This window comes from Methanohalophilus portucalensis, assembly GCF_002761295.1.
GTDB lineage: Archaea > Halobacteriota > Methanosarcinia > Methanosarcinales > Methanosarcinaceae > Methanohalophilus > Methanohalophilus portucalensis.
Genome location: NZ_CP017881.1, coordinates 344,219 through 432,986 on the forward strand (window position 1 = coordinate 344,219; position 88,768 = coordinate 432,986).

The following is an 88,768-nucleotide window of genomic DNA, read 5'->3' on the forward strand; positions in this document are numbered from 1 at the left end:
TGTTCCCGTTATGTCCGTCATCAAGTGTACAGCTTTTTTGTTCCTTTATCCAGAATTTGCTCAATATAATAACAACTGAAAACTTTACAACGGCTGATATAATGAATACCATTACGTAGAATCCACCGACTATAGGCCCCAGTGCAGGTAATATTATAGGAATCTGATACGTTATTATTCCCCTTACATAGGCGGGCGTACTGTTGAGGAGGGCACATAGTATTGCCTCCCTGTCATTAACGCACCCTTTATCCTTTGCCTGGACCACCATGCTGTTTGCAGCAGCTGTTGATCCAATAGCAACTAAAAAAGCACTTCCGCAGGACTCGGGCAGATTGGTGTGCTTAAGCAGAGGCCTTGTGAGGCGGGATAATTTTTTCATCAGCCCCAGTTCTATAAGGAGCCCGGCACCCCATAATCCGATAAAGATCATTATAAGTATGGGGACTGCAAAATCAAGAACCCTTAATAGCAGGTCGATCATATCATTTTAGATAGGAATCCCTGTAAATTAATCTATTTATCCCCTTTTGTATTAATACCAGAAGTTTGATATTATTGGTAATAATATCTGGAGATGTGAATGTCATGAAAAAAGAAATGATGAACATTCTTGCCTGTCCCCTTTGCAAAGGGGAGCTAGTTCTAAATATAAGCAGTGATGATGGGGAAGAGGTTATTAGTGGTACCCTTTATTGTGCTGCATGTGACGAATATTATCCCATCGAGGAAGGCATTCCCAATATGCTTCCTCCTGAAATGAGAGACTAAACAGGTGAATCCCCATTGCAACAGATACATATCAACAGACTCGGTGTAAATTCCATTGAATTTGATATTCCTTCTGTTGAGGTCTCCCTCTCTCCAGGTGGAGAACAGAGTTTTGAGATAGTGATTATCAACTATGGTTCGCCTACTCATGTCAATTTTTCCATTTCCGAAAATCTGGATGGTTATGTAACCTTCCTTGATGACAATCCTTATGTGACCCATGAAGAATATGTACCAGTTGTTGTCAGGATTCCTCATGAAGGCAGGGTATTCAGTAGTGGCACGATTTTTGTTACCATGGGATATGGCTCCAAAACAGAATCATTTGGTATAAACATAGGCCAGAAGGACAATGTGCGAATCCCTGTAGAAGAAGAACCTAAAATTGAACCTGTCCATATTCCTTCCCCTCCTTCTTCTGCATCAAAGGCTAAATGGAACATGGATTTTGGCCAGTTCCTTAAGAAATCCATCACTCCGAATGATATGAAACTAGTCATCCTTCTGTTTATGTTAATTGGTTTCCTCTTTGGTGCCTATTATGTAATATCATCTGTTAACCTGAATCCTGCTGGTTTTTCAACCAGTTTTTATACATCTCTGGCAATTGCTATTCTTCTGACTTTATTATTTGCTTATATGTTAACCAAACTACCTGTTTTCAGGAAATAACGAGGTACTTAGAATGAAATATATTATAATCACAGGCGGTGTTATGAGTGGTCTCGGTAAGGGGATTACTGCTGCTTCTGTAGGACGGAACCTGAAAAACAAGGGACAAAAGGTAACTGCCATCAAGATAGACCCCTATATCAATATTGATGCAGGTACCATGAGTCCTTTCCAGCACGGTGAAGTTTATGTGCTGAAAGACGGTGGTGAAGTAGACCTCGATCTGGGTAACTACGAACGGTATCTTGACACTGAATTGACATGGGATCATAACCTGACTACCGGTAAGATATACCAGTCTGTTATTGAAAAGGAAAGAAGGGGCGAATATCTTGGCAAGACAGTGCAGATCATTCCTCATATTACCAATGAAATAAAAGCCCGAATCCGCAGGGTTGCAGCTAAAAGTGGTGCTGATATCTGTCTGATTGAAGTCGGTGGGACGGTGGGTGACATTGAAAGTATGCCGTTCCTTGAAGCAGTCAGGCAGATGCACAGGGAGGAATCCGAGGAGGACATTATTTTCCTTCATGTAACCCTGGTTCCCATTGATGCCCAGGGGGATCAAAAAACAAAACCCACGCAACACTCGGTCAAAGACCTGCGCCAGCTCGGTCTATCCCCGGATGTGATCGTCGCACGATGTAAAAATCCTCTTCATGAAAGTACCCGTGCTAAAGTATCCCTCTTCTGTGATGTTCCAAAGGAAGCTGTAGTAAGTGCTCATGATTCAAATGATATTTATGCTGTCCCTCTCCAGCTGGAAGAACAGGGACTTACAGGGTACATGATGCAAAAACTCGATCTGGTCACCAAACAGCAAGACCATGCCTGGGAGGATATGGTCAAAAGAATGAATGCTGCGGCCGGGGAGGTCAGGCTTGCAATTGTTGGAAAATATACCAATCTTGAGGATTCCTATCTAAGCATAAGGGAATCCCTGAAACACGCAGCAATAGAAGTTGGATGCAAGGTAAGGACCGACTGGGTAAGTTCGGAATCATTTGATGAAGACCCCGCTGCAATCAATAAACTTCAGGAGTATGATGGTGTGCTTGTCCCTGGGGGTTTCGGAGAACGTGGTGTAGAAGGCAAGATCCAGGCGGTGAAATTTGCCCGGGACAATGATATCCCTTTCCTGGGACTATGCCTTGGTATGCAACTGAGTGTAATTGAGTTTGCACGTAATGTAGCGGATATGGAAAATGCCAACAGTTCCGAATTCGATGAAAACACCCCTTATCCGGTAATAGACCTTTTGCCGGAACAGGAAAATATAGTAAATATGGGTGCTACAATGAGACTTGGGGATTATGAAGCCGTTCTCAAAAAAGGTTCACTGGCAGAAAAAATCTATGGAACCGATACCATAGTCGAGCGCCATCGTCACCGGTATGAGGTAAATCCCAATTTTGTAGATAGGCTGGAAGAGAAGGGAATGGTATTTTCGGGCAAAAATCGCAATCGTATGGAAATAGCCGAAATACCTTCTCATAGTTTCTTTTTTGCTTCCCAGTTCCATCCTGAATTTCGCTCAAGACCTGGCAGGCCATCTCCTCCCTTCAGGGCCTTTGTGGAAGCAATGTTTAAGAGAAAATAATTAACTCATATCTGCGGGTTCTGCTTTCATGTATTCCCTGAGGACGGTTGTCGCATAACTACCCTTGGGCAGGCAGAACTCCAGTATAACTTTTTTCTTCCCTTCATTTAATTCGTCATCTGCAATTGTGTAAGCCGGTTTGACATTCAATAAAATTTCCCTGCGCCTACCTTTTGAGGTGATACGAGGAATCTCGGGAATATGGAAATCTTTCTGTTCAACACCTGTCTCCTGGAGTATTTCTTTTTCTATATTGCCCGGGGAGCTGTCCGTAAATTCGGTAGATGTGCCGACCAGCGGGGCCGTAACAAAAGCTCTGCCCCTGCGAATCAGATTATTGATTCCTTTTACTTTGGAGGATGTTACAGTTTCAAGCCGGGAGGTATCTGGCAATCCCTGTTTATTCTTGAAGCACACAATATCACCTTCCACAGCTTCATTGAGGGGCAGTTCTTCCCGGATTCGCCTGCAGATAATCCGATTGTAGATATATGACTGGTAGGCATGGACAAACATGTTCCGCATATTGGAACTCAATTCTCCGAATGCTCCGGCAAAGTCATCCGGATTATTAACAAGATAGTGCATCATTGCCCTTTCATAGCGCAACTGAACCGGATATTCTTTCAGGCTTTCGATATAGTTGCGTTCCTTATAGAAACGGTCGCGTACAAGCCTTGTTTTCTCGTGCTCATCTGGAAAACTCAAACCAATATAATCGATTGCAGCTTTCTCTATATCTCCCCTGACTATCGATTCTCCCACAAGGTGGGTGATGGGACGACGGGAGCCAAATCTCTGAATACCGAAAAAGTTGGGTACTCCATCAAGCTTATTTATTGTGGAAGTGATATTCAGGAGTCTGTTATCAAGTTCCTCCTCTGGCAGGCCAACATCCCGGATAATGATTTTGAATTTATTTCCCACAAGATCTCCCAAACCCACATCTTTGTTGGAGCGGCCCAGAACTTTCAGATCCACATCCCTGAGTTTTATCCTTTCAACGTCTTCTGCTTCAAGGTCGTATATACTTATACGCTGGGTGGTAAGTGCCCTTTTATCCTTGGTACCAGCAAAACCAAACCTCTTTGAACTTATTCCCAGAATTCGGGACATGTCTCTTATCAGGTGGTGGGTTTCCCAGTTGTTTTTCGTAAGTTCGAGGATCAGGTATTTTCCTTCCTCTCCTTCATCCCTACCCGTGACTTCCTCAACAACAAAATCTTCACTAGTTTGTTTTAACTTTCCACCGATACCTTCTGTTTCTGTTACATAAAGGTCGATACCGGTTTGTTTTTCTATATCAGGCACTTGCATGGATAATCCTCATCTTGCGGCAATATCTATTACTGTTACATTTGTCTGCCTGGTGTATGTCCAGCCATTTTCTGTGGGAGCGGTTTCCACCGGCAGGCTCCCTGCATACATGCCTGCCGAGGGATCAAGAAGTAACCAGCAACCGTATTTGTCGGTTGCATAATATACGGGTACGCATCCATAGTATTGCTCTATGGCCTCCGAGACGCGATCGATGTCTTCCTCCATTCCGATGTAAACTGCCGCATAGGCATGTGTTTCGGTCAGGTATATCCGGGATGTGCCCCCGATTGCTTCTACCAGGGAAGCCATTGTGATGGCGTAATCATCACAGTCTCCTGCCCCTATTTCCAGGGTCTCATCCGGCCCGACCCAGAAATCCGATCCACGTGGGTCGCTGATATAGTCCACATCCTCCAACAAATTATCATACAGGGCACATACCTGATAAATATTGTATTTGCCGGGGTACTCTTTTGCTGCTTTTGCAGCTTTGCTTCTGACCAGTGGGTCGGATGAATTGACAAGGGAGTTTATCTTATCGAAAAGATAGGCCGGGTTGTAGGTGTATTGTGGATTTACTTCTGTAGCAGCAGCCCGGGTTTTGATTTCAATTGCGTCAAAATACTGTATTCCGTAATCGTGCCATTTCCCGGATTCGGAAGTTGCCATTATCTTTACAAAAGGCTCTAGTTTTATTGTCGATTTGTCGGGTACATCAAAACAGGCATACCCCAACTCTTTTTGTTCTTCCGGGGGTATCAGGTATCCAGTTTCAAAATCGTATATCCCGTTTCCACTTACCGGCCGGATGCCGTATCCATATACGTAAATTTCATTATTTCCCGTATTTGTTATGGTCATTGTGAGCATACCGGTATTTTTCCGGAAAGGTTCTCCATAACTGTAAGCACTTGATATGCTGTATCCGGGGGACAGTATATTACTTTGGCTGGGTTTATAATCATATTCTGGATCAATAATCTGTACTTGTGGGTATGTCAGGGTTTGTGTATCGAGTTCATAGGCAGTTTCCATACTCCTGTCATCGGAGATGGAAAATCTTTCCTGCAGGATTTCCGGGTTTTGAGCGCCGATATATATCAGTATGCCAATCAGAGCTACCAGTAACATGAACCCTTTTTTCCCCATTGTACCATCCTTTAAAGCAATTTCAGGGAACCGGTAATACGTTCTATGTCTTCATTTGTTGCGGGTCCGATACCAAGAGCAGTGACAGTGCCTGGCTTAATCTCGGTCAGACCGGCATCCTGTATCAGGGCGGTGGGAAGGTTCTGTGCCCGGGCGATTTCCCTTAACTCATAAAGGTCCCTTTCGGCAGGCACTTTAAGTACTACTTTTTTCTGTCCTTCGGCTTTCCATTTTGAATATATTCTGGAATCTGCCTTCTCGGATGCTGATACTGCAGCATGGGCCACCTGTACTGCAAGTTTGCCCTTTGATAATTTCAGGTCCTGTCGGATCACAATACATTGTTTGCAGGTAAACATTTTAACGTCCTCTTTAGGAAATCAGGTCAGAGTCTTTCCATAAGGTGGTCTATTATCTTCTCTGCCGGATTTATCCCCCATGTTCTATAAATACCTGCCCCGGAAGGAGTTGCATTGACTTCCAGCACCATATTACCGCCTTTTCCTTCGATCAGGTCAACTCCTGCATATTCGGCCCCCATTTTTTCACATGCACGGACACAAAGTTCTTCCTGTTCTTTTCCCAGCATACATTTCTCAGTATTTCCACCCTGGCTGAGATTGTTTAACCATCCCTCTTCTGCTTTCCTGTAGATGGCCCCGATTACTTCATCACCAACAACAAAGGCACGTATATCCCTGCCTGGATTTGCTATATATTTCTGGATGTATAACATTTTCCTTTCATTCATCATCCTGCTTACAAATTCCCTTGCCGGTGTATCATCCAAATTTCCATCAGGATTGATTAGCTGTGCGTTCTTGATCCTGGATATCCCCATGCCTTTGTATCCGAATACTGGCTTGATGATGGCGTCTTCGAATGATTCCAGGGCATTCATTGCACTTTCTATATCCTGGACACCTTTTGTGGGCGGTACCGGTATATTTGCTTCTGCCAGAAGGTATGTAGCATGGTATTTGTTTGCAGCATTCTGGATTGATGCCGGTGAGTTGATAACAGGTATCCCAAAGTTTTCCAACTGGCGTAAAATATCAAATCTGAAAATGACTCCCTCTCCATTTCCTCCGCCGGCATCCCTCACAATGATGGCATCAAGGTCCTGCAGGTTTATGTCCCCTGCGTGGTAGGTTATGTTTGTCCCGATAGCCACTTCTGCATCTGCAAGGTTTATCGGGATAGGATTAATGCGGTTGTGAGATGCGGTTTCGATTAGGGATTTTGTTGTCCAGTCTTCAGGATCAGTTATGAGTATTCCTATGTTTTTCATCTGGATTTAATGTAATCCTGATCGGATAATTATGTTTTTGTCCAGTAAGTGGAAAAAGTTAGTAAAAAGGGACATGTCTTGAATCAGACATGCTCTATATCAGTATTTCCTGAAATTTCCGTATTTGTGGTGCACAGGTCCTCTGTGCTTAATTTATGGACATCATCGTTGCCTGTCAGCCGGGCAAAATCCTTCATTTCCTCCGTTGAAACCCTCAGGAAATTCTCCAGTTTTTTGGCGGAATATTCGATCTTCAATCTCTTTCGAAGTTCCGGATTCTGGGTGGTAACCCCCACCGGACACTGTCCTGTATCACACAAACGGTATTGCTGGCATGCACATGCCATCAGGGCTGCAGTGCCTATTGCTATGGCATCGGCTCCCATTGCAAGGGCCTTTGCAAAATCAGAGGAAACCCTCAGGCCACCTGTGATTACCAGTGAGATATCCTTTTTGTTCCTGTCATCCAGAAATTTCCTGGCCCTGTACAGAGCGAACAGCGTAGGCATTGAGGTTGCCTCTTTTACAAACTTCTTTGCAGCCGCAGTTGCTCCGGGTCTTCCGTCGATTGTAATAAAATCAGGTTCTGCATGGATTGCAACCTCAAGATCTGCTTCGATATTGCCTGCTGCGATCTTTATGCCAATTGGTTTTCCCCCGGATTTTTCCCTGAGCCAGGAAACCTTGTTCTTGAGATCATCTTTGTTCTTTATATCCTCATACCGGGACGGGGATATGACATCCGCTCCTTCGGGAAATCCCCTTGCCTTTGCAATTTCAGGAGTTACTTTCTCGGCTGGTAATTGTCCTCCCATGCCGGGTTTTACTGACTGGCCGATCTTTATCTCGATGGCATCCACTTTTTGAAGGTTCTCATCAGTGACACTGTACCTGTTGGGTACGTATTCGAATATGTATTTGTGTGCCTTATCAAAAGATTCCTGCAGGATTCCGCCTTCTCCCGAGCACATGGCGGTTCCCACAGCAGCACTTCCGGTTGCCAGGGATATCTTAACCTCCCGGGAGAGTGCTCCGTATGACATATGGGTAATGTAAAGAGGTGTATCTATCATAAGAGGTTGTTTTGCGTTTGGACCGATTGTTGTACCCGTGTTCACTGTCTCGTCATGGTTTAAAGGAAACTTTGCAAGTTGGGCTCCTTTTATAAGTACATCCTCCCAGGAAACCACATCCATCTTCGTCCTCATGGGCTCGATTATGGATTCGCCTGTGACGGATATCTGGTGAATATCCGACATGTGGCTTTCCAGTTCATCGGATTGCCTTTTCCACTCTCCCAGGTATCCACCCAGCTCCTTGTCCAGGGTGGTTATTGACACCTTGCTTTTTGTACCACAGTAGGGACAGGTTACAACTTCATCTACATGAGTCTCAGCCTTCTCCTCTTTTACAGGTTTTAAGTGGGTCTTATTCGCTTTACAGATAGGACATTCCCAGTCATCAGGAAAATCCTCCGGTTTCGTATCCGGCCTGATATCCGTAAGTGAATTTCCTCTCTTGTCGTCATACTCAAAAACATTACAGACCTCACATCGGTATTTGGACATTGTATCACAGTTTGGTATCTTGCTTTTGTTTTCCAGAAGGAATTGGAGGGGATGTGCAGATGCAATGTGGACATATATAAATTAAAATATATTTTTTCTGAAGTACTGCACGTAAATTGTATGCTCAAAAAAAGATATTATGGAAGGATTACTTCCCAAGCTGTTCCTTCTCGGATCCCCTGGTACAGTAATAGCCGTTAGTAAGTCCCAGCTCTTCGGTTACCGGACATCCTCCACAGATACAGCCACTCTCTTCCTCAATACAGTCACTTTTGCCTATTGTTGATAAGCAATATCCTCCTTTTTCCCCGCATTCGACCCATGAGGGACAGCTAGGGCATATGCACATGGACATTACCATTTCTTTCTTTTGTTCCATTTCCTCAGGACTCATTTCTTCTGCCATTCATTTCACTCCCTGTTATATTTTATATTCATAGAATGTATGATCCATATCTTTTATGTATCTAACTGTTGCTTCTGAAAATGTATGCAGGATGGGCCAGCATAAACCGTTTTCATCGGCAGGTTATGTTCATCCGATAAATATCTGTGATTAACGTCTGATCTCTTTGTCACCTATACTTTCCCCCACTATGCCATTCAGGTCCATCCAACAGGCGGTTAGGTCGGCCGGCCTTTCCACAGCATCCACTATTACGCTGTCAGCAGTTGCTATTACACCCCTGGGTCCGACTTGTTTGAGGTCGAAATCCACATTTTTTGATGTCCTGGCGTCTGCATTGAAAGGATACTTTGCTGCTCTCTTACGGATGAATTGTGCAAGTTTGCCGCTGTTGCTCATCTGAGTGTCAAGAAGGATTGTTGCAGAATCTACTCCCAGTACCGAGAGTGTGGTCAGCATCTCATCGACAGCCTGATAGGTTGTAGCTGTATTGGTGTGGTTTTTGAAAATTCCCCGGGTGTCACGCAGGAATCCATCATCTGCAAACCATACTGTCTCATTCTGAAGCACGCTTTCCATGGTTATCAGTACATTGTAGCCGTCTATGAAGATATCACACCCCTTTAGCCGGGAGCATGCGAGCTTTTTATTGCTGCGCTTGACTGCAGTTTCCGGGTCAAATACAAGCCTTGTGAGGATGTGCCTCTCTCCTTCTGCCAGATGGTAATGGTTGCTGACAAACCTGATTACACCTTTTCTCCTGTATCCCCTACAGAGAAGGTACCTTATGTCGGCTGCAGGTTCCCTTAGTTTATTTTTGAGTTTTTCAACTGCTGTGCTACCTGCGGCAGATTCCATACCTGAAAATCTCTTCCGATAAGTTTTATACATGTCGGCAACCACCCTTTTATGGTGATTTTTTGGAAATACTCTGGCTTGATCAGGATGATGTGAAATTCCTGCTGGATATGCCTTCAGCCCTTGAGGCAGTGGAAATGGCTTTTGCCCAGCATGGAAGGAATAAGGTACAGATGCCACCTAAATCCTATCTTTATTTTACTGAACATAACGGGGATTTACGCACCATGCCCGCTTTTCTGGAGGAAGAGGATGTTGCAGGTGTCAAGGTCGTAAATGTTCATCCTGAAAACCGTAAAGTAGGCCTGCCTACTGTGATGGCAACGGTTATACTCAATTCCACATCCACCGGTGCACCCCTGGCTATTATGGATGGTACATATCTTACGGATATACGCACCGGCGCAGCAGGAGGTGTTGCAGCCCGCTATCTTGCGCGTGCAAACAGCAGTGTCGTGGGGATGGTGGGAGCCGGTAACCAGGCCAGGACACAATTAGAGGCATTATCGAATGTTTTCGATCTTGAACAGGTATATGTGTTTGATCTGGACACGTCAAGGGCGGAAAAATTCAAAGAAGGGATGGAATCAGTTGCATGCTGTGACATAACAGTAGTTGACAGTATCCAGAAAGCCTGTGATGTGGACATTCTGGTAACTACCACTCCTTCAAGAAAGCCGATCATCAAAGCACAATGGCTGCCTGAGGGGCTCCACATCAATGCTATCGGGGCTGACGCCAGGGGAAAAGAAGAGCTGGACCCTTCTATCCTCCAGCAAGCAAGGGTTGTGGTCGATGATATCGCACAGGCTACCCATTCCGGGGAAGTGAATGTTCCCCTTTCTGAGGGATACATCCGACAGGAAGATGTCTTTGCCCAGCTGGGTCAGATAGTTGCCGGTCTGCATGTGGGCCGTGAATCGGATGCGCAGATCACGGTTTTTGATTCAACGGGGTTGGCAATACAGGATATTGTGACCGCCAATCTGGTTTATAAAAAAGCAAAAAATAAAGGTATGGGCTCGAAGGCAAAATTGTTCTGATTATGTCTGGTAAGGACAAGGTAGACCCTCAACTTTTGCCCCTTATGGTCTTAAATCCGCCGACCCTTTCCTCACAGATCTGCCTGTGGCCTTCTTCCTCTTTAGAGATATGTTCCATCTCCTTGAGGAAATTCTTCTGGTCATTTTCATCAGGAAACAGTTCCTCAATTATATAGGGCTCGATCTTAGTGATATTCTTGTAAACATCTCGTGAAAGGATTTCATATTTCATTATGGCTTTGAACATTTCGGGGCTGTCCATACTCTCAAAATCAAATACTTTTTGAGGAAGCCCTCTTGGTATTTTATCTGGAAGTGGGATGTCGGCTTTTTCCATCCAGTTTTTGAGTTTCAGGCCGTGTTTGTCTGAATCATTTGCAAGTCTTTCAAGGGCATCCACATCTTCTCCCATGAGTTCGATGCGTGATTCCCATACGACAAGTTGTTCCATTTCTGTTTCTATCCAGTACATTTTCTGTAACTGGGATTTCAGTGTTTCTTTATCTTTAATACCGGCCATAATTTTCACCTTTTTATTAATATATTGTAGATATTATATTTGCCAGTTTCGACGGGATATCTATAAATAATACTCGGGGAGTACTGGAGGAGTACCGGTGTATATTAATGAAAGCGGTTTGTTTGATCAGCAGTGGATTGGATTCTGTTGCATCCCTTGCGATAGCGTCTGCAAAATACGATGTACAGATTGGCCTGACCTTTGATTATGGGCAGCTTGCTGCGGATGCAGAGATTGAATGCTCCCGGCATATATGTGCTCATTATGGCATTCTACACCGTGTAATTTCATTGGACTGGATGAAAGATATTACTACAACATCCCTGGTAAACCGGCAAGGAAATGTACCGGATATGGCCGAGGCAGACCTCGGGAATGGGGAAGTGACTTCTGAATCAGCAGCAAACGTCTGGGTTCCTAACAGGAACGGATTAATGGCAAACGTTGCTGCCGCTTTTGCCGAAGCCATGGATTGTGGCTATATTATTGCCGGTTTCAATGCCGAGGAAGCCGCCACTTTCCCCGATAATTCCCCGGAATTTGTGGATTGTATTAACAGGGCCTTTTCTTACTCCACTCTCAATGGAGTACGGCTGATATCTCCTGTGCTTGAAATGGATAAGGTGGCCATTGTAAAGGAAGCAGTGCGAGTACATGCTCCGTTAGCTTTAAGCTGGAGCTGCTATCAGGGCGAAGAAAAACCCTGTGGAGTTTGTGAAAGCTGTGTCAGGCGGGCACGGGCTTTCCGGGAAGCAGGCATCAAGGATCCGGCAGTGGAGGATATATAATGGGAATTAAAGTGCATATAATGGATGAGACTTATGATTATGACGGCAGCCAGATATCCTCTCTCTGGGCCTACCAGATGTTCGGGATCCAGGCCGATTCCGTGGTGGCATTCCGGGGACAATGTGATGTGCAAATAGCACACATGATTGACCTTGAGGACAAAAGGGAAAACGAATCCATTGTATCTGCTGACATGCTTCATTTCATCATTGAGCATTTCGATTCCACCGACCTGAAATTGATCTACAGCAGGCAGCGGCTTTTCACAACTATTGTTGCTGAAACTCTTTTTTCTATGGGAATCATGACTAACAGGGAAGGGGATGATCTTTTTGTCAATGGGAAAAAACTGACGGTATCAATTGCAAGCACCTCTGCGGTCTCACAGAAGATACATTTTGGCATCAACGTATCCCATGATTTTTATGGCAACCTTAAAGAATGTGGTATTGCTGCAGAAAAAACCCGGCAATTGCTGGAAGCTATCACAGGCAGATACATTAAAGAGATGGAGGATATCGAAGGAGATCTTCGCAAATCCAGGCCTCTGGATGTGGTTTAAGTGGAAAGGAAACCGGTGTCCGAGATATTCTGTGCGGTACAGGGAGAGGGTCCTTATGTAGGAGCGCGGCAAGCCTTTGTCAGATTTGTTGGGTGTAATCTGAATTGCTCCTACTGTGATACTCCTCTCGATGAGCCGGATTACTGTCTTTTTGAAAAAGTGCCTGGAAGCGGTGAATTTGAGAAACTCTCACCCCTGCTTTGCGCTTCAGACATTGAGGAGAGGACCAGAGCATTTGATAATCTGCATTCGGTATCCCTGACAGGCGGGGAACCTCTTTTGTATGCAGAATTCATCAGGGGTCTGGATCTGCCTGCCCCAGTTTATCTTGAAACTAACATGACCCTGCCGGAAAAAGCAGCAATTGTGAAGGACTCGGTGGATTATGTGGCTGGAGATGTGAAATTACCTGGAGAATTTGAAGGGAGTAATTTTGTTGAACACATCGAACGCACATACCAGTGTTTCCGCACACTTCGCAGCAATCAACACAGGGATTGTTTCTGTAAAATCGTAGTAACTTCTTCAACTAATATGGCTGATGTTATGGATGTTGTAGAGCAGATATCCGATTACATAAGCTGTGTGATACTGCAGCCGGTCACACAGCACACAAGGGCTACTGATATACAGACAATACTTTCCCTGCAGGAAAATTTACTCGAAATTAAAAACACTCTAATTATCCCGCAGACTCACAAAATGTGGGGGTGTCTATAATGACAAAAATGAAACTTGGAGTAGAGGAATATATTGATAGTGCCCACTATCTGCCCGGGCATGAAAGTTGTGGTATAGTTCATGGTCATACCTATAAGGTGGAAGTTGTCCTTGAAGGAGAAAAAAAGCCATCCGGGATGGTCATTGATTTCTATGACGTAAAACAGACTGTCCGTTCGACTTTGAAAGAGTATGATCATTGTATGCTCAATGATATCCTGGAGTATCCAAGTTCGGAAAATCTCTGTGAGCATATCTATAACCGCCTATCCCAGCAGCTGGATTTCCCTCTCTCTGTGAAGATCTGGGAAGGACACGGCAAGTGGTGCCAGTTAAGTGAGATTGACTGAGAAGAATTCCAAAACCTATATCTAGATGTGACTCAATAGCAGCATAAGATTTGTCTAGAGTGGAGGAAATATTTTGGCCACAGAGAGCGGAAAGGAACCTGAAGAATGTCTGCCGGAAGAATACAGTGACTCAATAAAGAGACTTATTGCCCAGCATCCATGCTATAACAAGGATGCACAACATAAATTTGGAAGGATTCATCTGTCGGTGGCTCCTAAATGCAATATTAAATGTAAATACTGTGACCGTAAATATGATTGCGTAAATGAAAGTCGGCCCGGAGTCACAAGTGAAGTTTTAAATCCACAACAGGCCCTTGAAAAAACACAAAAGGTATTGGAAGAATATCCTTTCATAAAAGTCGTGGGTATCGCCGGTCCGGGTGATCCTCTTGCAAATGAGGAAACCTTTGAGACTTTCAAACTTATAAAACAACATTTCCCGGATGTCACTCTCTGCCTGAGTACCAATGGTCTGGCTCTGCCTGCCAGGATACAGGATGTACTGGATTCCGGTGTTTCCACATTAACTGTTACTTTGAATGCCATTGACCCTGAAATAGGGGCAAAAATTGTGGATCATGTAAACTATAATGGTAAAACCTACCGGGGTGTCGAAGGAGCCAGCATTCTTCTTGAAAACCAGCTTGAAGGTATCCGCAAGGCTGTGGAAGCAGGACTGGTTGTTAAGATCAACACGGTGCTTGTTCCGGGTATCAATGAGGATCATATTATCGAGATTGCACAGAAACTCAATGATATGGGTGTGTATATCATGAATGTTATGCCTCTTATCTGTCAGGCTGATTTTGCTGACTGGACTGCTCCTACTCCACAGGAACGCAAAGCTGTACAGGATTCCTGTGAACCATATGTTCAACAAATGCGCCACTGTCGCCAGTGTCGGTCCGATGCTTATGGTCTTCTGGGTAAAGATCTTTCTCAAATGAGCGAGGAACGTCGTAATGTGGTTAAAGTCGATGCTCTTAAAAAGGCCGAATCCGCCAAAAAGAAAACTTCTGATGACGCGTCTGAATAAATGCGGAGTTTTTCAATTGGATGTACATACCCTTGCCCAAAAACTGCACGACTTTGAGGGTGTATCCCGCAAGGCACCTATTGCAGACATTGCACGTATGTTTGATGACGTGAGGGAAAGTTATGGGGGTACTGTCGTTGATATGGGTGATGACGCTGCAATAATTGATATTGGTGGTGATGAAGTCATCCTGTTTGCGGCTGATGGGATATGGGGCAGGATCACAGAAGCAAGTCCGTGGTGGACGGGTTATACTTCTGTTGTTGTAAATATTAACGATATATCTGCTATGGGGGCACGGCCGCTTGCCATGGTTAATGTAATGTCTTCTTCTCACAAGGATGTATGTGACGGTATGCTGCAGGGTATGAAAGACGGGGTGAGAAAATTTGGTGTGCCTATGGTTGGCGGCCATCTGCATCCTGACACACCCTACAATTCACTTTCAGTGTCCATTATAGGAATCGCAAAGAAGGATTGTGTAATCCGCAGTGACACCGCCTGTGTGGGTGATACAGTTATTGTTGGCTATGATATGGAAGGTCGTGTGGGGAAAAATTCCCCTTATAGCTGGGATACGACTTCTTTCAAGGATTCTGAAACCGTTCGCTCCCGGTTCATGATAATGCAAAAGATCGGCGAAAAGCATCTTGTCACCGCCGGCAAGGATATCAGTAATCCGGGAACCATAGGTACTCTTGGAATGCTTTGTGAAACCAGTATGGTGGGTGCAGAGGTAGATCTGGGACAAATACCCAAACCTGCAGATGTTGCCCTGGACCAGTGGCTGATGATTTATCCGGCAACCGGTTACATTGTGACTGCAAAACCGGAAAATGTCGATGAATGCCTGAATGCATTCGAAGAAGTGGGTATCACTGCTGCAGTAATCGGGAAAATTGATGATAGTTGTCGTGTGAAAGTAACCGATGGCGAGAACTCAGCAGATGTTTTTGATTTCAGTAAAGATTTAATAACGGGGATCAAAGAATAATTTCATTCGGATCCCACGTAGGCTTTTAATTCATCATAAAGATATTGTTCTGCTGCCTGGACGGCTTCAAGTTCTCCCCTGAGTACTATAACTTCCCTTTCATCACATTCAACAATGTTTACACCGATCTTTCTCTCAAGGGGTTCTAGATCGAATTCTTCAACAAGGTCATAGACCAGGTATGAAGGAGTGCCCGGAGGGATAACTAGGTCATACAGCCCTTCGATTTCAGCTCCCATCTCATCTTCCATTTTTTCCTTGCTCAGTTTTAGGTCTTCGAGGGTCAGTTTTTTTACCATAAGTTCACCCGTAACGTATATCTTGAGGCTAAATTGGTTTTTCTGGTATTATAATTTGTCCATGGTTACAGTTGTAATTCGTTTTTACGCTTTGACCGAAAAATCGATTTGTCCGATAAATAGTGATTTTGACTGGAAATTCATATTTTTGAACGAATAATGTGTTTAGACTTTTCATAGCCATTCCACTGTACATCTATATTCTTGGATTATAATCTTCCAAAAAATAGATTTTCTTAATTATAATTATATATTATCATACAAACAGAAAGTAAAAAATAATTGTCACATGAAATTCTTTTTATAGTATTGTGATAGTGTTCAAATGGGGCATTTAATTTGAAAGGTATTGGAATATTTGGTGTTATCTTATTGCTTATTGTAGCTTTAGTAACTGCAGGATGTATATCTGGAAATTATTCTACGAAATCAAACGAAACATCAGTTCCAAATGAGAATTATCGTTCTGAATATCAAACAGGTGAGTTAAATTTTACAGTAGTACCAGAAAAAACTAAAGTAGAAGAGGGAGAGAAATTTAAAATTTACTTGACATTAACAAATGTTGGAAATAATACAATCAATGTATGGAGAATGAGAGAGCAGACTAGTTATGACATCAATTTTTGGAAGTATGTTGATATTCCTTCCCTGTCCATTAAAGGTTATGACCGTGTTGATTATATCTGTCCAGTTATCATGAGATTGCCATTAAGAAACGAAGATCTTATTGAACTTAGTCCCAATGAATCCATAAATGATACAAGGAATTCAGAATGCTGGTCTTTGAAGAAAGGGGAATATACACTAAACGTCGTCTATCATACTTTTACGGGCGAAGAAATTACAAAACCTTATTGGATAGGGGAAATACAATCTAATAACGTGACAATCGTTGTGGAATAAAAAGTTTTGATTTTGAATAGGATTTACAAAACACCTCTGTTGCCATCCATTTTGAGACTTGTCCGAATAATACTGTTTTTGTCCGAAGAATCATGCCATTGACCGAAAAGTACTCATTTTTCGGACAAAGCGTCGTTTTTAGAAAGTTTGATATACTTTTACATTTATTGTTATGAGTGGGAATATATAATGCGACTTATTAATATGGGGTTAAAGGGAGAACAGGTACGTCTGGACTTTTTTGGATGTAACCTGAAATGTCCCTATTGTATTCATATCAGGCAACCCTTTGAGGAATACAGTATAGATGAAGTTGCTGAATTTGTCAGCAATTCAGCTGTAAAGAAGGTTTTTATCGGAGGGGCCGAACCTACTCTCCAGAAGGATTTAACCCCTTTGATTGAGCTGTTGCATTCAATGGGTATGGAGATTATTCTAAAGTCGGATGGCATGAAACCTGAAGTACTGGAGAAGTCTCTGCCCTTTGTAAAAGGTTTTGTTCTGGAATTGAAGGCACCACTTGAAGACACGGCTGCAATTGAGGAACTTACAGGCATTTCCTCTAAAAGGGTAGAACAATATGTAGCAAACCTCAAAACATCGATAGATATTGCTAAAACCAGGTGGTTGCGACTCTGGGTTCGTGTAATTCCCGGTTATGTTACTGAAGAATCCGTGAAGCGAATGTTGCCTGTAATGGAAGGAGCTTCTGAGGTACTTCTTTATCAATTCTTAAGCAATCCCGACTTTGATCTTCCTTTTGCAGGATACACCTCTCCTGTGCCTGCCTGGGAGGATATGGAAAGCCTTGCAGGTATTGTTGTAGAAAAGGTACCCCGTGTAATAATTGTGGGAGAAAAAGGGCGTAAGATAATTGGTAAGGAGTAATTTGTACAATCAGGTAATGAGCAAGGTATCGTAAAAAAAAGCAGATTGGTGGTATGGTGGTGGTACGATATGAAAGCTGCTTTTCAGCCTTGCTCATTACAAACCGGACTATGATATGAAGGTATTTAAATATTTTTCTTATATATGAATGATTATATTTTGTTTATTTGTTTTTTATGTGGTTTTAATTCAGATAATTTTCTTAGACCAAAACATTTATCCATGTCTGCCGGTATGTAATTAATCGATTGACATGCAGGAATACAAATTAAAACGTGGTCATTCCCCCGATATTGGACGTATCTATGAAGCGCTTGAGGAATGTTTCCCTTCCGATATATCCAGAGAAGGAGATAAATTAGTTACTTCATACGGTGTTATGAAGGAACTTTCTGTGTGGTTGAACGGTAAAAAACTTGCAGTTGACACGAATTCTGAAGCCGAAGGTGTCTCTGATGAGGTTATTCTTGATACCAACAAGAGATTCCGTGATTTTCTCTATAAGGCAACTGGTTACACTGCCAAGGAACGAGTTAAGAACGCCAAGAAGGCAGTTTCCAAATAATAGGATCATACGTGTTTGTCAATCGCGACTTTCTCAAGGATCTCAAGGCTTTTGAGATCCCCACATGCCTGCGTATCTGTGCAGGTACCGATGGTTCTGTCACCTTCCTGCTGGAGATCATGACACGCCACGAAGTTGAGGTAATTACCGAGGATCAGCATCTTGTAAAAGCCGATGAGGAGGTGGCCGGGCTTTTGGATGTGGATGTTGGCGAAGAAGTGAATCATCGCACCGTGCGATTGGTGGCAGATGGTGTCCCTTATGTTCATGCGGTTTCCCTCTCTCCTATAGGCCGTATGCCAGAAGAGGTTCGCAGGGATATGATGCGTGCCGATATACCAATTGGTAAGATCCTGCGTAATTACGGTATGGAAACACGCAGGGACTTTGAAACCATACAGATGGAGGCCGATGGTCCACTTTTTGGCAGTCGTGAATATCTCTCAAGGACCTATCGTATTGTGCACCACAATGACACGCTCATGTGGATCAAAGAACGCTTCCCTGCAGATGGTCGCTGGTTGCTCTGAACTAAATCCAGAAAACCGAAAACTTATTATGGTATCACTCCTATTGAGGGGTCGCAGTCAAGAAAAGCGTGCCTCGGTGGCTTAGGGGTGTAGTGCGTCCTTGGTAAGGACGAGGTCGCGGGTTCGAATCCCGCCCGAGGCTTTAAACTTGCAGTACAAAGCCCTCCTGCCTTGAATGGTCAAGGAAGGTGGGAAGAATGTCTGTACTCTATGATACGGAAAGAAGGCTCAAGTCTTCAGAGAGACGTATTGAAAATTCGAAATTTTCTGAACGAGATAAAAACCTCCTTTTTTCTTACGAAGCTGATCTTTTTGTAGACGGGCTTGGTGAATGTCGAGTTCTTAAATATCTGGATCAATTGTATCGATTACGGCTCTGGCTAGATACTGATTTTGAGTTGGCCAAAGAGAACGATCTAAAGATACTTGTCGGCTACATACAGAGAAGGGACGTATCTGCCTCTACAAAGAGGGATTATAAGATATGTCTTCGAAAGTTTTACCGCTGGCTGTACAATGATGATTCTGCACTAAATTGGATCAAGATCAAAAACAAGGTCAATGAATCGAAAATTCCTGAAGAATTGCTGACAGAGGAAGAAATTCTCAGACTCATCGAAGTGGCTGATCATCCTAGGGACAAGGCAATCATCGCTACTCTCTATGATACTGGTGGAAGGATAGGCGAAATCAGCACACTTCAGATAAAACACATCAATTTTGACGAATATGGGGCACAGCTTGTTCTGAATGGAAAAACGGGTATGCGAAGAGTAAGGGTTGTATTTTGTGTACCATACCTATCATCCTGGCTTGATATTCATCCAGATCGAGAAAATCCTGATTCTTATGTGTGGATTGGTGTAGGGTCTATGGGAAAAGGAAAACCCTTACGGTATGCTGCTTTCCGTGCGTTGCTAGGACGATTGAAAAAAAAGCAGGGATTAAAAAGCGAATCTATAATCACCTTTTCAGGCACAGCCGATGTACTGAACTAGCGCAGCATCTTAGCGAGTTTCATCTGGAAGTCATATGGGTTTGGTGTCTGGTTCCGATATGTCCAGTGTTTATGTCCATCTTATCTGGAAGGAGGAAATGCGTTATTATCTGTGGTATTCTATCTATCTAGAAGAAAAAAAGTATCTACAGGATGTATTTCTGATACATTACAAATTAGTCGATATACGTTACGCAAAATATTGATTGAATTGAAAGAGAGGCAATGGATAAAAGAAACACGACCAATAAATAAGAGAAAAAATCAGTCTTTCTGCCAACTTCTAGTTTCAAATGATGTTATCGATGAGTACTATGATAATCAAAGGCAAGAGAAATAGGAAATCATATAGGAACTGCTAACTTTTAAGTTTCATGTACAAAAAAATAAAGGATGTAGGGAAAGAATTATCAGTTAAATTCTTCCCCTTTATTTCACATGGAAATTAATTGTTTGATGAATTGCCTGGCAGTGGTTCCCCAGCAAGTTGCAGGATTGTTCGAGCTACAGCTCTTTCCCAGGGATTCGAATTGCCATCTCCACTGGCATCCATGTCAATAATTTCCTTGTACTGTTCGTATATTTGTTGCGCTTTTGCCTTTGTTTCAGGCTTGATTGGAGTTTGCATAATATTACCTATTTATTTTTTATAGGTCATACTCAACAAACCTCCACGATATTCATAATACCTCTATATCCATTAATGAGAATATTATATGTATTATTTATAATTAAACCAATATATTAATTGTCTAATACAGTAATGAGAGACTAAATGACCCTTTCTTTTTACTTGGAATTATATAATGAGAATAGACTTTGTATACGAAAGAAAGGAGGTATGATGATGTTACATACCCCTCAAAGAGACATCTATAGATTACTCAAGTCCTTTTAACCTGGATAATGAACAGTGTCACAATCAACATGAAGATACTTAAGAGACTGCTGAATCCCGGTGTTTGATCGGACTCCATTTCTGGAGTTTGCTCAACATTTTCTTCTTCCACACCTTCATCAATTGTCTCTTCCGATGTAGGGGTGGTTTCTGCAAGTGATTCTTCATCCTCAGACACTGCAGATATTGCAAATGGTGAGAATCCGGGAGTTTCAGCCTCGAAGTAGATGAAGCCGTCATCCTCATCGGTCTGGGTGGTGGAAAGTTTGTTCCATATCCCATCGCTGTAATGGAACAGTGCAACTTCTGACGCATCAAATCCATTGTTCGCCAGCCATTCTTTATCCACCCTGAAGCCTATGACAGAGTCTTCCACTTTGTCATCTCCAAAGGCAGCATTACCAACCCAGATATTCAGGTTCTGGTAAACTTCACCCGGAGCATCCTCATCCACAAGAGCGGAAGTATCTTTCAACACTTCTATCAATGTGCTGATCTGACCTGCATTGGTAACGCCTGTGAACTGGATATAGGAAATATTGCATTTTTCCTCACCGAATTCATATCTGGCAGTTTCACCAGGAGCAATCTTACATGTCTGTGCAGCCTTTGTCAGAATGTTCTCAAAGGCTTCACCGGTGTTGCCACCGCCTCCGCCACCACCGCTGCTGGAGGAACCTCCACTGCTACCAGGTTTGGTTTCTGTGCCCTCACCAGGAGCAATGGAGAATATTGTGGTGAATGTGGCATTATTTCCTGCAGCATCAGCAACTATAACTTCAGCCGTGTAGTCACCTGTATCCAAACCGGTGGCATTGTAAGCAGCATAGTTTCCGGTAATTTCCAGATCATCACTAGCACTTATCTCATTACCATTGAACTTGAAAATAATCGAACTGACATTTATGTCACTTGCTGCATCACTGTAATTGAATCTGATGTTAACAGATGTCGTATCTTCATCAAATTTTGTTCCATCTTCTGGGGTCACATCATCAAGTATCGGAGGTGTCTTATCATCCGCCATGGCACCATAGGTGGAGAAATGGTTAACAGTTGCAACCCAGTATTCAACATCATCAATTGTTTCTACTGAAGTACTGAAAGGTTCCCACTCATCGCTTGTTTCATTATAATAACGAATGGTAACATCCTCTACAGCCACCCCTTCTGGCAATAGACTCATATTGACAGGTATCCTGATTGTGGCATTGGTAAGGTTGGTTTGCAATTCTTTTCCAAAATTCACATCAATGAAATGTAAACCTACAGAACCATTTGTTACATTGGCAAGAGGCTTATCACTTTCAGTCACCGTTATGTTAGATTTTGTGTCATTGTTGGTCCTGAAATCAATGGTCGTTCCAGATTGCTTGCTGGTGAAATTGGCAGTATTATTTACCGTTTCAATCCTTTCGATATGCATTGTTGAATTGCCAACTCCTACATTGCCTGCAACATCAATACCAGTTACATTAATGTTGAAATCTGAACCTCCAAGATTAAAGAAACCTGACCATTTACTTGCGATTTTACTCAATTCAACTTCATCAGCATTTACATCGACTACTGGAGTATCATCAAGACATTCTGAAGCTGATATATTGACTATGCCATGTGTTTCGTTATATACAGAAGATACAGGATATAAGGACGGAGCTTTGCGATCCAGCAGCACAGTCTTTGAAGCAGTGATAAAATTTGTGTTCAATGCTGCATCTGTAACGGTTGCAGTGACCGTATATTTGCCATCATTCGGGATTGTCGTGAGATCAAATTCCGCAGTCCATTCACCATTGACAAAAGATGCCTCCACAACTCTGTGGAAACTTGTGAATTCAGAATCAAGGGTAAATGAAAGGGCAGATACATTGCCAGGAGTGCCGTCTGCTGTAGCATTTACTTGAAGAATTGAATTTGCATGAACGATTTCTCCTACAGTATTTGAACCGGTGATTTCTGTAATACTGACCGTGGGTTCAGTATTATCCACGACTACACTGACATTTGCCGAAGCAGTATTATCTGAAGTGTCACTGCTATTCACAAACAGCCAGTAAGTACCACTTGGTACTTCAGCACCATTACTGAAAGTTGCATTCCAGACATATTCCCAGGTTGCACCGTTTGCAACATCATCTGTGACAGTCAGATTGGTAACATTCTGACCCTCGGAATCCTGAATTACAAATTCAGTAATTGCAGGATGATTATCAGTGCTGTTTAGGCGTATGGTTACAGGATTATGGATACTGACATTTTCTATAGGCGTAGCACTTATATTGACTTCAGGTGCCTGATCATCTACTATTTCCAGAGTTTCTGAAACAGGATTGGACCATGCTCCATCATCATCCTGTACACTGAATGAAATGGTATGTGTGCCCGGTGAAAGATCAGAGATACTGAAACTGGAGGAAGCATGCAAATGACCATCGATACTGGAAGTCCAGTTGTATCCAACAATATTACCATCAGAATCAGTGCCTGAACCAGTGAAACTAACAAGGTTACCTTCGGTGGCAGGATTCGGAGTAATAGAATCGATTTTTGAAGTTGGCATAACATTGGGTTTTTCGTTAATTTTCAATGTTGTTGAATCCGATTCAGACCATGCACCGTCATCATCCTTTGCACTAAAGCTGATAGTGTGAATTCCGCTTGAAAGGTCTGAAGTCGTAAAACTGGGTGATGTACCTATTATTACTTCATCTTCTAAATTGGATGTCCAGGAATATTCAGTAATTGTACCATCCGAATCTTCTCCCAATCCTTGGAAAACAATAGTGTCACCTTCATTTGCAGGATTTGGACTTATAGAAGTAATGACAGATGTTGGCAACTTATTGGGTTCAGAGGGAGTATTAATGCTTAATATAACTAAACCATTATCTCCATCATTTACATAGGCATGATTACCAGCAACCGTAATTCCATCTGCATAACCTGCATTGTTATAGTTATCCAATAGTACTGGATTTATAGAATCGCTTATATCTAAAATTGAAAGTTCTTCATATCCAGAAGATACATAAGCATAATCTCCTTCGATTGCTATATCAGTTGTAGGAGTGATATCGAATGAATAATAGGTTTTCACAATTTCAGGGTCTGAAGGTTTACTTATGTCCATTATAGCTAACCCTTCATATCCATCAGCGATGTATGCATAATTTCCGTTAACAGCAATACCTTCTGCAGCACCACCATTTGTTTTACAGTTTCCTGCAATCGAAGGTGAAGCAGGATTACTGACATCCACCGCCACAAAACCATCATCACCATTGCTTATAAAGGCATAGTTATCTGAAATTGTAATTTGTGGATCATAACCTATCGGACCTATCTCAAGACTTTCTTGTAATTCAGGTGAATAGGAACTTGTGATATCTATAATGGAAAGTAGCAAAATACCAGAACCATCATTTTCCATTAAATAGGCATAATTGTCTCCAACAGCAACATATCTTGCATAACCATTGGTTTCACAATTACCTATTTGTTGTGGGGACATAGGATTACTTATGTCTAAAATCACAAAGCCATTATTAGCATCAACTAAATAGGCACAATTGCCTACAATCGTGAGGTCTAAGAATTGGTTATTTTCATCATAAATTGATAATATTTCAGGTGATGTGTTATCTGTTAGGTTTACGATTGCAAGACCATTCTCCTCATCAGCTATATAGGCATAATTTCCAGAAATTTCTACATCTTGCACAGATAGACTCGCTTCATAAAGACCTCTGAATTCAGGGGATTCGGGGTTACTGACATCTATAATTGAAAGACCTTTATTATGATCAGCAATGTAGACATGATTGTCAAATATGTCTATATTCACCGCCCTGTCGGCATCGTAAATCCCAGCAAGCACGGGTGAAGAGGGATTATTGATATCCAAAATAACAAGCCCATTATGATCATCAGCTATATAGGCATAATTTCCAGAAACTTCAATATCTTCTGCATTATTATTATTGAAGGCATAATTGGTATGCTCGCCTGCATAAGACGGAGATTCGGGATTACTTACATCCAAAACTAAAAGTCCATTGTCATCATCAGCTACGTAGGCATAATTTCCAGAAATGTCAACACTTAATGAGTTTCCCGGGGTAGTGTAAATCCCCTTAAACAATGGTTCTTTCGGATCATTTATATCCAGAATCACAAGATCACTATAATTTGTTGCATATGCATAGTTACCATCAACTGTAACATCAAATAAATAACCAGAATCTGTATAACTTCCTGCAGCGAAAGGATTTGTTGGGTCACTTATGTCTATAATTATCATGCCATCATCATCAAAAGAACAATGGGCTTCATTGCATACATAAGCATAATTTCCATCAACTGAAATATCAGTTGCAAAATTTCGCCATCCAAGATAAACACTTCCTGTGCTCGAAGGTGAAAAGGGATCACTGATGTCCATAATAACGAGTCCACTTTCACCATTAGCTATATAGGCATAATTACCTGAAATGGTGACATCGTTTACCAGAGATGAAGTCGTAAACCTGCTTATTTCATGAGGGTTGGCTGTATCACTTATATCAAGAATTACAAAATCCTGGCCCTGTCCAGCATAGGCATGATCTCCAGAAACTTCAACAGTATCCCATGTACCCCCTAGATGGGACTCAAAATCCAATTCTATTTCATTAGCGGTACCAGTAAATGAACTTACCATTAAGAACAACAATAGAGCCAAAATTGCGACATATATATTTTTATTCATCTTCTTTCCTACTTTATATTTGCTCAGTTTGTATAATTTCACTTCAAATTTATTTTTTGGAAGCAGACTTTATAGAGTTTAACTATTAATAAAAGTTACTCTTTAAAAAATAATTATGATAACTCTATAGTAGCCCTTTCAACTAGTAAAATATTGTTTTAACAAGGAAAAGTTCCCACTGTGTGATTTGGGCTAAATCAAGCACAAAGAGGATGAATGTTTTTCAGGTTGGGAAAGTGGAACTCACATTAAATTTGTGATTTAATGGCATGTCAAACAATTATCTAAATTTTGTCTATACAGCTATATCTATAGCTGGCAAATTACGTCTTCCAATCTACAGTGAAAATTATACCAAACGAAAATATACTCAATACCAGTTAATTACATTGTTATCTCAAAGAGTATTATACGAATAAGGACTATAGATATGTTGCTGAATTTATTGATTTAATGCATTGAATTCAATTCAAGATTGGTAAAAAAACACATATCTCACTTAACAACATTACATAACTTTACCCTCCGAATTCCTTCGTTCTATTTCAATAGCTTACTACACCAAACTCTGGAATTCTTCTATTTAAATGGTGAAAAGATACCATTGATTGCTATTGATTCAAGTGGATTTACAGGAGGGAAATGTAGTTACTATTGTTCTGTAAGAACAGAAAAAAGACTCTCGTATTTGAAAGTAAATATAGACATTGATGTTGAGAGGTTAATTAAAACTGGTTTTAGGACCCCAGGTAAATCTGTGCATGGTGTAAAAAATGCAGATACATTGCTTAGCCAGTACCACAAAAGAAGAAAAGCGGATTGTTATTTGAGAAAAAAGTATATGGTTCATAGATGATAAATGATTTAATTAAAAAACCGTTGAAAGTGGCAACCTTCACACATATAAGAGGTGATAAATAAAGACTATAAAAACATCTCGAAAAATTAAGGACGAATTAATTAAATACGTCTGCAATTACAGAAATCTGGCAGAGGCAAATTTTTCTGTATTGAAAAGAAAAAAAGAACTTCTGAAAATACTATAAAGGAGATAGCATAAGTTTTTCTACTTCTTGTATTTACAGTTAAAGAATTAACCATGGCATAAGGCCTAATAATATAAGTAATACAATATAGAAAAAAATGTCCCTGCCACTCGAATACTTATGGGGGATTTCATTCTTTTTCATCTTCAAAGCTGTTGTATAAGCGTCGAATATATTGTATACCCAAATAATCATGGGGATGATAAAAGGAAATCCATAAAAGGAAGATACCGACATTAAAAAAGCTATACTGTAAGCTTTTAAATATTCACCATTGTAAACTTGCCCGGAACCGGCTATAACAATAGACCATATTAATGCATATATTGGTGTTTTCTTTTTAGTTCGACCTGTTTCATTTACTTTAACACCACAACCAGTACAATATTCTTTATCTTCTAATTTTGTGCCACATACAGAACAATAATTTTGCATAATATTTCACATTTAATGTAGTAAGTTATTATTATAAATATTCTTTTCTATTAAGTAATATAAATATCAGCATAATACGAAATAATTTTATAATTAAGCTTTAATTTTAATAAAATGGAAGATGTATATATTTGCTATCAATTTTAACAATAATTATATTTTGTTTCATAGGCTTTCTATCTGTTAATTTTATGCAATTAGATATATTTTATATAAGGTTTACAAGCAAAAATTGTATACTATTAAACATAGCAATATTTGAAATATAATTACTAGTTATCACTGAAAAATAATTTCATCACTTTTAAGTATTATTATTTGCTATTAAACTCAAAATTAAATTATAGTATACATATTGATAGCAGGTGATTGTATTAGTATTAAAAAAATAATCATAGTAAATGTTCTATTGCTAGCTCTCTTAATTGGTACTGCCTCTGCTTCTAACACCGGTCCAATTGAAGAAAAATGGAACATTACATTTGATGGACAAGATGATGATCATATAGCTTCTATTATAAAATCAAACTCTGAAGGATACATTGTATCTGGAAATATGGGATTGGATCCCATTAGTTCTGACCAAGATGGATTTTTATATGAAATCGACTCAGAGGGGGAAATATTATGGAGAGAAAAATTTGGAGGAAACCAACGGGATTCACTTTCAGCGGTTTTTCAGGCTGATAAGCAAAATTATATAGCCGTTGGAAATACTATTTCTTTTGGATCACCGTCTACCCGGTCTACATGGATAATAAAAGTAGATAATGATGGAAATGAAATTTGGAATAAAACCATTTTACAGGATGTTTCGACCATAATTAGTTCCGGGCAAAAAACTTCAGATGGAGGTTTTGTCCTTGCAGGAATGCGTGCTCCTCTAAGAACTGCTGGTGGGAATCTAGTAGGATTGCTAATCAAAACAGACTCTGAAGGAAATGTAGAATGGTCAAAGGATTTTGGAACAGGGCAAGTCCGTACCTATGATTGTTTTTATTCAGTAAGGCAAACTCCTGAAGGAAACTACATTTTGTCTGGAACTACCCAATCTTTTAGTTCAGGGAATGTAGAGGATGGATGGTTAGTAAAAGTCGATTCAAATGGCAATGAATTATGGAATAAATCATTTGGTGGAAAAGAGGTCGATTTCCTGGATTCAGTTATTGTCTCTCCAGATGGTGACTACATTGCTTTGGGTAGAAGCAAACAATATGGTGAATCACTCTTCAATGCGTGGGCAGTGAGGACCGATAAGAATGGGAATCTCCTTTGGGAAAAACGATATTTTGACCATTCAGATTCTTATTTTTCTTCTATTGAAAAGTCTCCAGATGAAAACTACCTGGTTACAGGTTCAGTTGGAAAAGTTCCAAATGGCTCAGTACAAGCTTCCTTTTCAGCAAAAAGTTATGAAGCTGTCCTGATGAAGATAGATGGCGATGGAAATTCATTGTGGTCAGAGAATTTTGATGGATATCAAACTTCCTCATTTAGTTCTATTGCAGTGGATGATGATTCCTATGTTGTAGCAGGAAGTGCAAAATTGAATGATTCGGGCAATTCTGATGGCTTAATAGTTACATTCAATGAACCTGCAATGGTTAAACAATCTGCTTCAGGGGAGGATACTTCAGAAAGTCAACCAAATCAGGAAAAAAGCCCCCTTTCGGTGACATTAGCTGCCATTTGTCTTGCAGTTGCATTCATTTTTGCAAAGAGACCATGATTAAAATGTTTAGCAGGGTATTTGCCCTGCTTCTATTTTTTCAATAATTGCTGTATCAAAACTAAAAATCATCTCTTGTGATCTTACATCACGTAATTAGAATATAGAGTATTATAAAACCAATAAAAACTGCAATCCATTTGGAAAAGTTGTTTCCATCAACATTCACATCTCCAACATTGATTACATTTGATCTCTGAATAAAGCTATCATTAACTTCATGATTCCCTGTATTCGATTTGTTGGTGTTTCTTGATTCTTCTTTCAAATTTCCAGAAACCCTATTAACCGGATCATTGTCTGTTTTTGACTTAGATTCACTGGAAGTAACTTTTCCAGCACTTTTAATATAAGCTTTGAAATTCAAGTGAGGGTCATATGAGCCTCTATGCCATTTGGAACATTTGGTGCAGTAGTAATAGTTTGCATTTGATGCATTTGTTTCCTTTTCATCAAAGTAACTGATATGTCTTCTGGAAAGTGAATCGGGATCTGCGGTTAATCTGTGCCAAGTATCGCATTCAGAACAATAATAGTAATCCCCTTTCTGACCAACTTGTTTTGTTTGATTCATGTATATCACACAAACATTTCAAATAAACTTATATGAGTATTTTTAGTGACTCTTCTTTCCTTTTCAACTTGCCTAGTTTTTGGTACTTCTCTATACTTAGTAACAGGCACTTCCCTAGTTTTTTCAACAGTATCGTATGCTGTTTCAGTTGTTGAATATTCCATGGTTGCTTCTATACTAACTTTCATAGTTTGCGAAAGATCAACTTTCCGAAAATGGAACACATAGTAATCGGATTTGTCAGGAACAAAACTAAAATAAGAACTATCAACATTTTTCTTCAGTACATATACCTTCATAGAAGAGTCAAATTCGTATCCATTATTAACGAATGAATTATACGTTTGTAAGTCCATGACATCAAAATTACAATTGTTACCTGAAAGTTCACTTATATGTCCTGATATTTTTACTCCTTTTTTACCATCAAGATCAATATATCTCTTCCACGATTGACCACCGTAATCCATACTTACTTCGTCAGTATTCGGTGATACTATTGTTTTCTCTCTAGTAACATCCTCTGTAACCGGTACCTCTTCATAATATGTTTCAGTTTCCGTGGTTTCATAAGGTTCATCAACATAATATGTTTCTGTAGTTATGTATGGTTCATAAGTGGTATAACTGTGTGGAATTACAGGCAAAAAGGAACCAAGTATTAAAAAGAGAACTATAATAGATGCATATACATATTTGTTTGATCTTTTTTCAGGTTTTGGATATGTATTACTTTCAATATTCTTTTGTGATAGTTGCTCTACTGCATTCTTTTGAGTTTCCGTGAGCTTGGATTCCTTCTCCTTTTTTGAATCAATCGAATCAATCGCTTTCAATTCATCAGAATTTGAATCGTTATCTGTAACTTTGTCATCCTGTTTCGTTGAATCGAAATTGGTACGCTGTACAAGACTATCTCTGACATCTATATCCAACCCATCTGCAACATTAAAATTAGATCTTTGAACAACTGAATCTGTAATATTAATTACATTTTCTTTTTTAATAACTCCAATTTCCTGAGCAGATTGTGTAGTAGAAGCAAGATGTTGGAGATCTGATATGATTTCATTCAAAAATCCATTTAGTCCATGTTCTTCATCTGAAACTGCTTTGAACATTACTTGGGTAAGTCCATCTTTTTCTCTGACAAAAGCAGTTAAAAGATAATCAATTTGTTCCCCAACAGATTCAGCTGCAAAATAGACAATGATGCCATCTCTTATGGCATATTCATCCACTTTATAAAGGCTGTTTTTACATGTTTGAGTTATATATGAGATGATTTTTTCCGGACTGAGCCCTTTGAAATTAATGCCCTTGTTTAAAGATTGCCCGATGCTTGCCCTTTCCAGAAAATCATTACGTTTCATTGGCTTTTCTTTCAAAAATGGGCAAACACAATCAATTTCTTTGGGCTTAATCTTCTCGGCATGTGATTCCCATTTTGAGTCTTTGTAAAGTACCGTAGCACCTATTTTTTCCTTATGGATGCAATTGGATGGTTTCAAGATGAATTTTGCAGTACGCTCTACACCGGGGGGGGATATTTCCCAGTTTACTAATTTTTTCCCCATCTAAGTTGAAAAGTGATTCTGAGTAATCCAATACAGCTTCTACATCGGAAACAGTTGAATCAGTGGAATTAGTAACTCTAATTCCAAATTTAATCCTATTATCGGGTAGTATCTGATAGCCACGTTTTATGTTCAGGTTTCCCATCCATTGTCCCCATTCATTATGATAAAATTTGTAAATTAATAAATACATAGCAAATATATTAATTTATTTGTAATAAACATAATTGTTGAAACTTATAAAAAGCAATCACATATTCTTTGATTTTACATATTTAGGTGATTCAAGACCAACATCAACGATAATTCCTTGATTGAGCATTTTTTTTACCAATTCATTTGCTCCTTGATGATTGAGGCCAAATTTCATCTCAATATCATTTAATGTGAAATATTCCGCTTCTTCAATGAACTCATTCATTGATTGATTGAGAGTTTGTCTTTCGGTATCATGTGAATGCCAGAACTTCAAATGGTTTGCAGATTCTGATGTATCATTAAATATCAAAGTATCATTTTTCAATTCATAGAGGAATAGAGACATCCTTTGGTGGATGAAATTTCTTGCAAATACTTTGACACCATCATTCCATTCGTTTGCAATAAGACAGAGGTTTTTGTGTTGTTTTTTACCAACAGCATTGGCCTGAGACTGTACATGTTCAACAAAATCCTGCATTTGTTGTATGGGATAGCAGTACGTTTCAATTGTCAGGATTTTTCTGAACAGATTATCTTTAATTACACCACTTACACTTCTTTTAGTGACATCAATCTTCCAGTTTTTATCTGCAATATAGTCCCCATTAGGTGATATTTCAGGCTGGAATTTTGAATATTTTTCTTCAAGCAAGTTTATGTAATTGTAAAGTTTGGACAGATATTCAGTATCATCTAATTCATCTTTTTCAATCGATATGCCATGAGTTATTCCACAAGATTTTTTAGCAGAATCTAATTCATCTGCATGGCTATCCAGCGAATTCAACTGTTGTTTTCTTTTTGTGTCTTCATATTCCGAATTAAGTTCATCTGTAAGCATTATTCGGTTTCTGAAGCTTGTTGCCAGAGAATCTATTTTTCTTTCAAGTGTGAGTGTATCTACAGTTTCAGCTGTATCCAGAGAAGTCTGCAGAAATTCAAGTAAGCCAGTTGAACTTTTCATGAAACACTCTTCTGCTTCATAAAAGTCGTCCAGGTTGCCTTGTCTGCGATTAAAAGAACTTATGTTTTTATCCTGAAAATCAGCTATCAAATCGCTTGTTTTATTCCTTACCTGGCGAAGTTCTGCAGTTGTGATGGAATCCTGCTTTCGATATGCTTTGTGAATTAAGTGTTCAATATACTCATGCGATTTGTGCAAATTGTCAATCACTAATTTGTGATTTTGCTGCTGCAGCTCTGCCGGAGGTGTCAAATCTGCCATATCGGTAAATCCCCACTTTTCATTATTTATTCAAAATTAAGTTTCATACAGATTGATTTCTATAACTCATAATATCACTGAAAGTACCGGCTTCCCCATTTTTATCAATCTGCTTTTGTGCCTCAATATACCAGTTGTGTATCGAAGGCTTGCGTTTATTGAATATTTCCATGAAATCTCCGGTTTCAATTTTACGTGTTCCTTTACCCTGCAATGCTTCGCTCAGAGGAATGTCTGCTGTTTCTTTGCAAATTGCCGTTATATCTGCACCTGAATATGCATCCGTCATTTGCGCTAAGTAATGTAAATCGATATCTTCTGCAACAGGTCGGTTCTTCAAATTGAGATCCAGGATAGCCTTACGTGCCTGATGATCAGGTTCAGGTATGAATAACAATTTACTGAAACGGCCGGGTCTTCGAAGAGCAGGATCGATAGCCCATGGTTCATTGGTCGCTGCCAGGACAAGCAGGTTTTCCTGTGTTGCATCGATACCATCCATCAGAGTAAGCAACTCATTGACAAGCCTTTTTGCATGTTCTTCGGCTTGACTACGTCTACCAGCTATAGAATCGATTTCATCAAAAAATATGATTGCTTTTTCCGATTCTCTTGCGGTAGCAAATATTTGTTTAATATTTTTCTCCGATGAACCTACCCATTTGCTCACAATACTGCTTGTTTTGACTGTAAAAAAATCCGCATCACACTCTTTTGCTGCGGCTTTTGCCATCATCGTCTTGCCACACCCAGGAGGACCATAAAGTAGGATTCCCTCGCCTGCTTTTTGACCATACATCTGGTACAGTTCTTTGTGAGTGAAAGGATAAATGATGGCTTTTCTTATGTCTTCCTTGACATCTTCCAAACCACCGATATCTTCAAATCCAATATTTGAAGGTTCCTTCATGAGCAGGTCTGATTTGGCCAAACCAGACTCTTCAATATTTCCTTCACCTGTATCGGCACTACCCGCAGTATTTGCACTAACAGTCCTGAAGGATTGGGCTTTTGCAAGCAGGTGCTCTGCAAGGTCACGCTGTGTATTTCTCTCTGTTTTATCAGCAGCAACTTTGGATGCTTCGTTATATAGCCCGGCTGCTTTAAGATAGAGTTCTCTGGCCCTTTTATGATTGTCTGCATTTTCTAGTTTTTTTGCAGCTCTTGCATACCCTCGAGCCTGTGCAGCAAATGAGTTTGAAGATGTCAGTTACCACCCCTCCAATCAATTATTACTGATTCATTCTTTCATTTCAGATTCAAGTTTCTTGGAGAAACTGTCTTCTTCCGTATCTTCACTGCTGAGTTCTGCCAGAAGTTCTGACCGAAGGGAATCCTGTGTCTCAGAAAGTTCAGTACCGCCGGCCATTGCTGCATCCATTGAGGAGGTCATCATATTTGTGGCTGTATTGACTTTATCCATAGATGTACGGATATTTGTAACCGCAGTTTCCAATTTTGTGTTATCAAACCCAAGCTGTTTCTGCCATTGGCCAAGGTTTTGCCCAATTTCAACGACTTCATTGAGACCTGATTCCATTTCTATTACATCAGACATTGATTGGGCCATTTCCACCATGCTGCTTATGGTACTAACCTGCCCTTCGATCATAGAGAACCTGCGTGAAGCAACTCTATATTCCCGGTCGTTTCCATTTGCAAGGGCTTTTTTAGCTTCATTACGAGCCTGGTCTCTCTTTCTGATCAATTCTTTTTCCCGTGTTGTCAATCTCTGTTCAGACATTGATAACTTTGTTTTCAAATCATCTGATGACACTTTCTTGAATGGATTTTTGATTTCCATTATAATTTCTCCTCCATATTGTTCTGTTTAGCAAATCTTATACACAGTTTCAGAGCTTCTGATGTATTGATCGCTATCCCCAACTCAACCAAATTTTCCAAATATTTCTTGCTGTCTTCTGAGACTCTCGCACTTACTGGATATGACTTTCGCATTAGATATTCACCGATACTAAAGTTCGAAACATTCACCATTGTATACAATGGAAAACGTTATATATAAGACTTATTCAATATACTGCTAAAGTACTGGATACAATTTAGGGGTTAATTTAAAATGTCATTCAAGTGGAAAGCAACATCAGATGAGATTGCAAGGGTTATTTCAAAGAAAAACATTGGTGGTATATTTAGTAAATCAATAACAATTTCTCCCAATCAAAAGGCGGCAATAATTAAAAATGGTGTTGTGGAAGAAAGCGTTAGTAGTGGCAAATTACGAGTTGGAGGGTTACTTAAAGGAGAAATCAACAAAGATGTTGATATTGCATTGATGGACATATCTCCCAAAGATCTGCAGTGGGCTAGTAGTGAGATGTGGACTTCTGATAATCAGAAAATTAGCTGTAAAGGCCTTTTGAGATTCAAAATACACGATGAACAGAAATTCTTCCAGATGCTTTTTGCCTATACAACACCCGGAAATAATGGGGAGAGAAAGTTATCTGTACAGGATATATACAATCGTCTTGAAAGTGAAACTATCACACGTGTTCTTCAGCCCGAAATCAGGAACATTGGCATAGAAAACATTTACGGAAATCGGGAGATGCAGCTTCGTTTGGAAAATGAACTGGAGATGCAGCTAAAATCTACCTTCGCAATGTGGGGCCTTGAACTTATACGTTATTCAGTGGAATGGGACCTTGGAACCTATGAACAGGTGATGCAGGCCTCAAATGAGTTGCATACAAATGAGGAACTCAAAGAACTTGAAACATTATCTAAGGAAGGAGATATTGAACGCCAATCACGTGAACAGATTGCACAAACAAGGGCAAATTTTGCTCCAGAATCTGTAATAAGGGATCATGAAAGGAATGAAGGTATAAAACAGGTAAAACATTCGGCTGCTATATCCCAGATAGAGAGTGAATCAGATGCTTTGGAAGCAAAACAGGCAATTGATACATTCAGAGCCTGGAAAGAAACTAAAAAAGATTTGAAAAGAGCAGATCTTGAAATCGAAGAGGACATGGAAGACCGCAGGCATTACCGTGATAAAGATTATCTGAACAATATAATGGATAAAGGTGGTGCGGATACTGCCAAGATAATCGCTCAGGGCAGAGAGTTTGGTTCTATGTCAGCTGAACAGATTGAAGCCCTTGCAAAAATACAGGAAGCTGAGGCTAATAAAAACGATGATCGAATCAAGTTCATGATGGATGTTGAGGACCGGGAACGTGCAGATGCCTACAGGCATAAGGAACTTGATGCAGCAATGATGGGTGCTGCCCAGAATAATGTTTCACCGGGTGCTCGTAAATGTCCAAACTGCGGAAGTGTAATTGCTGCAGAGGCCAATTTCTGTGGTCAATGTGGGTCTAAGATGAAATGAATTTTTATATTATGTCTTTTTTTCAGGAGTAAAATAAAAATATAGAAGACACATCTATGTATAAATTATATGGTAACAAAATATATTGTCTCCAGTTGGGTTTTATATGAAATGGGATGAATTTATTCAACATATGAGTAGAGTAATGTTTATCTTACTCTTTTTTTTCGTATTGACAGGCTTTTTCAGTTCAACTGCATCTGCTGAAAGCGTTACATTTTCAGACATGGGTATATCTTCTCAGTTTACTTCAGGAGATGAGGGTACCACACCAACCGGGACATTTCATATAGATTCAGTAAATCAGCAGGCCGAAATCACTGTAGATACTTATCGTCCTTCTTATGCTTCAATAGTAACAATTTATGTAAATGACGCACCAGTGAAATCTGCATCTGTTAGTGATGAAGAAACAGTTTCGGTTACATTATCATCTGATAATTTGAAAACTGGTGAAAATACCATATTTATTAAAGCAGTTGCAGATTTCGGAAATTTTGACAGTGGAAATGATATGGTTATCTACGGAACTTCAAAAATAACCATATCTGAGGATAATACAAATGCATATGAATCTACTGAAAGCGTTAGTTTTTCAGATATGGGTATATCTTCCCAATTTACTTCAGGAGACGAAGGTACTACACCAACAGGTACATTTCATATTGATTCAGTAAATCAGCAGGCCGAAATCACTGTAGACACTTATCGTCCTTCTTATGCTTCAATAGTAACAATTTATGTAAATGACGCACCAGTGAAATCTGCATCTGTTAGTGATGAAGAAACAGTTTCGGTTACATTATCATCTGATAATTTGAAAACTGGTGAAAATACCATATTTATTAAAGCAGTTGCAGATTTCGGAAATTTTGACAGTGGAAATAATATGGTTATCTACGGAACTTCAAAAATAACCATATCTGAAGAAGTTATTCAAGAAAACGTCGATTCCACTTCTCAATCGGATACAGAGGATTCAGGTGTAGATTCTACCTACACAAATTCTAACTCAAATAAGGATATAACAAATGTTGAATCCTCAAGTTCTGATACAGAAGAAGGGACTGTCGATGATACATCTCAAACTACAAATTCTGAAGAAGAAAGTAAAGATTCGACTACTGGTAGTTCTGAAGTCGAAGATGATACCACTGTTCATAAATCAGAAAATTCAAATACATATGAAGAAAGTAATTCAAACTATATTTATGAAACAGAAAATAAAAATAATGAAAATGAATCAAATGATGGTTTCCCTATTTCTGGGATATTATTCTTAATGTTAATAATCGGTGGGGTTCTTGTTGCTAAAAAGAACAATAATTCTTCTCAAAAAAATAATGATCAAAGTCCCCCAATGAAAGATTCTTTTAATTCCGTAAGTAAATCAGATTCATTTTATGCAGGACAACAAGCTACAGCTGCAACAAAAGAAAAAGGAATTATTATAAAATCGGCGTATAATTACGAAGGCGCAAAAATCATTTATAAACTAAGTATCAAAAATTCTACAACGGATGCAATTAGTGATATAAAAATTTCTCTTTTTGTACCAGATGTATTTCTTATAAATGAGACACACAAATTAATTTCTTTACTAGAACCAAACGATAAAAAAAGTGCCACATTTGAAATAAGACCGACTGGTGAATGTGGAGATTGCAACATTTCGGGTAATATCAATTATTACGACCATAGTCAGAAAAAACGTCAATATATGGATATCGAAACAAAATCTCTCAGTATTGTATGCCCTATGTTGAGAAATAAGGATATAACTAAAACAGAATGGAGAACTGTGATTAATTACTTGGTAAGTACAGAAGAAACAACAAAAGAAATCGATATACCGGCTGAGACACTCTTAGACATGGTATCGCGGATTGTTGAAGATATGAATATGTTCATGCTTGAACCAGAAATAAGTTCCACTCCAAATATGTTCAATGGTGTTGCAAGATTCTATGCTGAAGGAGTGAAAGACCTGAAATATGCTGCACAGATAGAGGTCGTGGGTGGTTCTAAGAAATCCAAACTCATCTTGAAAGCCTGGGCTGAAAAAGAGGAAGCATTAACAGGTTTCTATCATGGTATTTTAGATGAACTTGAAAAGCGTACTCAAATAAAAGGAAGTATCAACGAAAACATCATTCAGAACTATTACCATTATGGAGATAAAGTTGATACAAAAATAAATGATTCACTTATACAAAGATCATTTAATAAAGATGTTCATGGTTCAATATCAGATGATAAAGATGAATATCAAACGGCTTCACCAATTGAAGATTATAAGATAAAATCTGAGTCATATGATGAATTCAATTACGATGGAGTTTACACATACCTTGTAAATATTGCCCAAAAAGCCTGTGATCATAGGTCTAAAATCCTTAATAATCTGGACGTTCCCTCTTATCGAAAATCTCTCTACGAAAAAGGTATTATTGTTACCTATGGAGATGTTCTGAAACAATTTGGGAAAATTCCTAACAATCCTTCACATCAACAACAATTGTATCCAATACTTGATGAAATCAATAAAAACAATAAACCGATATTGCTGTCAGCACTTGTAGTAAACAAAGAGGAATACCTTCCTAGTGAACAATTTTTCAAAAAATGGACAAACAATTCGTGGGAATCGGAATTAGAAAAAATCTGGGATTCTTACTGCGATGAAAATGGTGGCTTTTAATACACTTTAGATGAAAGTTATAGTTTGATGCGGATATGATGGGAGCTGCACAATTCCGTAGTAGCCCTGTTTCAAGAATTGTCTCGGTTGCGGCACCAAAGTACCCATTGGAGCACATTTTTGTGGCCATTGCGGGACCAAACTTGACTGAGAATCTAAAACTGAAGATACGTAAATAGATGATGGGAAATTAAGGAAAATGTTCAATAAATTAGCCGAAAATAATTGCTTTAAAAAAGCAGCAGTTAATCGTAATTCTCCCTGCTTCATTATCCATTTTTTATTTTTCAATGAAAATATACTATATTAGGTGTAAATTTATTCGTAAAAATTAGACCATATGAAAATTAATTATTTTTCACTACAGACCAAAAGAAAGCCCATAAATACAATGATTATATTATTTGTTTAAACTGGAATTTATTTTAAATCTGGTCTAAATAACGGCTTAAAAATAAGATTGCAATATCATCCATTCCATTGTCTAGGAGATATAAGTATGACAAAAGAACAGCAGCCGATTGCAGTGGATGAAGCTTATATAATTCGAGATAATCAGTTTTGGTATAATGACTGCTCATTTGCTGATTTTGTGAGAGATAAAGCAGCCATTGTTGTAAATATAAGTGGTCTTGGGATACGCACTCTTGAGCATGCTGAACGAGGAATCGATGGACGTTTAACATCCTCATATAAAATCCCACCTGTTGATCAGAGATGGTGGAAAGCACATCGTGGTGAAGCTGTTCGACTGGAGTTACTAAGTATTGAAAATGAAGGGGTGAAACCATCCACATTTCCTCTTCATGTTGCCAGAGAAACTGAATTTTACCAAGGTTACATCCGTTTCAAGATGTCCGTGACCAATAAGAGCTCCAGCCTTATTGCAGACGTAGTTCTTGATTTTACTTTTGATGAAAAACTCTTGAATATTGCCGATTATGGTGAATATCCTGTGAAGAACGGGAAAATCATATTGGGAAATATCTATGGAGGCAAATCTAAGTCAATTGCCATTCTTTTCGACCCATTGACCTGTACCAAAGCTGCAGATATTAACTGTCATATTATTTATGCAGACCATGAAGGCAGAATGTCTTCAACCTTCATGAAGCCTAAAGAAATCAGTGTGATCTGCCCCATCATGAAGACTGAATCCGATATTAATATCGGAAGACTCAAGGAGTTCATTGCGAATCTTCCAACAAAGGACAGTCGTGTTTACGAAATTAAGAGTGGATTCAACATCGACAAATTAACTTCTCTTGCTCGGGAAGTCGTGGAAAAGTATGATGTTCGCCATGTTCGTAATCTCCACACACGTGATGGAAAAATCTGTGAGATCTGGTATTATGGAAACACAAAAGTTACAAAAGATGCAATCGTCATCAAAATCTCTGTTTCCACGGAATATTCTACGATGGAACTGTTTGCTGCCACTAGAAATGCAGAAACACTCACTGGTCTACTTGCTGAAATTGGTCGTGATCTGAAAAATGCAGTTGAATCAAAAACAAGTGGTAAAGGCGGGATTATTAATGTCACCATAAAGGATTCGATTGTTCAACGCAGTAATTTGCTGGATATGTGCGACATTGATGGCACATGTGACGTTAACATTGTCATCGAGGATTCCGTAGTCGAACGCACTAGCATTGCCACAGTGAATGAAGAAGTAAAGCATCTTCACAGGGAAAAAGAAGAACTTGAGTGGCAAAGAAGAGAGGTTGAGAAGAGAAAAGTTCAGGAAACTGCTCGTCTGAAAATACCCGAAGAAAAGGAGATCACGATAAAGGATGCAAAAAGAAAGCGCACGCATTCTGCTTATTCATCTCAAAAAGTAAAATCTTCATCCCATTCAACACAACTACAAAGCCTGTCTCCCCAAAAAAAGTCAGGCAAAAAAGTGTTGATATCTTTATTGTTCATACTTTTGCTCGGTGGCCTCTGGATGGGGCTAGGTGGCAGTGAAAATTCAACTACAATAAATTCACAAAATATGGATGATTTGGATGTGGTTTCTTTTACGAACACAGTAGAATCTGATGAAGATTCGACTTCTTCCAGTTTGGAAAATGCGGGTAATGAGCATAATACGATTTCATATGATGTTGCGGATTTTAAAACCTACACCAACTCCATAGGCATGGAATTCGTGCTCATTCCTGCAGGTGAATTTATGATGGGTTCTCCTGAAGATGAAGAGGGACGAGAAAATAATGAAGGCCCAATTCATAAAGTGACCATCGAGAAAGCTTACTATCTTGGTAAATACGAAATAACTCGAGAACAATGGTTTGAAGTTATGGGTGATACTTCTTCGAATATTAGTAAACCCAATTACCCAATAGTAGATATTTCATGGTATGAGGTTCAAAATTTCATTAAAAAATTAAATGAAAAAGAAGAAACAAACAGGTACCGTCTCCCTACAGAGGCAGAATGGGAGTATGCATGTAGGGCTAATACAAAAACTAAGTACTATTTTGGAGATGATGAAAATAAACTTTCAGGGTATACTGAATTATTGGGAGGAAGATATCAAGTTGGAAGAAAAAAACCTAATCCATGGGGGTTGTACGATATGCATGGCAATGTTTGGGAGTGGGTACAAGATGATTATCATAAAAATTATGTAAATGCTCCAAATAGTACTATTGCTTGGAAAAGTAAAAATAGTAATTTCAAAGTGATACGTGGTGGTGCTAGTGGCCTATTGCCCAACCATTATAGGTCTGCAGTACGTACTGGTGAGAAAAGCGGCTCAAATTATTGCAATTTAGGATTTCGACTTGTTATGGAGTCGTGATTGATATTTATAGTTTTAATTACAGTGGCAACATCAATCATTTTCTGAAAATAAAAAAATGGTAGATTTATTCAACCAGAGTTAGTTTTAATTATTTCTGGAATCTTGTGAATAAAGTTCTTGATTATATCATCCTATCCTTTGACACAAAATTTACTAACAAGTGATTAATTTATAAATAATGGTCAAATGCACCGACGATTAAGCACTTTTATTTGCTTCTTCATTCTGTGAGTCAAAAATTCAGGGGAGTGTGTAGACAAGATAATTTTCAATAACATCCCTTATCTGCTACTCTAGTATAAATTTACCATAATGAGTGAACAAGAAGGTCATTATTCAAAGCTATAATTTCATTTCGTTCATTAAGGATATTTGCATATTCATCTTTGTGGAATTCATCACCATCTTTTTCAAAGAGCATCCCTTCAATTAAGTAGACTTTTTCGTGTAAAAAACCAAAAATGTTTATAACCCACATCTATATATTATGAAAATGCGCGTTTGTCAAAATTGTGAAAAACACGTGGGTTCAAACGGATTTTGTACCGACTGTATGTCATATGATTATGTTAAAAGTGTGTGTAGACCAAAACCAAAGAAGATTTTTAAACCAAAAAATAAACCCAAAAAACCCAAAGAATCAGCAGAAGCACATTTTAAAAGAACTGAACGTTTAATAGAGGAAGCAGAAATCCTTTTAAGAAAATCTGAGGCACAAAGAAAATCATCAAAATAACAGAAGACAATCTTTGTAACCTTTCTGTTATACATCAATTCCAAAATGGAACGAAATGGTTTACATTTAATCATTTCAATTTCGAATATTATTGTCATCTGCAAACATCAAAATTTCATATTCCAATTTCATTTTGAAGTAATATAGATATTTTATTGGTATTGATACGCTCTATAGATGATATTTTCTGTTCAAATAAGGAAAATCAATTTTGGCTCTAATATTAATAAAAAAGTATAATCCAAAATATTTATCATGTTTGATAAATAGACATCAGCTGATATTATTCAAAAAAGTGATCGACATGGAAATTGATTTTGGAAATCGAAAACATATTCTTTGCAAATATACATATCTTGAAAACCATCCAGATACAGTATTTGATGAATTGATTTATGCAGATAATTATCATTTTCTCCTATGATAAGAAACAACTTTTAACATTTGCACAAATTTAAAAATTGATACATATGAACTCAGTGTCTCTAATCCATCTAACAATAAAAAATAGCAGCAGTTGATGAGCTAAAACAATCACTATTACACCAGGTATTAATGGAAAACAAATGGACATGTTGAAAGTATAATCAAGGAGAAAACAAATGAGTAAAGACGACCACAAGATAGACGCAGATGATCGGAACATTTTCGATGTGCTCAATGAACGCAAATACACAGTCGATTACTTTCAAAGAGAATACAGCTGGGAACAAAAGCACATGGAGCAACTCATTACTGACCTGACTTCCACCTTTCTCGATGTTTACACAGAAGGAGATCCCAGAACAGCAGTCGAACATTATAACAACTATTATTTAGGTCCTTTTGTGGTCAGCAGCAAGAATAGTATGAAAAGTATAATCGACGGACAGCAACGATTAACCTCCTTAACACTGTTTCTTATATACCTCAACCATATACAGAAGGAGCTCGGCATGAGTGAATCAATTGAGTCCCTGGTATTCTCTGAAAAATATGGACAGAAATCTTTTAATATTCAGGTACCTGAACGCCAGGCTTGCCTTGAAAAGCTCTTTATTAAAGGCTGGTATGAAATTCAACCCGAAGATGATGAATCGACCATCAACATGGTAGAACGTTATTCTAATATTGAGCAAGCTTTCCCTGAGGAGATAAAAGGTACAGCTTTCCCCTACTTCCTTGACTGGCTGAAATACAACGTGATACTTGTAGAAATCACAGCTTACTCTGATGACAATGCCTACACTATTTTCGAGTCAATGAACGACAGGGGATTGAACCTAACATCTACTGAAATGCTCAAAAGTTACATCCTTTCACGCTTTAGTGATCAAACAGATCGGGCGAAAGCCAATCGTTTTTGGAAAGAATCAATACAGAAACTTCACAAACATAACAAAGATGAAGATCATCAATTCTTTCAGTCTTGGCTTAGGAGCCAATATGCCGATACAATACGTCAGGGTAAAATGGGATCTTCAAATGAAGATTTTGAGAAGATTGGGACTCGTTTCCACAGTTGGGTTCGTGATAATCTTTCAAAAATGAAACTCAACCCAGAATCGCCGGATGATTTCCGAGAATTTGTACATATAGAGATGAAATATTACCTGAAAGCATATTTGAATATTCTAGATGCACAAAAAGAAGAGAAAAAAGGATGGGAGCACGTTTTTTATATTAAACACTGGGGAATCGCTCCCTCTCTTGCTTTTCCACTGATGCTTGCTCCACTGAAATCAACCGATTCTCCAGACATTACACGTCAAAAAATAAATGAAGTAGCTCGTTACATTGAAACTTTCACTGTTAAACGTTCCGTCAATTTCCGGAAATTTGGTGCTAGCTCAATCCGCTACACAATGTATACTCTGGTGAAAGAACTTAGAGGAAAAGAACTTGACTCTCTGAGATTATGTTTGCAGAATAAACTCAGTGAAATGGATGAATCATGGGATGGAATCGCTCATTTCAGGATGCATGGACAGAATCGTAGATTTATTAAGTTCCTATTATCTCGGATTACTGGATTTATTGAGCAGCAATCAGGCTATTCTACAAATTTCTCGACATATTACATCAATAATGGATCAAAGCCCTATGAGGTAGAGCATATTTGGGCAGATAAATTTGTGGAACACCGAGATGAGTTTGAGCAACAACATGAATTCGAAAGATACCGTAATCATATAGGAGATCTAGTACTGTTGCCACAAGGTACGAACCAATCTTACGGAGATAAGCCTTACTCTGAAAAACTCGAACACTACTTAAAGGAAAATTTGCTGGTCAAATCTTTGCACCCCAAAGCATATGAAAACAATCCCAATTTTGTTAGTGCTACTCATAAATTGGAAATTAATTTCAAGCCACACAAATCATTCACCAAGAAGGATATTGATGAAAGACAAGCATTGATTCAGAATATTTGTGAGGTGATATGGGGAGATGGAGAGAGATCCTGATGATATGAATGAAACTGGAACCAGAACCTAATATATGGTCCTGCACTGAAAGGAGTAGATAGGGTTTGTCAAGGCAAGTCGCATGCTTTCTGTATTACAATATCAATTAGGTATAATATTGAAATTGGTAACCATCATGGTGAACCTGTAATTGCAGATTGCATGATGGTATTTTGTAACACTAAAATATGGAATTTTAATTGCTGCAGGGATCGATTTTGGTGGAACAAGGAAGACCAAAAACCCCTATCGAATCATATATTTGAGACAATAATTTTATATTTCGGGATATAATGAATTCAAAAATAGACACACTAAGCAATCTACTTCCAAAAGTTGCTGATATATTCATTTCTGAAAATCCAGTAATCTATGTAGGTACCGATTCTGTTATGGTAATCGGTGACATTCATGGTGACTTAAAAGCCCTTGATCTCATTCTAAAAATGCAAAAGAAAATCAATTGTGAAAGAATGATTTTTCTCGGGGATTATATTGATCGTGGACCTAATTCTGTTGAAGTTTTGAATAAGCTGTTTAGATTAAAAATTGCAGACCCAGATAAAATAATTCTACTTAGGGGCAACCATGAAACTGCAGAAATGAACTATTGTGGTGGATTTTATGATGAACTCGGAAGAGATGATTCATTGTTTGTCCTGGCAAATCATGTATTTGAAGAGATGCCAATAGCTGCAATAATCTTTAATCGAATATTTTGTGTGCATGGAGGAATTCCGGGGTCTCAAAAAATACATAGCATAGAAAAGTATCATTCATTTGAATATATCTGGAATGATCCATCTGAATTAAATGGGATGCATTCGTCTGCAAGAGGCGATGATATCAAGGAATATGGGCCTGATATCACTTCGGATTTTCTGCAAATCAATGGGTTGGAATTGATTATAAGAGGCCATAGCGCTCTAAAAGAGGGATACAAATGGTATTTCAATGAAAAATTGCTATCGCTTTTTTCAACCCCAAATTATCGTAGTCTATTCAATGTTGCGGCATTTGCAGTAATTAAAGATGAGAACACGAAGATAGTTGTATTCGGAACTTCAGACGGAAATGATTACTCTTTATTAGATTCAGTTTAACTTTGCTCTGATAGAAAAATGCCTTTCTGTTGTAAATCGGCCAATTGATACTACAAATAAATAGAAATCAACGTATATGATTGATTATGCCTTTCAAGAATGAATAAATTTTTCTTCAAAATGCAGTTTGTCGAATCAGAAAAAGTGATTACTCGCTTTTCCTCTTCTAAGAACCGTAAGTTAAAGTTTCACTTATCTGAATATTATCTATTGTCATATCACACATATTTAGATCAAGTAATTTTAATTAGATTTTCCACATTTCCAACCTCTCCTAACATGAGAATTCAAACTAAAAGGTTTACCAGATTTAACATCCTGCTTCATAGAATGCAAGGTGCCTTAAGAAAAACCATTTTCTTCCATTCAGAACAAGGCATATCAAGAACATTCTGGCTATAACCCTCTGAAATAGCCCTTTTAACCTCGCAGCAGAATTAATAAAATACTGTGACATGCACTTCTCAAAATTCGTGTATATGAATACATTACGTGCAAGACGAAAACCTTTATATTTAAAGACCGCTAATTTACTTATACTAATGAATATTGCTTTGACCATCAAAGCAGGTTCGGCTTTTGACTTGTACTGTGCGGGGCAATCTCGCCCGAGGCTTTCTATTTCCAGGCCAATATCTATTTTGATATATTATCCAATGAGATTTTTAGGGATGTATCAAATTCATAATATACTTTTACATAATAATCTTTTTTTGAGCATGCTTAATTATATATCTATTGTCGCCCAAACTTTTAGACGTACATAATTTGTGGGAGGTGAATGGAAATGGTAAAATGTGGAGTTTGTGGTGGTGATGCACCAAGACAACCAAATGTCACAGAAGATGGGAAATGTGACCTTTGTGGAAAGAAGTTTGTTCTTGAAGAAGAAAAGAAGCAGAAGGACTGAATGGGATATAAGTTCTTGGACTTATATTTTTAAGAATAAACCCACATGAATCAGGGAAAGCAAGAATGCCAAAAAGGATAGAGGGTTAGGTTTATTTACCTGATTCATTGCTCATTTACTTAGATCTCACTTAATCAAATTCTTTTTCATCCAGATAAGCAAGTTGAATATGTATGACTTTTTGGTTCCACTCCTATAAAGAACCAGATTGATGCATTTGGTGACTATGATGTTATATGTTGTTAGATCAAAGTGCTGTGCAGGGATAGTTGCATACTTTAATCTATCTCTTACTTTATTGTATATCGATTCGTGTTTATTTCTTATAAATAAGTCTTGGAATAGGGCTCTGTAGAAACCCTTTCCTCTCACTTCCACTAATACAATACGATTTTTTTCAAATTAAATCACTTCTTAAAAATACAATGAAGCCCCTCCCTCTACTGAAAATTTCAAATAGCAAAACTTATACAACTTACCATCAATCATTTGCTGGAAAAATAAAATATGAAAGGGGTACTAAAAATTGGGAGATATTAAACTCAATCCTTCACAATCACAGGCAGTTGATTATACAGATGGACCACTTCTCATACTCGCAGGTCCTGGTTCTGGCAAAACCCTGACCATTACGGAAAAAGTCGTAAACCTTGTGGATGAAGGATTTTCTCCTGAACGCATACTTGCCCTGACATTCTCTGAAAAGGCCGCAGGAGAGATGGAGGAGAGAATTGAAAACCGCATTGGAGAATCCAGCGCAATTACAGTATCCACCTTTCATTCCTACTGCAATGATTTGCTCAAGGAGTTCTCCCTCTATGTTGGCATTAATCAGGGTACCAGACTGATTTCACAGGAACATTCCCATGTCTGGGGAATAAACAATATCGACTCCTTTGGTTTTGAGAACATTGCGATTCCCAACAGACCCTATGATCTCATCACAAGCCTGCTGGAGGGTGTGTCTCAGTTACATGACCATCTGGTAGGTCCGCAGGAATTGCAGGATTTTGTCACGCGAAAGCTGGATGAAACCGTTGATGAAGAAGAAAGGGATGAACTGCTCAAACTTGCCGACATTGCCAGGTTCTATTCACATTACCAGCAGTACAAAAGGGACCATAATTTCATGGATTACGATGACATGATCACAATGACATGTCGCCTGCTGGAAAACAATGAAGTTGTTCGAAATCAGATTCGAAACAGATATGATTACGTCCTGGTAGATGAATTTCAGGATACAAATTATGCCCAGCTTTATCTTATCAATCTAATTGCTGATGGCACAAATCTTACCTGTGTTGCTGATGATGACCAGTGCATCTACAGATTCAGGGGTGCCTATCTTTCCAATATCAAACAACTGCAGGATTACTATGCATCCCTTGAGAAAATACCCCTGGATCGCAATTACAGGTCCAGCTCACAGATAGTACAATTATCCCAGCAATTGATTGCAACAAACCCGGAAAGGGAAGATAAGACTCTGCATTCCCACAATGGCGATGGGGAGAAAATAAAGGTAGTAAAATCCCCGGATGATTCCAGTGAGGCTCAATGGGTTGCAGATGAGATTCAGCGGCTGATTGAAGAAGAGGATATTACTCCTGAAGAGATCTTTGTACTTACCAGGAAACGTGCTGATGGGAAAAAGTACAGTGATGCATTGAAAGGCAAAATGATCCCTGTGGAATATGTGGGCAATCTGCAGCTTAAAAATTACCCTATTGTACAGGAAGCCCTGGCCTACATGCATATTGTCGCTGATCCTTTCAACAATGGAATTGCTTTTGCTAAAGTGTTTGCAAGGGAAGGAGTAAGTGAACATGACCTCCAGAAGATCAATACTGTTGCAAAAAAACTCAGCCGGGAAACGGAACTGGAAGGGGACGGAATCTATTCTGTGCTGCAACACCATCTGGATGATGTCCCTATAATCCAAAAGGCACTTGTCAAATCCATCCTTGCCAGGCTCAATGAACTTATCGATTACAGGAAGAATCACCTGCCCTCTGATACTGTGAAGTATCTGTTATCCGAGAAAACCGACCTATACAGGGCCCAGTTGCTTGCAGATACCCTAGCTTCCAGAAGGAATATTCATATCCTCAATTCCCTGACCAGTATGGTACAAGATCTGGAACTTGTGGACGGGGGTTCTGAATTTGCCAGGGCTGTTGAATATCTGGAACTTGTTTTCAATCTGGATATCGGGGATGAGGAAACCAGTGAGGAAAATACTGTTAAAGTCATGACCATCCATCAATCAAAGGGTAAGGAAGCAAAGGTTGTCTTTGTCTGTGATATGGCTGACCGCCATCTTCCCCTGAGATTCACCAAAAAGCAATTCCGTGTTCCCCGGGAACTTGAGAAAGGTGTGCAGAGGGATGTGGAGGATAAAATCCTGCATCTGGAGGAAGAGCGCAGGCTGGCCTATGTAGCCATGACCCGGTCCAGGGAAAAACTGTATCTCACATTTCCTGAAAAATATGCAGGCAACAAACGAGGTATTAAGCCCAGTGAGTTTGTCACCCAGTTAGATTATGAATCCAATCCCCTGATTGAATACATTGAAACTGACAAGTTGCAGGACACAGAGACTGTTACCACAGAATCGCCATTGAAAGGAAAACAGGACGAATATCTCAGGCTTTTGAACATGTATGCCGGCCAGGGCCAGATGAAGCAGGCACTGGAAGCACTGGTTGTGCTGGCTCAGTTAAAAGAGATAGAGAATAAGGGCAACCTGGCTGTATTTGATATTGAGGAGTTTTTGAAGATCACACCCAAAGAGATGGGAGAATTGGAGGCACTGGTGAATGAAGATTTACCACCTCTTGTAGATTCTGATATGCGTTTCTCAGCGTCCAAGATCAGGCAATACATGGAGTGTCCCCTGAAATTCAAGTATAGCAATGTACTGAATATACCGATTCCTCAAAAGACATTCTTCCAGACAGGAACCGATGTGCATTCTGTATTTGAACAGCTTTGCAGGCACAAGATGCAGGGCGAGTCCATTGATATGGAACTTGCCAATCGTATCCTGGATAAAACCTGGGATGGCTCTGTTTTCGATTCAGAGACCCACGAGCAGCAGGAACTTGAAAGAGTCAGGCAGATGCTGGAATACTGGTTTGAGTTTGAGGAAAGTAATGTCAATGAAACGATTGCTGTGGAGGAAAAGTTCAATCTCAAACTGGATGGAGCACAGTTTGGAGGAGTAATTGACCGAATCGACCAAACCCCTGCGGGCGATTATATTGTTATTGATTACAAGACCAGCAAAAGTCCATTGAGCAAGAACAAGATGCCAGAAGATGTACAACTTGCCCTGTACTGCCAGGCTGTCAGAGAGAGGTATGGTAAATATCCGGTCAAAGCGGGACTGATGTATGTCAATCCGAAGGTTCGGGATCTCAGGTTAATGGATGTAGACGAAGCACAGATCAATTCTGTACTTGATGGTGTCAGGGGGATAGTAGCAGATATTAAGGCCGAGGATTTTGAGGTCAAGGAAGAGCCGAATTGTTATTTCTGTGATTATAAAGGGATTTGTGAGTGGTACAACCATCAATGAAGAAAAATCCATGTATCTAAATAATATATATTAAGTGTGTATTGGTTTTAAAATATGCCTCAAAATACTTCTATAACCCTTTTAGTTCTCTAGAAAACCGGTCCTTTATTTTTTAATGAAGTGTAACCAATAAAAGTAACGAGGCACTCTGTATTTTTTCTAGCCAAAATCACACAGGCAACTTCTTCTTATTAAAATAATAAATATTAGTGGAAATAAGAGGAAAGTTTTCTACAGAGCCCAATTATGTCTGATTTATATATTTTCAACTCGAACTGATAGCTTTAAAATTTTCAATTTTATCCAATTCTGGATAAAAAGAAGTTATTAATAAATGGAGATGTTCTTGAATGTTGGAAAACTCCGTATTCAGGTCAAGTGTTTTTACACTTATTCTGTTGCCACCCAGCATATAATCATTGTCTGGAGTTATTTCTTCATCTGTTTTGGCATAAAGCAGTACACCACTAACATTTCCTGAATCTTCTTTGTCTCTGTTCTTTACGTAGGTATATATCTGATACATATTTGAGGAATGCTGAGAGCGAGTATTGTAGAGTGTATGCACCTGCATCATATTAGAATAATATTTGGTATCAATTATCAAAGTTCTTCCAGCATATTCTATCGTGACATCTGATCTCATGGTAGGTAAAAATTCAATTATCCCATCATCAGTGTCCCAACCAATATTGGAAGCTTTGACAGATAATTCTGGATAATGCTTACGATAATACTCGAGAACAAACTTCTCGAATAATCGGTGCATGTACTGATCATCTGTATATTGGTACAAGTCTTGATTTCCATCCTTTTCGCTTAAAAGCATCCCCTTGATCACAAGATAGCAAATATTGATCAACATTTTGTAAGTAGAATTATTTCGATGATATTTTATCCCGGTCCACTGAATTCTATAGGGATTAAGATCATCAACATTATGGAAGTGTAGTAAAACCTTCTTTAAAGTGTACTTTCGAGATTTTCCAACGTCAGAAGAGCGTAATAGGAGATGAGTGGTGGTTTTGAGTATCTGGTTCAGGTAGGTATTTTCTGTGAACTCATCAAACTCACATACTAGTTTTTTATTAATTAAAGTCTGTCTCTTTATAGATTCAGGAATGCTCATCTTTCCTACTGGCCTTGTTAGCTCATCTGATCTGCAAACATATTCACGTCCCAAACCACGTCTTATTTGGTTAAATATACCTTTGCCGAGTATCACAGCAAGCAAATCATGAGGATGTTCGAATTCCTCAGCTGTTATGGTTGAATAACTACCTTGATTAAGAACCTGGAAAGCATAAGAAAGCATATGATAGATGTTCTTAACCCTTATCATTTAATGCTCCCATAAAGTGTTTTCTTCCATTGCTCTATTTTGTCTTTCTCGTCAAACCAGTATTCTTCAAGCAATGGAACTATTTCATATTCAATAATTGAAGATAATATATCGTTGCTTACATTACCTTCTAGGCAAAAGAAACTGTGTCCAACTTTGAAACCTTCTCCAAGAGATTCATCCTGGGCTATGAATTCATTTAAAAGCTTGACCTGTTCTATCAGCTTACTAAACCGGGAATTGTTTGAACTGGTAACCATCGTTTGAAATCCTTCAGAATCAAATGCCGGCTCAATATTGAAAAAAGCAAATCTTCTTCTAAGTGCATAATCTATCATAGCTAAACTACGGTCAGCAGTGTTCATGAGGCCAATAATATGAACATTTGGGGGGACTGAAAAAAGTTCATCAGAATAAATAATACGTAACTTCTCACCACGTTTATCATTCTCGATCAACATCATTAGTTCACCAAATATCTTGCTGAGGTTACCTCGATTGATCTCATCGATGATAAAAAAGTAGTCATTTTCATCATCTTCTTGAGCTTGCTTACAAAATTCATAAAATGGCCCATGGTTTAACTCGAAACCATTTTCTGTGGGCCTATATCCCATGATAAAATCTTCATAGCTATAACTTTGATGAAACTGAACCATCATAACTCGGTTTGGATCCCAAGTTCCCATGATAGAACATGCCAGTCTTTTGGACACAAATGTCTTCCCAACACCAGGGGCACCCTGAAGTATTATATTCTTCTTTGATTTCACCAGAGCTACAAGAGTATGATAACGTTCAGAATCCATGAAAACATCTTCGAGAAAATCATCCTCAGTATATTCTGGATAAGTAAGCTCTACTTCATTTTGTAATTCTTCTTCAGCATCATCAAAAAACAGAGCTTTTAATTTTTTGCAATATGCTGTATAAGGGGTGATATCAGTAAGCATTTTAGTTACGGCTTTTCCCGGATGAGGCCATTCTCCCTTATGTGTCCAATTAACTTTACGTATATTTTTATATTCATCACGACTGTTATCAAAAATATATTCGGACTGGACCACACCTCTTCCAATTACTTTGGATTGGCCTTGTTTTGCATAAATTATATCCCCTGGCTTCATTTCATTTGTAAATTGCCAGGTGGCATGTGCTGCATTCCTATAAGAAAATTCTTCACCATAAAATTCCTTCATTTTATTTTTCATGGATGTTTTTGAAGAATATTGTCTCAAATCACCAATTTCGCCCCTTCTAATTCCCATAATTCCATTTTGATAGAACTCGTTCCATTTTTTAGCTTGCCTACCAGGAGAATATAGCCAATATCTCACTTCCGTTTGTGGAGTAGGATCTATCGTGCTACTTCCTTCCCTGGGATCTTTTTTTATCCAGGCGTTATAAGAGAGTTCAGGGAAACTTTTGACCACCGAATCTTCCTTTTCAAAGAGATACTTGCATTTATCGATAATCTCCAAATATTCTTCTGAATTGGGCAGTTTCAGGTCGGATATACCAGCTATTTGTTTACCAAATATATTTTTAGTATCAATCAAGTAATCTCTATTAGTTTTATCAAGGTTAAGATACGAATAAGGGCGAATCCAGTAAAGACCCATGGTAATATTCCATCTAATGCCAGATTGTTTTCTCACTATATCAAAAAAGTTCTTGAAATTAACACGGTTGGTTTCTGAAGGTTCATCTGCAAAATTGATAGCTGTCTCGAATAATTGCCATAAATTATCAATTGATTCCTCTATATTTTCAGATTTAAGTGAATAAAACAATGTTCGCATGTTATTCAGGATTGGTACTCCTTTAAGATCAGATGGAGCATCAGTTTCCACTCCTATTTTTAACCCAATACTTTTCATTAGAGCAATTCGGTTCTCATCAGTCAAACCCCGATTAAAACAACCAAAAACAGTGAATGGTCCAATATCGTTTAATGGTCCATCTTTTTGTATAAAATGGTTATGAAGATTTAATTTATCGTATTCATCTTTAAGTATTTGGATTAGAGCTTGTCTGTTATTTTGATATAATAAGAGCTTATCTGCAAATTCACTGTAAAATTGTACCCAGGTAAAACTATAATTTTCCATAATATTGCACCTATTTTGTAATTATTTTGATAGCAAAAGTATTTATTTCTTAAACTGGCTTCAAAACCAAAAATATTATTGCTTCCATTTATAGTTTGAGGGTTGGGTGGAATTTTTAAAACCTACTAATAAATAGTGGAAATATATTAAACAGATTTTTATTATTATGTGCTTTTTAGTCATGTTGATGATTTAGATTGCTCCAAATAGAGTGTGCCCAATGGGAGACACTGAAATATAATATTGAAATGGGGCTGATGTATGTCAACCCGAAGGTTCGGGATCTCAGGTTAATGGATGTAGATGAATCCCAGATCAATTCTGTACTTGATGGTGTCAGGCAGATTGTGGCAGACATTAAGGCCGAGGATTTTGAGATCAAGGAAGAGCCGAACTGTTATTTCTGTGATTATAAGGGAGTTTGTGAGTGGTACAATGAAAGTTGAAAGGAGGAAATCCCTCCTAACAGAAGCATTTGTTATCTAAAAAAGTGAGAATCAATATTTCTTATGATGGGGGTCTTTTTGAAATCCCAGAGCTTTTGAGGCTGCATAGTCAGCCTTTTCATTCTGTTCTCGAGGAATCCATTCCAGTTCTATTGAATTGAACTGTCTGACTAGTTTTTTAGCAGTCTGGCAGGGACCTTTAAGGTTATCACTTTTTACAGACCATTTTCCATTGACTTGATTTACTACAAGTTTGCTATCTCCCTGTACATTGATGTCAGTCCAACCAAGTGCTTGTGCCTTTTTTAATCCTTGAATTAGGGCATTGTACTCTGCTTCATTATTGGTGCCAGTCCCTTCAAGCATTTCGGATATTTCATGTAGGACCTGTCCATTGTCAAGAAGAACTGCTCCGATTCCTCTTTTACCGGGGTTTGGTATTGCAGCTCCATCAAATTGAATTAGTTTCATTTATTCATAGATTTTAAATATCATATAAAGAAGTTTTGCTATTTATTGTTTGTAGACTGATTTCATGAATCATTACATATGAAATTATGTTTTTTTAATCCGAAGTTGACTGTTAAAGGAGGGATATAAGGATAATAGGAAAAAATAAACTAATTTTAGCTTTTTTGTTTACTGGAATGTACCTACAATAAGAAATATTCTTTAAATACTTTATTTTAAATCTAACCAATCAAATAGTTCTCTATATTGTTGATCAGTATAAACTCTGAAACTTAGCCCATCCCTCCAGGTGTTTATTTCGATGAGGTCAGTAAATTTGCTTTTTAAATGTTCTTGAGCACCTTCATAATCTCCTTTTATATAGGCAGTGATATATTTGTGTCTGAAATTAACACTAATCCAAGTAAATCCATCATAATTGCTTCTAATATTTGAAAATCTTCTTCTTTTTGGTTCACCGGGACTATATTTTTTACATATAGCTATAGCTTCCTCTGCAAATGAGTATTCAAATTTAGGAAGTAAATCTTTCCATTCTATTTCACTTGTAACCTTATTTTTTATGGTTTGACTTCCACGAATTTCGTAAGCATCTTTGAGCTCTTTTAATGGATATACCTGTTTTAAAGCAACAAATTTTTGATGATCTAATCTAAAAATAGATATTGAAAATGCAGTTATATCCACAGAATAGTTATTACTCAACCAATCAGCAGTTATTATGACTTCAGGATCATAATATTCAGCAATTAATACAATCTTTATATTTGGATTTATTTCCATGTCCTTCAATAAATCAATTAATTCTGTAGAATCAGAATTACATTCTGATTGTATATTAGCAATAACTTTTTCTGAATTCCATGTGTTCACCATTGCTGCATATGAAAGGGATTGTAATAATTGTAGTTTATTTTTGCTTCTTTTTAATTCAATCACTATTAATGAAGATTCGTTTGGTTCATAAGCAAGTAAATCGATTGAGTCATTTGTAGCTTCATGCGGCTTAATTTCTTCACCAATCAAAAATGAATCAGGCAACTCAATTTCATTTTTAAATAAATCCCAGGAAGATAGTATAGTTTTTTGAAGATCATATCTTTCAAGGATATTTTCTTCTTTTAAACTGGTTTCCTCCATCATTTCAAGACAATGATTTTCCATATTCAATCGTAACATATCTTTACCCCACCAATTGGCAATCGGTTTGATTTATTCAATGTTAATTGATATACTCAGAAGGTTTCGGTCGTAGACTAATAAGAGTTATGTAAAATCGAATAATTATGTTTGATTTCATATAAGGATGAAATGAACATTATATGGTGATCACATAAAGAACAATGCTTTCTGAACAGATCAATCGGCTCATCATAAAAAGAGAGCTGGAATTTGCACAACACTTCAGGCGGTACACTTCCCAGTCTGTATAACCAAAATCACATTGGCGGTACTCTTCTTATAAAAATAATAATGTATTAGTGGAAGTTAGAGGAAAGGGTTTCTACAGAGCTGGAAAATTAGCTAAATGCTAACTTCATGCAAAATACCACAAAAAATATAGTTGATAATGGTTGCATATTATTGATTGCTATGTCTGATGAAGATCTGAAGAAAAGAAAAGAGGAATGGCTTAGTAAAGTCAGAAAAGAAGGTAAACTCAACCGCAACCCAACTGAAGATCACAGCACCGGGCTAAAAACTCTTCAGAATAGCATTCGCAGAAGGATATTATCTCTTCTACTGGAATCACCCCTGAGTCTCGAAGATTTGCAAAATGAAATGGAGCTGAACAAAATGGAGGCCAAGTTCCATATAGGAATGTTGGAAAATGCCCTTTACGTTGAGAAAGAGGAGAAAAACGGAATTATCGTGTATTATGGTTCTCCACGGGCAGAAGCATATATGGAAAATGTAAAAAGTGGAGGACATAAATGACTATTTCTATGGATGACAAAGAGTCGAATTGGGAAAAGGACTTCTCGAACTTAAAAGACACCATCATGCAGGATGGTGCTATCGATAATAAAACTAAAAAACTGCTGGCTCTTGCAAGTGCTGTGGCTGTGGGATGTGATGAATGTGTATCCCACCACAAAAAATTTGCTAGCGATGCAGGTTTAAAAGATTCCGAAATTGAAGAAGCAATTCTAGTAGCATCACTGATTCGTCTGGGATCAGGACTGCGACATGTTGACTAAAAAGGAAAAGTAAACTAAGATTATTTTTTTACAGGAAAAAATACGAAGGAGAGAAGGAATTATAGCTCTTCCAATGTATTTATCGAAAATTTTGGTTAGGCATTAAATGGAAGGTTTATGTGAGAGAAAAAACCAGATTTTGTTGGCCCGACTGTCACTCGAAAATACTGATAAAATTTACCAAGGGTCCCTACTAACGATTATCTGCTGCAAAAAGCATCTCAAATTTGCAATTTATGACGGAATTTGCTTGTCATAATTCTACATGATACAATCTTCAACAACCATTCTCGACTCTGCGTTTTCCCCTTTACAGGCATATCCATGCCTTCCATACTCTACTATCATCTACGATGCGTAGCATCGTATGTACGTTTGCAACAAGCAACTGTAAAAAGATGGAGAAATAATTGCAGGACAAAAATTGATTATGGGTAATATGGTCTGCAAGTACTTTGAGGAATAAGGACATCATTATTCTTAAATCATATAACATCAAGTATATTCATCAGATGTATCTAACGATGTAATGTAGCATTAATTTACGTTAAAGTTGCTGATTCTGCCATTAGAAATTCAGAAATCTGCAAAGAATTATAATTCAAAAATTGGCCGGGTGCTGAACCATTCCAATAAAAATCAGGAATAACAGGCCTGGATAAAGAGGCACCTACAGTCGATTATAGACCATATTTGAAAAGCAGCACATGGAATAGACCGCTTCTTCGCATGGTTGAAGTTGGATCTGAAAATAGTATGTAGGTATTAATGGCTGTGGCCTTTCAGGGGAATCTAGATATTCCACTTGTGCTATGCTGGGATAGGTTATCCGCAGTTTTGAAATAAGCCCGATCTTAAGTATTTGTTAAAGCAATGTCAATGTTTATATTTAAATTAAATATTAATCAGGATATGTCATGCAAAAGAGTAAATTGATTTCTGTTCTTGTAATTGTCTTTCTGTCCCTTTCCTTTCTGGGTTGCACAGAAGAAGTAAACTCAAACGGGGAAATTCCGGAGGAGCAAACATCGGCAGATAATGTTTCAACTCCGGATTCACCGGAAACTGATGTAAAAGTGTACAATGCAACCCTGAAGAAAACTGCGATACTGGATATTGATAATGGTTATTCCCTGAAGGTACTGGAGATAAACCGAAAAGACGGCTATTCGACCTTATCTCTGAGGAAAGACGGCTATGAATATGGTACTAAAAGGATATTTGTCGGCCGCAGTTATGATGTATGGGACCCTGAAGAGCAGTTCATAGTTTATTCAATCAAACTGGAAAGTATATACGATAACAGTTTTGTCATCGACTTATCATACACTTTGAAACCGGAAATATATCTGTATGTGGATTTTCCTGACCTGGATAGTGAAAGGAAACCAACGGTCAGAATCGAAAAAGACTCAATCACCAGGAACTATGTATGGGAGTACGACGACAGGCAATTCCAGCTCCAGGCCAGATATGACAAAGAAGCTTATGAATTATATTCACAGAGAACCCGTTATCGCCATTGGGTGCATTTTGTAAATGACCCTTATGATGATGCATTCATATCACAGATTACATTACAAATGGAAAATCTGGCAGAAGAAGCAGATTACGGCCGGGAGGAAATTCCTTACATAACCATGCTTTTTGTCCAGTCTCTTCCTTATGTCAGTGACAGTGTTTCTGCCGGTTATGATGAATATCCCAGATTCCCATTTGAAACAATGTACCACGGAGGCGGGGATTGTGAAGATTCCTCTATCCTGCTTGCGGCACTTTTGTATGACATGGGATATGGCGTGTCTCTGATTGAATTACCCGGTCACATGGCTGTGGGGGTAAAGGGCAGCGATGACCTTCCCGGAAGTTATTATGATTATTCGGGAGTGAAATATTTCTACCTTGAAACAACAAATTCAGGCTGGGAATTGGGCAGGATTCCCACTGTATACAGGAATTCCGATGCCCGGATAATTCCCATTACTGCCGGCTATCCAGAAATTGCAGTTGACTTTGCAGGCAGTGGAAGACATGATTCCCGTTTTTCCTACATTGACCTTGACATCGAGGTAGAGAATGTTGGTTCTGCAAAAGCCGAAGATGTCATTATTTACACAGGTCTTGAAGCCACGCAGGAGGGCATGGTCTGGGATCAAATTGCAAGCGACCAGATCCCGGAGATTGATGTGGAAGAAGCAGTTTCTTATGAGATTTCAAACCTGAAGGTCCCTGTAGGTGAGACTTATCGGATCGGAATCCGGGTTGTGGGGTCAAATACTGGTGTGGAGTATGTCTATAGTGATTGGCATGTTTCCTGAAACAGGGATGTGCCTGCTGTAGTACTAAAAAAGATATTCTAATGAAAGCATTGAAATTTTGAAAATTAGTAAAATATTGTGGTGGGCCTAACCGGATTCGAACCGGTGATCGCTCGGTTATGAGCCGAGCGCTCTAACCAGACTAAGCTATAGGCCCATAAAAAATGATGAAAGGAGCGCCGCCAACAGGGCTCGAACCTGTGACATCCTGGTTAACAGCCAGACACTCTACCAACTGAGTTATGGCGGCACTTTGTATGCGACTTGTCGCGAGCGCTTCTAATGCATTAATCTGATTTAAACTTTTTGCATGACGCCGCCAAAAAAGGGGTTACATCAGAGGATTTTATAGGTAACCCCCGTATTTACCAGAGATTGGAATGGATGCGCCACAGTATTCACACCTGTTGTCCTCTGTCAGATGGCTTTCTTCCACATCAAAAACACCCCTGCCTATAATCATATTACCGCAACAAGGGCAGAACGTATGCTCATATTTAGAGGACATAACATTGCCCAGATATACATATTCCAGTCCTTCCTCAGTTGCTATTTCATGGGCCAGGTCGAGAGTCTCAATAGGTGTTGGAGGGACATTCTGGAGTTTATAGTTTGGATGAAAACGTGTGAAATGAACCGGTGTTTCTTTACCCAGGTTTTCCACTATCCATCGGGAAACATCTCTCAATTCATCACTTGAATCATTGAATGTGGGAATTACCAGATATACCACTTCCACATGCATTCCCAGTTCACGGGCCAGTTTGGCTGAATCGAGAACGGGTTGCAAATGGGCTGAAGTGAGTTCGTGATAGAACTTTTCTGTAAACGCCTTGATATCCACCCTGAAAGCATCCAGATAAGGGGCTATATGCTTCAATGCCTCCGGTGTGATATAGCCGTTTGTCACATAAACCGTAGCCAGGCCTGCCTCTTTAGCAAGCTTTGCACTGTCATAGGTATATTCATACCATATAGTCGGCTCATTATAGGTCCAGGCAATACTCTTGCAACCTGCTGCAACAGCTCGATCGATTGCCTGCTCAGGGGTAATTTCCACCGATTGTGCTTCGTCCAGGCTAACCTGCGATATTGTCCAGTTCTGGCAATATTTACAGCGGAAATTACAGCCAATGGTTCCAAGTGAATAGGAGTAAGTGCCCGGATAGAAATGGAATAAAGGCTTCTTTTCGATCGGATCAACGGCCTCACTTGAAACCGTATTATAGATCAGGCTATACAGTTTCCCTTCCTTATTCTGTCGCACCCTGCAAATACCGGTTTTACCTTCTGCTATACGACATCTGTGATTACATAAATTGCAACGTACCTTTTTATCCTCAAGTTGCTCATAGAACATAGCTTCTTTTAACAAACTTATACCCCCGTTTAAGTGGGTACTTTGAATGATAAAAAACTATCTGCCAATAGATTAGAATGTTCCAACTCTTGCATCCACTGTTGCCTTGTTAAGATATAAAGCGATATTGACACCTGGTGGATTCAAATCGAAGGTTACATAATCATCTCCTTCATCAATATTGTAATCAACGGAATAAACAAGATCTTCACTTTTAGCAGAGTCATTGAGATATTTTGCCCATGCTGAAGGATAACTGGTATTCATAGAAATTGTAAGGTTGGTAAGGGACTTATTTTCAAACTCTTTTGCCCAATCATTACTTGTAAGTTTAACTTCTTCGATACCGTTGCTGGTAATAAGTACTCTATCCCCGGCAATTTCCATTAAAGTTAAATCAACTAATAGGGTTCCAGATTGGTTTTTGATTGAAATGGATGGATCCAGTTTCATAAGGGACCTTTCCCTTTGCGAAACTATCACAGCACCATTTTCATAGGCAAAGGTTTGGTCAACATAATAACCATTATTTGAAGAATAGCCAATGGTACCAAGATCATATGATTTTATGAAAGAGCCTGTAGAATTTGTTCCTGTAATATCTACCTTGTAAATACCATCATTCACCGACAGCATTCCACTTGATTTGGTGGGACCCACTATGGGAATATCTCCTCCACCCATTTTTATGGGTATGCTCAAAGACACAGTGCTTTTTTCATCAAGGGAACTGGCAAGGGAAAGCATATCGGCCCGGGCTTTTAACTGGGACATGTCATCATAGACATCATCCATATGGGCTTTTTCGGCATCTGCTTTCCATTCAGGTATGTAATGAGCGTTAAAGACAGCCAGCACTGTCACAAAAAGGCCAAGTAAAAGGACAAATGAAACTACTGTTGATACTGCAGATTCGGATTTGAAAAACTGTTTCACTGAATTCATATAGTTCCATTACTCCTGCTTACATGTTTATCCTGTTTAGATGAATTGTGTAAATGTGATATAAGATATCAATACCAGGAACAGTGAATGTTTCACACCCGCTAAAACACTGCCTGATCCCATCTTCCCTGCAACCAGCCCGGAACACACGCCCTGTATAAGGGATGCATGGAAGAAAAGCAATATATAGGCTTCCATGTCGAATTGAATATTCAGGGGCATACCTGCTGCTGCATCTCCTGCAGAAGAGGGTACTGCCGGAAGGAAGTAGGCAGCAAGCACATAAACAATGAAAAGAAACACCAGAAATGCGATATAGACTATGAATACATATACTGTCATTTCAGCTGAGCGTTCTTTTTTAAGCTGATTCTGCATCTCGGCTTCTGATGCAGCGATGTTGAGTACACTGATAACATCGCTTGTTGATTCGCTGGCCCGTATGATAAAAGTAATAATTCGGCTGTTAAATTCGGTCCTGACCCTGTATTCAAACTTTTTTAGAACTTCCTCAAGATTGCCACCCCAGGAAATATGGGAAGCCATTCGTTTAATTTCCGTATTCAAGACTCCGATTTTTGAACGTGAAACCAGGGATATTGCGCTGGAGAGGCGAATTCCTGCTTCATTGATACTTGCAAGTTTTTTCAAGAATTCGGGCATTTCACTTTCAACTTTTGAAACCCATCTTCTCTTTGCTTCATAAAATACAATAAAAGGAACACTTATGATAAAGAATGCAAACACAATGTAATCATCGATTGCAGCAGCTGCCTCTACATTGATGTAACTTAAACTGATGCTTGAAAAATCGAGTGATGACAATATGGCCAGGTTTTCCCGGATACCATATAATATGTAAATCAGGCCTGCAGGAATACTCAATATTAATGAATAATGAGGTTTACTGGTCAACCACTTAAAAGGATTGCTTACTTTATCAATAATGTTATATATCCTGTAGTTCCAGGAAATTTTTTTCAGCATCTTTTCATCGATAGTTGAATATTCATTAACTCTGACACCATCAAATTCATTGAGAATCTGCTGTGAAGTTTGAATGTTTCTTCCTTCCAGGTTATCCGATATTGTGGATAAGAAAACTATGAATAAAACGGTGCCTATAGGAATGAGGATATAAACTAAAGTGTACAGTACGTCTAATGAATTCGATCCCATAAAGCCCAATACGATAAGTATCGTTATGAGAAAAACAGGACCCACTACGAATACTGTAATATAAACTTCCGCAAGTATTGCAAGTGTTTCAAGGAAGGTCTTTTGTTCCCTGCTTGCAAGAAAACGATATTGTTCACTTTTATTTTTGAGATATGAAGTAACATCTCCGCCACTGGAAATAATTGAGAGCATGCCATCCAGGAAATTCTTATATTTTTCAGAGGGTGAATTGTCATTTGCATTTTTCAGTGCTGTGAGCATGTCATAGCCAAAGTATTCCATGTCCCTGACTATGTATCCGAATTCATCTGCAGCGACCCCATAAATATGCCTCTGCTGGCTTAAAGATTTAAATATATCAAAAAGGCTCATCCCCCCGCCTTTGCTCAATGCGTAAAGGTATGCTACAGCGTGGGTTAATGATTGGTCGAGGTAGGCCTTTCGAGTGCTTGCCCAGAGGAGCGGGAGTTTCATCTGGATATTAAACAGAATCGTGGAAAATAACAGGGCCATAATCAAGGATGATAGAAGTGCAATTATGCGCATATCATCGATGATGGATATATCAAAAATCCTGAAAAGACGCGATGCAATAAAATAAAATATAAAACCTGTGATAAAAAAAGAAAATAGTGAATAGAAATATCCTGTTGATATATACTGATCTGCAGGAATAGCAAAACGTGCACTTTTCAGGGAATGATATAATTTCGAATACTCATCTTTTTTTTGGAACGCATGTTTGCCGAATAACCTGTATGCAATATCCTGAAAAGGCATCATCAAAAATCACCTTTCCTGCTGCAGCAGGTCTACAAGAGCATCATTTTCAATTGCATCCAGCACGATTTCAGGAGATGTTGCATAGGTTTTCACCAGTAGTGAAATGCTTATGTAATCTCTGATTTCATGGTCCAGAAGGTATTCCAGGATCATATGGCGATTCTGCGTTTCTTCCCGCAATTTTTGAGGAGACCAACCCTTTTTCTGTACAATGAGTTTTAATACATTGGATTGGCCATTGTGGTAAAATTCATCCTTGGTGGAATCCCACTGGTATAACTCATTGATTCTTATATCCCCGCTCTTGGGATCAATGCCTGTAAATTCGACCAGGTTATCCAGTCTGCGTACTCTTTTATCATCCAGGTATACCTGTCTTTGTATACAGAGGATGTCAAGGGACTGGAGCATTACATGCGGTACATTGATAGGTTCATTTTCAAGTCTGTTAACCACCGTCTGCACATCACCCGCATGCATCGTGGAATAGGTTGTATGGCCGGTTGAAAGGGCCTGGAAAAGTGTAAGGGCCTCCTTGCCTCTGACTTCCCCTACAATCAGGTTTTCTGGTCTCTGGCGCAGAGCAGATTTGAGAAGGTCATACATTGAAACCTCTCCAGCTCCGCTTCTGCTTATTGAATCCCTCGTGACACCTGCGATCCAGTTGTCATGGTACATCATGATTTCCCTGGTATCCTCGATGGACACTATTTTGGAAAGCGGCGGTATGAACAATGAGATTGCGTTAAGCATTGTGGTCTTACCCGAAGCCGTTCCTCCTGCAAAAATGGCACTGAAACCGTTTTCAATCGCCAGCCAGAAGTATACCATCATTTCCAGATTACAGGTTCCGAAATTGATAAGATCTACAGGAGTAATCGGGTCTCCCCTGAACTTACGTACATTAAAAGAACTGCCTCTGGTAGTAATTTCCTTGCCCAGGGTAGCCTGCAGTCTCGATCCGTCGTTAAGAGTAGCATCAACAAGCGGCTCACTTACTGAGATGTGTTTTCCTGATCGCTGGCAGAGAGTGATCACAAAAGAGTTAAGTTTGTCTTCAGTATATGAAATATTTGTTTCAATATTTAGATATTTTCGATGATAAAGATATATGGGTATATCTACCCCATCACATGAAATATCTTCAATATCAGAATCCATCATAAGAGGATTGATTTTCCCAAATCCCAGAAAATTTCGCCTCAGGTAGTAAAGGATCCTGTATTTAGAAGAAACATCCAGTGGAATATGGTAACGTTTGAAAAGAGAAAGGGCTTTTGAAACAAGGATAATATCCCTGTCAGAATCGGCACAAGTTGTTTCATCGATTGTGAGAACGTCTTTCAGATCGCTATAGGTGCGCTCCAGAATATCTTTCTCATACACAGAAAGTGAAGGTTCCACAACCACATAACGGTATATACCCAGTCTTTTGAGAATGCTTACGAACACATAGGGTTCATCAACCCAATAGCGTTCAATTTCTTCATATCCTTCTGGAATCTCAAAATCTACCAGATCACCATGGATGTCAGGCTCATAAGCAGGTAGTGTTTCAGGGTCTCCTTTCCAAAACTGTAATTTATGAAGAAAAGACCTGTTATATAGGCATGCCTGATTATAATCTTCTATCCTATGCGCCAAATCTTTCATACCATTCTCCTTGAAAGAATTAATTATAACTCAGGTTACTATAGGGAGAATAATATATATATAAATTTTCACAAAAATAGTGGTCAGTATTCTCTACTGACCATATAATCGGCAATTTCAACCAATGTATCTTTAGCCGGAGAATCTTCCAGCAAGTTAAGTTTGTTCTTACCATCCTCAAGATAGTTATCAGCCATTTCCCTGACATATGCAAGGGTTCCTGATTCTTCCAGTTTTGCAACTGCACTGTCGATTTCATCCTGGGTAGCATCTGCTTTGCCAAAGCATTCCAGTTCAACGCCATTATTCAGGGCATGAAGTGCAATAAGGGTCTTCTTCCCTTCTCTCAGGTCACTGCCTCTAGATTTGCCCAGAATTTCCTCCGGAGTAACCAGGTCGATCACATCATCATGTATCTGGAAACTGATACCTGTAAGGCGACCGAATTCATACATTGCATCAGCAACTTCATCGGATGCCCCTCCAAGGATGGCACCTACCTTGGCAGCAGCACCATAAAGCACAGATGTCTTGTTTTCTATCATTTCCAGATATTCATCCACGTCCACAATATCCCTTTTTTCGAAATCAACATCCAGCCACTGTCCTTCACAGATTTCAGTACAGGTACGGGACAATAGGGCCACACATTTGAGTAATTTTTGTGGATCAGCATCCATTTTTGAAATGATCTCAAAGGCACGGGAATAAAGGGTATCCCCTGCCAGAATTGCTCCTGCAGTGCCCCATTTTACATGAAGTGCCGGCATTCCGCGGCGAATATCATCCCGATCCATAATGTCATCGTGTATAAGTGTGAAATTATGGATCAGTTCAAGGGCAACGGCAGCAGGAAGCACGGAATCAGAATCCCCGCCCACTGCTTCAGCGGAAAGCATGAGGACTGCCGGACGAAGTCTTTTTCCTCCGGCATCCGGAAGGTACCGTGTTGCACGGTACAATTCCTCCGGGTGGTCGATGGGCAAAAATTCCTGTATAGATTCATCGACCAGGGTACTGCGTTTTTTTAATTCATCAATTAAATCCATATTATCCCAACCAATTATGATTGAAGATTTAATCTTCAATATATAATTCTTCTCCGTTTCTCAATAGATGAAGTGTGTGGCCCAGTTCATAGCCTGCATCTTCAGCCATTTCAATATAGGCGCTGTGCATATCGATGTTGCCGTGTGCAGGAATTACATTTTCAGGATTGACGAGTCTTATTAATTCCCAGTGGTCTTCACGGTATGCATGTCCGGAAACATGGACATTATCATACAGACGCGCTCCTTTCATTTTGAGTTTTGTCTCAAGAGCATACCTGTTTGCCTGTGTCATCGGAGTAGGGATTGTGTTTGCTGAGAAAATGACCTTATCTCCCGATTCTATCTTATAGGCAGTATCACCATTGGCAACCCTGGAAAGAATTGCACCCGGTTCGCCCTGGTGGCCTGTAACGATTGGGAGGTATTTGTCCTTTCCTTTATCCATTATCTTCTTGAATGCTTTGTCAATATCTTTCCGGTTACCGTATATTTCTGTTTTCTTAGGAAGTTCGATGTATCCCAGCTCACGGGCGGTGTTCACGTACCTGTCCATAGAGCGTCCAAGCAGGATGGGGGTTCTCTTCATTTCTGTTGCAAACTGCATTATGGAATTCAGACGGGCAATATGGGATGCGAAAGTGGTTATTATCATGCCCACATCGGATTCTTCAGTTCCAAGCAATACATCACGAACCATATCATGGGCTATTCTTTCGGAAGGGGTTTTACCTGCCCTTGTTGCATTTGTACTTTCGGCAATCATGGCCACAACACCTTCCTTGCCAAGTTCCCTTAATCTGTCAAATGCCGGAGGTTCTCCAAGGGTGGGTGTCCGATCGAGTTTAAAGTCGCATGCATACAAAATGGCACCCCTTGGGGTATGGACTGCAACGAATACCGCATCTATGATACTGTGCTGGGTCCTTATCATTTCGATTGAGACATCATCACTAACCTGATATGTGCCGCCGGCCTTTACGGATATTATCCTGTTCTTCACACCAAATTTGCGTTCAGAATCGATCTGGTGCTGTATCAGGGCAGAGGTGTACGGCGTCCCGATTATTGGGGCTGCATATCTGTGTGCCAGTTTTGAAATAGCACCTATGTGATCAAGGTGGCCGTGTGTGCAAACAATTGCACATACATTCCCGTCAATCTCTTTCATTATTGTGTCGTCAGGGATAGCACCCATCTCAATTAGCTCAAGAGAATGCATTTTATCAATTTCTACATCCTCATGGATTTGCACCCTATCCAGACGTAGTCCCATGTCAATTATGATGATCTTGTCATCAACTCTTATGGCAGTCATGTTACGGCCCATTTCATTGTAACCGCCTACTGCAACAATCCCTAGTTCTGTCATATATAGTCCTCTTTAATGATTTTCAAATTCTTAATTTAATGATTTTGATCTCGTAACGATTCAAAGTAAATTAGAACGTAATTCAATATCGCGGATGTCAAAACCGCGCTGGTCCAGGTATTCGAGGGTCTCACCCTGAAGCACCACGGACGATGAGGTCCGCAGGCTTTCAATATCAGGGCAGCCACAGAGGAACATTGCAACTTTCAGTTCCTCAAACATTAATTCAAGACGTTGTTTTACAGAATCTCCTTCTTTAAGGGCCGGGGCTACGAAAGGCAGGGCTGCACTGGCCAGGTTTGCTCCAATTGCAAGGGATTTGGCAATATCAAGTCCGGTGCGTACACCACCTGTAGCTATGAGGGGAAGGGACACACGACATTCAATCAGGGAAGGGATAGTTGGAATTCCAAAATCCCAGAAAAGTTCCCCGAGATGGCCGGAAATACGGTCTCCTCTCTGTTTGGCACGATAAACTTCCACACCTGCCCAGCTGGTCCCACCGGCGCCGCCCACATCGATAGCCGCTACTCCGGCTTCTTTCAAAAGCAGGGCATCTTCCCGGGAAATACCTGCTCCCGTTTCTTTTACTATAATTGGTACATCGATTGAACATATTTCTTCGATCGCTTCAATGCATCCTGTGGCATCTCTGTCACCTTCGGGTTGAATTGCTTCCTGAAGGAAATTCAGGTGTACCGCGAGGGCATCAGCATCAAGCATTTCAACAAGTTTTTCTGCACCTTCTATTCCGTATTCCTTGATCTGGGCCGCTCCAATGTTACCATAAACAAAAGCATCAGGAGCCTTGTCCCTTACTACACTGAATGATTCTTCCTGATCCGGATCTTCTATAGCAGCTCTCTGGCTTCCTACACCAATTCCAATACCGGTCTCTTCGGCGGCTTCTGCAAGTGCCGCGTTTACCGGTGTGGTATCGGGATGTCCGCCTGTAATAGAGGCTATCATGAAAGGTGCATCCAGTTTTTTTCCCAGAAAACTTGTGGAAATGTCCACTGAATCCATGTCCATCTCCGGGAGTGCACGGTGGACAAGTTTCACGTCCTTAAATCCTGGTCCGGTTTTTCTGGATTCAACCTGTTGCTGGGCACAAAGTTGCATATGTTCTAGTTTTCTGCTGGAAGTACTCATAAAAATCCCAATTATTCAAGCCTTGTCTTTAATTGCAGTACCTATCATTTCCCCTCTCAGAAAACTCATTACATTACCGCCTGCATTGGCATTGAAGATGTAAGAAGGTACTTTGGTTTGCCGGGACATCTCAAGCATCTCTTTTACCTTGCCCAGCATTCCGCCGGTTACATCGGTATTCTCCGATCCACCTATATGCCTACTGGCAACTTCAAAATTATCCGGAGTAATTAGTGGGATGGGATGGCCATGTTCATCAAGTACACCATCTTCTGCACTTCCCACACCTATCCTGTATGCATTGAGTTTTGAAGCAAGATAAGGAACTATCTGATCCCCGGAGATTACTGAAGAACCCTTTATCGTATCCATCACAACATCGCCATGGAGTACCGGTGTGATTCCTTTTTCAAGCATTATTTGCAGTGCAGGGAGGAATGATTCGGATATGCGCCCGTTCTTTGCTACAAAACATCCCATGGGATGTACTCCTACTGCATTAACATTCCTTTGTGCAAGGGCATTTACAAACGATTCATTTAATGCGGCGACCGATCGGTGGGTAACCGCGGAGCCTTCCGCGGAATATTTGTCTGCAAGGGCGTACCGTTGTGCCTGGGGATGGCCGAATGAACCGGCACCATGTACGATAATAAGACGACCTTCAAAGAACGAAATTTCACGGGCTATTCGTATTATAGCTTTTTCTTTGGCTACTCCTTCATCACTGCTCTTGTCCGTGATGACACTACCGCCGATTTTCAATACGGTAATATCGCTGGTTTTCTCATTCATTATCAAAATCCACCCTTACGCCTGAATCAGTAACTCCTGTTACGATGGGGATTCCGCCGGCATTTTTGATCTCTCTGGAAATGGCATCAATATTCTCATTTTCTGCAAGGGCAACCATACATCCGCCGCCTCCTGCTCCGGTAATCTTGGCACCAAGTGCACCGGCAGTTCTGCTTGAGTGGATAAGTCTGGAAAGCTCATCACAACCCACACCGATTGCTTCAAGTAAACCCTGATTTACATTCATAAGTTCCCCAAGTGCCCTGTAATCCTCATTTTCCAGAAGGCTTTCTCCTCTCAAAGACGCTTTTCCTATAGTAGAAAGAATGGGGGTGATAACTTCCGGATATATATTTTTAAGAGATGCGACTTTCGCTACAAGTTGTCCTGTGGAGGAAAACACATTGGTGTTACCTATTACCAGGTTACATAGGGGATTTTTCAGATGTCTCCGTGCAGGTATTGCAACGGTCCCGCCCATTGTGGATACATAGGTGTCCGTAGCACTTGCAGCTCCCTGTATTTCTTTTTCGATTGAATGCCCAAAGGATGCTATGGATTCCTTGTCCATTCCAAGTTTTAAAAGGTTGTTAAAAGCACAAATCGTGGCCACAACCACCGCCGCAGAGGAGCCAAGCCCCGAACCCACAGGGATATCCGATTCAATGGATATTGATACTCCTCTATATGGCGATTTTTTTCTTATTTTATCCACAACGGCAGATACATAGGGATGAATTTCATAATCAATACCTGTAGTTCCAAGGGATGAATTGATCACAATATTTTCTGAATATTCAATATTTACCCTGGTACGAATATTTACAGCACAGCAAATAGCCGACTCATTATAAACGACGGCGTGTTCCCCAAAAAGGTACACCTTTGCCGGTGCTGAACAGGTTATCATATGAACTCTTTTTCCCTTTACTGGATCATTTCACAAGTATGGCTGCATATCCAACAACTGCTGAATAATCCCCGGTCATATCTCCGCTTGTAGCATATTTCAGCAGTTCTGCAGTGTTTGCTCCCATATATTCTGCTGCAGTATACATTGCTACAATGGGTCCATATCCACATGCGGTTGCGGAAAGTTCTTCTCGTCTGCGGTCAAATTCCTCAACATCCATATTTAACAGTGAGTCTATCAGATACATATCTGTCTCTTTTGCGGTTTCATGTGGCTGGTAATGGGTGAAGTCACTTGATGCTATAAACACCACTTTATTCCCGGATTTCTCCGCAGCTTTTGCAACTTCTAAACCGACTTCCCGGGCAGTATCTATGTCCTGCAAACCCATGCATATTGGAAGAATTTTGAATGAATCACCGAAACGATACTGCAGGAAAGGCAACTGGACCTCGATTGAATGTTCGTACATATGGGCAACTTCATCCAGATCGATTATTGATCCTGCAAGCATTTCTCCCATTTTCTCATCGGCTTCAACATCTCCCAGAGGAGTAGACCAGGTTTGAGTTGATAGTGCCACTGCAGATCCATAGCCCGTATGATTGGGACCGAATATTACATAGGTGTCTGCCTTTGGCAACTTAGAATAGGCATAAGCCGCCACCGGGCCTGAAAACATGTATCCTGCATGAGGAACAACTATACCATATGCATCTTCGCTGACCAATTCCAAATCCTTGAAACAATGGCTCAGCTCTTTCTTGAGGGGTTTGATACCCAGAGGATAGAACTGGCCTGCTACTGTTGGCTGTCTCATAATAATACCCCTCTTACGGTTAGGAGGGAATAATTATATAAGTGATATGGATGGGAGCAAGTTACTCCCGGAATTAACCGGGAGACTTACAGACCTGCTTCGAAATCTTCCATGGTATAATTGAATGGAATGTCCTTTTCTTTTGAGATTTCCCTTGCAAGAAGCCAGTATATGAGGGAAAGTGCTTTACGTCCTTTATTGTTTGTTGGAATTACCATATCAACATTTGATATCATGTTATTGGTATCACAAAGTCCTATAACGGGAATTCCGATGTTGACAGCTTCTTTGATTACCTGGGCATCACCTGCAGGATCGGTAACCATTATTGCATCGGGCTCGAAGAATCCTTCAATTGAAGGATTGGTTAAGGTACCCGGGATAAAACGTCCTACCATTGATTTTGCTCCAATTGCTTTGGAGAACATTTTGGCAGGGAACTGGCCGTACTGCCTTGCGGACACGACCAGTATTTTTGCAGGGTCGTATTTTGAAAGGAAGTGAGAGACCTGTCTTATTCTGCTATCTGTAGCCTGTATGTCCAGAACATAAAGTCCATCTGTACGCACACGATATACAAATTTCATCATATCCTGTGTCTTCTGCTGGGTACCGATGTGTACTCCGGATGCAAGATACTCGTCTATCGGAACAAGGGAAGTTGAATCCGGTGCAGGACCTTCCGGATCAGCTGCTTCTGTTGTTTCCTCTTTTGTAGTTTCGACATTTGGAGTCTCTGCTTCTACAGGAGCCTCCTCCACCTTTTGTTCAACCTGTTCATCTAATGTTTCTTCAATAACCTGATCTTCTTCCATAAAGTTCACCTCATGATGAAATATCTCTCTTTACTGTAATAGGGATGACACCCTTTTCAAATTCAAACATAGCGATTTGTAAGGAATCATTGCTGTCGATATCAATCAGCACAGGAGCTTCCATTGAAATCTGTAGGGACCTGGCTCCAATGATCCTCGCACGTTCATACTTTGTAAATTTCTCATTGCTCAATTAATCACCCTGGCAGAAGTTACAATAGGATGGATGACGTGGGATTTACTGGATCTAGAAAAGTCCATTTATCAATATTAATCGGAAATATATAGGGATATTCGGAGTCCCTCCGAATGTGGTTTGCTCACTATTCATACACTTACCAATTCCTTTAGTATAAAGGGATGGGACCGCTGAGATTCGAACTCAGGTACCGGCGTCCCGAACGCCGAAGGATGGTCCAGCCTACCCTACGGTCCCTTACTGGTATGGTGCAACTACATCGACAAGTTCAACGTGTGCAAGGATCATGCGTCTGCAACAGTAACGGGTGACACCAAGATCATCAAGTACTGCAGCAGGAGCTTCTCCCTGCTCAACTCGCCTTTTGTAATCTTCCCAGCTATTTGCAATTACCTTGCCACATGTGAAACAGCGAACTGGTAACATTTATGCTTTCACCTGTAAGATTTCTGGTATCTGGCACGAGCGCCAGGTCCACCAAATTTCTTGGATTCTTTCTGTCTGAAGTCGTTTACCAGAAGACTGCGGTCATATGCCATGTATGCATCACGAAGAGCAGTGTCATTTGTCCACTCTACAATACCCCTTGCAATAGCGGTACGCACTGCATTTGCCTGGCCAATAATTCCGCCTCCGCTTACTGTTACATCGATATCAATGCCGGATGCGGCATCTTCAGCAAGCATGAGAGGCTCCATGATTTTAAGTTTTACAAACTCTGGTTCTAAAACTTCCAGAGGTTTCTTGTTAACACGGGTTTTGCCAACACCCTTACTAACAGTTGCGCGAGCAATGGCTGTTTTCTTCTTCCCTGAAGTATTACAAACTTTGTTGGTCATTTATGATTCTCCTTAGAATTTTGAACCCATTTTTCTGCTCAATTCCCCGATGGTAATATATTTTGCAGTACTCAGGCGGTCGATATTTGTTCCTTCTACAGCCTCTAATTCAGCATTTCCAAATTCTTCAGGTATGCCAATATAAACCCTGAGGCGTGCAAAAGCATCTTTACCACGTGCTCTTTTGTATGGGAGCATTCCCCTGACAGATCTTTTAAGTATCCTATCTGCCCTTTTTGGGAAAAATGGGCCAAATTCATGGCTTCCAAGTGACCTTTTGTGCTCGTAATCTTCGTAGGTAGCGATTTTTGCTCCAGAGATTATAGCTTTCTCGGCGTTGACTATGGATATGGTTTCACCAGCAAGAAGTCTATGTGCAACCTTGCTTGCAAGCCTTCCCATAATAAGTCCATCTGCATTGATAACTGTCATTATAGAACACCTGCCTTCAGATCAAGATCCTGATACCGGAGCCTGCCGGTTTTTCGTTCATAATCTCTTCAATAGTGACACATCTGCCGCCATTTTCTGCGATTTTTTCCTTTGCAGATGCACTGAAACCAAGCGCTGCAACAGCCACGGAGCGTTTCAGAGTGCCGGCACCAAGTACCTTTCCCGGAACAAGAACGATTTCGCCCTCTGTTGCGTTCCTGTTGAGTTTACTAAGGTTCACCTCGGCATAATTCTTCCTTGGTTTCTCCAATCTTCTGGCTATATCTCTCCAGATCGGAGCATCTTCCTGACGTGCCTGTTCCTTAAGGCTGACAATCAGGGAAGGAACCCTTGGATCTGATTTCCTTTCAATCTTATTTTGTGTTTTTTTACTCATAATGTCCCTCTGCAAGAATATCTCTCACTCACGCACAATTTGCGTTCGAACATGGTGAATAGATAGGGAGTGTGGGGTGTAATTAAATTACTAATAGATAAAGATTGTGCATTAGTCAACCGTTAATTGAAACTTTTTGAAGGACCTTTTCATAGAATTTGTCCATATCACAACCAAGCTCTCTTCCGATAATAAGGGCGGCAACTTCAACATCCACCATACCTGAAAGATTCTCATGCCGATTATTCACAAGTGATACTACCTGTTTTAGGTCCATATTACTGCAGGATGCGATGTATTCCAGAATCTGATCAACAAGGGTTACCTGTTGCAGGATGTCTTTTGAAGGGATGAATCCTCTCGGGATATCAACTGTCGATGGATCAAATGCAGTGTGCAAATGCTCATCTTCCATATAAAGTAAATGAGAATTTAAAGCAATATCCAGTATTCTGGATGCCTGTTCGGGTGTCATCCACTTAAGGTCAAAGGAGAGAGAAAATTCAAAATCCTGTGGCAGCATTGAACTGCCTTCATTCCTTTTGAAGGGAGCTGCTGCCACATACTTCAATTCATCCATCAGGAGCCACGTCTTAATTCTTCAACAATTGTATCAGCAATTCTTCCACATTCGGTTCTGCCGGGTCCATCAATATGATTGATACGAAGGGTAAGGACATCCCCTTCAAGAATTGCCCTTACCAGGAAGACATCACCTTTGAAAGGGACCCTGCTATATTCACCATCCAGGTAACTGTATTTCAGTGAGATACGGAAATCCACCATCCCTTCAGGTTCAATTGTGCCAACAACAGAATCAGCATTACGATAATTCAATGGTGAAAAATCAATACCATTCATGACAATTTCAACTTTGATTTCACGTTTTGCCTGTATTCGGTAACCTCTTCTTGTAACAGATTCGGTGACGAACATACCGAACCTGCCATCCGTATTAGCCATCACTTTCACAAGATAGGGTAAATCCGAATAATACCGGTTCTTTTGCTCAAACTGGACCTCCCTGCGCGGGAATCGGTGGTAAATCCTTTTCTTCATCATGGGTTTGGGTCAATTCTTTTTTATTTAGAGGGACACCAGTTTGGCATCTATAATACCATCAACATGGCGAATTTGTTCCAGGATGTCCTCTGATACTTCGGAATCCACATTCAATGCCATTATGGTCTTCCCACATATTTGGACACGGCCTACCTGCATGCCGGAAATATTGATCTCATTATCTCCCAGTATCATGCAGCAGGGGCCGATTACATTGGGCCTGTTAATATGGTTGGAAACGATCATGTAACCGGATGGTGCAAGGTCTACACGCTGGCCATCTATCATGATTATTCTCAAGTCATCCTCTACAACCGTACCGGTAATACTCTTGGAAATGGAATCCTTGCTGAGCTTGATCGTTATGCTGGATGAATATTCTTCTACCCTTTCGGATTTGCTTTCTATGACTTCAATATCCCGGGATTTAGCAATTGAAGGAGCATTTACATAATTTACAGCAGCACCCATTATAGTTTTCAGTACACCTTTAAGGGCTGCAAGTGTGAGATGCCGGGTATCCTTGCCGGCAACATCTCCCTTATAGGCAATTTCTACCTTCTCATAGTTGCCGTCCATCAGCTGGGATACTGCACTTCCCAGGGTCTCCGCAAGTTCAAGATAGGGATAGATGGTGGACATTATTTCCGGTTTTATGGAGGGAATATTGATCGTACTGCGTGCTGGTCCGCCATTTAATACAGATATTACCTCTTCTGCTACGGATACGGCCACATTGACCTGTGCCTCTTCGGTAGATGCACCAAGATGAGGGGTGACAACAGCATTTTCCAATCCAACAAAAGAACAGTTTTCAGGAGGTTCATTTGTAAAAACATCTATGGCAGCACCCGCGATCTTATCATTTTTAAGAGCCTGCCCCAGGGCATCTTCATTGATAATTCCGCCACGGGCACAATTAATGACCCTTGCAGTAGGTTTCATCAGGTCAAATTCCTCAGTATCGAGAATATTGCGGGTCTCTTTGGTCAGTGGTGTATGTACGGTGATGAAATCGGCACGTTTTGCAATATTTTTTACAGATGCCAGTTCCACACCCAGTTCTTTTGCCCTGTCCTCATTTACAAATGGGTCATAGGCTAAGATGTTCATTTCAAGTCCCTGTGCTCTTTTGGCTACTTCGGCACCTATCCTGCCCAGACCTATCACTCCAAGGGTCTTCCCGTTTACTTCAACGCCCAAAAATTTCTTACGTTCCCACTTGCCTGCTTTAAGTGAAGCAGTTGCCTGCGGAATGTTGCGTGCCATTGAAAGCATCATTGCGATTGTATGTTCCGCAGCTGAAAGCATGTTACCTTCCGGTGCATTCACTACAATGATTCCTTTCTCTGTAGCTGCAGGAATATCAATATTATCGACTCCAACTCCTGCACGCCCCACAATCTTGAGCTTATCCGCAGCTTCGATCACTCTGGCAGTAACCTGTGTTCCACTGCGTATGACCAGGGCGTCAAACTCTCCGATCTTCTCAACAAGTTCATCCTCGGAAAGGCCTGTTGATACCTCCACATCAAAATGTTCTTCAAGTTTTGCCACTCCTTCCTCTGATAACGAATCACTGACTAGTACCTTCATTTTAATATTCTCCATGTGATAACAATGATATAATACACCGATATAACGGATAGCCTCCGGTGAACACAGACTTTAGATTGAACCACCCATATAAATATATCTAACCATCGCGGGGATTATTTTTCACACTCTTTAGGGTTTCCCGTGAGATTGAGTTTCATGTGAAGGCCATTGCGCCACAACAGTAACTGTCAATATAATGGAAACCCTATTATGTATCATAATCCAGATTGCTTTTGTAAGGCCCAGATTACCTGATAACGACCCTGTGGTACACCTGAGGGAATAAAAAGATAGATATAAAAGCCTGTAAAGGCAGCGATCAAAAAAGAAGGAGGATGAAAAGGTCAATCAAATAGTTCTAATTTGACCTTTTCATACTTTAATCTTCTAATAATTACTTAATGTACAATCCACACTTACATGCACCACGGGTCTCGACGTCCCTGGAACGGCGGGCACAAGGACAGATTATCTTCTTATCCTTTTCTTTATCCCCTGTTCTTTTCTGGCAGAAGCAGTACCATTCACCATAATTGCGCTTATTGTTAGCAATATTTTTTACCGCCGTGGTAATTACATCATAGTCCGAATTAAGTTTGTACCCGGTAGTTTCAGCATTTTTCTTGGAACGCTCATAGAATTCCATCTCAAGTTCATCTTCGAATTTCATTATATCACACCTTGTATTGTTTGTTCAATATAAATAAAAAGATTTGGGAATAATCAGGACCGGGCAATTTCACCCAATTTTATTCCCAGTTGCCTGCAACCCTCTAAATCTTGCCTTTCAGGTCTGAATTTCACTTTTAAAGGCTCTTCCACAAATTCCATTTTGGTATTCTTGAGTGCCTCTTCCATCTGTCTGATTGCACCGCCACCCCAGCCATAGGATCCGAAGAATGATACTTTTTTGTCTTTGGGGCGCAAACCTTTCAGGTACGTCAGGAATCCACCCATTGTGAAGAACATCCCATTGTGCATTGTGGGAGATCCAAGGGCAAAGACCCGGCATTCCATTAATTCCTTGATGAGCATGCTCCAGTCATTTTTGCGCAGGTGGAACAAGACAACCTCAGTACCTGAAGCACGCACTCCTTCTGCAATTGCTTTTGCCATCATTTCTGTGCTGCCCCACATTGAATCATAGATCACAAGCACCTTTTGCTCACTTGCCCCGGAAGCCCATTTTGCATAGGCATCAATTATCCGTTGTGGATCATTGCGCCAGATAACACCGTGGGACGGAGCGATCATATCGATCTGTAATCCTAGTTTCCCGACAGTTTCAAGATGTTTGAGTATTCGGGATGAAAAGGGAGTCAGTATATTGGCAAAATATATGGCGGCATCTTCCATCACGTCTTCTACCTGGTCATCGAACCTCTTTGAAGTGGCAATATGCTGGCCAAATGCATCATTGGAAAAGAGAATATTATCCTCTTTGAGGTAAGTCTGCATGCTGTCAGGCCAGTGGAGCATGACCGCTTCAATAAACATCAGGGTCCTTTTGCCGATTTTTAATTCATCCCCGGTTTTCACGGTCTCAAAGTTCCAGCCACTACACCCGGATTCGGCATAATATTCATTGAGTCCGGTTTTGCCCCTTTCGGTGGCAAATATTTTGGCATTCGGAGCAACTTCCAGGACCCGTGGCAGGGCACTGGAATGGTCCATCTCCACATGATTGGCCACGATATAATCGATCTTTGAGGGGTCCACTATCCTGCTGATCCTTTCGATCATCTCGTCTGCAAAGGATGCTTTTACAGTGTCTATGAGAGTGATCTTATCATTTACTATAAGGTAAGCATTATATGTGCCCCCGCGGGGAGTTTCATAACCGTGGAAATCCCGCAGGTTCCAGTCGATTACGCCAACCCAGTAAACCCCTTTGGCAATTTCAAGTGGCTCTTCTGGAGTATCCACAAAATTCACCTGCCAAATTTATGTCTGCATCCTGAAACCGGTGGCCTCATCCAGCAAACCATCAATGAGCTCATAGTGGCCACGCTCAACTTTGGCGATCTTGCTGAAAAATTCCTGTTCTTCCCTTTCGGTGGCTTTCTTTTCGAGTTCAAGGTAGAAATATTCACTCTTTCTTTCAAAACGCAGTGCACCAAGCATAATGCCGATCTCTTCCAGATTGTTTTCTGTGAATTCCACGTTCAAAGATCCACGGAAATCAGGTATCTTGGATTCAGGTATTTCGACTTCTTTTCCTTCAAGGAATTTGTGAAGGTACTGAGCATGATGTTTTTCTTCCTCGGCCAGGAACTCATAGGTTTTCTTTGCGCCGGGATTGCCGGAAAGATTTGCTCTTTCAAGATAGAAATCATGCCCCTGGTCCTCCAGGGCAATTGCCATTTCCACTGCTTCTTCAACCGTACTAATGTTCTCGAGCTCTATATCTACATCTTTGAGTATGTCTTGCAATTTATTCAACTCCCACAATCAGTAGTTATTATATTTGTCAATGTGAGTAATTAAAACTTATCTATGTGTGTTTTATCCCTGACTGCCACACGAGAAGGTTTTTCAGGAGACTCTGCAGGGTATCCCATGGGAATTACTGCTGCCACATCAAAACCATCCGGAATGGCGAACATGTCCATTATTTTTTTGCCATGGAATGTAAGGGTGACCCCCGCCAGTCCTTCAGCAGTTGCAGCAAGCAGCATGTTCTCTATGCAGGCATATGTTGAGCCCACAGCCTCGTCCCCAAACTTCTTGTTATAACAAACCACGACAATAATGGGCGCGGTCTCGATGGCCTTCTGCTGCTCTGGTGCCTTTTTTCTCATACTGGCAAGCTGTGCCCTTAATTTCTCTTCTTTGACAAGGATGAACTCCCAGGGCTCGCTGTTAAAGGCGTTCGGTGCCTGAGTGCCTGCATAAAGTATTTTATCCAGAGTATCAGCAGGGACCTCGCGGGGAAGGAACTGCCGGATGCTTGTGCGTTTCTCTATTGCTTCAAAAACTTCCATTGAATACCCCCATAATAATGACTGCAAACAACTTCTGTTTTGAAATGTAAATAACTTTTCCTGAAAAAGCCCCTTTGTACTCTTTTTATTGATTTAACCAAGACAAAATGAAGATATGAGTTTAGAAACATTGTTTTTTTTGAGTAAAAGAGGATGTATTGCATGCTTATTGAAAAAACACATTGCTGCGAGGTTGTTACAACATATGAAATATAATATCCGGCAATTGCTGAATATTTAGTAGTAAGACCTGAAGATTTGCCTGAACAATATAATCATAATCATATAGATATTATATAGACAGGTATGGATGATCCAAAAACGCAATGCTGCAAATACGATGAGTGTTTTTTGATAATTCTACTTTTTTTGACTCTCCTATTATAGATTCGTACTTATGGTACTAATCTGCGGTTCTTAGGAGTATATAACCATTCGTGATGTAGATTAATGTGAAGTGGTAAGGGGTATGGTGGTGGTACCCGAACAGCTTCACTTGCTAAGGGAAGGAAGTGAGAGCGTTTGTTGTTGAAGGTGTTGACCTCCCGATGTTTATCGGGACTGTTAATTCCTTCCCTTGAGACATGTGAGCTGTTCCGGTTAACTGCATCCCTTTTGACCGCTATGAAATGAAACTAAGATCAGATCTCAACGGAGGTAAAAAGGAATGCAATGGAAGATAAGTGTGTTCTTGCTTGTAGCAATGTTATGCCTGGCCTTCACAGGCTCAGCTGCAGCAGATGAGCACGTAAAGTGCACTTGGGAGAAACCTTGTGGCACAGAAGTAGAACAGTGTGATCAGGAAACGGTATTTTCACTTTATGATCTCACAGATGCACAGATTGTGACAACAACAGATGGATATTATTATCTTGATGTGGATTCAGAAGATGGAAACACCATAAGTGTGGATGATATCCGTCTTACAAAGTTCCACAATAAAGATATACCCAACACTCAGGTAGGCCCAACTGACCAGGACAACGGTGATGCTTTTACAGTAGTTAGTGACGCTACTCTAAGTTACGCCGATCTCAATGATAATGGTGTATACGACGCTACAGATGGTGTTGTTCTTGACATTGATGATGACGGCACTATTAATCAGGGTCCGGCTGGTTCAATCGGAGGAGATATCCTTCTGACAGACCTTCCTGCTACAGACGTCTATGAAGTGGTCGAAGAAGTGGACCCCGCAACAGACGAATCCTATGCAGTAGCCACCCTCGTGATGGAGAAAGGGGAACTCGGACAGGCATGGGACTGGGTCACTCTCAGCCATGACGCCGTAGGCACAGATCTAACTGATTTGCCAGTAACAACACCACCTTACAAGTATGTAGATGCTGACGACAGTGACAACTACAATACTGGTGACAAGGTGTATGTCAAAGTGGATAATCCAGCAGCACTCGACCAGAGAGTTCAGTCAAATGCTGTAACAATCGGTGATGTCAGGTTATTCATCCCGGAAAATGATCCATGTATCCCAGACTGTGGTACAAAGGTCCTGCAGGGCGATCATGATGCAACATACGTATTGAACGGTTTCTCTTCTGATAGACCGGATGTTGCAACTTCCCAATGTAATGATGAGCCTTATCTTGCATACTATACCCACGGTGAACTGGGAGACGGAATCCCCACGGAAGTTTATGTGGATATGGATGGAAATGGTGTAGTATCTCTTGGCGATGTCAGGTTGACAAATGTTTCAACACATTACCCACCAAACAGTAAAGTAGTGCCATCCAACAGGTTCGATCTCGGACATGAGCTTGCACCTATGGGTACAAATAATCCTGTGACCGGCAACAACGTTGGAGATGCAGACCTCAAATATGTTGAAACCGATGGCCAGGCATACCAGGGTTCTTATACATATTCCCTTGGAGATGCAGTATACATCAATGCAAATAATGCTCCAAATACTGTGGGTCAGCAGATTGTTAACAGAGGAGATATAAGGCTCGTTGAAGTCGAGGTATCCGGAGTAACATACGCTGCTTGGTCAGTGGTTGAAGCTGGCGATGAAGATGATGGTACACCATTTACAGGTAATGTCGGTGGTGGAGCTGCTGATGCGGAAGCTCAATATGACTTCGCTGATCTTGCAGGTTACATTGACACCGATGCTAATGGCTATTGGAGCTGTCCGGACAAACTCTATATCCAGCAGCTTGACGACCTTGCATATGGTGACTATCCAAACAATGATGCAGTTGTAACCGTGGGTGATCTCAGGCTATACGTGCCTTTCAATGATCCAATCAGTCCATGGTATGAAATGACTGAAGCACCCTGGCACACAGTGGAAGATGACAATGCATACGAAGTCGTCTGGCCAGATTGTGGCACAAAAGTTACAATGTGTGAACTCGATTCCGAATTTACACTCAGCACCCCTGTATTCGCAAACTATGGCGAGGCCAATGAACCTGGTATAAAATACTCTGAAAGGGATGGTGACACTGGATTTGGAGTTGATGACAATGCCTACATCGATATGGACGGTAATGATGTTGTCTCAACCGGAGATATCAGGCTGACAGATGTTTCTATCAATGGTGAATGGTTCTATTACAACAACACCAAGGTAGGAGACCAGCATGAAGGTGACAAAGGACACGCACTTCTCCCTGGAAATGAATCTGTAGAAATCAAACTTTCAGACAGGGATCTTCTCGGAGTTGTTCCATTTGACGGCTTCACTGTAAGAATCTTCGACAATGACTGCAGCGGAGGCTGGAGCTGTGTCGATGCACTCTATTTGGATGTAAACGACAGCCATACCAGTGACGACCACTTTGTCACACACGGTGATATCAGGCTGTTCATCAAACCAGAACTGACCAGTGATCAGAATGGTGGAGAAGAACCACAGGGGCCAACACCAGACTACAACCAGTTTGATGCAGACGAGAATGGAGAAATCTCAGGAACTGAACTGTCTAATGCAATTGATGCCTTCTATCTTGGAGACATCAGTGGCGATGACGTTTCAGAAATAATTGATTACTTCTACCTTGGAGGAGCAGGCTATCTCTGAAAAAGGTTTGTTGAGAGGTAAGTCCCTCTCAACTTACATCTATTTCAGGGGGGTATATGATGAAAAATATGTTGAAAACAATAGGAATCGTAGCTCTGTTGCTATTAGTAGCAATACCTTTGATATCCTCTGCTTCTGCAGAAACTGTCAACAGGGACCTTTCATCACAGACGGTGGCACCCGGTGACACAATCACCGTGACACTTGATGTGAATGATCCCAATGATCGTATCATCGTAGATGATATGGTTCCAGCGGGATGGTCTATCACTGATGCTGGTACTGGGAATACCTCAGAGACAGATCACATCAAATGGGTTGAATTCGGTACTGTAGCCAGTACAACCTATACCTATGATGTTCAGGTACCAATGAGCGCTACTGATGGTACTTACAACTTTGATGGTACCTACATCCTTAGCAGTGCAGCTGAAGCATCCATACTTGGGGAATCAGAGGTTACAGTTACTTCCGATGGTAATGGAGATGCAATGGATGTCAACAGGGACCTTTCATCACAGACAGTGGCACCCGGTGACACAATCACCGTGACACTTGATGTGAATGATCCCAATGATCGTATCATCGTAGATGATATGGTTCCAGCGGGATGGTCTATCACTGATGCTGGTACTGGGAATACCTCAGAGACAGATCACATCAAATGGGTTGAATTCGGTACTGTAGCCAGTACAACCTATACCTATGATGTTCAGGTACCAATGAGCGCTACTGATGGTACTTACAACTTTGATGGTACCTACATCCTTAGCAGTGCAGCTGAAGCATCCATACTTGGGGAATCAGAGGTTACAGTTACTTCCGATGGTAATGGAGATGCAATGGATGTCAGCAGGGACCTTTCATCACAGACGGTGGCACCCGGTGACACAATCACCGTGGCACTTGACGTGAATGACCCTGACGATCGTATCATCGTCGATGAAATGATACCAGCAGGCTTGACACTCACTGATGCTGGTACTGGGAATACCTCAGAGGTAGATCACATCAAATGGGTTGAATTCGGTACTGTAGCCAGTACAACCTATACCTATGATGTTCAGGTACCAATGAGCGCTACTGATGGTACCGTCTACAATTTTGATGGTACTTACATCCTGACCAGCGGTCAAACGGAAACAACCATCACAGGTGAACTGCAGGCAACTGTAGAAGTAGAAGATGAGGTATCCGCAACCAGGGACATCATGCCTGATCCGGCAGAAGTCGGACCATGCGATGAGTTCAACGTCAGCATCACTGTGGAGAACGACGGAAGCAATGTCAATGTTGTAGAGACGATCCCTGAAGGATTCGAATGTGTTGGTTCCACATTGGGTGTACCTAACCCTCCAGAAGGCAATGAAGTAACATTCATCCTTAATGGTGAAACAAGCTTCGAATACACTGTCCGTGCTGCAAATGGAGAAGGTACATACACCTTTGATGGCATGGTTGTTGACACCGAAGAGAATGAATATCCAGTTGGTGGGGAAACCACAATCGATGTGGTCCTTCCAGAAGGAATTGCAATTCAGCCAGGCTGGAACTTCATGTCAGTACCATCTGAACTGAACAACAGCAGTGTTGGCTATGTCCTTGCAGATGTCAACTATGATGCACTTGTATACTACAATGCATCCTCAGGCACCTGGGACACTGTCACTGAATTCGAACCACTCAAGGGATACTGGATCAAGAGTTCCGAGGAATGCACTCAGGTCATTGCAGAGGACATGCTTGAACCTGAAGTACCTTCAGTACCTGCCACAATGACAGTCTACGAAGGCTGGAATGCGATTGGCTACACTGATTCAACGGACACACTGTCTGCTGAACTGGTACTTGTCTCGATCGATGACTCCTACGATACCGTGAAGGGACCATACAACCCTGCCACAATGTCTTATGAGCAGGTTGGTCACAACGGTGAAACCGGAGTGATCTCTGGAATCCATGTAGGAACAGACGTCTACGACATGGGACCATACGAGGGACACTGGGTCTACGTGACCGAGGAAACCACCCTTAGCGGGTTCTGATGTAAGGGACAAGACAAAAGTAAAAATTTGAGGTGGGTTTGCGAACTCACCTTTTTTTATTTAGATAATCTTGCATATAATAACTCAAGGTGATTAAATGATCAAAAAGGGGAGCTTTACCAGATACACAATAATCTTACAGGTATTAGTATTATTATTCGCAATAGCAACGATACCGGCATGCAGTGCTTCAGAAGGAGAGATTCCTTCATTGCCTCTTCTAGTAGAGGGAGAAGTAAACCAGGGAGATAATGCAGCACCTGCCGGAACGGAAGTTACAGCAAAACTTGATGGCAAAGAGGTTGGTTCAACCACCCTGCAATCAGATGGAATTATTAGCAAAGAAAATCAGCTTGCAATAACCTGTGAACCCGATGACTACGAGAACCTGATGTTCTATGTAGATGGTATGCAAACAGATCTATATGCTACATCTGAACTGTCTGATTCCCAACCAGGTGACGTAATTGAACTCAGTCTTACAGCAGCATCTACAGGCAGTGAAGACACAGGATCCTCAGATGAATCCAGTGGCTCAATGGCAGGATCCAGTGGTGGAATGGCAAGTTCATCAACTTCAACCGATGGTGTGGATCAGTCAACAACAGGTGAAAACACAGGTGATGAGAGCGAGTCAGAAGCTACTGCATCTGCAGGAGTCAGCTCTTCTGGGGAAGATACAGGAGATGATGTCCCAGCATCTGGACCAGAAGCTACTTCCATAACAGGGATGAGTGTAATGGCGATTGTACTGGTAGCACTTCTGGGAGTAATTGCCTTCCTGAAATACAAATCAGAGAAGTAAAATGAAGAGGGATATCCAGAGTAAGAGCTCCTCTTATTATTGAAAAAGGCCGATTTTCAATGATCGGCCTAATCCCAATCAAGTGATGTGATACCATGCAATGTACCGGAACCGGGCGTGTGCTGATAATACTAATACAAGTATTAGTGTTACTTACAGTATCAACAATGTCAGTAGCAGTAGCTGAAGAAAGCCCACAAATGCCATCTTTGCCATTAGTTATCAAAGGAAATGTGACAATTGATGGTTCACAGGCAGATCCTGGTACGAACATTACAGCAAAAATAAACGACCAGATAATAGGAAGCGTTCAAACCAGTAATACAGGGGTTTATGGTGATCTTTCAGGAAACAGCCTGATTGTGACAGCTGAGCCTGATAATTTCAAAAATATAGCGATTTATGTAAATGGAAATGAAGCGGAATATGATGGGGATAAACTTGTAAATGCAAACCCCGGAGATACTATCGAATTGGATCTTACTGTAAATAAAGACAACATGGAAACATTTCAGGATAACTCTATGTTTCAATTTGTCTTGCTGGGATTAATAATTATAGTAGCCGTATTTGTAGCGCTCAGGTACCGGTCAAAATGAATATGTGGGGAGTCTGAAATGCTCAGCCTTTACTTGTGGGGTTTATTGAGATTTATTTGTCCCCTTTGAAAGAGTAAATGGTGGAGGTGGTGGCCATTAAACGAAGAAGCAGAATTGATATTTCGGCTGAGATATTAGACGCAGCAATGAGTGGGGCAAACAAAACCCAGATCGTATATAATGCAAATTTAAACTTCAGTATTGCAAAAAAATATTTGGAAATGCTGGAAAAAAAAGAATTGATACGTAAGGAAGGGGACCGTTATGTTACTACTGAAAAAGGAAAAACCTTCCACGATCTTGCAATGATACTCAAACTTTAAAACTGCGTTAAAAGCAAAAACCAAAGTTAAAAAACAATGTTTAGAAACTGTGTTTCTAATCTTAATTACTATGGGCTTTATTAGTCAGACTTGTGTTAGTAAAAAAACCCATGTTACGTAACTAGAATAAAATCGTTAAATATATAATATTTTAGATAGAAATAGATATATAATAATACTTATTATAATTATGAGCATGACACAACCTACTCCCCCAAACTGCACGAAACAACAAAGTTCCATTACTTTCAGAGAATTAGTGTATGCTTTGACTCCATATTCAATCAGCAAATTCATGGTGGCAAGGAAATGCGGATTGAACAGGCAAAAAACAATACCCAAAAACCCGAACGTTGCTGTTTATCCCCCATCAATGGACATAAACAGGGTTGTTGAAGAAGAGTTGGATAAATGTGTGTCATTCCTTCCTTATTGTGCAAAACCCCTGGGTGAAAATTCCTGCCCCTTGAATAATCCTTCTGATGGCAGGAAAAGTCAGGATTGCCTTAAATTAAATGACAAAAAATGTAACGTGGAATGTTCTCTTGGAGAAATGGTTGATTTACTCAAAGAGAATGGATTTACAAGTGACAGGATATTCATTATTGATAGCGATTCAAACCTGTTCCCATGGCTTAAACAAAAGAAGCAGGAAGGATACAAATATTTAATGCCCGGAATAGGTTGTCCATACGGTATAAACTATGCACTGGATTATATCGGTAAAAAAATGGGATTTAGTGGATGTATGGTTTTTATTGAGGATTACGATCCAAAAGATCCAAAAAATGGAGTATGCAAAAGTCCTTCTGATTATTTGAATATGGAACATGGGGACAAGGGTAAAAAAACAAAGATAACAGAAGAATCCATTCAATTAATGAGAAAGATACTGGATGGTTCTATTGGTTAAAAGTTGTCCAACCCATATCTCCTTTTAAATACATAGAATCATACATTGAAATAACTATTTTTAACCTTCAATTTTTTGTTTAGAAACTTAGTATACGCATAGTTAGAAACTAAGTTTACTATATAAGTATAAATCATCCACTCCATAGTTTAAACTAGCCTACAAAAACGGTGGTATGAATGGAGTGGATACGATGAAACAAATGAGGATAGTGCTGGCTATATGCGCAGCATTGATGTTAATGATAACAATTCCCGCAGCCTCGGCTATAACGGTGGATGGGGTAATTGGGGACAATGAATGGAACGATAATTGGGCTTTTGGCCAAACCAATAATGCTACTGCAGCTTCTGAATATAATATATCTGAATTGGGAGATCGATTAGAAGTCAGGCAAGGTGGCTTTGGTCAGGATACTACAATATGGAATGCAGAAGATCCAAAAGCCGATGGTGGAACTGTTGATGATGGGTTTAATAGTGATATCGCTCAGAGGGGAGATTCAAGTGGATCAGACCTGCTAAGAGTATATGGTCACTACAATGCAACTGAAGACACCTTTTATGGACTTGCTACAGTTTATGGAATTCCTGGTGATTCTGACGGCGATGGGAATCTTGATGAGAACTGCTCAAACTTGCATGATTGTAATGGTACTGCAGGTCCTGCCAGTGCCCATCCTGGCCAGATAGGAATGGGTCCAGATGAGGTCTGGAGAATCAGGATAAGCCAGTCAGGAAGTTCAACTGCAGAAATTGAAATTAGGAACAACAATTGGACTGAAACCGAAGGTGTATTGGATTATAATGATATAGATACACGGTTCAATCCAATAGAGGGCGGTGTTTACGAAATTGCAGTTAGAAATGCCAGTAAAACATGGAACATTGGTCCTTATGAAGAACCTATAAAGATAGAAGTCCAGGGTTCAGTAGAGGGTGACAGTGCAGGTGAAGATACTGCAACTGCATTTGTTAGGTTCCCTTCTCCTAATATTGACATCGAGAAGTCAACAAATGGAGTAGATGCTGACAATCCAGCAGGACCATATATCGCTACTGGGGAAGAAGTTATTTGGAGTTATAATGTGTCCAATACTGGCGATGTTCCGTTGTTGGATGTTGTAATTACCGACAACAGAACAGGATTCACATATCAATGTGATATTCTTCCTGTAGGTGGCTGGTGTAATGTAACCAATACTAGTGTAGCTATTGAAGGTCAATACGCTAATTTGGGTAATGTAACGGGCCACTTTGGACCTTTTGAGGTCAATGATAGTGATCCAAGCCACTACTTCGGTGTAAATTCTTCAATCGATATTGAGAAAGCCACCAATGGAGTAGATGCCGATGATCCAACTGGACCTTACGTTACAGTTGGTGGAGATGTTGTATGGACTTACAATGTCACAAACACCGGTAATTCGAATCTGACTGACATCGTGGTCCAGGATAATGTCACGGGTGTAACTCCAGCATACGTAAGTGGAGATACAAATGATGACGATACTCTCGAACCCAATGAAGTCTGGATGTACAATGCAACAGATACTGCAGAAGAAGGTCAGTATGCCAATATCGGTAATGTTACAGGAACTGATCCAACTGATGCAGAGGTTACCGATGAAGATCCAAGCCACTACTTCGGTTTGAATTCCTCAATCGATATTGAGAAAGCCACCAATGGAGTAGATGCCGATGATCCAACTGGACCTTACGTTACAGTTGGTGGAGATGTTGTATGGACTTACAATGTCACAAACACCGGTAATTCGAATCTGACTGACATCGTGGTACAGGACAACGTCCCGGGTGTAACTCCAGAATACGTAAGTGGAGATACAAATGATGACGATACTCTCGAACC

At 40.1% G+C, this 88,768-nt stretch carries 82 protein-coding genes, 4 tRNA genes and 1 pseudogene (1 of these 87 only partly in view); 38 read left to right on the top strand and 49 right to left on the bottom strand.

Annotated features, from left to right (window positions below; genetic code table 11):
* Nucleotides 1-484: the 5' portion of a nucleoside recognition domain-containing protein gene (locus BKM01_RS01875; protein WP_072360369.1), read on the bottom strand. It extends 455 nt beyond the left edge of the window; only the first 484 of its 939 coding nucleotides appear in the window; its start codon is at nucleotides 482-484; the stop codon falls past the left edge of the window.
* Nucleotides 485-588: 104 nt separating this feature from the next.
* On the opposite strand from BKM01_RS01875, the gene BKM01_RS01880 reads away from it, so the two are divergent.
* Genes BKM01_RS01880 through pyrG form a run of 3 tightly spaced genes read left to right on the top strand, consistent with a single transcriptional unit; the run spans nucleotide 589 to nucleotide 3,043 of the window.
* A complete protein-coding gene (locus BKM01_RS01880) occupies nucleotides 589-771 on the top strand; it encodes a methytransferase partner Trm112 (RefSeq protein ID WP_072360368.1) in 183 nt (60 codons plus the stop codon).
* A 15-nt stretch (nucleotides 772-786) separates the two neighbouring features.
* Nucleotides 787-1,443: a DUF7524 family protein gene (locus BKM01_RS01885; protein WP_072360366.1), complete on the top strand. Its 657-nt coding sequence runs from the start codon at nucleotides 787-789 to the stop codon at nucleotides 1,441-1,443.
* A 13-nt stretch (nucleotides 1,444-1,456) separates the two neighbouring features.
* Complete coding sequence (pyrG, locus tag BKM01_RS01890) at nucleotides 1,457-3,043, top strand: glutamine hydrolyzing CTP synthase (RefSeq protein ID WP_072360364.1); 1,587 nt, start codon at nucleotides 1,457-1,459, stop codon at nucleotides 3,041-3,043.
* Here pyrG and truD read toward each other — a convergent pair whose 3' ends face one another.
* The 7 genes from truD to BKM01_RS01925 form a co-directional block, all read right to left on the bottom strand.
* Entirely contained in the window at nucleotides 3,044-4,360 is a 1,317-nt protein-coding gene (gene truD / locus BKM01_RS01895) for a tRNA pseudouridine(13) synthase TruD (RefSeq protein ID WP_072360361.1), read from the bottom strand.
* 9 nt (nucleotides 4,361-4,369) lie between these two features.
* A complete protein-coding gene (locus BKM01_RS01900; protein WP_072360359.1) occupies nucleotides 4,370-5,512 on the bottom strand; it encodes a transglutaminase-like domain-containing protein in 1,143 nt (380 codons plus the stop codon).
* A gap of 11 nt (nucleotides 5,513-5,523) precedes the next feature.
* Nucleotides 5,524-5,871, bottom strand: a complete 348-nt coding sequence (gene pth2 / locus BKM01_RS01905) for a peptidyl-tRNA hydrolase Pth2 (protein ID WP_072360357.1) — start codon at nucleotides 5,869-5,871, stop codon at nucleotides 5,524-5,526.
* A gap of 26 nt (nucleotides 5,872-5,897) precedes the next feature.
* Nucleotides 5,898-6,803 carry a tetrahydromethanopterin:alpha-L-glutamate ligase gene (mptN, locus tag BKM01_RS01910; RefSeq protein ID WP_072360355.1) on the bottom strand — a complete coding sequence of 302 codons (906 nt, stop codon included), beginning with the start codon at nucleotides 6,801-6,803 and terminating at the stop codon, nucleotides 5,898-5,900.
* 83 nt (nucleotides 6,804-6,886) lie between these two features.
* Entirely contained in the window at nucleotides 6,887-8,371 is a 1,485-nt protein-coding gene (locus BKM01_RS01915; protein WP_072360353.1) for a glutamate synthase-related protein, read from the bottom strand.
* 148 nt (nucleotides 8,372-8,519) lie between these two features.
* Complete coding sequence (locus BKM01_RS01920; protein WP_072360351.1) at nucleotides 8,520-8,777, bottom strand: DUF2769 domain-containing protein; 258 nt, start codon at nucleotides 8,775-8,777, stop codon at nucleotides 8,520-8,522.
* A 150-nt stretch (nucleotides 8,778-8,927) separates the two neighbouring features.
* Nucleotides 8,928-9,668 carry a DUF434 domain-containing protein gene (locus tag BKM01_RS01925; RefSeq protein ID WP_233125688.1) on the bottom strand — a complete coding sequence of 247 codons (741 nt, stop codon included), beginning with the start codon at nucleotides 9,666-9,668 and terminating at the stop codon, nucleotides 8,928-8,930.
* A gap of 29 nt (nucleotides 9,669-9,697) precedes the next feature.
* Here BKM01_RS01925 and ala point away from each other — a divergent pair, with 29 nt between their 5' ends.
* Nucleotides 9,698-10,678, top strand: a complete 981-nt coding sequence (ala, locus tag BKM01_RS01930) for an alanine dehydrogenase (RefSeq protein WP_072360347.1) — start codon at nucleotides 9,698-9,700, stop codon at nucleotides 10,676-10,678.
* Between the two features lie 28 nt (nucleotides 10,679-10,706).
* On the opposite strand, the gene BKM01_RS01935 is transcribed toward ala, so the two are convergent.
* A complete protein-coding gene (locus BKM01_RS01935; RefSeq protein ID WP_072360345.1) occupies nucleotides 10,707-11,198 on the bottom strand; it encodes a hypothetical protein in 492 nt (163 codons plus the stop codon).
* Nucleotides 11,199-11,305: 107 nt separating this feature from the next.
* Between BKM01_RS01935 and queC the strand changes: the two genes are divergently transcribed.
* From queC to BKM01_RS01965, 6 genes are all read left to right on the top strand, one after another.
* Complete coding sequence (gene queC, locus BKM01_RS01940) at nucleotides 11,306-11,986, top strand: 7-cyano-7-deazaguanine synthase QueC (RefSeq protein ID WP_072360343.1); 681 nt, start codon at nucleotides 11,306-11,308, stop codon at nucleotides 11,984-11,986.
* The gene (locus tag BKM01_RS01945) at nucleotides 11,986-12,549 is read left to right on the top strand and encodes a DUF366 family protein (RefSeq protein WP_394328895.1); all 564 of its coding nucleotides are present in this window, start codon (nucleotides 11,986-11,988) and stop codon (nucleotides 12,547-12,549) included. Before queC ends, BKM01_RS01945 begins: the two co-directional genes overlap by 1 nt.
* The gene (locus BKM01_RS01950) at nucleotides 12,550-13,269 is read left to right on the top strand and encodes a 7-carboxy-7-deazaguanine synthase QueE (RefSeq protein WP_072360341.1); all 720 of its coding nucleotides are present in this window, start codon (nucleotides 12,550-12,552) and stop codon (nucleotides 13,267-13,269) included. It abuts the gene before it with no gap.
* Nucleotides 13,269-13,619, top strand: coding sequence for a 6-carboxytetrahydropterin synthase QueD (queD, locus tag BKM01_RS01955; protein WP_072360339.1), 351 nt, complete (start codon nucleotides 13,269-13,271; stop codon nucleotides 13,617-13,619). Before BKM01_RS01950 ends, queD begins: the two co-directional genes overlap by 1 nt.
* Nucleotides 13,620-13,692: 73 nt before the next feature.
* Nucleotides 13,693-14,658, top strand: a complete 966-nt coding sequence (gene nifB / locus BKM01_RS01960; RefSeq protein WP_072360337.1) for a nitrogenase cofactor biosynthesis protein NifB — start codon at nucleotides 13,693-13,695, stop codon at nucleotides 14,656-14,658.
* Nucleotides 14,659-14,674: 16 nt separating this feature from the next.
* On the top strand, nucleotides 14,675-15,652 hold the full coding sequence (locus BKM01_RS01965) for a methanogenesis marker 2 protein (RefSeq protein ID WP_072360335.1): 978 nt from the start codon (nucleotides 14,675-14,677) through the stop codon (nucleotides 15,650-15,652).
* A gap of 2 nt (nucleotides 15,653-15,654) precedes the next feature.
* Here BKM01_RS01965 and BKM01_RS01970 read toward each other — a convergent pair whose 3' ends face one another.
* The gene (locus BKM01_RS01970) at nucleotides 15,655-15,951 is read right to left on the bottom strand and encodes a hypothetical protein (protein WP_072360333.1); all 297 of its coding nucleotides are present in this window, start codon (nucleotides 15,949-15,951) and stop codon (nucleotides 15,655-15,657) included.
* A gap of 339 nt (nucleotides 15,952-16,290) precedes the next feature.
* Between BKM01_RS01970 and BKM01_RS01975 the strand changes: the two genes are divergently transcribed.
* From BKM01_RS01975 to BKM01_RS02000, 6 genes are all read left to right on the top strand, one after another.
* A complete protein-coding gene (locus BKM01_RS01975) occupies nucleotides 16,291-16,857 on the top strand; it encodes a hypothetical protein (RefSeq protein WP_072360331.1) in 567 nt (188 codons plus the stop codon).
* Nucleotides 16,858-17,046: 189 nt separating this feature from the next.
* Entirely contained in the window at nucleotides 17,047-17,745 is a 699-nt protein-coding gene (locus BKM01_RS01980) for a radical SAM protein (protein ID WP_072360329.1), read from the top strand.
* Nucleotides 17,746-17,998: 253 nt separating this feature from the next.
* Nucleotides 17,999-18,310, top strand: a complete 312-nt coding sequence (locus BKM01_RS01985; RefSeq protein ID WP_072360845.1) for a DUF5611 family protein — start codon at nucleotides 17,999-18,001, stop codon at nucleotides 18,308-18,310.
* Between the two features lie 11 nt (nucleotides 18,311-18,321).
* Nucleotides 18,322-18,840, top strand: coding sequence for a chorismate--pyruvate lyase family protein (locus tag BKM01_RS01990; RefSeq protein ID WP_072360847.1), 519 nt, complete (start codon nucleotides 18,322-18,324; stop codon nucleotides 18,838-18,840).
* A 70-nt stretch (nucleotides 18,841-18,910) separates the two neighbouring features.
* Nucleotides 18,911-18,982: transfer RNA gene (locus BKM01_RS01995), tRNA-Thr, on the top strand.
* A 55-nt stretch (nucleotides 18,983-19,037) separates the two neighbouring features.
* On the top strand, nucleotides 19,038-19,838 hold the full coding sequence (locus BKM01_RS02000) for a tyrosine-type recombinase/integrase (protein WP_072360849.1): 801 nt from the start codon (nucleotides 19,038-19,040) through the stop codon (nucleotides 19,836-19,838).
* A 444-nt stretch (nucleotides 19,839-20,282) separates the two neighbouring features.
* Here BKM01_RS02000 and BKM01_RS02005 read toward each other — a convergent pair whose 3' ends face one another.
* Both BKM01_RS02005 and BKM01_RS02010 read right to left on the bottom strand, forming a co-directional pair.
* A complete protein-coding gene (locus BKM01_RS02005; protein WP_072360851.1) occupies nucleotides 20,283-20,465 on the bottom strand; it encodes a hypothetical protein in 183 nt (60 codons plus the stop codon).
* 256 nt (nucleotides 20,466-20,721) lie between these two features.
* Nucleotides 20,722-25,437: a PGF-pre-PGF domain-containing protein gene (locus tag BKM01_RS02010; RefSeq protein ID WP_072360853.1), complete on the bottom strand. Its 4,716-nt coding sequence runs from the start codon at nucleotides 25,435-25,437 to the stop codon at nucleotides 20,722-20,724.
* 652 nt (nucleotides 25,438-26,089) lie between these two features.
* Here BKM01_RS02010 and BKM01_RS11220 point away from each other — a divergent pair.
* Entirely contained in the window at nucleotides 26,090-26,341 is a 252-nt protein-coding gene (locus BKM01_RS11220) for a hypothetical protein (protein WP_157769603.1), read from the top strand.
* A 229-nt stretch (nucleotides 26,342-26,570) separates the two neighbouring features.
* Here BKM01_RS11220 and BKM01_RS02015 read toward each other — a convergent pair whose 3' ends face one another.
* Entirely contained in the window at nucleotides 26,571-26,966 is a 396-nt protein-coding gene (locus tag BKM01_RS02015; protein WP_072360855.1) for a hypothetical protein, read from the bottom strand.
* 355 nt (nucleotides 26,967-27,321) lie between these two features.
* Here BKM01_RS02015 and BKM01_RS02020 point away from each other — a divergent pair, with 355 nt between their 5' ends.
* Nucleotides 27,322-28,695 carry a PQQ-binding-like beta-propeller repeat protein gene (locus BKM01_RS02020; protein ID WP_143744156.1) on the top strand — a complete coding sequence of 458 codons (1,374 nt, stop codon included), beginning with the start codon at nucleotides 27,322-27,324 and terminating at the stop codon, nucleotides 28,693-28,695.
* An 88-nt stretch (nucleotides 28,696-28,783) separates the two neighbouring features.
* Here the strand turns inward: BKM01_RS02020 and BKM01_RS02025 are convergent, their stop codons facing one another.
* The 5 genes from BKM01_RS02025 to BKM01_RS02045 all read right to left on the bottom strand — a co-directional run bounded on the left by BKM01_RS02025 (nucleotide 28,784) and on the right by BKM01_RS02045 (nucleotide 34,076).
* The gene (locus tag BKM01_RS02025; protein WP_072360859.1) at nucleotides 28,784-29,269 is read right to left on the bottom strand and encodes a hypothetical protein; all 486 of its coding nucleotides are present in this window, start codon (nucleotides 29,267-29,269) and stop codon (nucleotides 28,784-28,786) included.
* A 5-nt stretch (nucleotides 29,270-29,274) separates the two neighbouring features.
* Nucleotides 29,275-30,846 (bottom strand): hypothetical protein, encoded by a 1,572-nt coding sequence (locus BKM01_RS02030; protein WP_072360861.1) that lies wholly within the window; start codon nucleotides 30,844-30,846, stop codon nucleotides 29,275-29,277.
* Nucleotides 30,847-31,096: 250 nt separating this feature from the next.
* On the bottom strand, nucleotides 31,097-32,272 hold the full coding sequence (locus BKM01_RS02035) for a MarR family transcriptional regulator (RefSeq protein WP_072360863.1): 1,176 nt from the start codon (nucleotides 32,270-32,272) through the stop codon (nucleotides 31,097-31,099).
* Between the two features lie 43 nt (nucleotides 32,273-32,315).
* On the bottom strand, nucleotides 32,316-33,203 hold the full coding sequence (locus BKM01_RS02040) for an ATP-binding protein (protein ID WP_085503682.1): 888 nt from the start codon (nucleotides 33,201-33,203) through the stop codon (nucleotides 32,316-32,318).
* A 309-nt stretch (nucleotides 33,204-33,512) separates the two neighbouring features.
* Nucleotides 33,513-34,076 carry a hypothetical protein gene (locus BKM01_RS02045; RefSeq protein WP_072360869.1) on the bottom strand — a complete coding sequence of 188 codons (564 nt, stop codon included), beginning with the start codon at nucleotides 34,074-34,076 and terminating at the stop codon, nucleotides 33,513-33,515.
* A 276-nt stretch (nucleotides 34,077-34,352) separates the two neighbouring features.
* On the opposite strand from BKM01_RS02045, the gene BKM01_RS02050 reads away from it, so the two are divergent.
* The 4 genes and pseudogenes from BKM01_RS02050 (at nucleotide 34,353) to BKM01_RS10970 (ending at nucleotide 41,146) form a co-directional block, all read left to right on the top strand.
* Nucleotides 34,353-35,636, top strand: a complete 1,284-nt coding sequence (locus BKM01_RS02050) for an SPFH domain-containing protein (protein ID WP_072360871.1) — start codon at nucleotides 34,353-34,355, stop codon at nucleotides 35,634-35,636.
* A gap of 106 nt (nucleotides 35,637-35,742) precedes the next feature.
* Nucleotides 35,743-38,337 (top strand): hypothetical protein, encoded by a 2,595-nt coding sequence (locus BKM01_RS02055; protein ID WP_143744159.1) that lies wholly within the window; start codon nucleotides 35,743-35,745, stop codon nucleotides 38,335-38,337.
* Between the two features lie 85 nt (nucleotides 38,338-38,422).
* A pseudogene (locus BKM01_RS11225) lies at nucleotides 38,423-38,488 on the top strand (zinc-ribbon domain-containing protein); the annotation flags it as partial.
* Nucleotides 38,489-38,836: 348 nt separating this feature from the next.
* Nucleotides 38,837-41,146: a formylglycine-generating enzyme family protein gene (locus BKM01_RS10970; protein WP_084006327.1), complete on the top strand. Its 2,310-nt coding sequence runs from the start codon at nucleotides 38,837-38,839 to the stop codon at nucleotides 41,144-41,146.
* Between the two features lie 307 nt (nucleotides 41,147-41,453).
* Here the strand turns inward: BKM01_RS10970 and BKM01_RS10720 are convergent, their stop codons facing one another.
* Complete coding sequence (locus BKM01_RS10720; protein ID WP_157769604.1) at nucleotides 41,454-41,627, bottom strand: hypothetical protein; 174 nt, start codon at nucleotides 41,625-41,627, stop codon at nucleotides 41,454-41,456.
* A 45-nt stretch (nucleotides 41,628-41,672) separates the two neighbouring features.
* Between BKM01_RS10720 and BKM01_RS10725 the strand changes: the two genes are divergently transcribed.
* The 5 genes from BKM01_RS10725 to BKM01_RS02080 all read left to right on the top strand — a co-directional run bounded on the left by BKM01_RS10725 (nucleotide 41,673) and on the right by BKM01_RS02080 (nucleotide 49,928).
* The gene (locus BKM01_RS10725) at nucleotides 41,673-41,885 is read left to right on the top strand and encodes a hypothetical protein (RefSeq protein WP_144082037.1); all 213 of its coding nucleotides are present in this window, start codon (nucleotides 41,673-41,675) and stop codon (nucleotides 41,883-41,885) included.
* A 602-nt stretch (nucleotides 41,886-42,487) separates the two neighbouring features.
* Nucleotides 42,488-44,332, top strand: a complete 1,845-nt coding sequence (locus BKM01_RS02070) for a DUF262 domain-containing protein (protein WP_072360877.1) — start codon at nucleotides 42,488-42,490, stop codon at nucleotides 44,330-44,332.
* A 293-nt stretch (nucleotides 44,333-44,625) separates the two neighbouring features.
* Nucleotides 44,626-45,435, top strand: a complete 810-nt coding sequence (locus tag BKM01_RS02075) for a metallophosphoesterase (protein WP_072360878.1) — start codon at nucleotides 44,626-44,628, stop codon at nucleotides 45,433-45,435.
* Nucleotides 45,436-46,222: 787 nt separating this feature from the next.
* Complete coding sequence (locus tag BKM01_RS11120) at nucleotides 46,223-46,345, top strand: hypothetical protein (RefSeq protein ID WP_257790282.1); 123 nt, start codon at nucleotides 46,223-46,225, stop codon at nucleotides 46,343-46,345.
* Between the two features lie 526 nt (nucleotides 46,346-46,871).
* Nucleotides 46,872-49,928, top strand: a complete 3,057-nt coding sequence (locus tag BKM01_RS02080; RefSeq protein WP_072360881.1) for an ATP-dependent helicase — start codon at nucleotides 46,872-46,874, stop codon at nucleotides 49,926-49,928.
* 265 nt (nucleotides 49,929-50,193) lie between these two features.
* Here the strand turns inward: BKM01_RS02080 and mcrC are convergent, their stop codons facing one another.
* Entirely contained in the window at nucleotides 50,194-51,270 is a 1,077-nt protein-coding gene (gene mcrC / locus BKM01_RS02085; protein ID WP_072360884.1) for a 5-methylcytosine-specific restriction endonuclease system specificity protein McrC, read from the bottom strand.
* Nucleotides 51,267-53,381, bottom strand: coding sequence for an AAA family ATPase (locus BKM01_RS02090; RefSeq protein ID WP_072360886.1), 2,115 nt, complete (start codon nucleotides 53,379-53,381; stop codon nucleotides 51,267-51,269). Before BKM01_RS02090 ends, mcrC begins: the two co-directional genes overlap by 4 nt.
* Before the next feature lie 197 nt (nucleotides 53,382-53,578).
* On the opposite strand from BKM01_RS02090, the gene BKM01_RS02095 reads away from it, so the two are divergent.
* Complete coding sequence (locus BKM01_RS02095) at nucleotides 53,579-53,827, top strand: PD-(D/E)XK nuclease family protein (RefSeq protein ID WP_072360888.1); 249 nt, start codon at nucleotides 53,579-53,581, stop codon at nucleotides 53,825-53,827.
* 51 nt (nucleotides 53,828-53,878) lie between these two features.
* Here BKM01_RS02095 and BKM01_RS02100 read toward each other — a convergent pair whose 3' ends face one another.
* Nucleotides 53,879-54,298 carry a ribonuclease HI family protein gene (locus tag BKM01_RS02100; protein ID WP_072360890.1) on the bottom strand — a complete coding sequence of 140 codons (420 nt, stop codon included), beginning with the start codon at nucleotides 54,296-54,298 and terminating at the stop codon, nucleotides 53,879-53,881.
* A 210-nt stretch (nucleotides 54,299-54,508) separates the two neighbouring features.
* The gene (locus BKM01_RS02105; protein ID WP_143744163.1) at nucleotides 54,509-55,477 is read right to left on the bottom strand and encodes a PDDEXK family nuclease; all 969 of its coding nucleotides are present in this window, start codon (nucleotides 55,475-55,477) and stop codon (nucleotides 54,509-54,511) included.
* Nucleotides 55,478-55,891: 414 nt separating this feature from the next.
* Here BKM01_RS02105 and BKM01_RS02110 point away from each other — a divergent pair, with 414 nt between their 5' ends.
* From BKM01_RS02110 to BKM01_RS02120, 3 genes are all read left to right on the top strand, one after another.
* The gene (locus tag BKM01_RS02110; RefSeq protein ID WP_072360942.1) at nucleotides 55,892-56,236 is read left to right on the top strand and encodes an ArsR family transcriptional regulator; all 345 of its coding nucleotides are present in this window, start codon (nucleotides 55,892-55,894) and stop codon (nucleotides 56,234-56,236) included.
* Entirely contained in the window at nucleotides 56,233-56,499 is a 267-nt protein-coding gene (locus tag BKM01_RS02115) for a carboxymuconolactone decarboxylase family protein (protein WP_072360895.1), read from the top strand. The genes BKM01_RS02110 and BKM01_RS02115 overlap by 4 nt, the downstream gene beginning before the upstream one ends.
* A gap of 917 nt (nucleotides 56,500-57,416) precedes the next feature.
* On the top strand, nucleotides 57,417-58,817 hold the full coding sequence (locus BKM01_RS02120) for a hypothetical protein (RefSeq protein ID WP_072360897.1): 1,401 nt from the start codon (nucleotides 57,417-57,419) through the stop codon (nucleotides 58,815-58,817).
* Nucleotides 58,818-58,896: 79 nt separating this feature from the next.
* On the opposite strand, the gene BKM01_RS02125 is transcribed toward BKM01_RS02120, so the two are convergent.
* The 26 genes from BKM01_RS02125 to BKM01_RS02250 all read right to left on the bottom strand — a co-directional run bounded on the left by BKM01_RS02125 (nucleotide 58,897) and on the right by BKM01_RS02250 (nucleotide 79,165).
* Nucleotides 58,897-58,974: transfer RNA gene (locus BKM01_RS02125), tRNA-Ile, on the bottom strand.
* A 20-nt stretch (nucleotides 58,975-58,994) separates the two neighbouring features.
* Nucleotides 58,995-59,067: transfer RNA gene (locus BKM01_RS02130), tRNA-Asn, on the bottom strand.
* Nucleotides 59,068-59,163: 96 nt separating this feature from the next.
* Nucleotides 59,164-60,192, bottom strand: a complete 1,029-nt coding sequence (gene amrS, locus BKM01_RS02135) for an AmmeMemoRadiSam system radical SAM enzyme (protein ID WP_072360899.1) — start codon at nucleotides 60,190-60,192, stop codon at nucleotides 59,164-59,166.
* A gap of 57 nt (nucleotides 60,193-60,249) precedes the next feature.
* Nucleotides 60,250-61,122 (bottom strand): DUF7289 family protein, encoded by an 873-nt coding sequence (locus BKM01_RS02140; RefSeq protein WP_072360901.1) that lies wholly within the window; start codon nucleotides 61,120-61,122, stop codon nucleotides 60,250-60,252.
* Nucleotides 61,123-61,158: 36 nt separating this feature from the next.
* On the bottom strand, nucleotides 61,159-63,084 hold the full coding sequence (locus BKM01_RS02145) for a type II secretion system F family protein (RefSeq protein WP_072360903.1): 1,926 nt from the start codon (nucleotides 63,082-63,084) through the stop codon (nucleotides 61,159-61,161).
* Between the two features lie 6 nt (nucleotides 63,085-63,090).
* The gene (locus BKM01_RS02150) at nucleotides 63,091-64,737 is read right to left on the bottom strand and encodes a type II/IV secretion system ATPase subunit (protein WP_072360905.1); all 1,647 of its coding nucleotides are present in this window, start codon (nucleotides 64,735-64,737) and stop codon (nucleotides 63,091-63,093) included.
* An 83-nt stretch (nucleotides 64,738-64,820) separates the two neighbouring features.
* Nucleotides 64,821-65,786, bottom strand: coding sequence for a polyprenyl synthetase family protein (locus BKM01_RS02155; protein ID WP_072360944.1), 966 nt, complete (start codon nucleotides 65,784-65,786; stop codon nucleotides 64,821-64,823).
* A 28-nt stretch (nucleotides 65,787-65,814) separates the two neighbouring features.
* Nucleotides 65,815-67,158: an RNase J family beta-CASP ribonuclease gene (locus BKM01_RS02160; RefSeq protein WP_072360907.1), complete on the bottom strand. Its 1,344-nt coding sequence runs from the start codon at nucleotides 67,156-67,158 to the stop codon at nucleotides 65,815-65,817.
* 60 nt (nucleotides 67,159-67,218) lie between these two features.
* Nucleotides 67,219-68,316 (bottom strand): type 2 isopentenyl-diphosphate Delta-isomerase, encoded by a 1,098-nt coding sequence (gene fni, locus BKM01_RS02165; protein ID WP_099816283.1) that lies wholly within the window; start codon nucleotides 68,314-68,316, stop codon nucleotides 67,219-67,221.
* Between the two features lie 9 nt (nucleotides 68,317-68,325).
* Nucleotides 68,326-69,105 (bottom strand): isopentenyl phosphate kinase, encoded by a 780-nt coding sequence (locus tag BKM01_RS02170; RefSeq protein WP_072360911.1) that lies wholly within the window; start codon nucleotides 69,103-69,105, stop codon nucleotides 68,326-68,328.
* The gene (locus BKM01_RS02175) at nucleotides 69,098-70,015 is read right to left on the bottom strand and encodes a mevalonate kinase (RefSeq protein ID WP_072360913.1); all 918 of its coding nucleotides are present in this window, start codon (nucleotides 70,013-70,015) and stop codon (nucleotides 69,098-69,100) included. Before BKM01_RS02175 ends, BKM01_RS02170 begins: the two co-directional genes overlap by 8 nt.
* A 25-nt stretch (nucleotides 70,016-70,040) precedes the next feature.
* Entirely contained in the window at nucleotides 70,041-70,844 is an 804-nt protein-coding gene (locus tag BKM01_RS02180; RefSeq protein WP_072360915.1) for an MEMO1 family protein, read from the bottom strand.
* 80 nt (nucleotides 70,845-70,924) lie between these two features.
* On the bottom strand, nucleotides 70,925-71,653 hold the full coding sequence (gene rpsB, locus BKM01_RS02185; protein ID WP_072360917.1) for a 30S ribosomal protein S2: 729 nt from the start codon (nucleotides 71,651-71,653) through the stop codon (nucleotides 70,925-70,927).
* 10 nt (nucleotides 71,654-71,663) lie between these two features.
* The gene (locus BKM01_RS02190) at nucleotides 71,664-71,846 is read right to left on the bottom strand and encodes a DNA-directed RNA polymerase subunit K (protein ID WP_072360918.1); all 183 of its coding nucleotides are present in this window, start codon (nucleotides 71,844-71,846) and stop codon (nucleotides 71,664-71,666) included.
* 168 nt (nucleotides 71,847-72,014) lie between these two features.
* Nucleotides 72,015-72,089 (bottom strand) — tRNA-Pro (locus BKM01_RS02195).
* Entirely contained in the window at nucleotides 72,090-72,278 is a 189-nt protein-coding gene (locus BKM01_RS02200; RefSeq protein WP_072360919.1) for a DNA-directed RNA polymerase subunit N, read from the bottom strand.
* A gap of 8 nt (nucleotides 72,279-72,286) precedes the next feature.
* Nucleotides 72,287-72,691: a 30S ribosomal protein S9 gene (locus BKM01_RS02205; protein WP_072360921.1), complete on the bottom strand. Its 405-nt coding sequence runs from the start codon at nucleotides 72,689-72,691 to the stop codon at nucleotides 72,287-72,289.
* Nucleotides 72,692-72,703: 12 nt separating this feature from the next.
* The gene (locus tag BKM01_RS02210; protein WP_072360923.1) at nucleotides 72,704-73,123 is read right to left on the bottom strand and encodes a 50S ribosomal protein L13; all 420 of its coding nucleotides are present in this window, start codon (nucleotides 73,121-73,123) and stop codon (nucleotides 72,704-72,706) included.
* A gap of 16 nt (nucleotides 73,124-73,139) precedes the next feature.
* Nucleotides 73,140-73,520 (bottom strand): 50S ribosomal protein L18e, encoded by a 381-nt coding sequence (locus BKM01_RS02215; RefSeq protein ID WP_072360924.1) that lies wholly within the window; start codon nucleotides 73,518-73,520, stop codon nucleotides 73,140-73,142.
* 115 nt (nucleotides 73,521-73,635) lie between these two features.
* Nucleotides 73,636-74,100, bottom strand: coding sequence for a DUF2240 family protein (locus tag BKM01_RS02220; RefSeq protein WP_072360926.1), 465 nt, complete (start codon nucleotides 74,098-74,100; stop codon nucleotides 73,636-73,638).
* Nucleotides 74,100-74,582 carry a hypothetical protein gene (locus tag BKM01_RS02225; RefSeq protein WP_072360928.1) on the bottom strand — a complete coding sequence of 161 codons (483 nt, stop codon included), beginning with the start codon at nucleotides 74,580-74,582 and terminating at the stop codon, nucleotides 74,100-74,102. The genes BKM01_RS02220 and BKM01_RS02225 overlap by 1 nt, the downstream gene beginning before the upstream one ends.
* 24 nt (nucleotides 74,583-74,606) lie before the next feature.
* Nucleotides 74,607-76,178, bottom strand: a complete 1,572-nt coding sequence (serA, locus tag BKM01_RS02230) for a phosphoglycerate dehydrogenase (protein ID WP_072360930.1) — start codon at nucleotides 76,176-76,178, stop codon at nucleotides 74,607-74,609.
* A gap of 397 nt (nucleotides 76,179-76,575) precedes the next feature.
* Nucleotides 76,576-76,851, bottom strand: a complete 276-nt coding sequence (locus BKM01_RS02235; RefSeq protein WP_072360932.1) for a ferredoxin-thioredoxin reductase catalytic domain-containing protein — start codon at nucleotides 76,849-76,851, stop codon at nucleotides 76,576-76,578.
* 53 nt (nucleotides 76,852-76,904) lie between these two features.
* Nucleotides 76,905-78,107, bottom strand: coding sequence for an FprA family A-type flavoprotein (locus BKM01_RS02240; protein ID WP_072360934.1), 1,203 nt, complete (start codon nucleotides 78,105-78,107; stop codon nucleotides 76,905-76,907).
* A gap of 18 nt (nucleotides 78,108-78,125) precedes the next feature.
* The gene (locus BKM01_RS02245) at nucleotides 78,126-78,614 is read right to left on the bottom strand and encodes a ferritin family protein (protein WP_072360946.1); all 489 of its coding nucleotides are present in this window, start codon (nucleotides 78,612-78,614) and stop codon (nucleotides 78,126-78,128) included.
* A 50-nt stretch (nucleotides 78,615-78,664) separates the two neighbouring features.
* Entirely contained in the window at nucleotides 78,665-79,165 is a 501-nt protein-coding gene (locus tag BKM01_RS02250; RefSeq protein ID WP_072360936.1) for a nitroreductase family protein, read from the bottom strand.
* A 667-nt stretch (nucleotides 79,166-79,832) separates the two neighbouring features.
* Here BKM01_RS02250 and BKM01_RS02255 point away from each other — a divergent pair.
* The 7 genes from BKM01_RS02255 to BKM01_RS10875 form a co-directional block, all read left to right on the top strand.
* Nucleotides 79,833-82,214 (top strand): hypothetical protein, encoded by a 2,382-nt coding sequence (locus BKM01_RS02255; protein ID WP_072362088.1) that lies wholly within the window; start codon nucleotides 79,833-79,835, stop codon nucleotides 82,212-82,214.
* 56 nt (nucleotides 82,215-82,270) lie between these two features.
* Nucleotides 82,271-84,259 carry a COG1361 family protein gene (locus tag BKM01_RS02260; RefSeq protein WP_143744189.1) on the top strand — a complete coding sequence of 663 codons (1,989 nt, stop codon included), beginning with the start codon at nucleotides 82,271-82,273 and terminating at the stop codon, nucleotides 84,257-84,259.
* Between the two features lie 97 nt (nucleotides 84,260-84,356).
* Nucleotides 84,357-85,064: a hypothetical protein gene (locus BKM01_RS02265; RefSeq protein WP_072362084.1), complete on the top strand. Its 708-nt coding sequence runs from the start codon at nucleotides 84,357-84,359 to the stop codon at nucleotides 85,062-85,064.
* Nucleotides 85,065-85,159: 95 nt separating this feature from the next.
* Nucleotides 85,160-85,663, top strand: coding sequence for a hypothetical protein (locus BKM01_RS02270; protein WP_072362082.1), 504 nt, complete (start codon nucleotides 85,160-85,162; stop codon nucleotides 85,661-85,663).
* A gap of 77 nt (nucleotides 85,664-85,740) precedes the next feature.
* Complete coding sequence (locus BKM01_RS02275; RefSeq protein ID WP_198926201.1) at nucleotides 85,741-85,986, top strand: winged helix-turn-helix domain-containing protein; 246 nt, start codon at nucleotides 85,741-85,743, stop codon at nucleotides 85,984-85,986.
* Nucleotides 85,987-86,359: 373 nt separating this feature from the next.
* A complete protein-coding gene (locus BKM01_RS02280) occupies nucleotides 86,360-86,899 on the top strand; it encodes a hypothetical protein (protein ID WP_234993664.1) in 540 nt (179 codons plus the stop codon).
* 193 nt (nucleotides 86,900-87,092) lie between these two features.
* Nucleotides 87,093-88,768, top strand: a 1,676-nt coding sequence (locus BKM01_RS10875) for a DUF7507 domain-containing protein (RefSeq protein WP_449405469.1), incomplete at its 3' end; no start/stop codon positions are given.

Coding starts and splice junctions, on each gene's coding strand:
- serA (WP_072360930.1), bottom strand. CDS start 76,178: ATGAAGGTACTAGTCAGTGATTCGTTATCAGAGGAAGGAGTGGCAAAA.
- BKM01_RS02205 (WP_072360921.1), bottom strand. CDS start 72,691: ATGACCAACAAAGTTTGTAATACTTCAGGGAAGAAGAAAACAGCCATT.
- BKM01_RS01925 (WP_233125688.1), bottom strand. CDS start 9,668: ATGTATAAAACTTATCGGAAGAGATTTTCAGGTATGGAATCTGCCGCA.
- BKM01_RS02055 (WP_143744159.1), top strand. CDS start 35,743: ATGAAATGGGATGAATTTATTCAACATATGAGTAGAGTAATGTTTATC.
- BKM01_RS02015 (WP_072360855.1), bottom strand. CDS start 26,966: ATGCAAAATTATTGTTCTGTATGTGGCACAAAATTAGAAGATAAAGAA.
- BKM01_RS02235 (WP_072360932.1), bottom strand. CDS start 76,851: ATGAAATTCGAAGATGAACTTGAGATGGAATTCTATGAGCGTTCCAAG.
- BKM01_RS02090 (WP_072360886.1), bottom strand. CDS start 53,381: ATGGAAAATTATAGTTTTACCTGGGTACAATTTTACAGTGAATTTGCA.
- BKM01_RS02280 (WP_234993664.1), top strand. CDS start 86,360: ATGGACATAAACAGGGTTGTTGAAGAAGAGTTGGATAAATGTGTGTCA.
- BKM01_RS02145 (WP_072360903.1), bottom strand. CDS start 63,084: ATGATGCCTTTTCAGGATATTGCATACAGGTTATTCGGCAAACATGCG.
- truD (WP_072360361.1), bottom strand. CDS start 4,360: ATGCAAGTGCCTGATATAGAAAAACAAACCGGTATCGACCTTTATGTA.
- BKM01_RS01985 (WP_072360845.1), top strand. CDS start 17,999: ATGCAGGAATACAAATTAAAACGTGGTCATTCCCCCGATATTGGACGT.
- BKM01_RS02120 (WP_072360897.1), top strand. CDS start 57,417: ATGCAAAAGAGTAAATTGATTTCTGTTCTTGTAATTGTCTTTCTGTCC.
- BKM01_RS02005 (WP_072360851.1), bottom strand. CDS start 20,465: ATGCAAACTCCAATCAAGCCTGAAACAAAGGCAAAAGCGCAACAAATA.
- BKM01_RS02025 (WP_072360859.1), bottom strand. CDS start 29,269: ATGAATCAAACAAAACAAGTTGGTCAGAAAGGGGATTACTATTATTGT.
- BKM01_RS02110 (WP_072360942.1), top strand. CDS start 55,892: ATGTCTGATGAAGATCTGAAGAAAAGAAAAGAGGAATGGCTTAGTAAA.
- BKM01_RS02000 (WP_072360849.1), top strand. CDS start 19,038: ATGTCTGTACTCTATGATACGGAAAGAAGGCTCAAGTCTTCAGAGAGA.
- BKM01_RS02265 (WP_072362084.1), top strand. CDS start 84,357: ATGATCAAAAAGGGGAGCTTTACCAGATACACAATAATCTTACAGGTA.
- BKM01_RS01900 (WP_072360359.1), bottom strand. CDS start 5,512: ATGGGGAAAAAAGGGTTCATGTTACTGGTAGCTCTGATTGGCATACTG.
- BKM01_RS02250 (WP_072360936.1), bottom strand. CDS start 79,165: ATGGAAGTTTTTGAAGCAATAGAGAAACGCACAAGCATCCGGCAGTTC.
- BKM01_RS02140 (WP_072360901.1), bottom strand. CDS start 61,122: ATGAATTCAGTGAAACAGTTTTTCAAATCCGAATCTGCAGTATCAACA.
- pyrG (WP_072360364.1), top strand. CDS start 1,457: ATGAAATATATTATAATCACAGGCGGTGTTATGAGTGGTCTCGGTAAG.
- BKM01_RS02210 (WP_072360923.1), bottom strand. CDS start 73,123: ATGACAGTTATCAATGCAGATGGACTTATTATGGGAAGGCTTGCAAGC.
- BKM01_RS02175 (WP_072360913.1), bottom strand. CDS start 70,015: ATGATAACCTGTTCAGCACCGGCAAAGGTGTACCTTTTTGGGGAACAC.
- BKM01_RS02155 (WP_072360944.1), bottom strand. CDS start 65,786: ATGGATTTAATTGATGAATTAAAAAAACGCAGTACCCTGGTCGATGAA.
- BKM01_RS01980 (WP_072360329.1), top strand. CDS start 17,047: ATGCGACTTATTAATATGGGGTTAAAGGGAGAACAGGTACGTCTGGAC.
- BKM01_RS02160 (WP_072360907.1), bottom strand. CDS start 67,158: ATGACAGAACTAGGGATTGTTGCAGTAGGCGGTTACAATGAAATGGGC.
- BKM01_RS02100 (WP_072360890.1), bottom strand. CDS start 54,298: ATGAAACTAATTCAATTTGATGGAGCTGCAATACCAAACCCCGGTAAA.
- BKM01_RS02105 (WP_143744163.1), bottom strand. CDS start 55,477: ATGTTACGATTGAATATGGAAAATCATTGTCTTGAAATGATGGAGGAA.
- BKM01_RS01935 (WP_072360345.1), bottom strand. CDS start 11,198: ATGGCCGGTATTAAAGATAAAGAAACACTGAAATCCCAGTTACAGAAA.
- BKM01_RS02225 (WP_072360928.1), bottom strand. CDS start 74,582: ATGATGAAGAAAAGGATTTACCACCGATTCCCGCGCAGGGAGGTCCAG.
- BKM01_RS01920 (WP_072360351.1), bottom strand. CDS start 8,777: ATGGCAGAAGAAATGAGTCCTGAGGAAATGGAACAAAAGAAAGAAATG.
- BKM01_RS02030 (WP_072360861.1), bottom strand. CDS start 30,846: ATGGGGAAAAAATTAGTAAACTGGGAAATATCCCCCCCCGGTGTAGAG.
- queD (WP_072360339.1), top strand. CDS start 13,269: ATGACAAAAATGAAACTTGGAGTAGAGGAATATATTGATAGTGCCCAC.
- BKM01_RS02045 (WP_072360869.1), bottom strand. CDS start 34,076: ATGGAAATCAAAAATCCATTCAAGAAAGTGTCATCAGATGATTTGAAA.
- BKM01_RS02115 (WP_072360895.1), top strand. CDS start 56,233: ATGACTATTTCTATGGATGACAAAGAGTCGAATTGGGAAAAGGACTTC.
- BKM01_RS02010 (WP_072360853.1), bottom strand. CDS start 25,437: ATGGTAAGTTCATTTACTGGTACCGCTAATGAAATAGAATTGGATTTT.
- BKM01_RS01915 (WP_072360353.1), bottom strand. CDS start 8,371: ATGTCCAAATACCGATGTGAGGTCTGTAATGTTTTTGAGTATGACGAC.
- BKM01_RS02070 (WP_072360877.1), top strand. CDS start 42,488: ATGAGTAAAGACGACCACAAGATAGACGCAGATGATCGGAACATTTTC.
- BKM01_RS02270 (WP_072362082.1), top strand. CDS start 85,160: ATGCAATGTACCGGAACCGGGCGTGTGCTGATAATACTAATACAAGTA.
- BKM01_RS02255 (WP_072362088.1), top strand. CDS start 79,833: ATGCAATGGAAGATAAGTGTGTTCTTGCTTGTAGCAATGTTATGCCTG.
- mptN (WP_072360355.1), bottom strand. CDS start 6,803: ATGAAAAACATAGGAATACTCATAACTGATCCTGAAGACTGGACAACA.
- BKM01_RS11120 (WP_257790282.1), top strand. CDS start 46,223: ATGGTAAAATGTGGAGTTTGTGGTGGTGATGCACCAAGACAACCAAAT.
- BKM01_RS02075 (WP_072360878.1), top strand. CDS start 44,626: ATGAATTCAAAAATAGACACACTAAGCAATCTACTTCCAAAAGTTGCT.
- BKM01_RS02170 (WP_072360911.1), bottom strand. CDS start 69,105: ATGAATGAGAAAACCAGCGATATTACCGTATTGAAAATCGGCGGTAGT.
- BKM01_RS02150 (WP_072360905.1), bottom strand. CDS start 64,737: ATGAAAGATTTGGCGCATAGGATAGAAGATTATAATCAGGCATGCCTA.
- BKM01_RS01970 (WP_072360333.1), bottom strand. CDS start 15,951: ATGGTAAAAAAACTGACCCTCGAAGACCTAAAACTGAGCAAGGAAAAA.
- pth2 (WP_072360357.1), bottom strand. CDS start 5,871: ATGTTTACCTGCAAACAATGTATTGTGATCCGACAGGACCTGAAATTA.
- BKM01_RS02215 (WP_072360924.1), bottom strand. CDS start 73,520: ATGAGTAAAAAAACACAAAATAAGATTGAAAGGAAATCAGATCCAAGG.
- queC (WP_072360343.1), top strand. CDS start 11,306: ATGAAAGCGGTTTGTTTGATCAGCAGTGGATTGGATTCTGTTGCATCC.
- BKM01_RS02035 (WP_072360863.1), bottom strand. CDS start 32,272: ATGGCAGATTTGACACCTCCGGCAGAGCTGCAGCAGCAAAATCACAAA.
- BKM01_RS02050 (WP_072360871.1), top strand. CDS start 34,353: ATGTCATTCAAGTGGAAAGCAACATCAGATGAGATTGCAAGGGTTATT.
- BKM01_RS02275 (WP_198926201.1), top strand. CDS start 85,741: ATGGTGGAGGTGGTGGCCATTAAACGAAGAAGCAGAATTGATATTTCG.
- BKM01_RS02260 (WP_143744189.1), top strand. CDS start 82,271: ATGATGAAAAATATGTTGAAAACAATAGGAATCGTAGCTCTGTTGCTA.
- BKM01_RS02200 (WP_072360919.1), bottom strand. CDS start 72,278: ATGTTACCAGTTCGCTGTTTCACATGTGGCAAGGTAATTGCAAATAGC.
- BKM01_RS01945 (WP_394328895.1), top strand. CDS start 11,986: ATGGGAATTAAAGTGCATATAATGGATGAGACTTATGATTATGACGGC.
- BKM01_RS02220 (WP_072360926.1), bottom strand. CDS start 74,100: ATGGATGAATTGAAGTATGTGGCAGCAGCTCCCTTCAAAAGGAATGAA.
- BKM01_RS10720 (WP_157769604.1), bottom strand. CDS start 41,627: ATGTGGGTTATAAACATTTTTGGTTTTTTACACGAAAAAGTCTACTTA.
- BKM01_RS01880 (WP_072360368.1), top strand. CDS start 589: ATGAAAAAAGAAATGATGAACATTCTTGCCTGTCCCCTTTGCAAAGGG.
- mcrC (WP_072360884.1), bottom strand. CDS start 51,270: ATGATAAGGGTTAAGAACATCTATCATATGCTTTCTTATGCTTTCCAG.
- rpsB (WP_072360917.1), bottom strand. CDS start 71,653: ATGGAAGAAGATCAGGTTATTGAAGAAACATTAGATGAACAGGTTGAA.
- BKM01_RS10970 (WP_084006327.1), top strand. CDS start 38,837: ATGACAAAAGAACAGCAGCCGATTGCAGTGGATGAAGCTTATATAATT.